Annotated in this window: 110 protein-coding genes, 1 tRNA gene and 1 pseudogene (2 of these 112 only partly in view); 39 read left to right on the top strand and 73 right to left on the bottom strand. The window is 71.5% G+C overall.

From position 1 onward, the window contains the following. A protein-coding gene (locus ITJ54_RS15045; RefSeq protein ID WP_194629623.1) for a MalY/PatB family protein crosses the window boundary here: on the bottom strand, nt 1–295 show its 5' end (the start). It extends 893 nt beyond the left edge of the window; the window shows 295 of its 1,188 coding nt (coding positions 1–295); its start codon is at nt 293–295; its stop codon lies beyond the left edge, outside the window. 111 nt (nt 296–406) lie between these two features. Here ITJ54_RS15045 and ITJ54_RS15040 point away from each other — a divergent pair, with 111 nt between their 5' ends. Together ITJ54_RS15040 and ITJ54_RS15035 are read left to right on the top strand one after the other, a co-directional pair. After that, entirely contained in the window at nt 407–1,183 is a 777-nt protein-coding gene (locus ITJ54_RS15040) for an isocitrate lyase/PEP mutase family protein (protein ID WP_194629622.1), read from the top strand. Between the two features lie 340 nt (nt 1,184–1,523). Further along, entirely contained in the window at nt 1,524–1,811 is a 288-nt protein-coding gene (locus ITJ54_RS15035) for a hypothetical protein (protein ID WP_071272205.1), read from the top strand. Nucleotides 1,812–1,920: 109 nt separating this feature from the next. Here the strand turns inward: ITJ54_RS15035 and ITJ54_RS15030 are convergent, their stop codons facing one another. Next, the gene (locus tag ITJ54_RS15030; protein ID WP_194629621.1) at nt 1,921–2,262 is read right to left on the bottom strand and encodes a hypothetical protein; all 342 of its coding nucleotides are present in this window, start codon (nt 2,260–2,262) and stop codon (nt 1,921–1,923) included. 109 nt (nt 2,263–2,371) lie between these two features. On the opposite strand from ITJ54_RS15030, the gene ITJ54_RS15025 reads away from it, so the two are divergent. Next, nucleotides 2,372–2,836, top strand: coding sequence for a helix-turn-helix domain-containing protein (locus ITJ54_RS15025; RefSeq protein ID WP_194629620.1), 465 nt, complete (start codon nt 2,372–2,374; stop codon nt 2,834–2,836). Further along, nucleotides 2,833–3,213 (top strand): HepT-like ribonuclease domain-containing protein, encoded by a 381-nt coding sequence (locus ITJ54_RS18380; protein WP_194629619.1) that lies wholly within the window; start codon nt 2,833–2,835, stop codon nt 3,211–3,213. The genes ITJ54_RS15025 and ITJ54_RS18380 overlap by 4 nt, the downstream gene beginning before the upstream one ends. Here the strand turns inward: ITJ54_RS18380 and ITJ54_RS15015 are convergent. Then, on the bottom strand, nt 3,167–3,475 hold the full coding sequence (locus ITJ54_RS15015) for a helix-turn-helix transcriptional regulator (protein WP_228509487.1): 309 nt from the start codon (nt 3,473–3,475) through the stop codon (nt 3,167–3,169). The genes ITJ54_RS18380 and ITJ54_RS15015 overlap by 47 nt on opposite strands. Before the next feature lie 33 nt (nt 3,476–3,508). Here ITJ54_RS15015 and map point away from each other — a divergent pair, with 33 nt between their 5' ends. Further along, nucleotides 3,509–4,276 carry a type I methionyl aminopeptidase gene (gene map / locus ITJ54_RS15010; RefSeq protein ID WP_194629617.1) on the top strand — a complete coding sequence of 256 codons (768 nt, stop codon included), beginning with the start codon at nt 3,509–3,511 and terminating at the stop codon, nt 4,274–4,276. Between the two features lie 31 nt (nt 4,277–4,307). Here map and ITJ54_RS15005 read toward each other — a convergent pair whose 3' ends face one another. Further along, on the bottom strand, nt 4,308–4,769 hold the full coding sequence (locus ITJ54_RS15005; RefSeq protein WP_194629616.1) for a phage tail protein: 462 nt from the start codon (nt 4,767–4,769) through the stop codon (nt 4,308–4,310). 60 nt (nt 4,770–4,829) lie between these two features. Between ITJ54_RS15005 and ITJ54_RS15000 the strand changes: the two genes are divergently transcribed. After that, nucleotides 4,830–5,039 carry a hypothetical protein gene (locus tag ITJ54_RS15000; protein ID WP_194629615.1) on the top strand — a complete coding sequence of 70 codons (210 nt, stop codon included), beginning with the start codon at nt 4,830–4,832 and terminating at the stop codon, nt 5,037–5,039. A 5-nt stretch (nt 5,040–5,044) separates the two neighbouring features. Here ITJ54_RS15000 and ITJ54_RS14995 read toward each other — a convergent pair whose 3' ends face one another. From ITJ54_RS14995 to ITJ54_RS14985, 3 genes are read right to left on the bottom strand one after another with little or no spacing between them, the layout of a single operon-like run. After that, complete coding sequence (locus ITJ54_RS14995; protein WP_194629614.1) at nt 5,045–6,271, bottom strand: DUF6892 domain-containing protein; 1,227 nt, start codon at nt 6,269–6,271, stop codon at nt 5,045–5,047. Then, on the bottom strand, nt 6,189–7,262 hold the full coding sequence (gene ychF, locus ITJ54_RS14990; RefSeq protein WP_194629613.1) for a redox-regulated ATPase YchF: 1,074 nt from the start codon (nt 7,260–7,262) through the stop codon (nt 6,189–6,191). Before ychF ends, ITJ54_RS14995 begins: the two co-directional genes overlap by 83 nt. Before the next feature lie 59 nt (nt 7,263–7,321). Next, a complete protein-coding gene (locus ITJ54_RS14985; RefSeq protein WP_194629612.1) occupies nt 7,322–7,531 on the bottom strand; it encodes a hypothetical protein in 210 nt (69 codons plus the stop codon). Nucleotides 7,532–7,667: 136 nt separating this feature from the next. Between ITJ54_RS14985 and ITJ54_RS14980 the strand changes: the two genes are divergently transcribed. The 3 genes from ITJ54_RS14980 (at nt 7,668) to ITJ54_RS14970 (ending at nt 9,701) form a co-directional block, all read left to right on the top strand. Beyond that, on the top strand, nt 7,668–8,129 hold the full coding sequence (locus ITJ54_RS14980) for a hypothetical protein (protein ID WP_194629611.1): 462 nt from the start codon (nt 7,668–7,670) through the stop codon (nt 8,127–8,129). A 54-nt stretch (nt 8,130–8,183) separates the two neighbouring features. After that, nucleotides 8,184–8,819 (top strand): exonuclease domain-containing protein, encoded by a 636-nt coding sequence (locus ITJ54_RS14975; RefSeq protein WP_194629610.1) that lies wholly within the window; start codon nt 8,184–8,186, stop codon nt 8,817–8,819. Nucleotides 8,820–8,942: 123 nt separating this feature from the next. Next, nucleotides 8,943–9,701 carry a GntR family transcriptional regulator gene (locus ITJ54_RS14970; protein ID WP_194629609.1) on the top strand — a complete coding sequence of 253 codons (759 nt, stop codon included), beginning with the start codon at nt 8,943–8,945 and terminating at the stop codon, nt 9,699–9,701. 24 nt (nt 9,702–9,725) lie between these two features. On the opposite strand, the gene ITJ54_RS14965 is transcribed toward ITJ54_RS14970, so the two are convergent. The 11 genes and pseudogenes from ITJ54_RS14965 to iolC form a co-directional block, all read right to left on the bottom strand. Then, nucleotides 9,726–10,133, bottom strand: coding sequence for a tautomerase family protein (locus ITJ54_RS14965; protein WP_194629607.1), 408 nt, complete (start codon nt 10,131–10,133; stop codon nt 9,726–9,728). A 121-nt stretch (nt 10,134–10,254) separates the two neighbouring features. After that, nucleotides 10,255–11,448 (bottom strand): Gfo/Idh/MocA family protein, encoded by a 1,194-nt coding sequence (locus tag ITJ54_RS14960; RefSeq protein ID WP_194629605.1) that lies wholly within the window; start codon nt 11,446–11,448, stop codon nt 10,255–10,257. Nucleotides 11,449–11,453: 5 nt separating this feature from the next. Further along, a complete protein-coding gene (locus ITJ54_RS14955) occupies nt 11,454–12,593 on the bottom strand; it encodes a transaldolase family protein (protein ID WP_228509486.1) in 1,140 nt (379 codons plus the stop codon). After that, complete coding sequence (locus tag ITJ54_RS14950; protein ID WP_194629603.1) at nt 12,590–13,459, bottom strand: sugar phosphate isomerase/epimerase family protein; 870 nt, start codon at nt 13,457–13,459, stop codon at nt 12,590–12,592. The genes ITJ54_RS14955 and ITJ54_RS14950 overlap by 4 nt, the downstream gene beginning before the upstream one ends. 3 nt (nt 13,460–13,462) lie before the next feature. Continuing rightward, the gene (locus ITJ54_RS14945; protein ID WP_194629601.1) at nt 13,463–14,509 is read right to left on the bottom strand and encodes a Gfo/Idh/MocA family protein; all 1,047 of its coding nucleotides are present in this window, start codon (nt 14,507–14,509) and stop codon (nt 13,463–13,465) included. A gap of 85 nt (nt 14,510–14,594) precedes the next feature. Further along, the gene (locus ITJ54_RS14940; RefSeq protein ID WP_194629599.1) at nt 14,595–15,530 is read right to left on the bottom strand and encodes a sugar phosphate isomerase/epimerase family protein; all 936 of its coding nucleotides are present in this window, start codon (nt 15,528–15,530) and stop codon (nt 14,595–14,597) included. Between the two features lie 33 nt (nt 15,531–15,563). Next, nucleotides 15,564–17,447: a 3D-(3,5/4)-trihydroxycyclohexane-1,2-dione acylhydrolase (decyclizing) gene (gene iolD, locus ITJ54_RS14935; RefSeq protein WP_194629883.1), complete on the bottom strand. Its 1,884-nt coding sequence runs from the start codon at nt 17,445–17,447 to the stop codon at nt 15,564–15,566. A gap of 17 nt (nt 17,448–17,464) precedes the next feature. Then, on the bottom strand, nt 17,465–18,361 hold the full coding sequence (gene iolB, locus ITJ54_RS14930; RefSeq protein ID WP_194629596.1) for a 5-deoxy-glucuronate isomerase: 897 nt from the start codon (nt 18,359–18,361) through the stop codon (nt 17,465–17,467). Between the two features lie 11 nt (nt 18,362–18,372). Continuing rightward, entirely contained in the window at nt 18,373–19,884 is a 1,512-nt protein-coding gene (locus tag ITJ54_RS14925) for a CoA-acylating methylmalonate-semialdehyde dehydrogenase (protein WP_194629595.1), read from the bottom strand. Between the two features lie 167 nt (nt 19,885–20,051). Further along, nucleotides 20,052–20,933 (bottom strand): annotated as a pseudogene (locus ITJ54_RS14920) (class I fructose-bisphosphate aldolase); the annotation flags it as partial. Then, a complete protein-coding gene (gene iolC / locus ITJ54_RS14915; protein WP_194629593.1) occupies nt 20,926–21,918 on the bottom strand; it encodes a 5-dehydro-2-deoxygluconokinase in 993 nt (330 codons plus the stop codon). The gene iolC and the pseudogene ITJ54_RS14920, both read right to left, overlap by 8 nt. A gap of 187 nt (nt 21,919–22,105) precedes the next feature. On the opposite strand from iolC, the gene rmuC reads away from it, so the two are divergent. After that, a complete protein-coding gene (gene rmuC, locus ITJ54_RS14910) occupies nt 22,106–23,368 on the top strand; it encodes a DNA recombination protein RmuC (protein WP_194629592.1) in 1,263 nt (420 codons plus the stop codon). Between the two features lie 165 nt (nt 23,369–23,533). Here the strand turns inward: rmuC and glpX are convergent, their stop codons facing one another. Continuing rightward, nucleotides 23,534–24,523: a class II fructose-bisphosphatase gene (glpX, locus tag ITJ54_RS14905; RefSeq protein ID WP_071272137.1), complete on the bottom strand. Its 990-nt coding sequence runs from the start codon at nt 24,521–24,523 to the stop codon at nt 23,534–23,536. Nucleotides 24,524–24,686: 163 nt separating this feature from the next. Here glpX and fbaA point away from each other — a divergent pair, with 163 nt between their 5' ends. Then, nucleotides 24,687–25,715 carry a class II fructose-bisphosphate aldolase gene (gene fbaA / locus ITJ54_RS14900; protein ID WP_194629590.1) on the top strand — a complete coding sequence of 343 codons (1,029 nt, stop codon included), beginning with the start codon at nt 24,687–24,689 and terminating at the stop codon, nt 25,713–25,715. A gap of 93 nt (nt 25,716–25,808) precedes the next feature. Beyond that, nucleotides 25,809–27,071, top strand: a complete 1,263-nt coding sequence (locus ITJ54_RS14895) for a M18 family aminopeptidase (protein WP_194629588.1) — start codon at nt 25,809–25,811, stop codon at nt 27,069–27,071. 13 nt (nt 27,072–27,084) lie between these two features. On the opposite strand, the gene ITJ54_RS14890 is transcribed toward ITJ54_RS14895, so the two are convergent. After that, on the bottom strand, nt 27,085–28,224 hold the full coding sequence (locus ITJ54_RS14890; RefSeq protein ID WP_194629586.1) for a zinc-binding alcohol dehydrogenase family protein: 1,140 nt from the start codon (nt 28,222–28,224) through the stop codon (nt 27,085–27,087). Nucleotides 28,225–28,322: 98 nt separating this feature from the next. Between ITJ54_RS14890 and ITJ54_RS14885 the strand changes: the two genes are divergently transcribed. Continuing rightward, complete coding sequence (locus tag ITJ54_RS14885) at nt 28,323–28,964, top strand: TetR family transcriptional regulator (protein ID WP_194629585.1); 642 nt, start codon at nt 28,323–28,325, stop codon at nt 28,962–28,964. Here ITJ54_RS14885 and ITJ54_RS14880 read toward each other — a convergent pair. Beyond that, nucleotides 28,903–29,610, bottom strand: a complete 708-nt coding sequence (locus ITJ54_RS14880; protein ID WP_194629584.1) for a DUF6264 family protein — start codon at nt 29,608–29,610, stop codon at nt 28,903–28,905. The genes ITJ54_RS14885 and ITJ54_RS14880 overlap by 62 nt on opposite strands. Further along, complete coding sequence (locus tag ITJ54_RS14875; RefSeq protein WP_416354913.1) at nt 29,607–30,671, bottom strand: 4-hydroxy-3-methylbut-2-enyl diphosphate reductase; 1,065 nt, start codon at nt 30,669–30,671, stop codon at nt 29,607–29,609. Before ITJ54_RS14875 ends, ITJ54_RS14880 begins: the two co-directional genes overlap by 4 nt. A gap of 114 nt (nt 30,672–30,785) precedes the next feature. On the opposite strand from ITJ54_RS14875, the gene xseA reads away from it, so the two are divergent. The 5 genes from xseA (at nt 30,786) to ITJ54_RS14850 (ending at nt 35,258) form a co-directional block, all read left to right on the top strand. Then, nucleotides 30,786–32,024, top strand: coding sequence for an exodeoxyribonuclease VII large subunit (gene xseA / locus ITJ54_RS14870; RefSeq protein ID WP_194629583.1), 1,239 nt, complete (start codon nt 30,786–30,788; stop codon nt 32,022–32,024). An 83-nt stretch (nt 32,025–32,107) separates the two neighbouring features. Further along, nucleotides 32,108–32,359 carry an exodeoxyribonuclease VII small subunit gene (locus ITJ54_RS14865; RefSeq protein WP_194629582.1) on the top strand — a complete coding sequence of 84 codons (252 nt, stop codon included), beginning with the start codon at nt 32,108–32,110 and terminating at the stop codon, nt 32,357–32,359. Continuing rightward, nucleotides 32,356–32,994: a DUF4245 domain-containing protein gene (locus tag ITJ54_RS14860; protein WP_194629581.1), complete on the top strand. Its 639-nt coding sequence runs from the start codon at nt 32,356–32,358 to the stop codon at nt 32,992–32,994. The genes ITJ54_RS14865 and ITJ54_RS14860 overlap by 4 nt, the downstream gene beginning before the upstream one ends. A 64-nt stretch (nt 32,995–33,058) precedes the next feature. Continuing rightward, nucleotides 33,059–33,673 (top strand): carbonic anhydrase, encoded by a 615-nt coding sequence (locus ITJ54_RS14855; RefSeq protein ID WP_194629580.1) that lies wholly within the window; start codon nt 33,059–33,061, stop codon nt 33,671–33,673. Nucleotides 33,674–33,821: 148 nt separating this feature from the next. Next, on the top strand, nt 33,822–35,258 hold the full coding sequence (locus tag ITJ54_RS14850; protein ID WP_194629878.1) for a class II fumarate hydratase: 1,437 nt from the start codon (nt 33,822–33,824) through the stop codon (nt 35,256–35,258). 108 nt (nt 35,259–35,366) lie between these two features. Here the strand turns inward: ITJ54_RS14850 and ITJ54_RS14845 are convergent, their stop codons facing one another. The 3 genes from ITJ54_RS14845 to ITJ54_RS14835 all read right to left on the bottom strand — a co-directional run bounded on the left by ITJ54_RS14845 (nt 35,367) and on the right by ITJ54_RS14835 (nt 38,995). Beyond that, entirely contained in the window at nt 35,367–36,740 is a 1,374-nt protein-coding gene (locus tag ITJ54_RS14845; protein WP_323741747.1) for a PhoH family protein, read from the bottom strand. Between the two features lie 202 nt (nt 36,741–36,942). After that, nucleotides 36,943–38,064 (bottom strand): aminotransferase class V-fold PLP-dependent enzyme, encoded by a 1,122-nt coding sequence (locus tag ITJ54_RS14840; protein ID WP_194629579.1) that lies wholly within the window; start codon nt 38,062–38,064, stop codon nt 36,943–36,945. 145 nt (nt 38,065–38,209) lie between these two features. After that, nucleotides 38,210–38,995 (bottom strand): isoprenyl transferase, encoded by a 786-nt coding sequence (locus tag ITJ54_RS14835; RefSeq protein ID WP_323741746.1) that lies wholly within the window; start codon nt 38,993–38,995, stop codon nt 38,210–38,212. Between the two features lie 76 nt (nt 38,996–39,071). On the opposite strand from ITJ54_RS14835, the gene trhA reads away from it, so the two are divergent. Continuing rightward, entirely contained in the window at nt 39,072–39,776 is a 705-nt protein-coding gene (gene trhA / locus ITJ54_RS14830) for a PAQR family membrane homeostasis protein TrhA (protein ID WP_194629576.1), read from the top strand. 64 nt (nt 39,777–39,840) lie between these two features. Here the strand turns inward: trhA and ITJ54_RS14825 are convergent, their stop codons facing one another. After that, the gene (locus ITJ54_RS14825; RefSeq protein ID WP_194629574.1) at nt 39,841–40,140 is read right to left on the bottom strand and encodes a hypothetical protein; all 300 of its coding nucleotides are present in this window, start codon (nt 40,138–40,140) and stop codon (nt 39,841–39,843) included. Then, nucleotides 40,137–41,027, bottom strand: a complete 891-nt coding sequence (mca, locus tag ITJ54_RS14820) for a mycothiol conjugate amidase Mca (RefSeq protein ID WP_323741745.1) — start codon at nt 41,025–41,027, stop codon at nt 40,137–40,139. Before mca ends, ITJ54_RS14825 begins: the two co-directional genes overlap by 4 nt. A 34-nt stretch (nt 41,028–41,061) precedes the next feature. On the opposite strand from mca, the gene ITJ54_RS14815 reads away from it, so the two are divergent. Next, nucleotides 41,062–41,541, top strand: a complete 480-nt coding sequence (locus ITJ54_RS14815) for a DUF4307 domain-containing protein (protein WP_194629572.1) — start codon at nt 41,062–41,064, stop codon at nt 41,539–41,541. A gap of 73 nt (nt 41,542–41,614) precedes the next feature. Next, complete coding sequence (gene greA, locus ITJ54_RS14810) at nt 41,615–42,103, top strand: transcription elongation factor GreA (protein WP_194629570.1); 489 nt, start codon at nt 41,615–41,617, stop codon at nt 42,101–42,103. Nucleotides 42,104–42,210: 107 nt separating this feature from the next. On the opposite strand, the gene ilvA is transcribed toward greA, so the two are convergent. Continuing rightward, the gene (ilvA, locus tag ITJ54_RS14805; protein WP_194629568.1) at nt 42,211–43,461 is read right to left on the bottom strand and encodes a threonine ammonia-lyase; all 1,251 of its coding nucleotides are present in this window, start codon (nt 43,459–43,461) and stop codon (nt 42,211–42,213) included. A gap of 45 nt (nt 43,462–43,506) precedes the next feature. After that, entirely contained in the window at nt 43,507–44,808 is a 1,302-nt protein-coding gene (locus ITJ54_RS14800; protein WP_228509484.1) for an AI-2E family transporter, read from the bottom strand. 95 nt (nt 44,809–44,903) lie between these two features. Here ITJ54_RS14800 and ITJ54_RS14795 point away from each other — a divergent pair, with 95 nt between their 5' ends. Further along, nucleotides 44,904–46,190 (top strand): winged helix-turn-helix domain-containing protein, encoded by a 1,287-nt coding sequence (locus ITJ54_RS14795; RefSeq protein WP_194629566.1) that lies wholly within the window; start codon nt 44,904–44,906, stop codon nt 46,188–46,190. Here ITJ54_RS14795 and ITJ54_RS14790 read toward each other — a convergent pair. Both ITJ54_RS14790 and ITJ54_RS14785 read right to left on the bottom strand, forming a co-directional pair. Then, nucleotides 46,187–47,089 carry a M48 family metalloprotease gene (locus ITJ54_RS14790; RefSeq protein ID WP_194629564.1) on the bottom strand — a complete coding sequence of 301 codons (903 nt, stop codon included), beginning with the start codon at nt 47,087–47,089 and terminating at the stop codon, nt 46,187–46,189. The genes ITJ54_RS14795 and ITJ54_RS14790 overlap by 4 nt on opposite strands. Nucleotides 47,090–47,111: 22 nt before the next feature. After that, on the bottom strand, nt 47,112–47,693 hold the full coding sequence (locus ITJ54_RS14785) for a LemA family protein (protein ID WP_194629562.1): 582 nt from the start codon (nt 47,691–47,693) through the stop codon (nt 47,112–47,114). A gap of 255 nt (nt 47,694–47,948) precedes the next feature. Here ITJ54_RS14785 and ITJ54_RS14780 point away from each other — a divergent pair, with 255 nt between their 5' ends. After that, nucleotides 47,949–50,426, top strand: a complete 2,478-nt coding sequence (locus ITJ54_RS14780) for a hypothetical protein (RefSeq protein WP_194629560.1) — start codon at nt 47,949–47,951, stop codon at nt 50,424–50,426. A gap of 177 nt (nt 50,427–50,603) precedes the next feature. Continuing rightward, complete coding sequence (locus tag ITJ54_RS14775) at nt 50,604–52,265, top strand: class I adenylate-forming enzyme family protein (protein ID WP_194629558.1); 1,662 nt, start codon at nt 50,604–50,606, stop codon at nt 52,263–52,265. Nucleotides 52,266–52,361: 96 nt separating this feature from the next. Here the strand turns inward: ITJ54_RS14775 and ITJ54_RS14770 are convergent, their stop codons facing one another. Next, nucleotides 52,362–53,684, bottom strand: a complete 1,323-nt coding sequence (locus tag ITJ54_RS14770; protein ID WP_194629556.1) for a threonine/serine exporter family protein — start codon at nt 53,682–53,684, stop codon at nt 52,362–52,364. Nucleotides 53,685–53,889: 205 nt separating this feature from the next. Between ITJ54_RS14770 and ITJ54_RS14765 the strand changes: the two genes are divergently transcribed. Continuing rightward, nucleotides 53,890–54,990 carry a fatty acid desaturase family protein gene (locus ITJ54_RS14765; RefSeq protein WP_194629554.1) on the top strand — a complete coding sequence of 367 codons (1,101 nt, stop codon included), beginning with the start codon at nt 53,890–53,892 and terminating at the stop codon, nt 54,988–54,990. 101 nt (nt 54,991–55,091) lie between these two features. Here the strand turns inward: ITJ54_RS14765 and ITJ54_RS14760 are convergent. From ITJ54_RS14760 to ITJ54_RS14730, 7 genes are all read right to left on the bottom strand, one after another. Beyond that, nucleotides 55,092–55,168, bottom strand: a tRNA-Leu gene (locus ITJ54_RS14760). A gap of 75 nt (nt 55,169–55,243) precedes the next feature. Continuing rightward, nucleotides 55,244–56,728, bottom strand: coding sequence for an NAD(P)/FAD-dependent oxidoreductase (locus tag ITJ54_RS14755; RefSeq protein WP_194629552.1), 1,485 nt, complete (start codon nt 56,726–56,728; stop codon nt 55,244–55,246). A 42-nt stretch (nt 56,729–56,770) separates the two neighbouring features. Next, a complete protein-coding gene (locus tag ITJ54_RS14750; protein ID WP_194629550.1) occupies nt 56,771–57,319 on the bottom strand; it encodes a DUF501 domain-containing protein in 549 nt (182 codons plus the stop codon). A gap of 52 nt (nt 57,320–57,371) precedes the next feature. Then, nucleotides 57,372–57,917: an FtsB family cell division protein gene (locus ITJ54_RS14745; protein WP_194629548.1), complete on the bottom strand. Its 546-nt coding sequence runs from the start codon at nt 57,915–57,917 to the stop codon at nt 57,372–57,374. Between the two features lie 574 nt (nt 57,918–58,491). After that, complete coding sequence (gene eno / locus ITJ54_RS14740) at nt 58,492–59,781, bottom strand: phosphopyruvate hydratase (protein WP_194629546.1); 1,290 nt, start codon at nt 59,779–59,781, stop codon at nt 58,492–58,494. 98 nt (nt 59,782–59,879) lie between these two features. Further along, entirely contained in the window at nt 59,880–61,133 is a 1,254-nt protein-coding gene (gene hisS, locus ITJ54_RS14735) for a histidine--tRNA ligase (RefSeq protein WP_194629544.1), read from the bottom strand. Nucleotides 61,134–61,423: 290 nt separating this feature from the next. Then, complete coding sequence (locus ITJ54_RS14730) at nt 61,424–62,104, bottom strand: MazG family protein (RefSeq protein WP_194629542.1); 681 nt, start codon at nt 62,102–62,104, stop codon at nt 61,424–61,426. Between the two features lie 134 nt (nt 62,105–62,238). Between ITJ54_RS14730 and nhaA the strand changes: the two genes are divergently transcribed. Beyond that, entirely contained in the window at nt 62,239–63,417 is a 1,179-nt protein-coding gene (nhaA, locus tag ITJ54_RS14725; protein ID WP_194629540.1) for a Na+/H+ antiporter NhaA, read from the top strand. A 101-nt stretch (nt 63,418–63,518) separates the two neighbouring features. Here nhaA and mfd read toward each other — a convergent pair whose 3' ends face one another. From mfd to ITJ54_RS14665, 12 genes are all read right to left on the bottom strand, one after another. Next, nucleotides 63,519–67,118 (bottom strand): transcription-repair coupling factor, encoded by a 3,600-nt coding sequence (gene mfd, locus ITJ54_RS14720; RefSeq protein WP_194629538.1) that lies wholly within the window; start codon nt 67,116–67,118, stop codon nt 63,519–63,521. Between the two features lie 101 nt (nt 67,119–67,219). Next, nucleotides 67,220–67,804 carry an aminoacyl-tRNA hydrolase gene (gene pth / locus ITJ54_RS14715; RefSeq protein ID WP_194629536.1) on the bottom strand — a complete coding sequence of 195 codons (585 nt, stop codon included), beginning with the start codon at nt 67,802–67,804 and terminating at the stop codon, nt 67,220–67,222. A 33-nt stretch (nt 67,805–67,837) separates the two neighbouring features. Further along, nucleotides 67,838–68,470 carry a 50S ribosomal protein L25/general stress protein Ctc gene (locus tag ITJ54_RS14710; protein WP_194629534.1) on the bottom strand — a complete coding sequence of 211 codons (633 nt, stop codon included), beginning with the start codon at nt 68,468–68,470 and terminating at the stop codon, nt 67,838–67,840. A gap of 231 nt (nt 68,471–68,701) precedes the next feature. Beyond that, nucleotides 68,702–69,622, bottom strand: a complete 921-nt coding sequence (locus ITJ54_RS14705) for a hypothetical protein (protein WP_194629532.1) — start codon at nt 69,620–69,622, stop codon at nt 68,702–68,704. Nucleotides 69,623–69,647: 25 nt separating this feature from the next. After that, nucleotides 69,648–71,033, bottom strand: a complete 1,386-nt coding sequence (manD, locus tag ITJ54_RS14700) for a D-mannonate dehydratase ManD (protein WP_228509483.1) — start codon at nt 71,031–71,033, stop codon at nt 69,648–69,650. Beyond that, nucleotides 71,030–72,307, bottom strand: coding sequence for a mannitol dehydrogenase family protein (locus tag ITJ54_RS14695; protein WP_194629530.1), 1,278 nt, complete (start codon nt 72,305–72,307; stop codon nt 71,030–71,032). Before ITJ54_RS14695 ends, manD begins: the two co-directional genes overlap by 4 nt. After that, a complete protein-coding gene (locus ITJ54_RS14690) occupies nt 72,304–73,191 on the bottom strand; it encodes a sugar phosphate isomerase/epimerase family protein (RefSeq protein ID WP_194629528.1) in 888 nt (295 codons plus the stop codon). The genes ITJ54_RS14695 and ITJ54_RS14690 overlap by 4 nt, the downstream gene beginning before the upstream one ends. Further along, nucleotides 73,188–74,408: a Gfo/Idh/MocA family protein gene (locus ITJ54_RS14685; RefSeq protein ID WP_194629526.1), complete on the bottom strand. Its 1,221-nt coding sequence runs from the start codon at nt 74,406–74,408 to the stop codon at nt 73,188–73,190. The genes ITJ54_RS14690 and ITJ54_RS14685 overlap by 4 nt, the downstream gene beginning before the upstream one ends. Continuing rightward, nucleotides 74,405–75,241, bottom strand: a complete 837-nt coding sequence (locus tag ITJ54_RS14680) for a sugar phosphate isomerase/epimerase family protein (RefSeq protein WP_194629524.1) — start codon at nt 75,239–75,241, stop codon at nt 74,405–74,407. The genes ITJ54_RS14685 and ITJ54_RS14680 overlap by 4 nt, the downstream gene beginning before the upstream one ends. Nucleotides 75,242–75,330: 89 nt before the next feature. After that, nucleotides 75,331–76,281, bottom strand: a complete 951-nt coding sequence (locus ITJ54_RS14675; protein WP_194629522.1) for a carbohydrate ABC transporter permease — start codon at nt 76,279–76,281, stop codon at nt 75,331–75,333. Next, nucleotides 76,278–77,300 (bottom strand): carbohydrate ABC transporter permease, encoded by a 1,023-nt coding sequence (locus ITJ54_RS14670; RefSeq protein WP_194629520.1) that lies wholly within the window; start codon nt 77,298–77,300, stop codon nt 76,278–76,280. The genes ITJ54_RS14675 and ITJ54_RS14670 overlap by 4 nt, the downstream gene beginning before the upstream one ends. Continuing rightward, nucleotides 77,300–78,640 (bottom strand): ABC transporter substrate-binding protein, encoded by a 1,341-nt coding sequence (locus ITJ54_RS14665; RefSeq protein ID WP_194629518.1) that lies wholly within the window; start codon nt 78,638–78,640, stop codon nt 77,300–77,302. Before ITJ54_RS14665 ends, ITJ54_RS14670 begins: the two co-directional genes overlap by 1 nt. A gap of 218 nt (nt 78,641–78,858) precedes the next feature. Here ITJ54_RS14665 and ITJ54_RS14660 point away from each other — a divergent pair, with 218 nt between their 5' ends. Both ITJ54_RS14660 and uxaC read left to right on the top strand, forming a co-directional pair. Beyond that, on the top strand, nt 78,859–79,917 hold the full coding sequence (locus ITJ54_RS14660; protein WP_194629516.1) for a LacI family DNA-binding transcriptional regulator: 1,059 nt from the start codon (nt 78,859–78,861) through the stop codon (nt 79,915–79,917). Beyond that, complete coding sequence (uxaC, locus tag ITJ54_RS14655) at nt 79,917–81,353, top strand: glucuronate isomerase (RefSeq protein ID WP_194629514.1); 1,437 nt, start codon at nt 79,917–79,919, stop codon at nt 81,351–81,353. The genes ITJ54_RS14660 and uxaC overlap by 1 nt, the downstream gene beginning before the upstream one ends. Nucleotides 81,354–81,478: 125 nt before the next feature. Here uxaC and ITJ54_RS14650 read toward each other — a convergent pair whose 3' ends face one another. Then, a complete protein-coding gene (locus tag ITJ54_RS14650; RefSeq protein WP_228509482.1) occupies nt 81,479–82,006 on the bottom strand; it encodes a gluconokinase in 528 nt (175 codons plus the stop codon). A gap of 92 nt (nt 82,007–82,098) precedes the next feature. Here ITJ54_RS14650 and gndA point away from each other — a divergent pair, with 92 nt between their 5' ends. Continuing rightward, nucleotides 82,099–83,574 carry an NADP-dependent phosphogluconate dehydrogenase gene (gene gndA / locus ITJ54_RS14645; RefSeq protein ID WP_194629512.1) on the top strand — a complete coding sequence of 492 codons (1,476 nt, stop codon included), beginning with the start codon at nt 82,099–82,101 and terminating at the stop codon, nt 83,572–83,574. Between the two features lie 93 nt (nt 83,575–83,667). Here the strand turns inward: gndA and ITJ54_RS14640 are convergent, their stop codons facing one another. Then, nucleotides 83,668–84,351, bottom strand: a complete 684-nt coding sequence (locus ITJ54_RS14640; protein WP_194629510.1) for a hypothetical protein — start codon at nt 84,349–84,351, stop codon at nt 83,668–83,670. Between the two features lie 123 nt (nt 84,352–84,474). Between ITJ54_RS14640 and ITJ54_RS14635 the strand changes: the two genes are divergently transcribed. Further along, the gene (locus tag ITJ54_RS14635) at nt 84,475–86,040 is read left to right on the top strand and encodes a molybdopterin-dependent oxidoreductase (protein WP_323741743.1); all 1,566 of its coding nucleotides are present in this window, start codon (nt 84,475–84,477) and stop codon (nt 86,038–86,040) included. Here ITJ54_RS14635 and ITJ54_RS14630 read toward each other — a convergent pair. From ITJ54_RS14630 to ITJ54_RS14585, 10 genes are all read right to left on the bottom strand, one after another. After that, entirely contained in the window at nt 86,021–86,878 is an 858-nt protein-coding gene (locus tag ITJ54_RS14630) for a putative protein N(5)-glutamine methyltransferase (RefSeq protein WP_194629864.1), read from the bottom strand. The two genes, ITJ54_RS14635 and ITJ54_RS14630, sit on opposite strands and share 20 nt — an antisense overlap. After that, nucleotides 86,878–87,855, bottom strand: a complete 978-nt coding sequence (locus tag ITJ54_RS14625; RefSeq protein ID WP_071279358.1) for a ribose-phosphate diphosphokinase — start codon at nt 87,853–87,855, stop codon at nt 86,878–86,880. Before ITJ54_RS14625 ends, ITJ54_RS14630 begins: the two co-directional genes overlap by 1 nt. An 88-nt stretch (nt 87,856–87,943) precedes the next feature. Next, nucleotides 87,944–89,371, bottom strand: coding sequence for a bifunctional UDP-N-acetylglucosamine diphosphorylase/glucosamine-1-phosphate N-acetyltransferase GlmU (glmU, locus tag ITJ54_RS14620; protein ID WP_194629508.1), 1,428 nt, complete (start codon nt 89,369–89,371; stop codon nt 87,944–87,946). A gap of 326 nt (nt 89,372–89,697) precedes the next feature. Continuing rightward, nucleotides 89,698–91,077 carry an MFS transporter gene (locus tag ITJ54_RS14615; RefSeq protein ID WP_194629506.1) on the bottom strand — a complete coding sequence of 460 codons (1,380 nt, stop codon included), beginning with the start codon at nt 91,075–91,077 and terminating at the stop codon, nt 89,698–89,700. 119 nt (nt 91,078–91,196) lie between these two features. Continuing rightward, nucleotides 91,197–92,237: an NAD(P)-dependent alcohol dehydrogenase gene (locus tag ITJ54_RS14610; RefSeq protein WP_194629505.1), complete on the bottom strand. Its 1,041-nt coding sequence runs from the start codon at nt 92,235–92,237 to the stop codon at nt 91,197–91,199. Continuing rightward, nucleotides 92,234–93,652, bottom strand: coding sequence for an ROK family transcriptional regulator (locus ITJ54_RS14605; RefSeq protein ID WP_323741742.1), 1,419 nt, complete (start codon nt 93,650–93,652; stop codon nt 92,234–92,236). The genes ITJ54_RS14610 and ITJ54_RS14605 overlap by 4 nt, the downstream gene beginning before the upstream one ends. 8 nt (nt 93,653–93,660) lie before the next feature. Beyond that, entirely contained in the window at nt 93,661–94,695 is a 1,035-nt protein-coding gene (locus ITJ54_RS14600) for a sugar phosphate isomerase/epimerase family protein (protein WP_323741741.1), read from the bottom strand. Next, nucleotides 94,692–95,789: a Gfo/Idh/MocA family oxidoreductase gene (locus ITJ54_RS14595; RefSeq protein ID WP_323741740.1), complete on the bottom strand. Its 1,098-nt coding sequence runs from the start codon at nt 95,787–95,789 to the stop codon at nt 94,692–94,694. The genes ITJ54_RS14600 and ITJ54_RS14595 overlap by 4 nt, the downstream gene beginning before the upstream one ends. Further along, nucleotides 95,774–96,466 carry a ThuA domain-containing protein gene (locus ITJ54_RS14590; RefSeq protein ID WP_194629502.1) on the bottom strand — a complete coding sequence of 231 codons (693 nt, stop codon included), beginning with the start codon at nt 96,464–96,466 and terminating at the stop codon, nt 95,774–95,776. Before ITJ54_RS14590 ends, ITJ54_RS14595 begins: the two co-directional genes overlap by 16 nt. A 71-nt stretch (nt 96,467–96,537) precedes the next feature. Beyond that, nucleotides 96,538–97,719, bottom strand: coding sequence for a Gfo/Idh/MocA family protein (locus ITJ54_RS14585; RefSeq protein ID WP_228509481.1), 1,182 nt, complete (start codon nt 97,717–97,719; stop codon nt 96,538–96,540). A 97-nt stretch (nt 97,720–97,816) separates the two neighbouring features. Between ITJ54_RS14585 and xylA the strand changes: the two genes are divergently transcribed. From xylA to ITJ54_RS14565, 4 genes are all read left to right on the top strand, one after another. Next, nucleotides 97,817–99,010 (top strand): xylose isomerase, encoded by a 1,194-nt coding sequence (xylA, locus tag ITJ54_RS14580; RefSeq protein WP_194629500.1) that lies wholly within the window; start codon nt 97,817–97,819, stop codon nt 99,008–99,010. Continuing rightward, nucleotides 99,003–100,505, top strand: coding sequence for a xylulokinase (xylB, locus tag ITJ54_RS14575; RefSeq protein WP_194629497.1), 1,503 nt, complete (start codon nt 99,003–99,005; stop codon nt 100,503–100,505). The genes xylA and xylB overlap by 8 nt, the downstream gene beginning before the upstream one ends. 80 nt (nt 100,506–100,585) lie before the next feature. After that, nucleotides 100,586–101,590, top strand: a complete 1,005-nt coding sequence (locus ITJ54_RS14570; protein WP_194629495.1) for an acetylxylan esterase — start codon at nt 100,586–100,588, stop codon at nt 101,588–101,590. Between the two features lie 86 nt (nt 101,591–101,676). Continuing rightward, entirely contained in the window at nt 101,677–102,399 is a 723-nt protein-coding gene (locus ITJ54_RS14565; protein ID WP_194629493.1) for a VIT1/CCC1 transporter family protein, read from the top strand. Between the two features lie 45 nt (nt 102,400–102,444). Here the strand turns inward: ITJ54_RS14565 and ITJ54_RS14560 are convergent, their stop codons facing one another. The 5 genes from ITJ54_RS14560 to ITJ54_RS14540 all read right to left on the bottom strand — a co-directional run bounded on the left by ITJ54_RS14560 (nt 102,445) and on the right by ITJ54_RS14540 (nt 105,636). After that, the gene (locus tag ITJ54_RS14560; RefSeq protein ID WP_194629491.1) at nt 102,445–103,020 is read right to left on the bottom strand and encodes a hypothetical protein; all 576 of its coding nucleotides are present in this window, start codon (nt 103,018–103,020) and stop codon (nt 102,445–102,447) included. Then, a complete protein-coding gene (locus tag ITJ54_RS14555; protein WP_194629489.1) occupies nt 103,020–103,634 on the bottom strand; it encodes a hypothetical protein in 615 nt (204 codons plus the stop codon). Before ITJ54_RS14555 ends, ITJ54_RS14560 begins: the two co-directional genes overlap by 1 nt. Nucleotides 103,635–103,789: 155 nt before the next feature. After that, nucleotides 103,790–104,281 (bottom strand): hypothetical protein, encoded by a 492-nt coding sequence (locus ITJ54_RS14550; protein ID WP_194629487.1) that lies wholly within the window; start codon nt 104,279–104,281, stop codon nt 103,790–103,792. Between the two features lie 160 nt (nt 104,282–104,441). After that, complete coding sequence (locus ITJ54_RS14545) at nt 104,442–105,008, bottom strand: GrpB family protein (protein ID WP_194629485.1); 567 nt, start codon at nt 105,006–105,008, stop codon at nt 104,442–104,444. Between the two features lie 28 nt (nt 105,009–105,036). Further along, on the bottom strand, nt 105,037–105,636 hold the full coding sequence (locus ITJ54_RS14540) for a TetR/AcrR family transcriptional regulator (protein WP_194629483.1): 600 nt from the start codon (nt 105,634–105,636) through the stop codon (nt 105,037–105,039). 105 nt (nt 105,637–105,741) lie between these two features. Here ITJ54_RS14540 and ITJ54_RS14535 point away from each other — a divergent pair, with 105 nt between their 5' ends. Further along, on the top strand, nt 105,742–106,407 hold the full coding sequence (locus tag ITJ54_RS14535) for an NAD(P)-dependent oxidoreductase (protein WP_194629481.1): 666 nt from the start codon (nt 105,742–105,744) through the stop codon (nt 106,405–106,407). 12 nt (nt 106,408–106,419) lie between these two features. On the opposite strand, the gene ITJ54_RS14530 is transcribed toward ITJ54_RS14535, so the two are convergent. Then, the gene (locus ITJ54_RS14530) at nt 106,420–107,349 is read right to left on the bottom strand and encodes an SDR family oxidoreductase (RefSeq protein ID WP_194629479.1); all 930 of its coding nucleotides are present in this window, start codon (nt 107,347–107,349) and stop codon (nt 106,420–106,422) included. Nucleotides 107,350–107,468: 119 nt separating this feature from the next. Continuing rightward, entirely contained in the window at nt 107,469–108,344 is an 876-nt protein-coding gene (locus ITJ54_RS14525) for a cyclase family protein (RefSeq protein WP_194629477.1), read from the bottom strand. A gap of 136 nt (nt 108,345–108,480) precedes the next feature. Here ITJ54_RS14525 and ITJ54_RS14520 point away from each other — a divergent pair, with 136 nt between their 5' ends. After that, complete coding sequence (locus tag ITJ54_RS14520; RefSeq protein WP_194629475.1) at nt 108,481–108,957, top strand: MarR family winged helix-turn-helix transcriptional regulator; 477 nt, start codon at nt 108,481–108,483, stop codon at nt 108,955–108,957. A 2-nt stretch (nt 108,958–108,959) separates the two neighbouring features. Here ITJ54_RS14520 and ITJ54_RS14515 read toward each other — a convergent pair whose 3' ends face one another. Next, a complete protein-coding gene (locus ITJ54_RS14515) occupies nt 108,960–109,457 on the bottom strand; it encodes a CGNR zinc finger domain-containing protein (protein WP_323741739.1) in 498 nt (165 codons plus the stop codon). An 85-nt stretch (nt 109,458–109,542) separates the two neighbouring features. On the opposite strand from ITJ54_RS14515, the gene ITJ54_RS14510 reads away from it, so the two are divergent. Further along, a complete protein-coding gene (locus tag ITJ54_RS14510) occupies nt 109,543–110,430 on the top strand; it encodes an alpha/beta fold hydrolase (protein WP_194629472.1) in 888 nt (295 codons plus the stop codon). Between the two features lie 6 nt (nt 110,431–110,436). Here the strand turns inward: ITJ54_RS14510 and ITJ54_RS14505 are convergent, their stop codons facing one another. Next, nucleotides 110,437–111,213 carry an alpha/beta fold hydrolase gene (locus tag ITJ54_RS14505; RefSeq protein WP_194629471.1) on the bottom strand — a complete coding sequence of 259 codons (777 nt, stop codon included), beginning with the start codon at nt 111,211–111,213 and terminating at the stop codon, nt 110,437–110,439. Nucleotides 111,214–111,266: 53 nt separating this feature from the next. Between ITJ54_RS14505 and ITJ54_RS14500 the strand changes: the two genes are divergently transcribed. Then, complete coding sequence (locus tag ITJ54_RS14500; RefSeq protein WP_194629470.1) at nt 111,267–111,680, top strand: MarR family winged helix-turn-helix transcriptional regulator; 414 nt, start codon at nt 111,267–111,269, stop codon at nt 111,678–111,680. Nucleotides 111,681–111,921: 241 nt separating this feature from the next. Next, the gene (locus ITJ54_RS14495; protein ID WP_194629469.1) at nt 111,922–112,728 is read left to right on the top strand and encodes a glycoside hydrolase family 16 protein; all 807 of its coding nucleotides are present in this window, start codon (nt 111,922–111,924) and stop codon (nt 112,726–112,728) included. Nucleotides 112,729–112,831: 103 nt separating this feature from the next. Here ITJ54_RS14495 and ITJ54_RS14490 read toward each other — a convergent pair whose 3' ends face one another. Further along, nucleotides 112,832–113,030 carry the 3' portion of a MarR family winged helix-turn-helix transcriptional regulator gene (locus tag ITJ54_RS14490; RefSeq protein ID WP_194629468.1) on the bottom strand. 287 nt of this gene lie beyond the right edge of the window, so only the last 199 of its 486 coding nucleotides appear in the window; the start codon falls outside the window, past its right edge; it ends in the stop codon at nt 112,832–112,834.

The raw sequence follows: 113,030 nt of genomic DNA, 5'->3' as shown, positions 1-113,030 counted from the left end.
CGACGATCCCCACGCTGACGTCGGTCGCCAGGTACACCCGGGCGGGGTCGACGTCCCAGTCCCAGCGCTCCCGGGCGAACTGCGCGAAGGCCGGTGCGAGCGGCCCGGGCCCGTCGAGGTACCCGAGGTCGGACTGCTGCACGCGCTCGACCAGCGCCTGCCGGATCTCGGGCGCCACCTCGTGGTCCATCTCGGCGACGAACAGGGGCAGCACGTCGGGCGCGTAGCGCGTCCACTTGATGCTCGTGCGGACCCCGCGGAGCGTGCCGACCGGGTCCTCCTCGTCGCTCGCCATGTCCCCAGGATGCACCGCCCTGGAGGCTCGGCGCGAGTCCGCGCGTCATCCCGCGTCGTCTTCCGGTCACGCTCCGGCCGGGGGCCGACCCGTCGGCCTACGCTCGATCGCATGAGCAGCAGCACCGCCGACAAGGCGCAGACACTGAAGTCCCTGCACGAAGCCCCCGAGATCCTCCGCGTCGTGAACGTGTGGGACGCGATCAGCGCGAAGACCGTGGCGGCCCTCCCCGAGACGACGGCCATCGCGACCGCCGGGCACTCGATCGCCGCCTCGTACGGGTACGACGACGGCGGCATGCCACTGGACCTCGCACTGCAGGGCGCCCGCATCGTGGCCGAGGCCGTCGACCTGCCGGTGACCGCGGACCTCGACGACGGCTACGAGGACCCGGCCGAGACCATCCGCCGTGCGATCGGCTTTGGGATCGTCGGCGCGAACGTCGAGGACCGCCTGCGTCCGTTCGACGAGGCCGTCGCCCGTGTCGCGGCGATCGTGCAGGCCGCCGAGCAGGAGGGTGTCGCCTTCCAGCTGAACGCCCGCACCGACGCCATCGCCAAGGGCGGGGACCGACCGATCGAGGAGAGCATCGCGGACGCCATCGCCCGCGGCAAGGCGTTCCTCGACGCCGGCGCACCGCTCGTCTTCGTCCCCGGCGCGATCCAGCGTGACGTCGTCGAGCAGCTCGTCGAGGGACTCGGCCGCGGCAAGCTCAGCGTCATCGGCCTGCCCGGGGCGCTCCCCGCAGCGGACTACGAAGCCCTCGGAGTCGCCCGCATCTCGTACGGTCCGCTCACGCAGCGCGTCGCGCTCCGCGCGCTCCGCGACCTGGCCACGGACCTCTACGGCGGTGGCGTCGTGCCGGAGGACACCCCGACGCTCAACTGACCCGATCGGAGGACTGGAGGCTCGTGGCAGCGCCGCCACGAGCTTCCAGTCCGTTCCTCCTCCTGTCGGAGGGTGGACATCTCGTCGAGCGTGCCGTACTGTGTGCTGTTGGTGCATTGCAGCGAACCCATCTGACTCGCTCACACCACCTCGTCTCGCACCGGCTCACCCGAGTCGCATTCCCACGAGACAACCGCTCGCCCGCACGTCCGATCACACGGACCAGGCCGAGCAGCACGTCGAATTCCGACGTGCGCGGACCCGCACCACGCGACCGATGCGACACCAGTCGTCCGTCGGACCGCACCGCGGGACGCCAGCAGCCCAGGAAGACAGCACCATGACCAGCAACGAACGCATCACCATCCTCGGGACCGCCATCGCGGCGCCCGCCATCTCCCCCGACCGCATCGCCGAGTTCCCCGTGCGCGACGCCGACACCCAGCGCGAGTACCTCGTGCGCGTGCCAGTCGACACGCTGGACCTCTTCGTCACCCCCGGCACCCGTGTCGAGGTCGACGGCGAAGCCGGCTGGACCGTCCCCGGTCGGTCCTGGCGCGGCGAAGCCAGCCGCACCATCCTCCAGGCGGTCACCATCCGCCGGTCGGAGCTCGCGCTCGCAGCCTGACCCGAGCCTCCCGTCCGGTCACTGACCAGACTCGTCCGGTCCTGCCGGACACGCGAAACGCCGCCGATTCCTCGGCGGCGTTTCGTCGTGACGGCCCGTGGCCGCGGTCCTAGACGGGCTGCGGGTCTTCGTTGACACCGGCGAAGGGCGTCCGGCCGTCCGCGTAGAGCGGCTGTTCCGGCCCGGCCTTCGCGGCGGCGTCGCGGAGTCGCCGGATGAAGCCGGGGTCCTCGAGGTCGAGTTCGTCGTCCGGGGCCTGGGTCAGCACGAGCTCGCTCGCCGGTCCGACCAGGACCGTCGACGTCTCGATCGCTCCGTCGGCACCGATGGTCGGGACGTGGACCGCGTCCGTACGCCCGTTCGCTCCGAGTACCGCCGCATAGTCAGCGAGCGCTTCGGCGATGCGATCGCCCGTCATGATGACGCTTCCGTCGTAGTTGATGTACTTCACGTTCCACCTCCGCTCTCGAAGGTAGGCACCGGGGGTGCACGTCCGCCCGGCAGGTGCGTTGGATGGATGAGGATGAGGCCGATATAGTCAGCCGCTATAGGAGGGCCGGATGCGCACAGAGCAAGCTGCGGAACTCATCCGTCGTGCCCGCCTGGACATCGGGATGTCGCAGGCCGACCTCGCCCGAGCCGCCGGCATGCAGCAGCCGACCATCTCCGCCTACGAGAGCGGACGCAAACAACCCCGGGCGGAGTCGCTCGAGCGCGTCCTCCGGGCCGCACGACTCCGGCCGAGCATCCCTCTCGCGCTCTACGCAGACTCGATCCGCGAAGCAGCCGCGCGGTTCCACCTGTCGAACGTGCGGGTGTTCGGGTCCGCCCTCCGCGGCGAGGACACCGAAGACAGTGACATCGATCTCCTCGTCTCCGTGACGGACTCGGCCTCGTTGTTCGATCTGGGCGGCTTCGCGCTGGCGGTCGAGGACATCACCAGCTTCGCCGTCGACCTGCTCACCGACGACCAGACGGACGACGAGCACTTCTCGCACGTCCGCGACCAGGCCGTTCCGTTGTGAGCGAGTCGTTCAGCCCGCGGCCGAGAGCTGGATCGAAGCCTGATGTTCCCACCGTTGACCGCTGGCCGGCGATCGAGGAGGGATTCCTGGATCTCCTCGCCGAGTGCGCTCAGATCGTCGACCTCGGTCGTGCGGCGTTCGTCGAGCAGCGCAGTCTGACGTACCGCGCCGCTGAAGCGGTCGTGATCCACTTCGACGACCTCCTCAGCCGCCTCCCTGACGACCGGGTCGCACGACTACCAGCGGGGTTGTCGCTTCCCGCTGTGCGTCGAACACGGAACATCTTGTCGCACGACTACCGGGCAGCGCGGAAGGACATCGTCTGGGACGTCATCGAGCAGCGGATCCCGCAGGTGATCGAAGCGGTGCTCGACTGACGTCATCGATCGCGGACGGAACGTCTCTGATCTCGGACCAGACCTCGTCGAGGGAGAGCCCGAGCACGCCGGCGATGGCGGCGATCGTCGGGAACGCGGGCGTCGCGACCCGCCCCGTCTCGATCTTGCGGAGCGTCTCCGGTGAAACGCCCGCGTCGAGCGCCGTCTCGAGCATCGACCGGTCCCCCCGCGCCCGACGGAGCAGTGCACCGAGTCGCTGGCCGCGTTCGATGTCGGCAGCAGTGAGGGGGAGACGGACCATGACACCGATACTAATACCGGTACAGTTGTCGGCATGATCGAGATCTTCACCCCGTCCGAACTCCCCCGCGCCCGAGCCGTCGGAGCCCTCGTCGGGTCGATGCTGCGCCGGCTGCAGGAGCGGACGACGGTGGGCACGAACCTGCTCGACATCGACCGGTGGACCGAGACGATGATCCGCGAAGCCGGCGCCGAGTCCTGCTACGTCGACTACGCGCCATCGTTCGGCCGCGGTCCCTTCGGGCACTTCATCTGCACCTCGGTCAACGACGCCGTCCTGCACGGGCTCCCCCACGACTACCGACTGCGGGACGGCGACCTGCTGACGCTCGACCTGGCCGTGACGCTCGACGGTGTCGTCGCGGACTCCGCGGTGAGCTTCGTCGTCGGGACCGCTGCCGCGCCCGAGGACCTGGCGATGATCGAGGTCACCGAGCGCGCCCTCGCCGCCGGCATCGCCGCCGCGGCGCCCGGCGCGAAGATCGGCGACCTGTCGCACGCGATCGGTTCGGTGCTGACCGAGGCCGGGTACCCGATCAACCTGCAGTTCGGCGGGCACGGGGTCGGGTCGACCATGCACGGCGACCCGCACATCGCGAACGACGGTCGCGCTGGCCGTGGCTACACCCTCCGACCCGGGCTGCTGCTCGCGCTGGAGCCCTGGGTGATGGCGGACACCGACGAGCTCGTGACCGACGACGACGGCTGGACACTCCGGAGCGCCACCGGAGCGCGCACGGCGCACAGCGAGCACACGATCGCGATCACCGAGGACGGCGCCGAGGTGTTGACGCTGCGCTGACGACCGGGCTGTGGCTCAGTCCGCCTGGACCTCAGTACTCGCCCTTGACGACGAAGTAGGACCCGCGGATCTCACCCGCCAGCTTCGACCGCTGGCGAGCGAACTTGAACGCCGACAGTTCCTCCGGCACGTCCATGCCGAGCGAGAGCTTGAAGCCGACGGCACGCTTGCCGCCCGGTTCGACGGCGTACATGACGTTGACCGCCAGGCCCGACTCGTAGAAGACGTAGGCCATGCGCAGGCCCTCGACTTCGAAGCCGCTGACCTCGAGGGGCGGTGACGCGATGTCGATGCCGCGCTCGTCGTGCAGGACCCGGGTCACGAGGTCGAGGACCTCGGGCGCTTCCTGCGGTGTGCTCGTGACGAAGACGTGCTCGTACTTGTTCTTGAAGTAGCGGGCCTCGTTTGCGCGGAGCCCGGCGAGCGCTGGGGCGACCGGGGACGTCTCGAGGCCGGTGGTCGAAACGTCAACGAAGTCGACCGTGTACGTCATGGCGTCACCGTAGCCCTGTCCGACCGGCTGCGGGAGGTGGAGGTCCAGTACCCTGAGGGCGTGCAGACGAACCGAGCGAACACGGCCACCGGGTGGACCGTCGTCTTGAACACCGTGCTCGCCGTCTGCGGGATCGCGCTGGTCGTCGGCAACGTCAACAGCCCCGACCACTTCATGCTGGTCTGCGGGATCGTGATGGCACTGTCCGGCGCGGTCAGCTTCGTGCTGAACCTCCGGACGTGGCGACGATCCCGGCAGTCGATGCGGTGAACTGACTACGACACGGTGATCCCGTGATCGGTGAGCACGGTGCGCGCACGCGGACCGAGGAACCCGCCGATGTCGTCCACCGCACGGAGCCGGGTGAACGGCGCGAGGTCCTCAGCGATGAGGCTCTCGATGTCGAAGGAGTTGTCTTCACCATCCCACTGCGGGATGAGCTGGAGGTACACGTCGTTGCCGCCGTCCAGCACCAGCGTCTCGACGTGCTCCGCGAGGCGTGCCGGGATCGGGAGATCGCGGAACCAGTCGCGGACCGCGGGGATGACCTCGTACCCGATCTCGTCCGGATCGAATGACCGAGCACCTTGATCGCGTGCGAAGTCGTGGACATCGAACCGGGGCGTGAGCAGGTCCTGCCCGAACATCAGCTCCTCGATGATCGCGAGCCGGAACGGGAACGACGCGATCTCCACCACGGGCTCCGTCGCAGCCGGCACCTCCCACGTGCCAGAGGACTTCTCGACCAGTTCCGGTGCGCGGTAGCCGATGATGACCTCGCGGAACGGGTTTGTCGCCGCACGCACCACCCGCGCGAGCTCATCGGTGCTGCTCTTGGCGAAACGCTCGGCGAACGGCATCGTCCGGATCTCGCCGCACTCCGTCTGGTTGAGGAAGAGGAGGCTCTCCCAGTGCCCCACTTCGGCACGGACGAAGACGGACCCCATCCGCAGGTCGGATTCTGGAACCGTGTCGAGCGGGTCCTCGCCGCCGATCGTGAACGCGCCGACGAAGACGTTGCCGGAGTGCAAGCCGAGCAGTTCGGGCGGCTTGGAACTCCGCCAGTCAGGGTCGTCGGCCAGACGGATCGACAAGTCGGTGGCCTCGTCATCGCCCTTGGTGTAGACCCGCACACCTGATCGATCCCAGATCACCATCGTGCTGCGGACGACCCCGCGCTCGTCTGGGTCCAGGTCGTCGGGAGACACCACACGGGGCTCCCCGAGGAGCGCGCTGAGTGCGGACACGCTCAGCGTCTCATGCAGCGTGTCGTCGATGGTGACGCCCGCCTCCGTGACGTCGATCACGTGGGACTCAGCGGGCGGAGGTGGCGCGTCGGCGGTGCGCTGCTCGCGGTCTCGCCTTCGGAACCAGGCCATCATTCTCCCCATGAGCCGTGAGCCGCAGCGCGGGTCGTCCTCAGTTGTTGAAGCGGAACTCCACCACGTCGCCGTCCTGCATGACGTAGTCCTTGCCCTCGATGCGGGCCTTGCCGTGCGCACGGGCCTCGGCGATGGAGCCCGTCTCGACGAGGTCCGCGAACGAGATGACCTCCGCCTTGATGAAGCCCTTCTCGAAGTCGGTGTGGATGACGCCGGCTGCCTGGGGAGCCTTCCACCCCTTGCCGATCGTCCACGCGCGGGACTCCTTCGGGCCGGCCGTCAGGTAGGTCTGCAGCCCGAGGGTGTCGAACCCGATGCGTGCGAGCTGGTTCAGCCCGGACTCGGTCTGCCCGGTGGACTCGAGCAGCTCGGCGGCGTCAGCGGGGTCGAGGTCGATGAGCTCCGACTCGACCTGGGCGTCGAGGAACACGGCCTGGGCGGGGGCGACGAGCGCCGCGAGCTCGGCCTTGCGGTCGTCGTCGGTCAGGATCGCCTCGTCGACGTTGAACACGAAGATGAACGGCTTGGCACTGAGCAGCCCGAGCTCGGCGATCGGCGACAGGTCGATGTTCGTGGCGGACAGCAGCGTGCCCTGCTCGAGCGTGGCGCGGACCTCGCGAGCGGTCTCGAGGACGGCGGGCTCCATCTGCTTGAGCTTCACCGCCTTCTCGTAGCGCGGCATCGCCTTGTCGACGGTCTCCATGTCGGCCAGGATCAGCTCGGTGTTGATGACCTCGAGGTCGTCCTTCGGGGAGACCTTGTTCGCCACGTGCACGACGTCGTCGTCGGTGAACCCGCGGACGACCTGCGCGATGGCGTCGGCTTCGCGGATGTTGGCGAGGAACTTGTTGCCGAGCCCCTCGCCCTCGCTGGCGCCCTTGACGATGCCGGCGATGTCGACGAACGACACCGGCGCGGGCACGGTCTTCTCCGACTTGAACAGCTCAGCGAGCGTGTCGAGCCGCGGGTCCGGCAGGTTCACCACCCCGACGTTCGGCTCGATGGTCGCGAACGGGTAGTTCGCCGCCAGGACCGAGTTCTTCGTGAGGGCGTTGAACAGGGTCGACTTGCCGACGTTCGGGAGACCGACGATTCCGATGGTGAGAGCCACGGGAGGACAGCCTACCGGCGGCTGCCTGCCGGAGCCGACCCGGGCCTCCAGTCCGCTCGTCAGGCGGTGTTCGGGAACGACCCCAGCGTGGTGAGCCACAGGACGACGGTGAGGACGCCGCCGAATCCGCCGGCGACCACGACCGCGATCGCGACACCGGTGCTGGCCAGCGCGATAGCGAGGGCGATCGCGCGTCGCGCGGTGTGCGGAGGCGCGTCCACGGGCTCGGCCTGCGCCAGCAGGTCGTCGAGGTCGCGCGGCTCGCCCATGTCGTGAGGGTACCGGAGAGGGGTCCTCTGATCGGAGGATCGACTCCCCTGATCGGAGGACGTCACCACCCACAGGCGACACGGACACCGCTGCCACCTGGCAGCCTGGGTGGGACGCAACAGACGGAGGACAGTCATGTGGTTCGAACGCGACCGGCTCGGCGTGCACTCGATGGGCTTCGACGCCCGCGACCAGCGGCGGTGGTTCACACCGGAGACGATCGCCGCGCTCGAGGCCATGCCGCCCCGCGAACTCGACGCCCTGCACGACGCCCTCGCCGAGCTCGAAGCGGACGTCCTGGTCGAGTACGACCCCGAGGACGCCGCCATCGACCACCAGGAGGAGGACCGCTGGCGGATGGTCGCGCCGCCCGCGGACGCAGCCTTCCCCACGATCACCGAGGACTTCGCCGGAGCGATCGAGGCGCACGTCCGGAGCCTGCCGCCGCGCTGGCGTCTCGACGGGGCGGCACTCGCGTTCGAACTCGTCGGCACGGTCCTCCGGCCGTGGTGGACGGCGGAACACGCGCGACGCACGAGGACTTGGCGGATCACCGCACGTCGACGCCGCGGCACCCGCAGGACCCGCCGCCGCTGACGCAACGCCGACTGGCCTTCGGGCGATGTCGGAACCCCGTGCGACGATCGGGACGTGTCATTGGACTTCACCGCGATCGACTTCGAGACCGCCAACAGCTCGCCCGCCAGTGCGTGTTCCGTCGGCCTCGTGAAGGTCCGCGCGGGCCGGGTCGTCGAACGGGCGTCCTGGTTCATCCGCCCGCCGTTCGGCCACGACGCCTTCCTCGAGTGGAACACCCGCATCCACGGCATCGTCGCCGAGGACGTGGTCCGCGCCAAGACGTGGGAGCAGCAGTACCCGGACATCGTGGCCTTCGCGGCCGGGGACGTCCTCGTCGCCCACAACGCGCGGTTCGACATGGGCGTGATCGCGGGCGGCTGCTCGGCGACGGGCATCGAGTTGTCCGAGCACCACTCGATGTGCTCGCTCGCGGTGGCACGCAAGACCTACACGCTCGACTCCTACCGCCTGCCGGTGGCCGCGATGGCCGCGGGGTTCGAGGACTTCCAGCACCACGACGCAGCCGCTGACGCCGAGGCCTGCGCTGCGATCGTCGTGCACGCCGCCCAGCGTCACGAGGCCCCCACGGTCGAGGCGCTCGGTGCCGCGACCCGGGTGACGATCAACCCCGTGCGGATCCCTGCCGAGAAGCCGCGGGCCACGAACCAGCCGCGGCTGTCGAACCGCCCGATGATCTTCGCGGACTGACCGGAGCCGTTCGGGACGGACTGACTGCGGTTCGGCGCCCCGGGCTGCGGGAACCGCGATGGTAATGTCACGACAATCCCGGGCGGCACCGTTGCCGCACCCCGCATCTCCCGAAGGACAGCGATGACCAACGAAGGCCAGGTGCCGTCCGACCTGTTCATGGACCTGGACCGCTCGGGTCCGATGCCCCTCTACTTCCAGGTCGCCTCGCGCATCGAGGAGTCGATCCGCTCCGGCGCGATGCCGCCGGGCTCCCGGCTGGAGAACGAGATCGCCCTCGGCGAGCGCCTGGGGCTGTCCCGCCCGACGATCCGTCGCGCGATCCAGGACCTCGTCGACAAGGGCCTGCTCGTCCGGCGGCGCGGGATCGGCACGCAGGTCGTGCACGGCCCCGTCACCCGCAAGGTCGAGCTGACGAGTCTGTTCGACGACCTGACGCAGGGGTCACAGAAGCCGACGACGAAGCTCCTGGAGCGCAGTGACGTGCCGGCGAGCGCCGCCGTCGCCGAGGCGCTCAGCGTGCAGCCCGGCACGACGGTCGTCCACATCCGCCGGGTGCGGTTCGCCGAGGACGTGCCGATGGCGATCCTCGAGAACTACCTGCCGCCGGAGTTCCTCGAGATCACCGACACGGACCTGCAGTCGCACGGGCTGTACCAGCTGCTCCGTGCGCGCGGGGTCACGATGCGGGTCGCGAAGCAGCGGATCGGCGCCCGCGCGGTCTCCGACGAAGAGGCGGGCCTGCTCGAGATCGAGGACGGCGACCCCGTCCTGACCATGAGCCGCACCGCGTACGACGCCTCGGGCCGCGCGGTCGAGTACGGCGTGCACTGCTACCGCCCCGACCGCTACTCGTTCGAGGTCACGCTCGTCGACAAGTAGGCGCCGGCTGACCTTTGCGCCTGCCTACCCTGCCGACGGCACCCCGAGTTCGCCCGTGACGTACTGGGCGCGACCGAAGCCGAACGACCAGTCCTCGGGCCCGTTCTCGACGTAGCCGATGAAGACGTCCTCCGTCGCGACGCCGACCGCCACCAGCCGGTCGTGGATCGCCGTGTAGAGCGTCGTCTTGGCGTCCTCGGTCCGGCCGCGCTGCGTGAAGACCTGGATCATGACGACGCCCTCGGTGCGCTCGAACCCCAGCCCGGCGTCCTCGGCGATGATCTGCTGCGCCGGGTGCTCGGTGACGATCTGGAACCGGTCACGCGGCGGGATGCCGTAGACGTCGACGATCGCGGTGTGGATCGCGTCGGCGATGGCGCGGACGGCTTCCGGGCTGCGCCCGGCGGCCAGGTCGATACGGACGAGCGGCATGGTGCCTCCTGCTGGTCGAGACTTTGTCCTGACAAAGTACCACGGCTCTGGACGGAACCAGAGACGGACAGGAGGCTCGGCGCCCGCTAGCAGCGAGCCTCCTGTCCGTCTCGGTGACCGGCTAGAGCACGGGGGTCGCCGCGTCGGCGGTGAGCGGTCCGTCGACGCGGGCGACGTCGTGCCAGGCCCCGTCGGCGAGGGAGGCCTCAGCGGCTTCGACGACGGAGGCGGCAGACAGGCCGTCGGCGACGGACGGCGCGAGCTGCTCTCCGCGACGGACACTGGCGACGAACTGGGCGGCCTCGATGGTCTTCAGGTCGTCGTAGCCCATGGCCGTTCCCGCACCCGGCTGGAAGCGGCCGAACTCGCCGTCCCCCGGGCCGACGTGGTGGGTCGTGTAGCCGGAGGCCTCGTGCCCGTCGAGCGCGACCTGGAGCTCGTTCATCCGCTGGAAGTCCCAGCGCACGGAGCCCCGGGTGCCGTAGACCTCGATCGTGTACTCGGCGTGGGGTCCGTGCATGACCCGGCTCGAGTCCATCGTGCCGACCGCGCCGCCGTCGAAACGGAGGAGCAGGGCGGCGTAGTCCTCGTTCTCGACGGCTCCCAGCGCACCGGTGGCCGCGGCGCTCCGGTCCACGATCCCGGAGCCGGGGACGGGACGCTCGGTGACCACGGTGTCGGCGAGCGCGGTGACGCTGGCGATCCGCCCGACCAGGTACTGCGCCAGGTCGAGGCCGTGGGAGAGCAGGTCGCCGAGGACACCGGACCCCGCTCGGTCCCGCTCGAACCGCCAGGTCAGCGGTGCAGCCGGGTCGGCGGAGTAGTCGGCGAGGAACGACCCGCGCACGGTCGTGACCCGGCCGAGCCGACCGCTCCGGACCAGCTCGCGGGCGCGTTCGATCGCGGGGGCGTGCCGGTAGTTGAAGCCGACGCTCGTGATCACGCCCGAGCGCTGGACGGCCTCGTGGATCCCGCGCGAGTCCTCTGCGGAGCGGCCCATCGGCTTCTCGATCCAGAACGGCTTGCCCGCCTGTGCGGCGGCGACGGCCATCTCACGGTGCAGGAAGTTCGGCGAGCAGATCGAGACGACGTCGACCGCGGGGTCCGCGAGGACCTCGTGCCAGTCGGCGACCGCGCGCTCGTACCCGAGACGGTCGACGGCCTGCGCACGGGCCTCGGGGATCGGGTCCGCCGCGACCACGAGCCGAGGCTGCGCGCCGAGCTCCGGGAAGTGGTCGGGCAGCGCGCGGTAGGCCCGCGAGTGCAGCCGTCCCATCCACCCGACGGAGACCAGTCCGACGCCGATGGTGTCCATGGCGCTCAGACGGCCGGGACGATGATGTCGCGGACCAGGGCGTCGAGCTTGGCGTCGGCGTCGAGGAACTGGCGAAGGGTCGTGACGGTGGCACCGAAGCGGTCGAACTCGTCGATCGTCATGCCGTCCTCGTCGTACCCGCGGGCGAACTCCGGCGTGGCCGCACGGAGCGCGTCGAGCACGTGGGCTGGGACCTCGTCGTCGATGGCGTCGGGGCGGAAGGGGAACGCGTTGTCGTTGATGTCCTTCGACCACTGGAACGGTGGGGACACGACCAGGTCACCGCCCTGGAACTCCGACCACTGCAGGGCGTTCCGGAAGGCCGCGACGAGCACCCGCGAGCGGAACCCGCGCTGTCGGAAGACCCGGTAGGCGTTCTTCACCGCGGCGACGCCGGCCCACTCGAGGTACCCGGGGTCGATCATCACGTGGTCGCGCTGGACCGAGGTCTTCAGCCAGTCGTCGAAGCGCCCGGCCATCAGGGTGACCACGTGGCCGAACTCCTGGTCCGGCAGGCCGTCCGCGGCACGGCGGTGGAGCGCGCGCTCGATGGCCTCGCCGACGGCGACGACCTGCGGCACGGTGAAGGACACGGTCGCGTTGATGGAGACGCCACGGTAGGCGGCTTCCTCGATCGCGGCGATCCCGACCTTCGTCGCGGGGATCTTCACGATGACGTTCGGCGCGAGCCCCGAGAACCGGACGGCCTGCTCGACGAGGGCGTCCTGGTCGCGGTGGAAGCGCGGGTCGGTCTGCATGCTGAGCCGGCCGTTGCGTCCGCCGGAGGCCTCGAACGCGGGCAGGAGCTGGGCGGCCGCGGCGATCGAGAGCTCCTCGACGGCCTTCCAGCCGATCCAGGACTCCCCCGCCGTCGGGTGCTCGGCGGCGATCTGGCGGATGCGCGGGACCCACGTCTCCGGGTCCTGCTGGATGCAGGTGTACGCGATGACCGGGTTGCACGTCGCCCCGACGGCGCCGTACAGGTGGATGGCGGTCGCGAGCTCCCGCGGGTCTGCGGAGTCGTTCCACAGGGCGGTCGGGGTCTGCTCGGCGGCCTGGAGGGTGACCGGGCGGGTGTCGGCCCCCGTTGACGGGTCGGCGCGCTCGCTCGTGGTCGATGCGGTGTCGGTCGGTGCAGTCGTCATCGGTGCAGTCCCTTCGTGATCGTGTCGAGCTGGAAGCGCGAGACCTCGTCCGCGTTCTCGTCCTCGGCGAAGACGCTCGACACCGCGACGGTGTCCTCGCGCGCCGAGAAGCCGACGCGGTCGAGCGCTGCCCAGAACCGGTCGAAGTCGACGTCGCCCTGCCCCACCGGCAGGTGCTGGTGGACGCGGACGGCGTTGCCCGGCGGGTTGGTGATGTAGCGGAGGCCGTGCGAGCGCTGGTGGTCGTAGGCGTCGGCGACGTGTACGAGCTGCAGGGAGTCCCCCGCGGCGTCGATGACCGCGTCCATGTCCCCGCCGTAGTGGAACGTGTGGCACGCCACGTAGACGAAGCCGACGTGCTTGGAGTTGAGCCCGCGGATCACCCGCAGGGCTTCGAGGCCGTCCTCGACGAAGTCGTCGGGGTGCGGGTCGATGAGGACGCGCAGGTCGGCGGCCTCGATCACCGGCAGCAGTTCCTCCATCGCCCAGTAGAACTGCGCCTCGGACTCCTCCGCGCGCTCGGGGCGCCCCGAGAACTCCGTGTTGATGGTGTCCACCCCGAGGCGCTGGGTGATCTCGATCACGCGCTTCCACTGCTTGACGGCGGTCTCGCGGGTCTCGCGGTCGGGGCCCGACCAGCGGAGCACCGGCAGGACGCTCGCCACCTGCACCCCGGCATCCGTGCAGGCCGCGGCGAAGGCGTCGACGAGGTCGTCGTCGGCCTTCGGGTGCCGGAAGAACGGGATGAAGTCGCGGTGCGGGGTGAGCTGGAGGTACTCGTACCCGAGGTCGGCGACCTTCTGCGGGAACTCGAGCAGCTCGAGGTCGTGGTGGAACGGTGTGGGGTCGAGGGCGATCTTCGGCACGGGCTACGCCTCCGCGGGCACCGGTGCATCGGCGTAGAACGCCGGCTTCGCGACCGCGTACTCGACCTGCTCGTGCGCGCCGGTCTGCTGGGCACGGACGGCGACCTCGGCGACGACGGACGCCGTGTAGCCGTCCCAGGCGCTCGGGCCGTCGATGCCGCCGAGCCGTGCGGCGTCGACCCAGCGCTGGACCTCTTCGTCGTAGGCGGCGGCGAAGCGCTCCTTGAACGACGGGGTCACGCCCTGTCCGGACACGCCGCCGGAGACGACGAGCTGCGAGGTCTCGCGCCCGATGTACGCGACGCCCGACTCGAACACGGCGTCGGTGGTGACCTGGTAGCCGAACTGGGCGTTGACGTTGATCTCGACGATCGCCATGGTGCCGGACTCCGTCGTGAACAGCACGAACTGCGGCTCGGGCAGGTCGGCGGGCGCGAGGGAGTTCTGACGGGGCTTCTTGACCTCGACGCTCGTGATCGCCTCGCCGGTGATGAACGGGATGATGTCGATCTCGTGGATCACCGAGTCGTGGATGAGCATCGACTCGCTGAAGTTCGGCGGCGTCGTCGGGTTGCGGTGCGCGTGGTGCAGCGCGAGCAGCGCGCCGTTCGCCCCGGACTCGCGCAGGGCCTTGAGCTCCTGGTAGCCGGTGTCGAAGCGACGCATGAACCCGACCTGGATCTTCGGTCGGTCGGCCTTCGTCTGCTCGAGCTCGACGATCCGCAGCGAGTCCTCGGCGCTCGTCGTGAGGGGCTTCTCGCACAGCACGGTGAGGCCGCGCTCCAGGGCCGTCACCAGGATCGGCTCGTGCAGGAACCCGGGCGTCGCGATGACGACGGCGTCGATGGGGGTCAGGTCGAGCGCCTCGTCGAAGGACGCCGCGGTGACGGCACCCGGCGCGACCGCGGCAGCCGCGGCAGCGCGGGCCTGGTCGGGCTCGACGACGGCGACGACGTCGGCGTTCGAGATCTTCGCGGTGATGCGGCGGACGTGGTCAGCGCCCATCATGCCGGCGCCGACGACGGCGACGCGGAGGTTTCCGGTGGTCATGTGGTTCTCCTGTGGTGGACGACTGTGTCGCGGACCGCCGTCGTGGGCGACGGCGTGGTGATGGTGATGGTGATGCGGACGGCGCTCAGGACGCCCGGGCGGCCGACGTGGACCCGAGGATGTGCTGGAACGTGCGCTCGGCGATCGGGCCGGGGGCGTCGACGGAGCAGCCGTACATGTCCTGCTCGACGATGCCGAAGATCTCCGGGTTGATCCGGGCCACGGCCTCGATGATCGGTGCAAGCTCCGGCGTGCCGCGCGGCGGCTCGGTCATGATCCCCTGGGCGACCGCGGTGGCGAAGGGGACGTCGTTCTTCAGCACGTCGAACAGCAGGTCGGTGTCGACCTGCTTGAGGTGCAGGTAGCCGATGCGCTCGGGGTGCTCGGCGATGAGCTTGAGGGAGTCGCCGCCGTAGTACGCGAAGTGGCCGGTGTCGAGGCAGAGGTTCGTGTAGGCGGGGTCCGTGACCTCGAGGAAGCGCACGGTCTCCTTGTACGTGCCGACGTGGCTGTCGGCGTGCGTGTGGAACTGCTGGTGGACACCGAACTCCTCGAGCAGCGCCTTGCCGAGCTGGTCGTGCCCCCTGCCCAGACGCTGCCACTGCTCGTCGTCCAGCGTGCGGGCCTCGAGCACCTCGGCGGTGGCGTCCGACCGCCACAGGTCCGGGATCGTCACGAGGTGCTCGGCGCCGAGCGCAGCCGCGAGCCCCGCGACCGCGACGGCCTGGTCCCACGCCCGCTGGAACTGGTCGTCGCCCTTGTGGAACCCGGTGAAGACCGTGCCGGCGGACAGCTTGAGCCCGCGGGACTCCAGCTCGTCGGACAGCTGCGCCGGGTCGGTGGGCAGGTAGCCGTAGGGGCCGAGTTCGATCCACTCGTACCCGGCCGCGCTCGCCTCGTCGAGGAAGCGCTGCCACGGCACCTGGGCCGGGTCGTCCGGGAACCACACGCCCCACGAGTCGGGGGCGGTGCCGATCCGGATCGAGGACGGGGTGCCGGTGGTGGTGGCGGTGTCGGTCATGACGTCGCTGTCGCTCTCTGTGTCGTGGTGGTGTCAGCCGAGCAGGGGTCGCTGCGCGGCGAGGTGCTGCTCGTAGTCGGCGCGGGCGGCCCGGGTGCTCTCGAGCGTCGAGGTCTGCGCGACCGGGACGTCCCACCACCCGTCGCCGTCGGGTGCGTAGACCAGCGGGTCGGAGTTCACGTGGATGAGCGTCGTGTGCTCGTTCGCCTTGGCCTGACGCACGGCTGCCCGCAGGTCGTCGATGGCGCCCGGCCCCGGCTCGACCTCGATCACGTCGACGCCGTAGGACCGGGCGTTCGCCGCCAGGTCGACGGGCAAGGGCTCGCCGTCGTCGAACGACTGGGTGGCGTCGTCGAGGTAGCGGTACCGGGTGCCGTAGCGCTCCGACCCGACGGTCTCGGAGAGGTGCCCGATCGACGCGTACCCGTGGTTCTGGATGAGCACCACGATGATCTTCAGGCCCTCGGCCACCGCGGTGACGAGTTCGGTGTGCAGCATCAGGTAGGAGCCGTCGCCGACCATGACGATGGCGTCGCGGTCGGGTGCCGCACGTCGGACACCGAGCCCGCCGGCGATCTCGTAGCCCATGCACGAGAACGCGTACTCGACGTGGTACCCGAGCTCGTCGCGGACCCGCCAGAGCTTGTGCAGGTCGCCGGGCAGCGAACCGGCCGCCTGGATCACGACGTCACGGGGGTCGGAGGCGGACTGGACGGCTCCGATGATCTCCGACTGCCCGGGCAGCGCGGCACCCGTCGGCGCGAACGCGTCGTCGACCAGGGCGTCCCAGGACCGCTTGCGGTCCTCGATCTCGCCCGCGTAGCCGTCGGAGACCGCGTACGACGCGAGCGACGTCGTCAGCGCGACCAGGGCCTCCCGGGCGTCAGCGACGAGCGGCAGCTGACTGCCGTGCTTGTAGGCGTCGAACGCGGCGACGTTCACGTTGACGAAGGTGACGTCCGGGTGCTGGAAGGCCGTGCGGGACGCCGTCGTGAAATCGCTGTACCGGGTACCGATGCCGATCACGACGTCGGCCTGCGCGGCGATCGCGTTCGCGGCAGCCGTGCCCGTCGCGCCGATGCCGCCGAGGTACTGCGGGTGGTCCCAGGGCAGGGCGCCGCCACCAGCCTGCGAGGTGCCGACGGGGATGCCCGTGGCCTCGACGAAGGCCCGCAGCTCGGCGGCCGCGTCGGAGTACAGGACCCCACCACCGGCGACGATCACCGGGCGTTCGGCGGCCTGGATGGCGGCGACGGCCCGGGCGAGCGGTCCGTGCTCGGGCAGGGGCCGGCGGACGTGCCACTCCCGCGGCGCCAGGAACGCGGTGGGCACGTCGAGCTGCTCGGCCTGCACGTCCTCGGGCAGGGCGATCGTGACCGCACCGGTCTCGGCCGGGTCGGTGAGCACCCGCATCGCGGCGAGTGCGATCGAGAAGAGCTGCTCCGGACGCTCGACGCGGTCGAAGAAGCGCGACAGCGGACGGAACGCGTCGGTGACCTGCACCGAGGTGTCGTGCGGCATCTCGATCTGCTGCAGGACCGGGTCGGTGGTGCGCGTGGCGAAGGTGTCCGACGGCAGCAGCAGCGCGGGCAGTCGGTTGGTCGTGGCGAGCGCGGCACCCGTCAGCATGTTGGCCGCGCCCGGGCCCACCGAGGCGGTCGCGGCGAAGGTCGCGCGTCGCCGGTGCATCCGTGCGTACCCGACGGCCTGGTGCACCATCGCCTGCTCGTTGCGGGCCTGGTGGTACGGCAGCAGTCCGGGCTGCTCGACGTGCAGCTGCTTGATCGCCTGGCCGAGACCGGCGACGTTGCCGTGCCCGAAGATCCCGAAGATGCCCGGGATCGTGCGCTCGCGGACGTCGCCGTCGACGGTCCACTGGTTGGCCAGGAACTCGACGAGTGCCTGGCCGACGGTCATGCGGCGTGTGGGGGTGGTCACGCGGGCTCCTTCTCGTGCGTGTAGGGCAGTCGGGGGTCGATCGTCTCCGACTCCCACACCTGGCGGACCCACCCGTGGGCGGGGTCGTCGGTGATGTTCCAGACGCGCTCCGGGTCGGGCCCGGCCATCACGTTGAGGTAGTACATGTCGTAGCCGGGCGCCGCGACGGCCGGACCGTGCCACCCGTACGGCACCAGGGCGACGTCGCCGGTGCGGACCTGGCGGAACTCGTCGATCGGGCGGTCGTCCGAGGCGTACGTGCGGTGCAGCGCGAACGGGTCGGCCGACTCGGGGGCGTCGACACCGCGGGCCACGGCGGACTCGTAGTAGTAGATCTCCTCGAGGTCGGACTCCTGCCCCGGACGGTGCGTGTCGTGCTTGTGCGGCGGGTACGACGACCAGTTGCCCGCGGGCGTGATGACCTCGCACACGATGAACTTCACGGCGTCGAGCGCTGCCGGGGTGCCGAAGTTGTGCACCTGTCGGCTCGACTGGCCGGCACCGCGGAGCTCCACGGGGACGTCCTGCCGGGGCACGTAGGTCGACGGCTTGTGCTCGTCCGTCGGGGCCTCGGCGACCGCGAACCGGCCGCGTCCGGTGATCGTCGCGGCGATCCCCGACCCGAGGTACAGGACGTCGGTCGGCCCGTCGAAGACGCTCGAGCGGCCCTCGAGACGCTGCGTCGTGTCGCCGTACGTCACGGTGAAGCTGCCGGCGAGGGGCACCACGATGCGCTCGACGGCGTCGGACGGCAGGTGCAGCTCGTCGCCGTCGGACAGCGCACCGGTCCGCAGGCCCGTGTGCGCCCAGCCGTCGATGCGGCCGTCGACGACGTCCGTCCAGCCGTCTTCAGGTCGCGAGCCGGCCGGGATGAACCAGGTGTCGTTCGTCATGTGCGGGGCCGTCAGCTGTTCGACGGGAAGCCGAGGTTGATGCCGCCGTGCGACGGGTCCAGCCACCGGCTCGTGATGGCCTTCTGGCGCGTGAAGAAGCTCACGCCGTCGGCGCCGTACGCCTTGTGGTCACCGAACAGCGAGTTCTTCCAGCCGCCGAACGAGTAGTACGCCACCGGCACGGGGATCGGCACGTTGATGCCGATCATGCCGACCTGCACGTCGCGCTGGAACCGCCGGGCAGCGCCGCCGTCGTTCGTGAAGATCGCGGTGCCGTTGCCGAACGCGCCGGAGTTGATGAGCTCGAGACCCTCTTCGTAGGTGGCGACCCGGACGACCGAGAGCACCGGCCCGAAGATCTCCTCGGTGTAGACGCGGCTGGTGGTGGGGACGCGGTCGATCAGCGTCGGGCCGAGCCAGAAGCCGTTCTCGTCACCGTCGGGACGGACGGTGCGGCCGTCCACCACGACCACCGCACCGTCCTGCTCAGCGACCTCGATGTACGAGGCGACCTTGTCCCGGTGCTGCTGGGTGACGAGCGGGCCCATGTCGCACCCGCGACGCCCGTCACCGACGCGCAGGGTGGCCGCGCGCTCGGAGATCTTCGCGATGAGCTCGTCGGCGACGGGCTCGACCGCGACCACCACGGAGATCGCCATGCAGCGCTCCCCGGCCGACCCGAAGCCCGCGTTGATGGCGTTGTCCGCGACGAGGTCGAGGTCGGCGTCGGGCAGCACGAGCATGTGGTTCTTCGCGCCGCCGAGGGCCTGCACACGCTTGCCGTGCTTCGTGCCGGTCTCGTAGACGTACTGCGCGATCGGCGTGGAGCCGACGAAGGAGATCGACTGCACGTCGGGGCTGGTCAGCAGGCCGTCCACGCTCACTTTGTCGCCGTTCAGCACGTTGAAGACGCCGTCGGGCAGCCCGGCCTCGGTGAACTTCTCGGCGAGCCAGAGCGCGGCGCTCGGGTCCTTCTCGCTCGGCTTCAGCACGACGGTGTTGCCAGCGGCGATCGCGATCGGCAGGAACCAGAGCGGCACCATGGCGGGGAAGTTGAAGGGGCTGATGATGCCGACGACACCGAGCGGCTGTCGGATCGAGTAGACGTCGATCCCGGTGGAGACCTGGTCGCTGAACTCGCCCTTGAGCAGCTGCGGGATGCTCGTCGCGAGCTCGACGACCTCTTGCCCGCGGGCGATCTCGCCGAGGGCGTCGTCGAGGACCTTGCCGTGCTCGCTCGTGATGATCTCGGCGAGCTCGGCCTTGTCGCGGTTCAGGATCTCGCGGAAGGCGAAGAGGACCTGCTGGCGCTTGGCGAGCGACAGGTCGCCCCACGCGGGGAACGCGGCCTTGGCGCTGGCGATCGCGGCCTGGACCTCGGCGTCGTCGGCGAGCGCGACCTGCTTCGTCGCGACCCCGAGTGCCGGGTCGTAGACGGGCGCGGTACGACCGGACGTCGAGGCCACGCGGGCCCCGTCGATCCAGTGGCCGATCGTCGTGAGAGCAGTGTCGGTGAGCGTCATGCGGTGCTTCCTTCCGGGATGGACGAGTCCATGGTGCTGGTGCCGGCGAGCCGCGCGGCTGGGTCGTGCGGATCTGTGGAGGACGTGCCCCGAGCCTCCTGGCTGTGGACGGATCCACCGGACTGGCTGTGGACGGATCCGCCGGACGCGTGTCCGTCCGGCCGGGTGTGGACAAGTCCAGCGGCCACGTCGACCGCGGCGGCGACGTCGCCGTCCGGCGGGTAGAGCAGGGTGCGACCGACGACCAGGCCGCGCACGCCCGGCAGGGCGAGGGCGTCGGCCCACGCGGCGTAGGTCTCCAGCGGACGCGACGACGGGTCGCCACCGAGCAGGAGCGTCGGCAGCGTGGTCGCCGCCATCACGCGCTCCATGTCGTCCACCACGGGGATCTTGAGCCAGCTGTAGGCGCTCGACTCCCCGAGCCCCGCGGCGATGGCCATCGAGGTGATCACGGCATCGGCCGTCAGGTCGTTCACGACCCGGCCGTCCTGCCACGAGGACATGAACGGCTCGAGCATGATCGGGAGCTGCTCGGCAGCGGCCTCGGTGACGGCCTTCGCCGTGGCCTCGAGCGTCGGGGCAGTGCCCGCGTCCTGCAGGGCGACGCGGACGAGCAGCTTGGCGAAGTCGAACTCGGACCGCTTGATGGCCGACGCCGAGTACGCCGTGTACCGGTCGTCCATCTCGAAGGTCGCGCCGCGCAGGCCTCCGCGGTTCATCGACCCGACGACGACCTTGCCGTCGAGGGCGCCGAGCAGCGCCAGGTCCTCGAGGATGTCCGGCGTGCCGAGGACCCCGTCGACGCCGGGGCGGCCGAGCGCGACCACGAGCCGCTCGAGCAGGTCGTACCGGTCGGCCATCGCGGACTCGTCGTCGCGGACGGCCAACGCGCCGCGGGCGGGGTGGTCGGCGGCGACGATGAAGAGCTTGCCGTCGTCGCCGAGCAGCGGCCGGCGGGTGCGGGCCGCCAGGGTGCTCGCGACGACCTCTGGTGCACCGGCGCGGACGTCGCGCAGGCGGTCGAAGGCAGCGGGGCTGATCTCAGGCACGGACGGCCTCCTCTGTCGGGTTGTCCTGCAGGAACGTCTCGATCTCGTCGCTCGTCGGCATGGCCGTCGAGCACTCGAACCGCGTCGCGACGATCGCGCCGGCCGCGTTGGCGAAGGCGAGCACGCGCTCGAGTCCCCAGCCCTGCAGCAGCCCGTGGGTCAGCGCTCCCCCGAAGCCGTCGCCCGAGCCGAGCCCGTTCACGACGTCGATGTGGTGCGGGCGGAGCTCGACGACCTCGTCGCGCGTCTTCGCGAGGACGCCCTTGGGCCCCTGCTTCACGATCGCGACCTCGACCCCGCGTTCCAGCAGCGCGTCAGCGGCGCGGACCGGGTCCGTCTCGCCCACGGCGACCTCGCACTCCTCGCGGTTGCCGACGGCGACGGTGGCGTGCTCGAGGGCGACCGCGACCTCGCGTGTGGCGGCGGCCGGCGAGGACCAGAACACCGCCCGGTAGTCGAGGTCCAGCACGGTGTGCACCGTCGTGGGGTGGTCCGAGGCGCTCCGTGCCGCGTACGCCACGTGGTGCGCCTGGCGGCTGGGCTCCTCGCTCAGGCCGGTCACCGTGGTCCAGAAGACCCGCGCGCGTTCGATCTCGTGGAGCGGCAGGGACTTCGCCGTGATCATGAGGTCGGGCGCCTTGGGTGCCCGGTAGAAGTACAGCGGGAAGTCGTCCGGCGGGAACAGCTCGCAGAAGGCGACCGGGGTGTTCAGGCCGTCGACCGTCTCGACGAAGGCGTTCGCGACGCCGAACTCCGGCAGCGTCCGGGCGATGTACCGACCGAAGGGGTCGTCGCCGGTGCGGGTGATGACGGCGGCGTCCGCGCCGTGGCGGGCCGCGGCGATGGCCACGTTCGTGGCGCTGCCGCCGACGGACTTCGAGAAGGTCTCGACGTCCTCGAGCGGACCGGTCTGCTGCGGGTAGATGTCCACGCTGACGCGACCCATGGTGATCACGTCGTAGGCGTGTGGAGCTTCGTTCGTCATGCGACGCGAGGGGACCTTCCGTGCGGCTTCATCGGCGGACGATCACGACTGTACATGATGCTTGGCTTAATGTCATGACATGGCTGGCCGGATCCGAACCGGCCGTCGCGGGGCCGCCTCCAGGCCGGTCTGGAGGCTCGCCCACGGCCGCCCCGCTGCTGTCGGTGGGACCTGGGAAGGTCTGGGCATGGACATCTCCGCCCTGCTCGTCGGCCTGCTGATCGGCGCCCTCGCCGGCGCCGCCGTCGCTTGGTCGCTCGCCCGCGCCCGCGCCGGCGCGTCCGCCGCCACGGCCGTCGCGACCGCCGACGCCCTCCGCGCGCGTCTCTCCGAGGTCCGGCAGGACGCCGAGGAACGCCTCGACGCGCAGGACACCCAGTACCGCCGACAGGTCGACTCGCTCGAACGGCGGTCAGCCGAGCTGGAGCACCTCGTCGAGCGCATGCACGGTGCCGAGACCGCCCGGTCGCAGGACGAGTCCAAGGTGCTCACGGCGCTCAGCCCCGTCGCCGAGACCCTCGACGTCATGCGCGCCAAGATCGCCGAGCTCGAGCGTGCCCGCAGCGAGCAGTACGGCGCCATCTCCACACAGCTGCGGTCCGCCGCCGAGTCCGAGGAACGGCTCCGCGCCACCGCCGAGACCCTCGCGAGCGCGCTCACGTCGAACAGCACGCGGGGCGTCTGGGGCGAGACCCAGCTGCGCAACGTGGTCGAGGCCGCCGGGCTCCTCGAGCGGGTCGACTTCGACGTGCAGTCCTCGGTGACGACGTCCGTCGGCGCCGCACGCCCCGACATGGTCGTGCACCTGCCCGGCGGCAAGAGCATCGCCGTCGACGCCAAGGTGCCCTTCACCGCCTACCTGCAGGCGATGGAGATCCCCGCCAGTGCCACCGGAGCCGAGGGCGCCCGGCGCGCGACGCTCATGACGCAGCACGTCAAGGCGCTCCGGGCGCACGTCGACGCCCTCGCCGCGCGGGAGTACTGGTCGGGCTACGACGCCTCCCCTGAGCTCACGGTGGCGTTCATCCCGTCCGAGTCCCTGATCGCCAGTGCCCTGGCCGCCGACCCCGGGCTGCTCGACCACGCGTTCCGCAAGCGGGTCGCCCTCGCGTCCCCGGTGACGCTGTGGTCGGTGCTCAAGACCGTGGCGTTCTCGTGGCAGCAGGACGTCGTCACGACCGAGGCCCGCGAGCTCTTCCGCGTCGCCCGTGAACTCCACGGGCGGCTCACGACGATGGCCACGCACGTCGACAAGCTCGGGCGCTCGATCCGCGGCTCGGTCGTCGACTACAACCGCTTCGTGGGGTCGCTCGAACGCCAGGTGCTGCCGAGTGCCCGACGGCTGTCGATGCTCGACGAGTCGAAGGTCATCTCCGAGCCCACGGTGGTCGAGGACGAGCCGCGGCTGCTCACCGCGCCCGAGCTCGTCGGCGCCCTCGACGAGGAGTAGCGCGGGGCGCGGGGCGCTCCGCGCGGTGCGGGTGCGGGCGCTCCGCGCGGTGCGCGGTGCGGGCTGGTTTCGCACAACAGAAACCCGCTCGCACCACGGACGTCCGTGGTTCGAGCGGGCTTCGGTTGTGCGGCGTCGGTCAGCGCCGCGGTCAGACCCTGCGGATCAGAACCACTTCTCGGCGCGGTGGTCCGCCTGGATGCGGCGGATCGTGTTCGAGCGCGACCGGAGCACGAGCGAGTCGGTGTGGATGACGCCACGCGAGCGGCGGACACCGTCGACGAGCACGCCGTCCGTGACGCCCGTCGCGACGAAGAACGTGTTGTCCCCCGTGACCAGGTCGTCCTGGTCGAGGACCTTGTCGAGGTCGTGGCCGGCGGCGATGGCGCGCTCGCGCTCCTCGTCGTCCTTCGGCTGGAGCTTCCCGAGCAGGACCCCGCCGAGCGCCTTGATCGCGCACGCGGTGATGATGCCCTCGGGCGTGCCACCGACACCGACGCACATGTCGATGTTCGAGCCGGGCAGTGCCGCCGCGATGCCACCGGCGACGTCACCGTCGAGCAGCAGGCGGGTGCCGGCGCCCGTGGCACGGATGGCCCGGATGAGCTCGTCGTGGCGCGGGCGGTCGAGCACGGCGACGACCATGTCCTCGAGGTCCTTGCCCTTGGCCTTCGCCAGCGCGCGGATGTTGTCGCCGATCGGCTTCTCGAGGTCGAGGACCCCACGCCCCTCGGGTCCGGCGGCGATCTTGTCCATGTAGAACACGGCCGACGGGTCGTACATCGAGCCGCGGTCGGACACGGCCATCACGGAGATGGCGTTCTGGCGGCCGGCGGCGGTCAGCGAGGTACCGTCGATCGGGTCGACCGCGATGTCGCAGGCCGGGCCGTGGCCGTTGCCGACGTGCTCGCCGTTGTAGAGCATCGGGGCGTTGTCCTTCTCGCCCTCGCCGATGACGACCACGCCGTCGAAGTTGACGGTGCCGAGGAACTTGCGCATCGCGTCGACGGCGGCACCGTCCGCGAGGTTCTTCTCCCCCCGACCGACCCACGGTTGCGCGCGGATCGCGGCGGCCTCGGTCGCGCGGACGAGTTCGAGGGCCAGGTTGCGGTCGGGCTGCAGGAAGAGGGATCCGGTCTCAGTCGTGGGAGTCACGTACTGCAGCCTACCGAGCGCCGCCCAGGCGAGCCGCCGGGCGGACGGATGTGCAGCGCGCGGGACCACAGACGGTCATCCACCGATCCGCCGGAACCGCACCGCGCCTCCAGACCGGCTGACTACGATCGGTCCGGACATCACCGAAGTCGAAGGAGATCACGTGCCCATCGCAACGCCGGAACAGTACGCCGAGATGATCGACCGCGCGAAGGCCGGCAAGTTCGCCTACCCCGCGGTCAACGTGTCCTCGTCGCAGACCATCAACGCGGTCCTCCAGGGCCTGACCGAGGCCGGGTCGGACGGCATCATCCAGGTCACGACCGGCGGTGCCGACTACTTCGCCGGCCAGACCGTGAAGAACCGTGCCGCCGGGGCCCTCGCCATGGCGGCGTTCGCGCACGAGGTCGCCAAGAACTACCCCATCACCGTCGCGCTCCACACGGACCACTGCCCGAAGGACGCCCTCGACGGCTTCGTCCTCCCGCTCATCGCGGCGAGCGAGGAAGAGGTCCGCCACGGCCGCAACCCGATCTTCCAGTCGCACATGTGGGACGGCTCGGCCGTGCCGCTCGACGAGAACATCGAGATCGCGCGCACGATGATCGAGAAGACCCGCAACATCAACGCCATCCTCGAGGTCGAGATCGGCGTCGTCGGCGGCGAAGAGGACGGCGTCGAGCACGAGGGCACCAACGACGCCCTGTACACGACCTCGGGTGACGTCGAGCGAGTCGTCGACGCGCTCGGCCTCGGGGACAAGGGTCGCTGGATCGCTGCCCTCACCTTCGGCAACGTGCACGGCGTCTACAAGCCGGGCAACGTGAAGCTGCGTCCGGAGCTCCTCGGCGAGATCCAGGCAGCGGTCGCCGCGAAGCACGGCACCGGCGAGAACCCGCTCGACCTCGTCTTCCACGGCGGCTCCGGCTCGACCGACGACGAGATCCACGAGGCCGTCCGCAACGGCGTCATCAAGATGAACATCGACACGGACACGCAGTACGCGTTCACGCGCTCGATCGCCGGGTCGATGTTCAGCAACTACGAGGGCGTCCTGAAGCTCGACGGCGAGGTCGGCAACAAGAAGCAGTACGACCCCCGCGCCTGGGGCAAGGTCGCCGAGACCGCCATGGCCGCCCGCGTGGGCGAGGCCGCGAAGGTCCTCGGGTCGGCCGGGCACAGCCAGAGCTGACCACAGGGCACATTGCCAGGAGGCACGGGGCGCGTCCGATGGACGCGTCCCGTGCTGCGTCTCGTCACCTCAAGGCCGTGCCACGATGGTCGGGTGACCGTCGACGCCATCGCCTCCGAGTTCGCCCACTTCGTCACCGAGTCGCCGACGGCCTTCCATGCCGCGGCGGTGACCCGTGACCGGCTCGTCAGCGCCGGGTTCACCGAGCTCGACGAGCACGATGCCTGGCCGACCGACCCCGGCGCCTACGTCGTCGTGCGTGACGGAGCCGTCATCGCCTGGCGACTCCCGGCCGGGGCCACCGCGACGACGCCGTTCCGGATCCTCGGCGCCCACACCGACTCCCCCGGGTTCCGCCTCAAGCCGAACCCCGTCGTCCGGGTCGGCGGCTGGGAACAGCTCAACGTCGAGGTCTACGGCGGGCCGATCCTGTCGACGTGGTTCGACCGCGACCTCCGCATCGCCGGACGGGTCGTGCACACGGACGGCACCGTCACGCTCCTCGACACCGACGCGGTGGCGCGCATCCCGAACCTGGCGATCCACCTCGACCGCGGGGTGAACGCCGGGGCCGAGATCGACCGGCAGCGGCACACGCTCCCCGTGGTCGGGACCGACGGCACGTCCGCCGGCGGGGTCGACGTCCTCGCGTGGCTCCGCGGCCGGGTCGGCGAGACGGCTGTCTCGTGGGACCTCTTCCTCGCTGACACGCAGGCGCCCGCCCGGGTCGGCATCGACGCCTCGTTCCTGGCGTCGGGCCGGATGGACAACCTGACGAGCGTGCACGCCGGGCTCCGTGGCATCGTCGACGCTCCCGCAGACGGCGACCGCATCCCCGTCTTCGCCGCGTTCGACCACGAGGAAGTCGGTTCGGCGACGCCGTCCGGTGCGGGCGGCCCGTTCCTCGAGGACGTCCTCGGCCGCGTGCAGGAGGGCCTCGGCGCCACCCGCTCCGAGTCCGCTCGGGCGTTCCGCGCCTCGTGGTTGCTGTCGAGCGACGCCGGGCACCTGGTCCACCCGAACTACTCCGAGAAGCACGACCCGACCAACCGCCCGCGCCCGGGTGGTGGTCCGCTGCTCAAGATCAGCGCGAACCAGCGCTACATGACCGAGGCGAAGGGTGAGGCCGTCTTCGCCGCTGCCTGCGACGCCGCCGGCGTGACGTACCAGCCGTTCGTGAACGTCAACACGATCCCGGGTGGGTCGACCATCGGGCCGATCGCTGCGACGCGGCTCGGCATCCCGACGGTGGACATCGGCGTCGGACTGCTGTCGATGCACTCCGTGCGCGAACTGGTCCACGTCGAGGACCTCGCCGCGTTGCACGGCGCCGTGGCCGCGTTCCTCGCCGGCTGACGAGGTCGGTCGGTCAGAGCGTCACGACGATCTTCTGCGCGGAGACTCCGGCGCGCTGCCGGTCGAGCGCACCCTGGACGGCGGCGAGGCCGGTGCCCACGACGAGCGGCTCAGGTACCGCGCGCAGGGTGCCGTCCGCGAGACCGCGCGGCAGGACCTCGCCCCACAGCATCGGGCCGACCGCGTCGTCGCGCAGGCTGCTGCCCCAGATGAAGGCGGTCCGGATGCCGGCGCGGCGGGCGCTGAGCATCAGTCCGGCCATCGTGAGGCCGATCCGGCTGAACACGGGGAGCATCGCCGGGAACAGCCGTCGACGTCCTGCAAGTCGGTCGAGGGACACCGGGGTGCTCGCCAGCGCCAGCACGGTGCCGCCCGTCCGACGGAGCACCTGGATGCAGGCGGCGGCCGAGGTCGTCCCGAGCGCCACCGCGCCGAGGACTCGGCGGCCGGCGATGGCCGCGACGAGGGCGTCGACCGCGTGCGGGTCGTGGTGATCCACCACCACCTCGGCTCCGAGCGACCGGACGAGCTCGGCGTTCCGAGGCGACGCCGTGGTGACGACGTCATAGCCGGCGGCTGAGGCCAGCTGGACGGCGTTCATGCCGACGCTCGTCGATCCGCCCCAGACCACGACGACGCCGCGGTCGCCGTCAGCGGTGCCGCCCGCGCCGTCGACCGTCGCGTGTCCAGGCATGCGGAGCCCGAGGTGGCGCTCCTGGAAGAGCGCGCACGCGGCCGTCGAGGCCCCGAGCGGCAGCACGACCGCCTGCTCGTCAGTGAGGTCGTCCGGCGTCGGTGCGGTCAGTCGCTCGAGCAGCGCGGTGTGGTCCTGGAACGCGCCCTCGTGCTGCGGGTCCCGACCGCGGTCCGTCCCGGTGGCGAGTCCGAACACGCGCTGGCCCACCCGGAACCGGGTGACGGCCGACCCGATGGCGACGACCTCGCCGGCGACGTCGGAGCCGAGCACCGCCGGTGTCTGCAGCCAGCGGTAGGTCACGGACCCGGTGCCCTGGATGACCCAGTCGACCGGGTTGACGGCCACCGCCCGCACTCGCACAACGACCTCGTCACTCGCAGGCGTCGGGACGTGGGCGGGTTCGACGACGAACGGGGTGCGCAGCGCTCGGAGCACAGCGGCGGAGTTCTGGGGCATGGTTGCCTTCCGGCAGATGAGCGGTGTGACCTCGATGGCACCTGGTGTCATCACAATAGCCCGTCATGACACCTGGTGTCATCACCTATGCTGGCGGCATGGCCAGATGGGCGCCGGGCACCCGGGAACGACTGCGAGCGGCCGCGATGGAGCTGTTCGAGGAGCGCGGCTTCACGGCGACCACGGTGCCGGACATCGTCGAGCGCGCAGGGCTGACCAAACGGACCTTCTTCCGGTACTTCAGCGACAAGCGCGAGGTCTTCTTCGGCGATGACGAGATCCCGGCCATCGCCACGCGGATGCTCGCCGAGGCCCCGCTGGACGTCCCACCGCTCGACGTCGTGCTCGTCGGCCTCCGCACCCTCGCGCAGCAGCGGTTCGAGCCGCGCCGCTCCGCGATCCGCGCCGCTCGAAGGGTCATCGACGCCGAGCCGGCGCTCCGCGAGCGGGACCTCCGCAAGCAGGCCGACCTCCGGGAAGCCGTCCGGGCCGGGTTCGTACTGCGCGGCGAGGACCCGCTCACCGCGGTCGTCCTCGCTGGCGTGACCGTCGAGCTGTTCGAGGCGGCACTCGGTCAATGGCTCGCCGACGACTCTGACACCCCGCTGGCCGAGCACCTGGACGCGGCGACGCAGCGCATCCGGAGCGTGGTCGGCGACGGCGGCACCGAGACCGGTGTCAGCCGCCCGCGTTCTGCATGGCCCACGCGACGAAGCGGTCGTCGTGCAGCATCACCGTGAGGAACGCCGACAGCGTGACCACCGACGCGACGAGTCCACCGAGCAGCGGGACCCAGACCGTGCGCTTCCGGTTGCGCAGGCGCACGAGCGACCACCACGCGACGAGCACGAACAGCACCAGGCCGCCGATCGCACTGACGAGCGCCGCGCCCACGAGCGCGCCGGGGTCCGACAGCGCGGTGTACCGGACCTCGAGCTGCCGGGCCAGGTTCGCGGCGACCGACCGGAACGCCAACGACTGCAGCACCGAGACCAGCCCGAAGGCCAGCAGCATCACGGTGAGCAGGAAGTCCGCGGGCGACGCACCGAAGCGCGCAGCGACGGGCGTGCCAGCCGGGGTCGGAGCACGTCCGGAGTCCGACTCGGGCTGTCTGGTGGCCGTGGTCTTCGGCGTGGGCCGTTGCTGCTGCGACGCGGGACGGTCGCCTTGCGAGCGCTGCTGTTCGAGACGTTCCTGCTCGACCAGGACGGGGTTCACCCAGCCCTCCGGGGCGTACTCGCCGTACTGCGGAGCAGGACGGCCCTCGGGACGGGAGCCGGCGACGCGCGCAGCACCAGCGTCGGTGTGGGCGCTGGCGCCGGTGTCCTGTGGCGGCACGCCAGGGTCACGGTCGGGCGCCGCCGACCAGTCTCCGCGCGCGCTCATCGGCGCCGCCCGCCGAGCCCGCGCGTGGCGTTGCCCGCCGCGTCGGTCCGGAGTTCCTTGGGGAGCGAGAACATCAGGTCCTCGTGCGCCGTCACGACCTCTTCCATGCTGCCGTACCCGGCGTCGGCCAGCTGCTCGAGGACCTCGTGCACGAGTTCCTCGGGCACCGAGGCGCCGCTGGTGACGCCGACCGTCGCCACGCCGTCGAGCCACTCCTGCTGGATCTCCTCGGCGTAGTCCACGCGGTGGGCGGCCGTTGCCCCGTACTCGAGCGCCACGTCGACGAGACGGACGCTGTTCGAGGAGTTCGCGGACCCGACCACGATGACGAGGTCGGCCTGCGGCGCGACCTTCTTGATCGCGACCTGGCGGTTCTGGGTGGCGTAGCAGATGTCGTCCGAAGGCGGGTTCTCGATGGTCGGGAACTTCTCGCGCAGGAGCCGGACGGTCTCCATCGTCTCGTCGACGCTGAGCGTGGTCTGGGACAGCCAGACGAGGTTGTCGGGGTCGTCCACGGTCAGCGCGGCGACGTCGGCCGGGCCGTTGACCAGGATCGTCTGCTCGGGCGCGTGGCCCATGGTGCCCTCGACCTCTTCGTGGCCCGTGTGCCCGATCAGGATGATGGTGCGCTCGGCCTTGGCGAAGCGGGTCGCCTCGCGGTGGACCTTCGTGACCAGGGGGCAGGTGGCGTCGATGGCGTGCAGGTCCCGGGCGGCAGCACCGGCGACGACCGCCGGTGAGACACCGTGCGCGCTGAAGACGACGTGCGACCCGCGCGGGACCTCGTCCACGTCGTCGACGAAGACCGCGCCGCGCTGTTCGAGCGTCGACACGACGTGCACGTTGTGGACGATCTGCTTGCGGACGTACACGGGTTCGCCGTACTGCTCGAGGGCCTTCTCGACGGCGATCACCGCGCGGTCGACGCCGGCGCAGTAGCCGCGGGGGGCCGCGAGCAGGACCTTCTTGGCGCCGGCGACCGGGTCGTCCCGCAGGCGTCCACGCGGCGCGGGGCTCCGCGGCGGAGCGAGCGGGACCGAGTGGCCGTTGGTGATCGTCACGTCCCCGATGATAGGTGAGCGGGACCGACACCGGCTGGGCGCGCGACCGGTCGTCGACGGCCCGGTCGTCGGCGGTCTCCGGCACCATGGGACCGCACCAGCAGGAGGAGCACGATGGCGATCGAACAGGGCCCACCGACGGCCGACAACCCGTGGCCGGTCGCGCTGCTCGGCGCGAAGCTCCGGGACTGGATCGACCGGCTCGGCACCGCCTGGATCGAAGGCGAGATCACTCAGTGGAACGTCGCCGGCGGCAACGTCTACGGCAAGCTCAAGGACCTCGAGGTCGACGCCACCGTGTCGTTCTCGATCTGGTCGAGCGTCCGCTCCCGCGTGCCCGCCGACCTGAAGCAGGGAGCCAGGGTGGTCGCGGCGGTCAAGCCGAACTACTGGGTCAAGGGCGGCTCCCTGACGATGCAGGTCGTCGAGATGAAGCACGTCGGGCTCGGTGACCTGCTCGAACGACTCGAACGACTCCGCAGGACCCTGGCCGAGGAAGGCCTGTTCGACGTCGCACGCAAGCGACGTCTGCCGTTCCTCCCACACCGCATCGGCCTGATCACGGGGAAGGACTCCGACGCCGAGAAGGACGTCAAGCGGAACGCCCAGCTCCGGTGGCCGCACGTCGAGTTCCGGACCGTCCACACCGCGGTGCAGGGCGACCGCACCGTGGGCGAGGTCACCGCGGCGATCCAGGAGCTCGACGCCGACCCCGAGGTCGACGTCATCATCATCGCCCGCGGTGGTGGCGACTTCCAGAACCTGCTCGGCTTCAGCGACGAGGGGCTCGTCCGGGCAGCCGCCGCGGCCACCACGCCGATCGTGTCGGCCATCGGACACGAGGCCGACCGGCCCATCCTCGACGAGGTCGCCGACCTCCGCGCCTCCACCCCGACGGACGCCGCCAAGCGCGTGGTCCCCGACGTCGCGGAGGAACTCGCCAACGTCCGGCAGGCCCGTGCCCGGATCGGGCTCCGGCTCTCGCACACCCTGTCGGTGGAGGCCGACCGGATCGCCGCCCTGCGCTCGCGTCCGGCACTCGCGTCCACCGCCTGGCTCGTCGACACCCGAGCGGAAGAGGTGGCGCGCGACCTCTCCCGGGCACGCGAGCTGCTCGACCGACGCCTCGAGCGCTCCCACGCCGACGTCGGCCACCTCACCGGACGCCTGCGGGCGCTCTCCCCCCGCGACACCCTGCGCCGCGGCTACGCCATCGTCCAGACCGGTGACGGCGCGGTCGTGCGGGCGGCATCGGACCTCGACGGCACCGCGGACGTCCGCGTCACGCTCGGCGCCGGCACCGCGACCGGCGCGCTGACCGCCGAGGGACCCGGTCCGGACGGCGAGGGCTGAGCAGCGTGACGACGCCCGACGACGTTCTCCACAGGCGCAGCCCGGTCACGGTGGCGTCGGTGGACCCTCGGTAGGATCGAGACGTGTCAACCGAGGAGCAGTCCGCAGCAGCCGAGCAGTCCGACGTCCGGTCCCTGACGTACGAAGCCGCCCGCGACGAACTCGTGCGCGTGGTCGGTGAACTCGAGCAGGGGTCCGCCACGCTCGAGCGCTCGCTCACGCTGTGGGAACGCGGCGAAGCCCTCGCCGCCCGGTGCGAGGAATGGCTCGTCGGTGCCCGCGCCCGGCTCGACGCAGCCCGTGCCGCCTCCGAGTCCGGGGACGCCGACCGATGAGCGACCCGGACACCGGCCGCCCGATCGTCGCCGAGCTCGGCCGCCCCGAGACGCCCGAGGAGACCTGGCTCCGCAAGGACACCGCGCGTCGCTCCCGCAAGGAGCACCAGACCGCCTTCAACCTCGTGCTCGCGCTCATCGCCTCGCTCGGCATCGTGCTGTTCCTCGTCGCCGTGGTCGCACGACCCGACAGCACCGTGGACCGCGACGTCGACTACCGTCAGGTCGCCGCCCAGGCGGACGTCCCCGGCGTGACCCTCGCCGCGCCGGCGCTGCCGGAGAGCTGGTCGTCGAACCGTGCCGACTACACGGACAAGACCGCTGACGGGGTCGACATCTGGACCGTGGGCTTCCTGACGCCCGACAAGCAGTACATCGGCCTGCAGCAGGGCATCCGCGCCAACCCGACCTGGGTCGCGAACCAGCTCGGCCAGCACCGCGCCACCGGCACCCGCTCGATCGGCGGCACGAAGTGGACCGTGTACGACCGCCGCGACGAAGGCCAGGACGCCGGCAACCAGGCGTACTCGCTCGTCGGTACCTTCGGCTCGGACACCATCGTGCTCGTGGGGACCGCGAACGACGCGTCGTTCCGGACCGTCGCGAGCGCCGTGGCGAAACAGCTCGCTCCGTAGCCAGCACCACCCCGACCGCAGAACCAGCCCGACCCCCCGCAGCAGCACCGAGGAGCCGAACCCCATGACCGACCGCGCCGCGTCCACCCCCGTCGAAGCCCTCCGTCTGCTCGTGGAGGGCAACGCCCGGTTCGCCTCCGACAAGCGCCGCACCGGCCGCATCGACCCGCAGCGCCGCACCGAGCTCGAGGGCTCCCAGGCGCCGTTCGCGACGGTCCTCGGCTGCTCCGACTCCCGCGTGCCGTTCGAGCACGTCTTCGACGCGGGCATCGGTGACGTCTTCGCCATCCGCAACGCCGGGCAGATCGTCGACGACGTCGTCCTCGGCTCGATCGAGTTCGCCGTCGTCGCACTCGGCACGCCGCTCGTCGTCGTGCTCCGCCACACCAGGTGCGGTGCCGTCGCCGCGGCCCGGTCCGGTGAACCCGTGCCGGCCCCGCACCTGCAGGCCCTCGTCGACGCCATCGCCCCGAGCGTCGAGCGTGTCCGTGCCACCGACGCCGACATCCCGCAGGAAGCCATCGGCGCCGCACACCTCGAGGCCACGCTGCGCGCCGTGCTCGAGCGCTCCGGGGCCGTGTCGGACGCCATCGCCGAGGGTAGGTTGGCCGTGGTCGGCGCGACCTACGACCTCGCCACGGGCGAGGTCACGATCGACACCGTCGTGGGCGACGCCTGACGTCCAGCCCCGCAGCACCGGCGTGCAGCGCCACGACCTCCCGGACGGCGCACCCGACCGGCAGCACGTGCCGGACGGCGACCCCGACCGGCAGCACCTCCCGGACGTGACCGCGTCCGGCAGCACCACCAGGAAGGACCACGACGACGTGACCGACACCACCGCGACGAACACGACCGCGACGACGCCCGACACCACCGGCGACTACCGGATCGAACACGACACCATGGGCGAGGTCCGCGTGCCGGCCTCAGCCCTCTACCGGGCGCAGACGCAGCGCGCCGTCGAGAACTTCCCGATCTCCGGCACCGGCCTCGAGCCCGCGCAGATCGTGGCCCTCGCCCGGATCAAGCGCGCGGCAGCCATCGTGAACGGGCAGCTCGGCATCATCGACGGCAGCGTGGCCGTCGCGATCCAGCAGGCCGCCGACACGATCATCGCCGGCCAGCACCACGACCAGTTCCCCGTCGACGTCTACCAGACCGGCAGCGGCACGTCGTCGAACATGAACATGAACGAGGTCCTCGCGACCCTCGCCTCCGACATCGCCGGCGACGCCGTCCACCCGAACGACCACGTCAACGCCTCGCAGTCCTCGAACGACGTCTTCCCGACCTCGGTCCACGTCGCCGTCACCGACGCGCTGATCCGGTCCCTGGTGCCGGCACTCGAGCACCTCGCCGAGTCGCTCGAGCGCAAGGCCGCCGAGTGGGCCGACGCAGTGAAGTCCGGGCGCACGCACCTGATGGACGCCACCCCGGTCACCCTCGGGCAGGAGTTCGGCGGGTACGCACGCCAGATCCGGCTCGGCATCGAGCGCGTGAACGCCACGCTCCCCCGGGTCGCCGAGGTCCCCCTGGGCGGCACCGCCGTCGGCACGGGCATCAACACCCCGAAGGGCTTCCCGCAGCAGGTCATCGCGCAGCTCGCCGAGGACACCGGCCTGCCGATCACCGAGGCACTCGACCACTTCGAGGCCCAGGGTGCGCGTGACGCCCTCGTCGAGGCCTCCGGCGCGCTCAAGGTGCTGGCGGTCAGCCTGACGAAGATCAACAACGACCTGCGCTGGATGGGCTCCGGCCCGAACACCGGGCTCGGCGAGCTGCACATCCCCGACCTGCAGCCCGGGTCCTCGATCATGCCCGGCAAGGTCAACCCGGTGATCCCCGAGGCCACCCTGATGGTCGCGGCACGGGTGATCGGCAACGACGCCACGATCTCCTGGGCGGGGGCCTCCGGCGCGTTCGAGCTCAACGTCGCCATCCCCGTGATGGGCACGGCACTGCTCGAGTCGATCCGGCTGCTGGCGAACAGCTCGCGGGTCCTGGCGGACAAGACCATCGACGGCCTGCAGGCCGACCTGGCGCGGGCCCGGGCCTTCGCGGAGTCGTCGCCGTCCATCGTGACGCCCCTGAACCGGGCCATCGGCTACGAGGCCGCCGCGAAGGTCGCGAAGTACGCCGTCGCCGAGGGCGTCACCGTCCGAGAAGCGGTCGTGGCCCTCGGCCACGTCGAACGTGGCGAGGTGACCGAGGCCCAGCTGGACGAGGCCCTCGACGTCCTCCGCATGACCCACCCGAACTGAGCGCACCCGCGCGACCACACGACGGACGGGAGGCCCGGTGCCAGCTGGCACCGAGCCTCCCGTCCGTCAGGTGGTCCGACCGGACCGGGCCCGCGGAACCCGACGCGACTAGACCAGGTCCGGTGAGTCCAGCATCTCCGTCACGAGCGCCGCGATCGCCGAGCGCTCGGACCGCGTCAGCGTGACGTGCGCGAACAGCGGGTGCCCCTTGAGCCGCTCGATCACCGAGGCGACTCCGTCATGCCGGCCGACCCGCAGGTTGTCGCGCTGGGCGACGTCGTGGGTCAGGACCACCCGCGAGTTCTGCCCGATGCGGGACAGCATGGTCAGGAGCACGTTGCGCTCGAGCGACTGTGCCTCGTCGACGATCACGAAGGCGTCGTGTAGCGAGCGGCCACGGATGTGCGTCAGCGGGAGCACCTCGAGCATGCCGCGCTCGACGACCTCGTCCAGCACGTTGTCGGAGACCAGCGCACCGAGGGTGTCGTAGACGGCCTGCGCCCACGGGTTCATCTTCTCGTTGGCGTCGCCGGGCAGGAAGCCGAGCTCCTGCCCACCGACGGCGTAGAGCGGGCGGAACACCATGATCTTCTTGTGCTGCTGCCGTTCGAGCACGGCTTCGAGCCCGGCGCACAGGGCCAGGGCCGACTTGCCCGTGCCCGCGCTGCCGCCGAGCGAGACGATGCCGATCTCCGGGTCGAGCAGGGCGTCGATGGCCAGGCGCTGCTCGGCAGATCGTCCGCGGAGGCCGAAGACCTCGCGGTCGCCACGGACCAGGGCGACGGCACCCGGGGTGTGCACGCGGCCCAGGGCCGATCCGCGCTCGGAGTGGATCACGACGCCGGTGTTGACGGGGACGCCCTCGAGCGCGGCGGAGGTGATCTCCTCCTGCTCGTAGAGGTGGGTCATCTCGCTCCCCGAGACCTGCAGGTCGGTGATGCCCGTGTACCCGGAGTCGACGGCGAGTTCGGCGCGGTACTCCTGGGCGGCCAGCCCGACCGAGGCGGCCTTGACGCGGAGCGGGAGGTCCTTCGACACGACGACCACGTCGAGGCCGTCGTTCGCCAGGTTCATCGCGACCGCCAGGATGCGGGAGTCGTTGTCGCCGAGCTGCAGTCCGGACGGCAGCACCGACTGGTTCGAGTGGTTCAGCTCGACGCGGAGCGAGCCGCCGTCGCCGACCGCGACCGGGAAGTCGAGCCGCTCGTGCTCGACCCGGAGCTCGTCGAGGATCCGGAGGGCCTGGCGGGCGAAGTAGCCGATCTCCGGGTCGTTGCGCTTCGACTCGAGCTCGCTGACGACCACGACGGGCAGCACCACCGCGTGCTCGTCGAAGCGGAACAGGGCTCGCGGATCACTCAGCAGCACCGAGGTGTCCAGCACGTAGGTGCGCTGGGCGGTGCCGGTCGACCGGTCGGCCGAAGCCGAGGTCGACGCTGCTGACGAGGTTCCGCGGGAGACGTTCTGAGAGGTCACGACCACTCCATCCCCGGGCCGCGAACGACCCGGTCCTTGTCCTCACGCGGCCACGGAGCGGGTCTCGAAGCACCGACTGTGGCCGCTTCGATCGGGCTCGGTGCCCGATGGCGCTGACGTTACGTCGAGCCCCTGTCCACGTCGATATCGACACGCGGATCCCTCGGTTACGGTCGCGTGAACAGCCCCTGGGTGCGCGCTCCGGCTGTCAGAACGCCGTGGCGTAGGAGATGCAGGCGTCCCCGAACATGTCGAGCGTCTCGTCGGTGGTCGACGCGAACACCGAGACCCGCACGGTGCCGAGTCGTGCGCTCACGGTGACGCCGTGGTTGTGCAGCGCCGCCGACAGCGCGGTGACGCGGCCCTCGGCCGGGCGCAGCACCACGATGCCCGCGCGCTCGGCCGGGTCACGGCTGGACTCGACCTCGAGCCCGAACTCGTCGGCGATGTCGAAGACGCGCTCCACCCGGTCGGCGATGCGCTCCTGCACGGCGGCGACACCGACGGCGGTGAGCCGCTCCAGCGAGACGGCCATGCGGGCCTGCGCCACCGGGTCGATCCGGCTCATGGTGAAGCCAGCGGCCCCCGGACGGACGGACGGCACCTCGAGGGGCCACCCCGTCGTGCCGTGCGGGCCGGAGAGCGCGGGCTGGAGTCGCTCGAGCGCCCGGTCGCTGAAGGCCGTGAAGCCCGTGCCCCACCCGGCGTGCAGCCACTTCTGGCCGCCGGTGGCGACGACGTCCGCGAGCTCGTAGGGGGCGTCCACGACGCCGAAACCCTGGATCGCGTCGACGATGAGCAGCCGGTCGCCGATGACCTCGCGGAGGCCAGCGAGGTCGGTGCGGTAGCCGGTGCGCCAGTCCACCAGGGACACGGCCACGGCGGTGACCTCGTCCTGCGCGTCGGCGAGCCGGTCCGCGACGAGTGCCGGCGTGACCCAGCCGGCACCGGACTCGATGACGACCGGGCGGACGCGCCCGCCGGTGGCTGACGCGGCGCTGGCCAGGGCGAGGGGCATCGACGGGTACTCGTCCGCGGCGACGAGGACCCCGCCGGCGATGCCGAAGGCGGTGTGCAGCAGGCCGGGGGTCGTGGCGGACTGGGACACGACCTGGTCCTCGCGGCGGCCGACCAGCCGTGCGGCGACGGCACGGACGCGGGCGTCCTGCTCGTCGAGGGTCTCCATCGCGCCGAAGCGCATGTGCGCCTGGATGGTGCCGAGGACCCGCTGCTCCTCGAGCACGGCGGTCTGCACCGGGCCGAAGGCGGCGTGGTCGAGGTAGCCGGGCTCCTCGGCGAAGCCGGCGGCGTACTCGTCGATCGTGGTCACGGGGTGCACCTTTCACAGCAACAGAACCCTGAGAGACTACTGGGACGACTCGGCGGTCGCGAATGCGCAGCCCTGGCTCAGCCGTTCGACGCAGTGGTTCAACGGTTGAACCGTCGACGCCGAGCCCGCGCAGCAGCCGTCGGACTCAGCCGCCGAACCGCCGTGACCGGAGTCCGAAGTCGCGGACGGCGCGCAGGAAGTCGACCTCGCGGAGGTCCGGGTAGAAGGCCTCGACGAAGTAGAACTCGCTGTGTGCGCTCTGCCAGAGCATGAAGTCCGACAGCCGCTGCTCGCCCGAGGTCCGGATCATCAGGTCGGGGTCCGGCTGCCCCTGCGTGTACAGGTGGTCGCCGATGAGCTCGGGCGTCAGGACCTCGGCCAGGGTGTCGAGCGTGCCACCGCCCTCGCCGTGCGCCCGGACGATGCTCCGCATGGCGTCGGCGATCTCCCGCCGCCCGCCGTACCCGACCGCCAGGTTGATGTGCAGCCCGGTGTGCCCGGCGCTCCGGGCCGCCGCGTTCGCGAGCGTCGTGACGAGCCCGTCCGGCAGCCCGTCGTTCGAGCCGACGTGCTGCACACGCCACTGCTTGTGGTCGGCCAGCCGGTCGGCCAGGTCGGCGATGATGCCGATGAGCTGCTCGAGCTCGTCGCCGCCGCGGCCCTTGAGGTTGTCCGCGGACAGCAGGTAGAGCGTGACGACCTGCACGTCGAGGTCGTCACACCACGACAGGAACTCGGGGATCTTCGCGGCGCCGGCGCGGTGGCCGTGCGCGGCGGTCTCCAGGCCGAGCTGCTTCGCCCAGCGTCGGTTCCCGTCGACGATCATGGCGACGTGCTTCGGCGTCGGCGCTCCGTCGATCTGCTTCCGGATGCGCTTCTGGTAGGCGCGGTAGAGGATCCCGCGTCCCGCCCAACCCAGCCTGCCCGTCACGCGACGAGCGTAGTGCACCCGTGCTCGGCACCGACTCCCAGCCGGTGGTGTGGTGACGCGGCGATATCGTCGGAGCATGCACCAGGACCGGGACACCGACACCATCCCCCACGTCCCCTTCACCGAGGAAGCCGCCACCGCAGCCGACGAGCGACCGGCCTGGCGCGGCTGGATCCACCTCGGCACGTTCCCGTTCGCCCTGGCGATGGGGATCGTCCTCGTGACCCTCGCGGCGACCCCCGCGGCGAAGGCCGGCACCACGGTGTTCGCGGCCACGTCGCTCATCATGTTCGGCGTCTCCGCGACCTACCACCGCTTCCCCTGGAGCCCGGTCGTCAAACGGGTCCTCAAGCGGATCGACCACACGAACATCTTCCTGCTCATCGCAGGGACGTACACGCCCGTCGCGGTGTGCGCCCTGCCCCACACGCTGATGGTCGTGGTGCTCTGGGTGATGTGGGGCGGTGCCCTGCTCGGCATCGCGTTCCGCGTCTTCTGGATCGGAGCGCCGCGGTGGCTGTACGTACCGCTCTACCTGGCGCTCGGGTGCGCGGCGCTCGGGATCCTGCCGCAGCTCTTCGCCGCGAGCGCCCCGATGACCGTGCTCGTGCTGGCCGGCGGGCTCGCCTACGTCCTCGGCGCCGTCGTCTACGGGTTCAAGCGGCCGAACCCCTCGCCCGCGTTCTTCGGGTTCCACGAGGTCTTCCACGCCCTGACCGTCGTGGCCTTCGCGGCGCAGTGGGCGGGCATCCTCCTGGTGGCGCTGCACCCGGTCCGCTGACGGCGGGACGGACTGGAGGCTCGTGGCGGGGTCGCCACGAGCCTCCCGTCCATCAGGTGGTGCGTCAGCCGCGCTCGGTGTCGTCCCCGACGTCGGTGCGGCCGTCCTCGTCGGCGCGCCGCGCCGGCTCGTCCGTGAGCGGGCCGCCGTTCCGGGCCTCGGCCTCGAAGCGCTCCCGGATCTCGGCGCGGTAGCGGGTGCGACGGATGCGCCGCGTCATGTCGACGAGCAGCAGGATCGTCACGACGGCGACGACCGCGATCGCGATGAACCCGGCGACGCCCGGGGTGACGTCCACGTCGGGGACCGCCGAGGTGGGGCTGGGGCTCGGGGTGGCAGCGAGCACTGCTGCGATGCTGGTCACGCGGTGACGTCCTGTTCGGCTGGGATCCCCGCGAAGAGGTCGGACTCGGGCAGCTCGGTGGGCACGCGGGCCTCGATGAGCTGGTAGTCCTCGGTCGGCCACACCGTCGCGAGGAGGTCGTTCGGCCAGTAGAAGAAGGGGCTGTTCGGCGGCACCTGGCTCGCGTGGGCCCGCAGGGCGGCGTCGCGGGCGTCGAAGTACTCGTGCACGTCGACGTGGCTCGTCGCCAGGTCGGGCCGGTCCGCGAACCGCTGCACCCACTCCCCGAGCTGCTCGACGAGAGGGCTGTCGGGTTCGCGTTCCTTGATGGCTTCGTAGAACGCGGTGAAGCGACGCGGGTTCATGGTGCGCTCGTAGTAGAGCTTCGAGACCGCCCACGGCGCACCGGCGTCGGGGTACTTCGCCGGGTCGGCGGCGTCGCGCCAGGCGGCCATCGAGACCTCGTGCGTGCGGATGTGGTCCGGGTGCGGGTAGCCGCCGTTCTCGTCGTAGGTGACGAGCACGTGCGGGCGGAAGCGACGGACGACGCGGACCAGGGCCTCGGTCGAGTACTCCAGCGGCACCGTGGCGAACGTGCCGGGGCGCACGGTCTCGCCCTTCTCGGCGTCGGGCAGCCCGGAGTCGTGGTAGCCGAGCCAGACGTGCTCGATGCCGAGCGCTGCCTGCGCCGCGGCCATCTCCCCCCGGCGGAACCCCGCCATGTCCCGGTGCGCGCGGCTCAGCGCGGGCTCGGGCAGGTCCTCGTTGAGGATGTCCCCGGCCTCGCCACCGGTGCAGGAGACGACGAGCACCTCGTTGCCCTCGGCGACGTACCTCGCCGAGGTGCCGGCTCCCTTGCTGGACTCGTCATCGGGATGGGCGTGGACGGCCATCAGACGATGTGGCACGGGTGGGTCCTCACGGGTGGGGTCGGGATCGGAGGTGGCGCACGGCAGGCGTGAACTACCCTGGGATCAGGATAATCACCCCGGGAGCCCCGAACTGTCCGAACAGCTGAACCCGAGCACCACGGCCACCCTCGACGACCGCTACGGTCGCACCGCCGGCCGGTCGCGTCGCACCAGGACGATCGCCATCGCCGCTGCGGCCGCGATCGTCGTCGTGTTCGGCGCCTGGGTGATCTGGGCCGGCCCCGGACAGACCTCGCACGGGCTCGACTCCGACGACGTCGGCTACCAGATCCTCTCCTCGCACGAGGCCGTCGTCCACTCGCAGGTGTCGGTCGACCCCGGGACCCGTGCGGAGTGCACGGTGCAGGTGCTCGACAAGTCGTACACGATCGTCGGCTGGAAGACCGTGACGCTGCCCCCGACGACCGAGCGTTCACGGACGATCACGACCGACGTCAACACCACGACACGCGGCGTGACCGGCTTGATCCACACCTGCTGGGTTCCCTAGACTGCCCAGATTCGCCTGACGAGACCGACCGCTCCGGTCGGTCTCGTTCTTCATGGTCGAAGGGACTGACGACATGAGCAACGACACGCAGGCCACCTGGCTCACACAAGAGGCACACGACCGCCTCAAGAACGAGCTCGAGGAGCTGAGCGGCGAGGGCCGTGCCGAGATCGCGCGCCGCATCGAGGCCGCTCGCGAAGAGGGCGACCTCAAGGAGAACGGCGGCTACCACGCCGCCAAGGACGAGCAGGGCAAGATCGAGGCCCGCATCCGCACCCTCACGAACCTGCTGAAGACCGCCACCGTGACCGAGGCCGTCTTCGACGGCACCGTGGAGCCGGGCACCGTCGTCACCGCCACGATCGCCGGCGACCCCTCGACCTTCCTGGTCGGCAGCCGCGAGATCGTCGCCGAGGGCTCGGACCTCACCGTCTACAGCCCCGTCAGCCCGGTCGGCGCGGCCATCGTCGGCCTGCGCGCCGGCGACTCCGCCACGTACACGGCGCCGAACGGCAAGGAGATCGCCGTCGAGGTGACGAAGGTCGAGCGCTACGAGCCGTAGCGCGCAGCCGGGCTGTCAGCCCGGACACGTCGATGACGGGAGGCCCGTGGCGGGATCGCCACGGGCCTCCCGTCATGTCCGGGGCCGGCCCCGGCACACGGCGACGGTCAGGGGGTCTGCAGGAGCTGTTCCGGGCGGAAGCCCGCCTCGTGGAGGCGCTGGATGACCTCTTCGGCGTGGTCGGGGCCACGGGCCTCGATCGACAGGTCGAGCGCGACCTCGCTGATGACGAGTCCCTGGCCGTGGCGGGTGTGCAGGACCTCCACCACGTTCGCGCCGGCGTCGGAGATCACCTGGGCCACGCGGGCGAGCTGCCCCGGACGGTCCGGCAGCATGATCCGGATGCCGATGTAGCGCGACGCGGCGACCAGGCCGCGCGTGATGATCCGCTCCATCATGAGCGGGTCGATGTTGCCGCCGCTGAGCAGCACCACCGTCCGGCCGGTGTCCCGCACCGAGCCGGCCATGATCGCCGCGACGCCGACCGCACCGGCGGCCTCGACCACGAGCTTGGCGCGCTCGAGCAGCACCAGGAGCGCGCGGGCGACGTCGTCGTCGGACACGGTGACGATCTCGTCGACCAGGTCGCGGATGATCGGGAAGTTCAGGTCGCCGGGGCGGGCGACCGCGATGCCGTCGGCGATCGTCGGGGTCGTGGTGATCGTGACGGGCTCGCCGGCGTCGAGGGAGTCCGGGTAGGCGGCGGCGTTCTCGGCCTGCACGCCGATCACGCGGATCGTCCGGCCGAGGCGCTCTGCCAGGCCCTTCACGGCGATGGCGATGCCGGAGATGACCCCGCCGCCGCCGATCGGCACCACGACGGTGTCGACGTCGGGGACCTGGTCGACGATCTCGAGCCCCAGGGTCCCCTGCCCGGCGATCACGGCGGGGTGGTCGAACGGCGGGATGAAGACGGCCCCGGTGTGGGCGGCGAAGTCCTTGGCGGCGGACAGCGCCTCTTCGACGGAGTGGCCGCGGAGCACGACCTCGGCGCCGTAGTGGCGCGTGGCCTGCAGCTTCGGCAGGGCCACCCCGACCGGCGTGAAGATCGTCGCCGGGATGCCGAGCTCCCGGGCTGCCAGTGCGACGCCCTGGGCGTGGTTGCCGGCACTCGCGGCGACGACGCCCGCGGCGCGCTGTTCCTCGGTCAGCATCGAGAGCCGGTTGTACGCACCGCGGAGCTTGTACGCCCCGGTGCGCTGCAGGTTCTCGCACTTCAGGTGCACCGGGGAGCCGAGGACCTCGGCGAGGAACTGCGACGTCTCCATCGGCGTGACCCGGGCGACCCCCGCGATCGTCTCGCGCGCCTTCTCGATGTCGTCCAGGGTGGGGATCGTCGGCGCAGTGGTGTCGGTCACGGTCCCATCATCGCCGGTCCGGGGGCCTCGCCGAAACCCGTGGCGCTAGTTGGTGCTGGCCGTGCCCTCAGCGGCAGTCGGGGCCTTGTCGCTGCCCGGGGCCGGCACGTCGTCGCCGACCTTGTGGCGACGTCGGCGCATCAGCTGGAGCTGTCCGTGCTGGCCGCGCTTCGGGGTGGCCTCGAGCACGTGGTCGGAGTCGAGTCGACGCCAGCGACCGCTCGCGATGGTGGTGACCATGGCGTTCAGCGTGGCGATGAGCGGGACGGCGAAGAACGCACCGGCGATGCCCGCGAGGCCCGAGGCCGCGGTGACGCCGAGGACGACCGCGAGCGGGTGCACCTTGACGGCGTTGCCCATCACGAGCGGCTGCAGGATGTGGCCCTCGATCTGCTGCACGAGGAGCACGACGGCGAGGACGAGCACCGCGGCGACCGGCCCGTTGAAGATGAGGGCGACGAAGATCGCCAGGAACCCGGTGACGATCGCGCCGACGACGGGGATGAACGCCCCGAGGAACACGAACGCGGCGATCGGGATGACGAGCGGCAGGCCGCCGAAGAACAGCCCGACGATGAAGGCGCCACCACCGATGCCGACCGCGTCGACGAAGGCGACGAAGATCTGCACGCGGATGAAGCTCGTGAGGGTGATCCACCCGGCGACACCGGCGCCGTCGACCGCGGCACGGGCCTTGCGCGGGAACAGCCGGACGGTCCAGCGCCAGACGTTCTTGCCGTCGATGAGCAGGAAGATCGTCGTGAACAGGATGATGAACAGCGCCTCGAACGCGTGCGTGGCGCTCGACCCGGCGCTCGCGACCCCGGACAGGATCGACGCCGAGTTCTCCTGCAGCCACTTCGTGCCGTCGTTGAGCCAGCCGTTGACGTCGCCCTGCGTAATGCCCAGGCCGGAGTTCAGGACGAGGTCCTTGATGTTCGCGTACTGGTCCACCGTGCGGTCACGCAGGGACGGGTACGACGCGATGACCTGGTCGACGACGAGCCAGATGAGCGCGCCGACAGCGGCGATGCCACCCAGCAGGCTCATCACGATCGCGAGCCACTTCGGCACGTGGTGCCGCTGCAGCCAGTTCGAGATGGGGACGAGGAGCGCCGAGATGACGATGCCGACCAGGAAGGGGATGAGGATCTCGCTGAAGATCGTCATCAGCCAGATGAAGAGCGCGATCACCCCGACGACGACGAGCACGCGCCACGACCAGGCACCCGCGATGCGGACACTCGTCGGCACCGCGTCCTCGACCACGGGGTCGGGGTGCGTCCTCGGGGTCACGACCACGGGTGCGGGTGCGGGTGCGTCACGGTTCTTCTTGCCCCAAGCCATGCCGACGATCCTATCCGCGGCCCGCCCGTCGGGTTCCAGATGCGACATGTGGGTTCCGGCAGGCGTCGTCGGCGGTGCTCAGTAGGGTCGATCGCATGGCCCGTTCCACGCTCTCCGCCGCCGAGGCACGTCGCGTCAGCCTGGCGGCGCAGGGCTTCGGACGGCCCAGGACCGATCCCGCGACCACCCGTTCCCTGACCGCCACGATCGGTCGGCTCGGCCTGCTGCAGATCGACTCCGTGAACGTCTTCGAGCGCAGCCACTACCTGCCGTTGTTCGCTCGACTCGGTGCCTACGACCGCAGCGCACTCGACCGCCTGACCTTCACGAAGCGGGGGCCGTACGTCGAGTACTGGGCGCACGAGGCCGCCTTCGTCCCGCGCGACGACCTGCGGTTGTTCCGGTGGAAGATGGACGCGATGCGGGAGCGCGACGCCGGTCCCACCCGTGCCGCCTGGGTCGCGTCCACCGCCACCGTCCGGCAGGAACTCCGCACGCTGCTCGCCGCCGAGGGCCCGATGCCCGCCAGCGCCGTCGAGCACGAGGCCAACGTCCGCCGGGGCCCGTGGTGGGGCTGGAGCGACGTCAAGACCGGGCTCGAGCAGATGTTCCGGTGGGGCGACGTCGTCAGCGCCGGTCGCACCGGCTTCGAGCGCGTGTACGCCCTGCCCGACCAGGTGCTCCCCGCCGGGTTCCTCGACGACGCCCCCGCGCGCCCGGACGCGATCCGCGAGCTCGTCGCACGGGCCACCCGGGCGATCGGGGTCGGCACCCGGGCGGACATCGCCGACCACTACCGGCTGCGCTCGGACGACACCGCGGCCGCGATCGCCGACCTGCAGGACGCCGGTGTGCTCCTGCCCGTCCGGGTCGAGGGCTGGCGGGAGCGTGCCTGGCTGCACGCTGACGCCCGGGTCCCCCGCACGATGTCGGCCGACGCCGTGCTGAGCCCGTTCGACCCGGTCGTGTGGTTCCGGCGCCGGGCCGAGCGGATGTACGACTTCCACTACCGGATCGAGATCTACACACCTGCGCCGAAGCGGGTCTTCGGGTACTACGTGCTGCCGGTGCTGCAGGACGACGCCCTCGTGGGACGGGTCGACCTCAAGAGCGACCGGCAGCGTGGCGTGCTGCGGGTGCGCACCGCCTGGGACCAGGACACGGCGCAGATCGACGCCGAACGCCTCGCCGTGACCCTGCGTGCTGCGGCAGCGTGGCAGGGGCTCGACGGCGTCGAGGTCACCGACCGGGGCACGGCGGCGGCCCGGGTCGCGGGAGCGCTCGGTGTGCCGCTCGTCCCGCACGAGGCAGCCGACGACGCCGACGCGACCGACCCCGAGGCCGAGGCCGACGCTGTGGCAGCCCGGGACACCGTCGACTAGAAGCGGTCCTGGATCCCGCGCAGCCGGGCGACGCGGTCGGGCAGCGGCGGGTGCGTCGAGAACAGCCGGTCCATCACGCCCGGTCGCATCGGGTCGGCGATCCACAGGTGCGCCATCGAGGAGTTCTGCGTCTGCGTCGGGCGGCCGTACGCGCCGAGCTTCTCGAGCGCTCTGGCCAGGCCCTCCGGGTGCCGAGTGGTGAGCGCGCCAGTGGCGTCGGCCAGGTACTCGCGCTGCCGGGACACCGCGGCCTGCACGCCCATCGCCGCGATCGGCGCCACGACCACGGCCGCGAGTCCGGCGACGAGCAGGACCGGGTTCGTGCCGCCACCGGTGTCGCTGTTCCGGTTCCGGCCGCCGGACAGGCCGCTGAAGAGCGAGATGCGCAGGAGCACGTCGGCGATCAGCCCGACGGCGACGACGAGCCCGAAGACCATCGTCGACACCCGGATGTCGTGGTTCCGGACGTGTCCGAGCTCGTGCGCCATGACGCCCTGGAGCTCTTGGTCGTCCATGAGCTCGAGCAGCCCGGTGGTCGCTGCCACCACGGCGTGCTCGGGGTCGCGGCCCGTGGCGAAGGCGTTCGGGGCCGGGTCACGGATGACGTACACGCGCGGCATCGGCATGCCCGTCGCGATGGCGAGGTTCTCCACGGTGCGCCAGAGCCGGGGTTCCGTCGTGCGGTCGATCTCGATGCCGCCGGCGATCGCCGTGGCCTGCCGGGCGGCGGTGAAGTACTGCAGGACCGCGTATCCGAGGGCCACGACCAGCACGATGAAGCCGATCGAGACGTTGCCGGCGAGGTACCCGCCGAGGAAGCCGAGCGCCCCGATGATCGCCAGGAAGACCAGGACGATCAGGACCGTGTTGCGCTTGTTGCGCGCGATGGCGCTGTACATGCGTGGGGGCCGTGCCGCCGGGTCAGAACTGGACGCGCGGCGGTTCCGCGATCGCCGCGGGCTCGGTCGTCTCGAAGAAGGAGGCCTCGGTGAAGCCACGGCTCTTGGCGAACGAGGAGTTCGGGAACACCTTGATCTTGGTGTTCAGCTCGCGGACGCCGCCGTTGTAGAAGCGTCGGGCCGACTGGATCTTGTCCTCGGTGTCGACGAGCTCGGTCTGCAGCTGCAGGAAGTTCTGGCTCGACTGCAGCTGCGGGTACCCCTCGGCGACGGCGAACACGCTCTTGAGGGCCTTCTGCATGTGCCCCTCGGCCGCGGAGGCCTGGTCGGCGTCGCCCGCGCTCAGGGTCTCGGCCCTGGCCTTCGTGACGTCGTCGAACACGGCCTTCTCGTGCGTCGCGTACCCCTTGACGGTGCTGACGATCGTCGGGATCAGGTCGGCGCGGCGCTTGAGCTGCACGGAGATGTCGCTCCAGGCCTCGTCGACACGGACCTTCATCGTGACCAGGGAGTTGTACGTGACCCAGAGGTAGATCCCGACGACCACGAGGAGCACGACCACGACGCCGACGACGATCAGGGTCGTGATGAGTCCGGTGTCCATGCGGGAGTGCTCCTTGTCGCGTCGGGTTGTCCACGGCCGGACCGGCAGCAGCTGCGCGGCCGGACGGACCAGCGTCGATTCTAACGACGGCACGCGCGTGCTCCGTGCTCGTTCCGCGGTTCACGGAGGATTCCCGCGTGCCGCACACCCGACGTTCGGCGGAGGCCGTGGAACGGGGCGCGTCACGGCCGGGAATCACAGATCCCCCGCGAGGTGGATTGACCGATCGGCCTGCGTCGCGTGGGATGGGGGGACATGAACACGCGCGGGGACCACGTGGACACCAGGGCCGTCAGGGGTGACGGCCCGTCCCGACGCGCCCGGACGGCGGCGACCGGGATCGCCGCAGCGGTGCTCGCAGCCGCGCTCCTGGTGCTCGGCGGCGCACCGGCCGTCGCCGCGGCGGGCACCACCGGCTCGGACACGCAGGCCACCGGCACCAGCGCCAGCACCAGCACCGGCGCCGGCGCCGACAGCACGGACACGGACGCGGACACCGCTCCGGCCCCGACCCCGGTGCCGGACCCGGACACGAACGCCCTGTCCGCCCTGCGCCCCACCGCGTCCCCGTCCCCCGAACCCGCACGGCCCGGCGCACCGACGTCGCCCCCGCCGACCGGGCTCCCCCCGACCGACCCGACGATCGCCGACCCCGGCGACATCACCAGCGCCACCGGGGCGTTCCACGGCACGGCCACGCCGGGTGACACCGTGCGGGTGATCGACCCCCGCGTCACGAGTTCCTCCGTCTGCACCGCCACGACCGACCCCCGCGGCGCCTGGTCCTGCTCGGGCACCGTCCGCAGCGGCGCGCAGCAGGTGTTCACCGTGCAGGACACGTCGGACTCCACCCGGCGCACGGCCGACGCGCCCGCCGCGGACGTCGTCGTCCCGCCGGTCGTCACGAGCCGCGGGACGACCACCGGCTCGGTCTCCGGCAGTGGCGACGCGGGCATGACGGTCACGGTGACCGTGTCCGGCTCGCGCGCCGAACGCACCGCGACGGTCGGGTCCGACGGCCGCTGGGTGGTCTCGTGGGCGATCGGGGCCACGCCCCGCCCGAGCGGCACCGTGTCGATGACGGCGACCCAGACGGCGAGCACCGCGGCTGGCTACCTGTCCGACCTGCGGAGTGCCGCGTCGCAGCCGGTGTCGGTGACGTTCGACCGCACGCCGCCGGCCGCACCCCGCGTCACGTCCCCGGTCGCCGGTGCCCGCGTCGTCGTGCAGCCGATGACGGTGCGCGGGACCGGCGAGGCCGGCGCCGAGCTCACGGTGTACGTCGACCGCGTCCCGGTGTGCGGGACGACCGTCGCCGCCGACCGGTCGTGGTCGTGTTCCACGAGCGGGTCCCGCTTCTCGCCAGGTCGCCACCTCGTCTCGGCGCTGCAGCACGACGCCGCGGGCAACCACTCGGCCCCGTCAGCGTCCGTGCGGGTGGTGCTGTCGGCCGCGAGCGCCGGTGTCCCCGGGTCCACGCCCACGGGGACGACCGGCTCCGCGGACGGCGCGACGCCCGGCGGCTCGGGCCAGCAGGGCCACGGGCCCTCGAACGGCGGCTCCACCGGCAGCCCGGGCACCGGCAACAGCAACGGCACCGGCAGTGGCGACGGCAACGGCAACGACGGCAGCAGCACCGGCGGCGGCGCCACGGGGAACGACGGCACCGGCAGCAGCAGCGGCCCCAGCGACGCCGCGGGTCCCGGCGGCGGCACGGGACCCGGTAGCGGCCGAGGCACCGACTGGTCCGGCCCCGCCGGCGACTGGACAACCGCCACCTCGTTCGACCGTGCCGTCCCCACGATCCAGTCCTCGGCCTCGTGGCGCACCCTCGCGGTCGCCGCTGCCGTCGCCGCGGGGTTCCTCCTCCTCGTCGCCGGCCCCGCACGGCTCGTCGCCAGGACGCTCCGTGGCCGCGTGTCGCTCCGTCTCGCCTCGTTCACGGGCCGCAACCGACCCCGGACCGAGCGCACCCGCGGCGACGACGCCCTGCCCGCCTGGGCCTCGATCGGCATCGCCGTGGTGCTGGCCGGCTTCCTGACCCTGCTCGCCGTCGAGGTCTCGCTCGAGGCCCGCTACGTCCGCCTCGCCATCGCCGTCCTGCTCGGCACCGCGGCGCTCACGGCGGCCGTGGTCCTCACCACCCGGTGGGCGGCCGGCGCCGACCGACACACGATCGGCTGGCGCGTCTCGCCATGGCTGGTCCTCGCCGCGCTCGTCGCCTGCGGTGTCACACGCGCCGCCGACCTCTCCCCCGCCCTCGTCATCGGCGTGCTCCTGGTGCCGGTGGGTCGTCCGGACGCCGACACGGGAGCGCTACGCCTCGGCGCCGGCATCGCCGCCTGCGCCCGCAGCGCGACCTGGCGGTCGGTCGGCCTGCTCGTCCTCGCGGCGGTCGGCTGGGTGCTCCACAGCCTGACACCCGGCGCGGGGTTCTGGACGGCGCTCGTGTCCGAGTTCGCCATCACGCTCTGCGTCGGCGGCCTCGGTGCCCTCGTCGCCACCCTCCTGCCGGTCGCGGGCTCGGCGGGCAGCGCCCTCTGGGCACACTCCCGGACCCGGTACGCGGCCGTCGCCGGCGTCGGCGTCGCACTCGGCGCAGCCGTCTACTCCGGCTCTGCCGGCACCCACGTCCCGCCCGTCGCCCTGGCCGTCGTGGCCTGCGCGAGCGTGGCCGTGGCGCTGGCCACGTGGCTCTGGGTGCGTGTGCTCGAACCGGACCTGCGCGGCTGAGCCGAGCCGAGCCTCCAGAGCGGGTCAGGGACGGACAGGAGGCTCGGCACCGGTCTGCGCGACCGGTGCGGTCGCCGGGGTGCGCAGCCTGCAGTGCGCCACACGAGCCGACGTCACATCTCCCGATTACGCTGGCATGCGGTGCGCCCAGCGCGCCGCACGAACCAGGGAGCGACGATGACCGAGACCCGATCCGACTACGACTCGACCCGCTTCCGCGAGGTGTTCGAGGGCAGCTACACCTACGTCAACGGCTTCCAGCGGAACACGCACCGCTTCGCCGCACGGCCGGCCCTGCGCGACCCCGACACCGACCGGTCGTGGACGTACGCGGAACTCGGTGACGCCGTCGACCGGATCGGCGGCTGGCTCGTCCGGCACGGCGCGGTCCGCGGATCGGTCGTCATGGTCGAGCTGTTCAACTCCCCCGAGTTCGCGATGCTCTACCTGGCGTGCCACCGCATCGGGGCCGTGTTCTCACCGACCAACTTCCGGCTGGCCCCGGACGAGGTCGCCTTCATCGTCGACGACTCCGCCCCCGTCGTGCTCGTCCACGACGCCGTGCGGAACGACGACCTCGTCGCCGCGCTGGAATCCGCCTCGCACCGCCCCGACCACGTCGTCACCGTGGGCGGAGAGCACGACGGCTTCGCCGAGCTGCTCGCGGCCGAGCCGGTCACCGCGTCGGAGCTCGCGGACACCGAGCCGCGCAGCACCTACGACGAGACCACCCGGCTCTACACGTCGGGGACCACCGGACGGCCGAAGCCCGTGCCGCTGCCGAGCCTGGTCGAGGTGCTCAGCGCGCACGACGTGATCATGCACTTCCCGCTCAGCCCGTTCGACAAGACGCTCAACATGTCGCCGCTCTTCCACCGCGGGGGGCTGTACTCGGGCGGCCCGAACCCGGTGTTCTACGTCGGCGCCGAACTCACCACGCTCCGGCACTTCGACGCCGACCGGGTGCTCGACCTCGTCGAGTCGGAACAGCTGACGTTCCTCATCGGTGCGCCGCCGAACCTCGTGCAGCTCGCGAACGCCCAGGAACGCCGTCCCCGCGACCTGTCGTCGTTGCACGGGATCGTCACGATGGGGGCCCCGCTCGACCGGGCCGCTGCGCTCCGCTACCAGGAGCTGCTGTCCCCGCGGATCTTCAACGGCTACGGCACGACCGAGACGTTCTGGAACACGTTCCTGCGCCCCGAGGACTTCCCCGACGGCGCGGGCTCGACCGGTCGGGCGTCGACGGACGACGACGTCGCCGTGGTGCGCGTGTACGCCGACAAGCTCGCAGACCCGACGGACACCGTGCCGCAGGACGGCAGTGAGATCGGCGAGTTCGCCGTGCGCACGGTGAAGTCCGGCTACTCGTACCGGAACCCGGGGCTCGAGGCCGAGAAGTTCGCGAACGGCTGGTTCTACCCGGGCGACCTGGCGACGTGGGACGAGCACGAGCGCGTGACCATCGTCGGGCGGAAGGACGACATGGTCATCTCCGGCGGGGAGAACGTGCACCCGGTGCAGGTCGAGGCCGTGCTGCAGGAGCACCCCGGTGTCGACGACTCGATCGTGGTCGGGGTGCCCGACGAGCGCTGGGGCGAGGTCGTCGTGGCGTACGTCGTCCGCGCCGAGCGGGGCCTGCCGGACGACGACACCGCCGCGGCCTCGGCGCTGGAGGACTGGACCGGATCGCACCCGGGCCTCGCGCGGTACAAGCGGCCCAGGCGCTACCGGTTCGTCGCGGCGCTGCCGTACAACGCCACGGGCAAGAAGGTGCACTACCTGGCGAAGGCGTCCGCGCTCGAGGACCAGGCGGCGGGACGCTTCATCGCGCCGTAGGGGTCCCGCGCGCGGGTGCGTGCGTGCGCGTGCGTGCGTGCGGGCCGTGCGCGCCGGCCCGTGCGTGCGCGTGCGCGCGGGCCCGTGCGCACGCAGTCAGTGCGTCGGGGCCGTCCGCGCGAACAGGCCCGGCAGCAGCCCGCCGATCTTCGTGCCGACACACAGGCTGACGAACGTCGCCAGGGGCGTCGCCAGGGACTGCGGGTCGGCGGTGGCCACGGCGACCAATCCGACGGTGCCCGGCACGAGCAGCAGGAACGCCGGCAGGAACGACACGGTCGCCGGGATCACCGGCACCAGGCGCTCCAGCCCGCGGGTGGCGACGAACAGCACGGCCGCCGCGGTCCCCGTCGCGACGACACTCCCCACGAGCGGCGCGAGTCCGGACACGAGCGCGTACGCCCCAATCATGACCACGATCGACGCCGCCGTGAGCTTCCACCCGGCGCCGAACACCAGCCCGATGCCGACCGCGAGCACCGCGACGGCCACCCACGACAACCAGTACGCGGGCACCGACTCCCACCCCGCGCGGTCGGTCCCGACGCCGGCGACCTCCCCGACGAGCGCAGCGGACCGCGGGTCGACCCGCAGGCCGGTGACGGCGCTGCCCGCGGCGATCCCCGCGGCCATGAAGCCGAGCATGATGAGCCCCTGCATCAGCCGTGCGGACCCGGTCACGATGTCGGCGGCGGTGAGCTCGAGGAGCGCGTTCGTGATGAGCGCGCCCGGCACGAACACGGCGACGGGGGCACACACGGCGAAGAGCGGCACGTGGTCGAACCCGGTGCCGGCAGCGACGAGGCCGACGACCGCGGTGGACACGAACGCGGCGAGGAACGGCACGACGGCGACGGCTTCGCGGAACCGGCGGAGCAGCAGCCCGATCACCCCGACGACCGCGCCCACCCCGAGCACGACCAGGACGGCCCACCAGGGGCAGCGGAAGACGACGGCGAGCCCGGCTGCGGTCAGGGCGTTCCCGGCGATCCACGGCAGCGGGGCCGGCGGACGGGTGTTCGCGCGGATGGCCCGGACCCGCGCGGGGATCTCGGCGAGCGCGATCGACCCGCTCTCGAGCCCGAGGACCAGCCGGTTCGCCCGGGCCGCCTGCCGGAACGAGAGCTCGATGCCCTCGGCGTTGACGATCGTCGCCGAGCCGGTCGCGGTCTCGCTGACGATCACGAGTGCCGGCAGCACCCCGACGGCGAGCCCACTGCCGATGCCCGCGGCCTGGCGTGCCTTCTCGAGAGCCGATCGGACGTCGGTGACGGAGCTTCCGGCGTCGAGCAGCAGGGCCCCGAGCGTGCCGAGGAGCATGCCGACCGGGACGGACTCGCCGTCGACGGTCTCGACGTGTGCCTCGGGTTGCCGGAGGACGCCACGGAGGTTCGCGAGTGCGCTGCCCAGTCCGACCACACCTGCATGGTAGCGAGGACCAGGGGGCGGACCCGCCGTCGTCCGGACAGTGTCTGCGGGTCGTCCGAGCCCGGATGACCACATCACGCGAACGGTACGCGGACTTGACGGTCACCGCCCAGGTTGGACCCCTAGGTTCTCTAGCAACCGCACACGCGGGAACTCGAGAGTACGGCCGAAGGGCTGTTCCTGATGGAAGCAGCCCATGTCTTCATCGACCCTGTACCGACCCACCACTCCCCGCACGCCGGGCGCTGCCTCCGGCACGTCGACGTACAAGGACCTCCTCGAAGAGGTCCGCGCCGCCGGGCTCCTGGAACGCCGTGTCGGCTTCTACTGGACCGTCTTCGCCGTGCTGGTCGCCCTCGTCGCAGCGTGCTTCGTCGCCGTCGCGATGCTCGGTGGCTCGTGGTTCCAGCTCATCCCGGCCGCCGTGCTCGGAGCGCTCTTCACGCAGTTCGCGTTCCTCTCGCACGAAGCCGCCCACCGCCAGGTCTTCGCCTCGCGCAAGTGGAACGACAATGCCGGCCGCATCCTCGGCACCTTCATCGTCGGCCTGTCGTACACGTGGTGGATGAACAAGCACAACCGCCACCACGGCAACCCGAACACCATCGGCAAGGACCCGGACATCGCGCAGGACACGGTCTCCTTCATCGAGGAGGACGCCGCCCAGCGTCGCGGTCTGCTCCGCGCACTCACCCGCGTGCAGGGCTGGGCGTTCTTCCCGCTCCTCACGATGGAGGGCGCGAACCTGCACTTCCTCGGCGTCCGCGCACTCGTCACCGGTCAGCACATCAAGGGCTCCGGCCGTGACCGCATCATCGAGGGCATCCTGCTCGTCGCCCGCTTCGGCCTGTACTTCTGGGCGATCTTCACCCTCATGCCGTTCCCCGTCGCCGCCGCCTTCCTCGGCGTGCAGCTGGCCGTGTTCGGCGTGATGATGGGCGGCTCGTTCGCGCCGAACCACAAGGGCATGCCCGTCATCGCCGAGGGCGCCCGCATCGACTTCCTGTCCCGCCAGGTGCGCACCTCGCGCAACATCACCGGCGGCATCTGGGCCGACCACCTCTTCGGTGGCCTGAACCACCAGGCGGAGCACCACCTGTTCCCGAACATGGCGCGCCCGAACCTGCGCAAGGCCAAGCCGATGGTCAAGGCCCACTGCGCCAAGCACGACATCCCGTACACCGAGGCCAGCCTCGGCAAGTCGTACGCGATCGTCGTCGCCTACCTCAACCGGGTCGGCCTCGCGGCCCGCGATCCGTTCACCTGCCCCATGGTGACCGGCTACCGCCTGTACTGAGCAACGAGCCGCGATGCGGCTCGACCACGAGACGGACTGGAGGCCCGGCGCACGAACTGCGCCGGGCCTCCAGTCCGTCTCGGCCCACGTCGCGACGGTCGTGGTACCCCCGGAGGGACTCGAACCCTCAACTCAGCGATTTTAAGTCGCGTGCCTCTGCCAGTTGGGCCACGGGGGCGGGCCGGACCAGCCTACCGACGCACCGAGGGCGGCCACCCGGACCGGGTGGCCGCCCTCGGCGGTGACGCTGGGACTACTCGCTCTTGGCGGCGACCTTCTCGCCGTCGACCGGGGCTGCCTCTTTCGAGACGTCCTCGGCCGGGGTGGCGTACGCCGGGCCGGCGGCACCGGCAGGGGTGCCCTCGGCCGGAGCAGACGCGGCGACGGCGGCAGGCTCGTCGGCGTTCGCGGGCTTCGGGCGGGACGCCCAGGCCTCGAACGCGGCACGCGGGGTCTCGCGGTCGTCGAGCGACGCGATGTCGCGGCCGAGGAAGAAGCCGCCGACCCAGTCGCTCACGACGCGGATCTTGCGCTCCCACGACGGCATGGCCAGACCGTGGTAGCCGCGGTGCGCGCCCCACGCGAGGAAGCCCTTCATCGCGAACTTGCCGGACTGGAACACGCCGATGCCGACGCCGAGGCCGGCGACCGCGCCGAGGTTCTCGTGCTTGTACTCGACCGTGGCCTCGTTGCGGAGCACCGCGACGAGGTTCTTGGCGAGCTGCTTGGCCTGACGGACCGCGTGCTGGGCGTTCGGGACGCACATGCCGCCGACGCCACCACCCGTGAGGTCGGGGACCGCTGCGACGTCGCCACAAGCCCACGCGTCGGGGATGACGGTGCCGTCGTCGACGATGCGGAGGTCGGGCTGCACGGTGATGCGGCCGCGGGGCTCGAGCGGGAAGTCGGTGCCCTTCACCATCGGGTTCGCCATGACGCCGGCAGTCCAGATGATCAGGTCGGACTCGATGGTCTCGATCGACTCGTCCTTGGCCTTGAGCTGGCAGACGCCACCGACGGCCGACGCGAGCTGGGTCTCGAGGTGCACGGTCGCGCCGCGCTGGGCGAGGTTCTCGAGCACCCAGTGCGAGGTCTCGAGGGACACCTCGGGCATGATGCGCCCCATGGCCTCCACCAGGTGGAAGTGCGTGTCCTCGAAGGCGATCTGCGGGTAGCTCTTCAGCAGGTCGGTGACGAACGACCGCAGCTCGGCGAAGACCTCGATGCCCGCGAACCCGCCGCCGACGACGACGACCGTCAGCAGGCGCTGACGCTCAGGACCGGCCGGCAGGTTCGCGGCCTTGGCGAAGTTGGTGAGGACCTTGTCGCGGATCGCGGCGGCCTCTTCGATGGTCTTGAGACCGATCGCCTCGTCCGCGACGCCCGCGATCGGGAACGTGCGCGAGACGGCGCCGGCGGTCATGACGACCTGGTCGTAGGTCTCTTCCCACGGCTCGCCGAGCTCCGGCGTGATCGTGGCGGTGCGGGTCGCGTGGTCGACCTTCGTGACCTTCGCCGTGACGACCCGGGTCTTCTTGAGGTGACGACGGTGCGAGACGATCGCGTGGCGCGGCTCGATGGAACCGGCGGCGACCTCGGGCAGGAACGGCTGGTACGTCATGTACGGCAGCGGGTCCACCATGACGACTTCGGCTTCGCCCTGGCGAAGGTGCTTCTCGAGCTTCCAGGCGGTGTAGAAACCGGCGTAACCGCCGCCGACGACGAGGATCTTGGGCACGGGGGATGATCTCCTAGTGATGAGGGTTGGCCGGGAGTCTGGTCAGACTTCGCCGCCACCCGCCCCGACTCCGGCGTCTGCACCCTCATCATACGCCCGGCATTCGCACCGGTCGGGTGACCACGACGCGCGCTCGAGCGCCAGGTCACCGATGGGGTTCACGCCGGGTCCGGCTGCGAGTGTGTGGCCGACGAGGGCGTGCAGGCACTTCACGCGGACGGGCATGCCGCCCGCGCTGATGCCGTCGATCTCGTCGACGTGCTCGATGGACTCGCGGTCGGCGAGGTAGGCCTCGTGGGCGGCGCGGTACTGACCTGCCGTCTCGGGGTCGTCGAGCAGCGAGGCGAGTTCGGGCATGACGCCGGTCGCCTCGAGTGTGCTGACGGCGGCGGCGGCAGCCGGGTGGCACAGGTAGTACAGCGTCGGGAACGGGGTGCCGTTCGACAGCCGGGGCTTCGTGGCGACGACCGTCGGGTTGCCGCAGACGCACCGAGCGGCGATGCCGACGACGTCCCGCGCGGGGCGGCCGAGCTGCGCCGAGACCACCTGCACGTCGTGCTCGGTCGGCGGGTCGAAGGGAGGGGTCGTCACGGGGACAAGAGGCTACCGGAGTTCCGGGGTGCCGCGCACCGGTGTGACGCGCTCAGCCCTTGGTCGCGGGGTCGCCCGTGCCGGAGACGTCCGGGGCGACGAGGTCCTGCTTCGTGTCCGTCGTCAGGCCCGACTCGAGCACGGACGACAGCATGGCCTGCACCCAGTCGACCTTCGGCGTCTGCACGGTGGAGCTCACCGGGGTGCCGGAGTCCGTCGTGGGGGCAGCGTCACTGCGGGTGCCCGAGCCCTCACCCATCACGAGGAAGCTCTGCTCCCCCGGGTACACGTAGAGCAGACGGTCACGGGCCTGGGCCTCGATGTAGGCGGGGTCGTCCCAACGTGCGACGTCCTTCTTCTTCTGCGCGACGTCGGACTTCTGCGCCGCGACCTCGTGCTGCTGCTGCGCGATCTGCTCCTGCTGCTGGATGAGCGTCCGGAGCGACGGCGCGAGGACGACCACGAACAGCACGATGATCGCGAGCATGAGCAGGCTGAAGCCGGAGAACCGGATGGAGCGGTACCAGGGCTGCTCGGCCGCTGAGCCCTCGGGCATCGCGACGGGGACGCGACGGACGCGGGGCTTCTGGCTGGACACGGTCCGACGATAACCCGGGGGCCGAGGCTCGGCACATCGGCGCGCGCGTGTCCCGCAGCCTCTCAGCGTCGGGCGCGTGCGCGTGCGCGTGCGGCGGGCCCCTTTGCGTCGAGACACCCCCGTCCGCGCGAGACACCCCTGTCTGTGCAAGACGGGCCCGTGTCGCCGAAACACTCCTCCCCGCACTCCTCCACACACCCCGTCCGTGCGAGACGCCCCCGTGTCACGGCCGCAGTCCTCCCGACTGTTAGCCGGACACCGCCGTCAGGACACGAGACATCCCCGTTCTGCCGAGACGCCCCCGTCTCGATGCGGTGCGGGCGCGTGGTCATGCGCGAGACACCCCTGTTTCGTGCGAGACGCCCTCGAGTCAGTGAAACACCGCCAGAAACGGCGGCGTCTCGGGATGCCCGGGGCGTCTCATCGAGACACCGGCGTCTCGCCTCGCCCTGCCCCGGTGCCAGCTCCGACCTGCCCCGCGCCAACCCCTCCCCACCGCCGGCACGAGCAGTCGTCCGCCCGCAACGACGAGACGCCGCCCTCCCGGTCGGGAGGACGGCGTCTCGGGTGGGTCCTAGGACCAGAGCGATGCAGAGCGCGGGAAGGCCGTGCGGCCGGCGTAGACCGCGGCGTCGCCGAGCTCTTCCTCGATGCGGAGGAGCTGGTTGTACTTCGCGACGCGGTCCGAACGGGCCGGGGCACCGGTCTTGATCTGGCCGCCGTCGACCGCCACCGCGATGTCCGCGATGGTGGTGTCCTCGGTCTCACCCGAGCGGTGGGACAGGATCGCCGTCATGCCGTGGCGCTGCGCGAGGGACACGGCGTCGAGGGTCTCGGTCAGCGTGCCGATCTGGTTCACCTTGACCAGGATCGAGTTGCCGGCCTTCTCGTCGATGCCCCGCTGCAGACGCTTCGGGTTCGTGACGTAGAGGTCGTCGCCGACGATCTGGAGCTTGTCGCCGAGCTCGGCCGTCAGGTGGGTCCAGCCCTCCCAGTCGTCCTCGGCGAGGGGGTCCTCGATCGTGGCGAGCGGGTAGTCACGGGCCAGGTCGACGAAGTACTGGGTGAACTCCTGGCTCGAGAGCTGCTTGCCCTCGAACGCGTACTTGCCGTCGTTGAAGAACTCGGTCGACGCGACGTCGAGGCCGAGTGCGATGTCCTTGCCCGGCGTGAAGCCGGCCTTCTCGATGGCGGCGAGCAGGAAGTCCAGCGCGGCGCGGTTCGACGCGAGCTCCGGCGCGAAGCCGCCCTCGTCGCCGAGGCCGGTCGCGAGGCCCTGCTTCTTCAGCTCGCCCTTGAGGGCGTGGTAGGTCTCGACGCCCCAGCGGAGGGCCTCGGAGAAGCTCTCGGCGCCGTAGGGCACCAGGAAGAACTCCTGGATGTCGACGTTGGTGTCGGCGTGCGCGCCACCGTTGACGACGTTCATCAGCGGCACGGGCAGGGTGTGCGCGTTCGGGCCACCGAGGTAGCGGAACAGCGGCAGGTCGGCCGAGTCGGCGGCGGCGCGGGCGACGGCGAGCGAGGCGCCGAGGATCGCGTTCGCACCGATGCGCGACTTGTTCTCGGTGCCGTCGAGCTCGATGAGCGCGGCGTCGACGAGGCGCTGGTCGGTGGCGTCGAAGCCCTCGAGCGCGGGGCCGATCTCGTCGAGGACGGCCTCCACCGCCTTGAGGACGCCCTTGCCGCCGTAGCGGGACGCGTCGCCGTCACGCAGTTCGTATGCTTCGAAGGCGCCGGTGGAGGCACCGGACGGCACGAGCGCGCGCGACACGACGCCGTCGTCGAGGAGGACCTCGACCTCCACGGTTGGGTTCCCTCGGGAATCGAGGACTTCGCGTGCTCCTACGGCATCGATCACGGCCACGGGGTACTCCCTAAACGTTGCGGTTGTGGTGCTTGCGGATCGATCCTAGCGACGACCGGTGAACGGTTCCGCCGCTCCAGGTGACCACTGTGGAGAAGTCAGGCGAGCGGACGGAACTCCACACCCTGCAGCGTGGTGGTCTCCGCCCCCACGGTGGCGAAGGCGCCGAAGCCCTGGGCCGCCAGGCCGGCGAGCTGGTTCTTCGTGTTCTTGGTGCGTCGTTCGAGCCGGACGCGCTGGTGGGACCCGAGCGCCTCGCCCTTGAGCGCAGCCAGACGGACGGGGTCGGTGTCCTTGTCGTACAGCAGCACGACGGCGTCGCTCGTCGCCGACTCGGGCAGGTCGACCAGGTCGACGAGGCGTTCGAACCCGAGCGAGAACCCGACCGCGGGGACGTCCTGGCCGAGGAAGCGCCCGATCATGCCGTCGTACCGACCGCCACCACCGAGGCTGTAGCCGAAGTCGGGGTGCGCGACCTCGAAGATCGTGCCGGTGTAGTACCCCATCCCGCGCACGAGCGTCGGGTCGAAGCGCAGGTCGACTCCCGGGAGCGCCGCACGGAGGCGGAGCAGGTCGTCGAAGGCCTCGGCGTCGAGCCAGTCCGCGCCGACGGCGGTGTCCCAGTCGGCGCGCCCGAGTTCCTCGATCGTCAGCGCGAGCTCGGCCGTGTCGAAGAGGTCCTGCCCGAGCGTCTCGCTGAGCTCCACGGCGACGCCGTTCGGGCCGATCTTGTCCAGCTTGTCGATGGTGATGAGCGCTCGCTCGGCCGCGGCGGGCTCGGTCACGCCCCAGGAGGCGAGCATCGCGGTGAGCACACGGCGGTCGTTGATGCGGATGGACGTCCCGGTGACCCCGAGTTCGTCGAGCGCGGCCGTCGTCGCGCGGATCAGCTCGATCTCGGCGAGCTGGCCGGGTTCACCGAGGACGTCGATGTCGCACTGCACGAACTGCCGGTAGCGCCCCTTCTGCGGACGCTCCGCACGCCAGACCGGCGCGATCTGCACCGCGCGGAACACCGTCGGCAGCTCGGCCCGGTGCGAGGCGTAGAAGCGCGCGAGCGGCACCGTCAGGTCGAAGCGCAGTCCCAGGTCGACGAGGTCGAGCGGGCCCTCGGCAGCGTGCAGGTCCTCGGCGGTGAGCCCACGGCGGAGGACCCCGAACGCGAGCTTCTCGTTGTCGCCGCCGAGTCCCGAGTGCAGGCGGGCAGAGTCCTCGACCACGGGGGTCTCGATCTCGTCGAAGCCGTGGCGCGCGTACACGCCGCGGATCACGCCGAGGACGTGCTCCCGACGCGCCTTGTCCGCGGGGAGGAAGTCACGCATGCCACGGGGTGCCGTCACGGTCGTCGCCATGGCTCAATCCTGTCAGATCAGAACTCGGACTTGCAGTCTCACCGATCTACTCATATGCTGGATCCAGAACCTCGGTTCGGCGGGTGCCTGATCCACCCGCCGGATCGGTCGCGAGGGCACTGTGCTGCAATGTGCCCCGCGGTTCGGGCGGGTATCCCTGCCGGCGTCGCTCCCTGGCGACGCCGAGCGCCCGCTCGCGGGCGTCCTCCTTTTTCGGGTTAGGAGGACGCCCGCACTTCTCGTTCCTGCTGTCGCCGTCGCGGTTCTCGTGACGCGCACGGATCAGAACGTCAGACGACGTCCGCTGCCCGCCCCTCGGCCTCGAGCATCGCCGCAGCAGCACGCAGACTCGCGATCGGATCGATGCCGGAACGCCGAGCCTCGGCCACCGAGGCGAGCATCCCGACTCCCCACGCCACGTCCGCGCGCGGACCGCCGCCGTCAGCGTCACCGTCACCGGCGCCAGCCCCGGCCGACCCCACGACCGCGGCGACGACCGTGTCGGCGTCCCCACGTTCCTCCAGGCGTTCCAGCAGCTTCACCGCACGCTCCAACGGCGGCATCGCCCGCGGCACACCGTCGAACGCACTCGTCCGCGCGGCCTTCTCGGCAGCCTTCGCCGCCCGCCACACGCGGACGACGTCCTCCACGGTGTCGGCGCGCTCGTCCCCGAACACGTGCGGGTGCCGTCGGGTCATCTTGTCGCGGGCGGTCGCGGCGACGTCGTCGAGTCCGAACAGCCCCTCGTGCTCGGCGATCCCGGCGTGGAGCACGACCTGGTAGAGCACGTCCCCGAGTTCTTCGCGCAGGTCCGCCGGGTCCCCGTCCTCGATGGCGTCGACGAGTTCGTAGGCCTCCTCCACCGCGTACCGGGCGAGGGAGGCATGCGTCTGCGCACGGTTCCACACGCAGCCGCCGTCCGGCGCGAGCAGGCGGTCGACGACGGCGACGAGGTCCTCCATGGCGGTCATCCAGCCATGCTCGCACGGCCGCACAGCTGCGCGGCCGTGGCCCGGAGCCGGCGTCGGGGGCCTCCGGTACACTGGTCGTGGCGTGTCGGGAAGTCTGGTCGACGGACCGTTTCCCGAACCCTCACGGAGTCCCATTGCTCGCGCTCGTCCGCTCCCCTCGTTTCAGTGCCGTCGCCCTCCTGACGGCCGCCGTCCTCGGCCTCGTGCTCGCGAACACCCCCGCTGGCCCCGGGCTCGAACGCCTCCTCGACCTGCATGCGCCGTGGGGCGTCGTGGGCCTCGACCTCTCCGTCGCGCACTGGATCAGCGACGGGCTGCTCGCCGTGTTCTTCCTGCTCGTCGCGATCGAGCTGAAGCACGAGCTGGTCGCCGGTGAGCTCGCGAACCCGAAGACCGCGGTCGTGCCGGCGATCGCCGCGGTCGGCGGCGTGCTCGTCCCTGCCGGCGTCTACCTCGCGGTGACCGCGGGGACCCAGTACACGCACGGGTGGCCGATCCCGACGGCGACGGACATCGCGTTCGCACTCGGGGTGCTCGCGATGTTCGGCCGTGGGCTGCCGTCCACCATCCGGGTGTTCCTGCTCGCGCTGGCGGTGCTCGACGACCTCATCGCGATCGTCATCATCGCGGTGGTGTTCGCGCACGACACGGACTTCCTGGCGCTCGGCGGCGCGGTCGTCGTGCTCGTGCTGTTCTGGGTGCTGGGACGGATGCTGCGGCCGGGGCGCTCCGGTCAGGGCTGGCTGATCGTCGGCATGGTGGTCCTCGGCCTGGTCACGTGGTGGCTCGTGTACCACTCGGGCGTGCACGCGACGATCGCCGGGGTCGCGCTCGGGCTCGTCCTGCCACGGCGCCCCGGGCACACCCTGCACGAGCGGGTCGAGCCGTGGTCGAACGCGATCGTGCTGCCGGTGTTCGCGTTCGCCTCGGCCGCGGTGATGATCCCCGCGGTCGGCATCGGCGAGCTCTCCCCCACGTTCTGGGCCGTCGTGCTCGCGCTGCCCGTCGGCAAGGTCATCGGCATCACGCTGTTCGGCGCCGTCGCGACGCGGCTGTTCCGCGGGCCCGGTCGGCCGTCGCTGTCGTTCTCGTCGATCGTCACCGTCGGCGTGCTCGGGGGCATCGGCTTCACGGTGTCGCTGCTCATGAACGAGCTGGCCTTCGCGAGCAACGACGAGATCGTCGACGAAGGGGTGCTCGCCGTCCTGGTCGGGTCCGGGATCGCGATGGTGGCATCGGCCGTGGTCGTCAGCCTCAAGGCACGGCACCACCGCGCGCGCCGGGAGCTCTCCGAGGCCGAGGCCACGGAGTAGCACGGGCAGTCCGGGCGGCGGGCGCACCACCCACCGGACGGGAGGCTCGGTGCGGGCTGGCACCGGGCCTCCCGTCCGACGGGGGTGCAGACTGCAGGCGGCTACGCCGCCGGGGCCTCCGCGGGGGCGGCTGCGCCGTAGACGGCGGTGAGGATGCTCTCCACCCACCGGATCAGGGCGTCGTCGGGCAGGGCCAGGTCGTGCGGGCGCGGCACCGGGATGCTCGACGCGTTCTGCTGCGGGAACCACTTCGCGCCGGGGAACATGCGCTTGAGCCGGACCTGCGACGAGTCGGCGAGCTCCTTGCCCGCGACCCGCAGGTTCGACCCCATGACGACGACGTCGGACAGGCCGACCTGCTGCGCCATGCGGCGGAGCCGAGAGACCTCGACCAGCGTCTGCACGGGCTGAGGGGGCGTGCCGTAGCGGTCGGTGAGCTCGTCGAGCACCATGTCGATCGCGTCGTGCTGCGCCGTCGGGGCCGAGGCTGCCGAGAGCTTCTGGTAGGCCTCGAGGCGGAGGCGCTCGGACTCGACGTAGTCCTCGGGGATGTGCGCGTCGACGGGGATCTCGAGGCGGAGCTCGGTCTGCCCCTCGGCGACGTCCCCGCGGAACTGCGAGACGGCCTCGCCGATCATGCGGAGGTAGAGGTCGAAGCCGACACCCGCGATGTGCCCGGACTGCTCGCCGCCGAGCAGGTTGCCGGCCCCGCGGATCTCGAGGTCCTTCATCGCGACCTGCATGCCGGCGCCGAGCTCGTTGTTCGCCGCGATGGTCTCGAGGCGGTCCTGCGCGGTCTCGGAGAGCGGCTTGTCGGCGTCGTAGAGGAAGTACGCGTAGCCGCGCTCGCGACCACGACCCACGCGTCCGCGCAGCTGGTGGAGCTGCGACAGGCCGTACTTGTCGGCGCGGTCGATGATGAGCGTGTTCGCGTTCGCGATGTCGAGGCCGGTCTCGATGATCGTGGTGGAGACCAGGACGTCGAAGCGGCGCTCCCAGAAGTCGACCATGACCTGCTCCAGGGCCTGCTCGGACATCTGCCCGTGGGCGACGGCGATGCGGGCGTCCGGGACGATCTCGGCCAGGTGCGAGGCGACCGACTGGATGTCCTTCACGCGGTTGTGCACGTAGAAGACCTGACCCTCGCGGAGCATCTCACGCCGGATCGCCGCGGCCACCTGCAGGTCGGACTGCGGGCCGACGAAGGTCAGGATGGGGTGGCGGTCCTCGGGTGGGGTGGCGAGGGTCGACATCTCGCGGATGCCCGTCACGGCCATCTCGAGCGAGCGCGGGATCGGCGTCGCGGACATCGCCAGGACGTCCACGTTGGTCTTGAACTTCTTGAGCTGGTCCTTGTGCTCGACGCCGAAGCGCTGCTCCTCGTCGATGATGACCAGGCCGACGTCCTTGAACTGGATGCCCTGCGACAGGATGCGGTGGGTGCCGATGACGATGTCGACGGTGCCGTCGGCCAGGCCGGCGATGGTCTCCTTCGACTCCTTCTCGGTCTGGAACCGGCTGAGCGCGCGGAGGTGCACGGGGAACCCGGCGAAGCGCTCCGCGAAGGTCTCCATGTGCTGGCGGACCAGCAGGGTCGTCGGGACGAGCATCGCGACCTGCTTGCCGTCCTGCACGGCCTTGAACGCCGCACGGATCGCCACCTCGGTCTTGCCGTAGCCGACGTCGCCGGAGAGCAGGCGGTCCATCGGGATCGGGCGCTCCATGTCGCGCTTGATCTCGTCGATGGTGGTGAGCTGGTCGGCGGTCTCGGCGAACGGGAAGGCCTCTTCGAGCTCGCGCTGCCACGGGGTGTCCGGGCCGAACGCGTGGCCCTTCGACGCCATGCGTGCCGAGTAGAGCTTCACGAGGTCGACGGCGATGTCGCGGACGGCCTTGCGCGCCTTGCTCTTGGCCGCGGACCAGTCGCTGCCGCCCATCTTCGACAGGCTCGGGGACTCGCCGCCGACGTACCGGGACAGCTGGTCGAGCTGGTCGGTGGGGACGAAGAGCTTGTCGCCCGGGTACCCGCGCTTCGACGGTGCGTACTCGAGCACGAGGTACTCGCGCTGCGTCTTCACCGCGTTGCGGCCGCCGCTCGAGACTTCTCGCGAGACGAGCTCGACGAACTTGCCGATGCCGTGGGTCGCGTGTACGACGACGTCGCCCGGCTTGAGCTGCAGCGGGTCGACGACGTTCTTGCGGCGGCTCGCGAGCTTCTTGACGGTGCGGGCACCCTGCTGGGCGCTCCGGCCGTAGAACTCGGCCTCGGACAGCACCGTGATGCGGGGGTCGGGGATCGAGAACCCCTGCTCGACGACGGCGGTGGTGACGACCGCGACGCCGGGCTCCGGCGGCCCGGTGACGAGACCGATCCGTGCAGCGACGCCGGCGTCGGCCAGGACCTGTACGGCACGCTCGACGAGGCCCTGCCCCTGCGCGGTGACAACGACCGCCCAGCCGTCGTCGGTGAGGGCCTTGACGTGGGCGACGGCACCGTCGGCGCTGCCCGCGAAGCTCGGGACGGCGTCGGCGCGGACCCGGACGTACTCGCCCGCCTCGGCGACGGCGTCGGTGTCGGAGAGCGGTTCGTCCTGCCCGCTGTCGAACGGCGAGATCGTCCACCAGGTGCGCTGTCCCCGCGTGCGCTTCAGCTGCGGCACGGTGAGGAAGTTGCCGGCGTCGAGGTCGATCGGGGCCTGGGCACCGGCGACCGCGGCGCTCCAGGCTGCCTGCAGGAACTCCTGGTTGGTCTCGGCGAGGCTGTGCGCACGACCGCTGACGCGCTCCGGGGAGAACACGGCGATCGTGGCGCTCTCGGGCAGGTAGGTGGTCATCGGGACGAGCTGGCGCACGAGTGCCGGGGCGAGGGACTCCATGCCCTCGACCGGGATGCCCTCGGCGACCTTGGCCAGCATCTGCGACATGCTCGGGAACTCGTGCAGCATCTCGCGTGCCCGCTGCCGGACGTCGTCGCTCAGCAGGAGCTCGCGCGAGGCGGTCAGTTCGACACTGTCGAGGTCGTCCTCGGTCGAGCGCTGGTCGGCGACGGAGAAGGCCTTGATGCCGTCGATCTCGTCGCCGAAGAAGTCGACGCGCACGGGGTGGTCGGCGGTGGGCGGGAAGACGTCGAGGATGCCACCGCGCACGGCGAACTCGCCGCGGCGCGTGACGAGGTCGACGCGGGCGTAGGCGAGGTCGACGAGCTGCCCGGCGATGGCGGCGAGGTCGTTGCCGCGCGAGGCCGTGCGGAGCACCACGGGGCTCAGCTCGGTGAGGTTGTCCGCGATGGGCTGCAGGGCGGCGCGGACGCTGGCCACGACCACGGTGGTCGGGCGGTCGGTCCCCGCGGCGGCGGCGTCCTGCCAGCGCTGCAGGGCGCGGAGGGTCGCGATGCGCGTGCCGACGGTCTGCGCGCTCGGGCTGAGGCGCTCGTGCGGCAGGGTCTCCCACGCGGGGAACTCGAGGACCTCGGCGTCGGGGAGGTAGCTCGACAGGGCGCCGCGCACCGCCTCGGCTTCACGACCCGTGGCCGTGATCACGAGGACGCACTGGGGGCCCTTGCGCTCGGCCATGAGCGCGCCGAGCAGCGGCACACGCAGGCCGTCGACGACCGAGAAGTCGGCGTCACGAGGAGCGGCGCGGAGGACGCGATCGAACGCGGAGGCGCGCGAGAGCGCAGGGATGATGCCCGAGATCGTCACTCAGGACATGGTACCGGCCAGGTCCGACAGCGGTCGCGGCGTGCGCGACCAGCGAACGCGGCGGGTCAGAACCGGGCGTCGACGGGCCGAGCCCCCGCTCGTCAGGACGGGGCGTGCACCCGTTGCTGCGCGGCCACGAGCCCGAGGTCGACGACGGCCTCGACCGCGTCGGCAGCGTCCGCCAGCAGGTTCGGCAGCGTCTTCTTCTCGGTCGGGGAGAAGTCCCGCAGGACGTAGTCGGCGGGGTCCTGGCGCCCGGGGGGACGGCCGATGCCGACCCGCACGCGGGCGAACTCGTTGGTGTTCGTCGCCTTGATGATGTCGCGCAGGCCGTTGTGCCCGCCGTGACCGCCGGAGCCCTTGAGGCGGACGGTGTCGAACGGCAGGTCGAGCTCGTCGTGGATCACGATGAGGTCGGTCGGCGTCGCGCTGTAGAAACCGAGGACCGAGGAGACCGGTCCACCGGAGGTGTTCATGAACGACCCCGGCTTCGCGAGCACGAGGCGAGGCCCACCCGGGACCAGCCGCCCCTCGGCGACCTGGTTCGGGGTCTTGTGCTTCCGGAACGTCGCACCCATCCGGGCAGCGAGTTCGTCGAGGACCATCTGGCCGACGTTGTGGCGGTTGCCCGCGTAGTCGGGCCCGGGGTTCCCGAGCCCGACCACGACGAACGTTCGATCTGCCATCAGCGTCGACCAGATGTCTCTACGGTGTGCTGCCTACTCGGAGTCGACCGGGGCGGAGCCGCCCTCGGCACCGGCTTCGGCGCCCGCCTCAGCGGCGGCCTCGTCGGCGGCCTCGTCGTCAGCGGTGCCACGCGGGGTGACGATCGCGACGACCAGCGCCTCGGCGTCGGTCTCGAGCTCGGCGCCCTCGGGGAGCTCGAGTTCGGAGGCGTGGATCTGCTTGCCGTCCTCGAGGCCCTCGACGTCGACCGACACGTGCTCGGGGATGTCCGTCGCGAGGACGAGCAGCGAGACCGTGTTGAGGTCCTGCACGTGGATCGTGCCGGCGAAGGACTCGCCCGTGATGACGACGGGGACGTCGACGGTGACCTTCTCGCCGCGGCGGAGGACGACGAGGTCGATGTGCTCGATGATCTGGCGCACCGGGTCACGCTGGACGTCCTTGACGAGGGCGAGCTGCGCAGCGCCGTCGATGTCGAGGTCCACGACCGCGTTGGCGGTACGGACGAGAAGCATGGTCTCGTGGCCCGGGAGGCTCACGTGCTGCGGCTCGGTGCCGTGGCCGTAGATGACCGCGGGGATCTTGTCGGCAGCGCGGAGCTTGCGGGCAGCGCCCTTGCCGAACTTGGTGCGGACTTCCGCTGCGAGCTTGGTGTAGTCGGCCATGGTGCCTCCTGGTCTCGGGGACGACACCGGGGTGCCGGCATCGTGGGGTCTGTGGTGTTGCAACTCGAACGCGTGCACGCGTGAGGAACGGTCCCAGAGTCTGGCCGGATCTCCCACTGCGTCGATCACGGCCGCGCGTACGCGGCCCTCGCCGAAGTCGACCACCAGCGTACCAGTACCAGCCCGGGCGTGTCGGACCACGGTGGTCGAGTCGGACGTCCGGCGAGTGCGTCAGCGGCCGAGGGAGCGACGGTGCTCCTGCGCGGCGGCGAGGAGGTCGCGCGCGCGGTCGCTGGCCGACTCGGCGTCATCGCGGGAGCGTCCGAGCCGCTCGACCTCGGCGGTGGCACGGTCGAGGTCGCGCGCGAGTTCGGCGCGGCGCGCTTCGGCGGTCTCGAGATCGCGCTCGGCGGCGTCGAGGGCCGCGTCGGCCTCGCGGGACTCCGTCCGCGCGGTGGTCTCGGCCTGGCGGGCGGCCCGGCGCTCGGCAGCGGGGTCGGCCCGTGGCTCCTCCGGTCCGGGCTGGTCCGGTTCGTCCGGGTGGTCCGGTTCGGTCGGCCTGGAGGCTCGGCTCGACTTCCGCGCGCGCCTCCCCTCCTCGATGTCGATGGGTGGGGCACCGCTGCCCGACCAGGCGTCGGGGACCGCGTCCGGCACGGCGAGGGCGCCGTCGAGGTCGACGTCCTCGAAGCCGACGCTCTCGAGGGGCTGCACGAGGAGGCCCGAGCGGACGGCGGCCCCGGCGTGCGGGTCGGCCATCGCAGCCTCGATCGTGGCGCGGACCTGGTCGAGGACGGCCGACGTGGCGGGGTGGCCGGCGTCCGATGCCAGGTCCGCCCCGGCCTGCGCCAGGGCGCGCACCACGCTCGTGCGCTGGCGACGGAGCGCGCTGATCTCCTGCGGGTCCGCGTTCGCCTGGGCCTCCCGCAACGACGGACCCAGGTCGACCGCCTCGTCGAGGGCCTGCTCGTGCGCCAGCAGGTCGACCACCCAGGCGGCCGGAGCCGGCTTCCGGAGCTTCCCGATCGCCGCGGCGGTCTCGCGGTCGTCCTTCCGCATCGCCCGCTGTCGGGCGGTCCGTTCGGTGACGAAGTCCGCCGGCGCGACGAGCAGGAGCTCACGGGCGACCCCTGCGAGCGTGTCGATGTCCACGCTCGCAGAGGCTACCCGGGGCGCCTCACCAGTCGTGGACGGTGCCGTCGGCCAGGCGGTTGAACGGCAGGTAGGCCTGTTCGTAGGGGTACTTGCCGGCCTCGTCGACGTCGAGCGACACGCCGAGTCCGGGCTCGTCACCGGGGTGCAGGTAGCCGTCGGTGAACGTGAACGTCTGGCGGAACACCTGGTTCGTGCGGTCGCCGTGCTGCATGTACTCCTGGATGCCGAAGTTGTGGATCGCGAGCCCGAGGTGCATCTGGGCCGCGAGCCCCACCGGCGAGATGTCGGTCGGCCCGTGGAACCCGGACTTCACCTGGTACAGCGCGGCGTAGTCCATCGTCTTCTTCAGCGGCGTGATCCCGCCCATGTGCGTCACGGCACCGCGGACGTAGTCGATGAGCTGGTCGCGGATGATGTCCTTGAAGTCCCAGATCGTGTTGAAGACCTCGCCGATCGCGAGCGGCGTCGTGGTGTGCTGCCGGACGAGCTTGAGGGCCTCCTGGTTCTCCGCCGGGGTGCAGTCCTCGAGCCAGAAGAGGTCGTACGGCTCGAGGGACTTGCCGAGCTTGGCGGCCTGCAGCGGGGTCATCCGGTGGTGGCCGTCGTGCAGGAGCGGCAGCTCGGGGCCGAACTCGTTGCGGACCGCCTCGAACACGGTCGGGAGGTGGCGCAGGTAGGCCCGGGTGTCCCAGTCCTCCATCGCAGGGAAGGCCCCACGCTGCGCCGGCTCGAAGTCGTACCGGACGCCGGCGTTGCCCTCGGTCGTCCGGTTCGACGCGATGCCGTAGATCGACTCGAGCCCGGGGACGCCGGTCTGCACCCGGATGGAGCGGTAGCCCTCTTCCTGGTGCGCCCGGATCGAGTCGAAGAGCTCGGGGAGTTCCTTGCCCGAGGCGTGGCCGTACGCCATCAGCCCGGTGCGCGAGGCGCCGCCGAGCAGCTGGTAGAGCGGCATGCCGGCGACCTTGGCCTTGATGTCCCAGAGCGCCATGTCGACGGCGGCGATCGCGGCCATCGTCACCGGACCGCGGCGCCAGTACGACGAGCGGTACAGGAACTGCCAGGCGTCCTCGATGCGGCTGGCGTCACGCCCGACCAGCAGCGGGACGACGTGCTCGGACAGGTACGCCGCGGCGGCGAGCTCCCGCCCGTTCAGCGTGGCGTCCCCGAGTCCGGTCACGCCGTCGGCGGTCGTGATCTTCAGCGTGACGAAGTTGCGGTCCGGGCTGGTGACGATGACCTCGGCCCGGTCGATCAACTGCCGACGGTCGGCGCTCGCCCACGTGTCGGGGCGCCCCGCGGTCGGGTCACCGCTGCGGTCGTCCGTCGCGCCGGGAACGGGAGCGGCGGGGTTCGTCGTGCCGGTCGTGCCAGCCGGGGCGGTCGGGGCGGGGGTGGCGTCGGTCATGCGTGGACTCCTTCGTCGGAGGGCCGGCGGGCTGCTGCCGCGGCGGTGCGGATGCGGTCGGCCGCGGCGGTGACGGCTGCGACCACGGGGGTGGTGTCGAGGTCGGGCGCGACGACGCCCAGGACGTCGTGCACGTCCGAGCCTGCTCCGGGTGCGCCCGGGTCGTTCACGAGGTCCGGCTGCGTGGTCACGTGCAGCCACCACGCGGCGAGCAGGGTCGCCGCCCCGGGACCGATGCCCGCCGACGCGTCACGGTCGAAGCGGTGCCGGACGACGTCGACCACCCGCACGGGGAGCTTCTGGGAGCCACCGGACGCGATCTGCGCCAGGGTGTGCCGGATGCGCGGGTTGGCGAAGCGCTCGACGAGGGCGGCGCGGGCGTCGGCGACCTGGTCCGCGGGCAGCGGGAGCTCCTGGGCGGCCTCGTCCCACAGGCTCTCGACGGCCGAGCGGCACACCGGGTCGGCCATCGCCTGTTCGACGGTCTCGTGGCCGAGGAGCAGCCCGAGGTAGGCGAGCAGGGAGTGCGACCCGTTGAGCAGCCACAGCTTGCGCTGCTCGTAGGGGGTGACGTCGTCCACGATGCGGGCGCCCGCGGTCTCCCACGCGGGTCGCTCCCCCGCGAAGGCGTCCTCCACCACCCACTCCGTGAAGGGCTCCGTGACGACGGGCACCCGGTCGCCGTCGAGGGCACCGGGCAGCGCGGCGAGCTCCGCGACGTCGTCCTCGGTCGTCGCCGGGGTGATCCGGTCGACCATCGAGCTCGGGAACGTCACGGTGGCGTCGATCCAGGCCTGGAGGGACGGGTCGGTCACGGCGTCGCGCACGGCCTGGCGCAGGACCTCGCCGTTGTGGGTGAGGTTGTCGAGGCTCATGAGCGTCAGCGGGCCGGCGTCGGCATGCCGACGGGCGTCGAGGCCCCTGACGAGGCGTGCCGGGACGTCGGAGCCCGCGCGGTACCCCTGCTCGGTGACGGTCAGCGTGACGACGGTCGTGGCCGGCGACGCGAGCGCCGTCGTCCACGCGGTGTCGTCGCTGCCCGGGTGTGCGGCGACCACGACGTCGATGACCTCGGCGGTGTCGCCGTCCGCCGCCCGGGTGACGAGCGTGGAGCGGCCGTCCTGCGCCGTGAGTGCCTCGGCCATGCCCGGGGACCGCCCGGTGAACGCCGTGATCCCCCACGGCTGCCCCGACGCGTGCTGCGTGTACCAGGCGAGGTGGGCGCGGGCGAAGGCCCCGATCCCGAGGTGGACGATGCCGGGTCGACGGCTCACGCGGTCACCGGGGCCAGCGACCGCAGGTACGCCAGGTTGTCGGCCGTCCGTTCGGCGAGCGGCAGGTCGGTGGAGAAGTCCTCGATCGTGACCCAGCCGTCGTACCCGAACGCGCGGAGGTCGTCGAGGTACTCGGACACCGACGCCTTCCCGGTGCGCAGCGGGGCCCACTCGTGCTGCCAGATGCTGCTGCCGTCGGCGCGGGTGTCACCGGTGTCGACCCAGCGGGCGTTCTTCACGTGCACGTGCGCCAGGTACGGGCCGAGGAGCTCGAACGCGGCGAGGTGGTCCTCGTGCCCCTCGATGACGAGGTTGCCGAGGTCGTGGATCACCCCGACGTGCTCCGGGTCGAGTCCGTCGACGAGCCGCAGGGCTGCCGAGGCCGACGGCGTGATGGTCATGTGGTGGAGCTCGACGAGGGCCTTGACGCCGAGGTCCGCCGCGCGGGACGCCGCCCACTCGAGGTCGGCGCGGGTGCGGTCGAACACCTGTGGGTAGGTCTCGCCGGTGCGGGTCTTCTCCTGCCGGTAGACGGGCATGCTGACCCGCACCTGCCGGGCACCGAGCTCGCTCGTCACGCGGAGCATCGTCTCGACGCCGTCGTGGTCGGCGGCCTGCTGGTAGCCGCCGATGCCGGAGTACTCGAGCCCGGCGCCGTCGGTGATCCGGGCGATCTCCCCGACCTGGTCGGTGATGCCCGTGTACTGCCAGGTCGCGTTGTTGCCGGCCCAGAAGGCCCGCTCGGCGGGCACCGTGGTGCCGTCGGCGGGACGGTCGTCGACGATCCGCCACTCGACGCCGTCCCAGCCCTGGGCCGCGAGCGTCTCGGCGGCCTGCGACGGGGTCCAGTCGGGGGTGGACGCGGTGAACACGGAGAACTTCATCGGGCTGCTCCTTCTGCTGCTGCTGCGACGGGCGAGGCATGCACGACCGGCACGACGTCGTCGTGCTTGCCGTCGATGACGTCGTCGATCCGCACGGGCTGCCCGAGCGTGGCACTGACGTAGAGCCCGCGGACGGTGGCGAGGGACACGAGGGCGTCGTCGACGGTGACGCCCGGGTCGCGCCCGGTGCGGATCGCGTCGACGATGTCGTCGTACTGCCGGCCGTGCCCGGCGAGGAAGTGCTCGGGCTCCTGCGGGCCGCCGACCACGTGCTCCGGCCCGACGACGTCGGACTTCTGGTCGACGGCGTCGGCGACCGCGGTGGCGTTCGCCGTGGTGGCGGCGGACTCGAGCGTGGCGGCGTCCGGCGCGACGTGGAAGTAGGCGAGCTTGTCGTCGTCGACCACGGCCGACCCCTGCGTGCCGTAGACGGCGTAGCGGGCAGACAGGCCCGGGTACGCGGCCGTCGTGCAGTGGATGACCCCGAGCGCGCCCGTGTCGAAGCGGACGGTGGCGACGGCGGTGTCCTCGACCTCGATCCGGTCGTGGGCGAGCAGCCCGATCTGCGCGGAGATCTCCACCGGACGTCCGAGGGTCCAGACGAGCAGGTCGACGGTGTGCACGCCCTGGTTCATCACCGCGCCACCACCGTCGAGCTCCCAGGTGCCACGCCAGTCACCGGAGTCGTAGTACCCCTGCGAGCGGAACCACGCCACGCTCGCGACGCCGGAGGTCACCCGGCCGAACCCGCCCCCGTGGGCGGCGTGCGCGACCGCGACGGACGCCGGGTCGAAGCGGTGCTGGCTGATGACGCTGACGACCAGCCCGCGCTCGCGGGCGGACGCGGCGAGCGCGGCGATCTGCCGGGCGCGGGGCATGGTGGTGTCGAGGGGCTTCTCGATCACGACGTGCTTGCCGGCGGCGAGTGCTGCCTCGGCCAGCTGGACGTGCATGCCGGACGGGGAGCAGATCGCGACGACGTCGATGTCGGTCTGCGCGATGGCGTCCTCGATCGTGGCGGTGGTGAGCGGGCGCGGTGCCCCCGAGGCCTCGATCTCGTCGGCGGCGCCGGTGGCCGCGGCCGGGACGGCGTCGACGAGCGCGACGACGTCGAGTGCCGGGTTCGCGAGGGCGACGCGGGCGTGGTGGCGGCCGATGACCCCGGCACCGACGACGGCGAGCTTGAGGGGTGCGGTGCTGGTGGTGTCTGCGGTCATCGCAGGGTCACTCCGATCTGGTCGGTGAGGGTGCGGAAGGCCCGGCCGGCGCGGCCGAACGCCGCGGGGCCGGAGAACCCGCCGAGGGCGTTGACGTCGGTCAGGTGGGGTTCGAGCGAGGCGTACCCGGAGTACCCGGCGTCCCGCAGCGCCGTCAGCGTGAGCAGGAGCTCGCCGTCGCCCTGGCCCGCGGGGACCACGGACGAGTCGGCGGCGAGGGCGTCCTTCACCTGCAGGTAGTCGACGTACGGTGCGAGCTGCTCCCAGCCGTCGGTGAACGGCCGGACCCCGCACTGCACGTAGTTGGCGTTGTCCCACGCGAGCCGGAGCGACGAGGACCCGACGCTCTCGACGACGTCGAGCACCCGGGAGGGCACGTCGCCGTAGATGTCCTTCTCGTTCTCGTGCAGGAGCGTGACGCCTTCACGCGCGGCGAGGTCGGCGAGGGCCCGCATCCGCACGAGCACGTCGTCGCGGATGCTCTCGGGGGTGCGGCCTGCGAAGTAGAAGGAGAAGATGCGGATGTTCGTCGTGCCGAGCGCGTGCGCGGCGGCGATCGCGCGACCGAGCCGGGTGACCTCGTGCTCGACGGGTTCGTCGACCGAGACCTTGCCGATGGGCGAGGCGATGGCGGACACGGTCTGCCCGCGCTCCTCGAACACCCGGTGGAGTCCGGCGAGCTGGTCGTCGTCGAGGTCGACGACGTTGACGCCCCAGGCGCTGCGGACCTCGATCGCACTGGCTCCGAGCGCCTGCAGGACCGCGACCTGGACCACGGGGTCGGCGTCGATCTCGTCGCCGAACCCGGAGAGTTCCCAACTGAGCTGGGTCATGGCATTCCCTTCTTGGTGACCTGATGACCAGCCTGGACCGGCGGGGCGGACCCGCACCGGGCCTCCAGGCTGTCTGTGGAGAACTCGGGCTACTTGACGGAACCGGCGGTGAGTCCGCCGACGAGGTAGCGCTGGAAGATGAGGTAGAGCGCGACGACCGGCAGCGCGCACACGATCGAGGCGGCCATCATCTGGCCGTAGATCGGGACCGCGCCGCCCTCCTGCGTCGTGCCGAGCACCTGCAGGACCACGGCGACGGTCCGCGTGTTCGGGGTCGTCATGATCGTGGAGAACAGGACGTCGTTCCAGCCGAGCAGGAAGGCGAAGATGGCGGACACGACGATGCCGGGCCAGGAGAGCGGCAGGACGATCCTCGTGAGGATCTTCGTCGAGGACGCGCCGTCGATGCGGGCCGCTTCCTCGAGCTCCTTCGGCAGCCCGCGGAGGTACGTCACCATCACCCACGTGGAGAACGGCAGGGCGAACGTCAGGTACGTGACGAACAGGCCCCAGCGGGTGCCGATGACCTGCACGCCGGTCGCGCTCGCGATGTTGGCGAAGACGACGAACACCGGCAGCAGCAGGAGCGTGCCGGGGATCGACTGCAGCGCGAGCAGGCCCCGGAGGAACGTCAGGCGGCCGAGGAACCGGAAGCGGACGAGCACGTAGGCCGTCGACACGGCGAGCGCAGCGCTGCAGACGGCCACCGCGCCGGCGGTCAGGATGCTGTTGACGAGCCCCTGCCCGAGCGCGACCGTCGACCAGATCTCGGCGTAGTTGGCGAGGGTGAACTCGGACGGGAAGTACTCGCCACGGGCGACCGCGACGTCGGAGTTGACCGAGCCGAAGACGATGTAGAGCACCGGGACGGCGATGAACGCGATGATGACGGCGATCACGGTGACGAGCAGCCAGCGCGGCAGCAGTCGGGTGACGTCGGTGTCGTACGGACGCTTCTGCCGGCGGACGCCGCGTGGGGCCGTGATGCTCTCGGTGAGCGTGGCGGTCGGACGGGTCCTGGTGCTGCTGTAGCCGCTCATGCGCGTGCTCCCTCGACGTCGGCGGCTGCCGGGGCGGCCAGCACGGCGCGGTCGGCGCGGCGCTGCTTCCGGTTCGGGCCCGCGTCGTCACCGGTGTCGAGCTGGACGGCCCGCAGGTAGACGAAGAGCGGGATGGCGACGATCACGAGCGAGCAGATCGCCATCGCCGCGGAGAGCCCGAAGCGGAACGACTGGAAGCTGGCGATGTACGTCAGGACGGGCATGACCTCGACGCTCGAGGGCAGCGGGATGCCGAACAGGACGAACGGCAGCGTGAAGTTGTTGATGTTGTGCAGGATCGAGATGATCACCGCCAGGCTCAGCGGACCGCGCAGGTACGGGAACACGACGTCGCGGAGCTTGATCCACCAGGTCGCACCGTCGAGCGAGGCGGCCTCGTGCACCTCGAGGTCGACCGCCTGCAGCCCGGCGAGGGACAGCAGGTAGACGAACGGCCAGCTCGTCCACACCATCACGCCGGCGAGTGCCCAGTAGGACGCCGATCCGTTCAGCCAGAGCACGTCGGTGTGCAGGATCGAGTTCACGACCCCCTGCGGCTGGAGCATCGTGCGGAAGAACGTGCCGACGACGAACGCCGGGAGCACGTAGGGGATCAGGTAGACCGAGCGGACGAGTCCACGTCCGCGGAACCGGTTCTGCGTCGAGATGGCGGCGGCGACCCCGATCGGGACGGTGACGGCCGTGACGAGCACCGCGAGCGACACCGAGATCCAGATGGAGTGCAGCAGTGGCGAGTTCGTGAAGGCCTCGGTGAAGTTCGCGAACCCGACGAACGGGGCGCTGAACCACTGCCGGAGCGTGTACTGGTCGAGGTCGAGCATCGCGATGAAGAACCCGACGAGGAGCGGGACCACGATGATCGCGAGCATGAGGACCCCGCCGGGGAGCAGCATCCACAGGGGACGCTCGCGTTTGTACAGCGGGGTCGTGCCGTGGGGGCGGACCGGGCGGTGGCCCTCCGTCCGCCGCGTGGCGGGCTTGGTCTGCGTGTCGGTCATCACAGACCTCCGTTCTTCTGCCGGTCGAGCGTGGCCTGGGCGTCCCGCTGCGCGTCCTGCAGGCGCTTGCGGAGTTGGTCGTCGGTGACCTCGCCGCGCTTGAGCGACGGGATCGACTGCACGACGACGTCGACGAGTGCGAGCTGGATGTCCGACCACGCGCCGGTGAAGGCGGTGGGTTTCGAGAGCCGGCCGGCGTCGATGATGGGCTTGAGCTGGGGGTTCTCGGCCGCGAGCTGCGCGGCGGCGTCGACGTTCGTGGGCAGGTTGCCGAACAGGTCGTAGTACTCGAGCTGCGCCTTCTTGGTGCTCAGCTGCTTGATGAACTGGAACGACAGGTCCTGTTTGGTGCCGTAGTCGGCGACGACGAAGTTGTCGCCGGAGAGGATGCTGGCGGCCTCGATGCCGTCAGCCGGGCGTTCCGTGGCGCCCGGTGGCACGGTCGGCAGCAGGGCGAACTCGTACTTGCCGTCGACTGCCGTGCCCTTGAACGAGTTGATGGCCGTGGTGGTCGTCATCGGGAAGAACGCGGCCTTGCCGTCGGTGAACTGCGCGAGGGCCTGCGCGTTGTTCCACCCGATCGCGGCCTTGTCCACGACACCGTCCTTCGTGACCCAGTCGAAGTAGGTCCGGTAGGCCTGCTGCACGGCGTCCGCGTCGAGCTCGGCCTTCGAGCCGTCGACGATCGTGTTGCCGGCGTTCTGCGACATCCCCCAGATGAACTTCCACGGGTCGAAGCCGTCGGCGTAGGCGATCGCCATGCCGTGGCGGTCACCGGTCGTGGTGGCCTTCGCGTCGGCGGTGAGCTGGTCCCACGTGGTCGGCATCTCGGTGATGCCGGCCTGGGCGAGCAGGTCGGTGTTCACGGCCATCACGAACGGGCGGCTGGCGAACGGGATGCCGATCTGCTTCGAGGCGCTCGGACCCGAGATGCCGAACGACGCCGGGTCGAACTGGTCCTTGCCGCCGATGGCGTCCCACTGCTGCTCGCCCATCCGGACGAAGGCGCCGGTGGCGTAGGCGGTCGGGGTGAAGGTGGTGCCGATCGCGTAGACGTCCGGGCCCTGGCCGGAGATGACGCTCGTCTGGATGGCGGTCAGTTCCTCTTGGGCAGAGGAGTACGTCTCCCACTGGACGTCGGCTCCGGTGGTGCGCTTGAACTCGGCAGCGGTCTCCTGCTGCCACTGCTTGCGTTCCTTGGGGTAGGTCGTGTCCGCGCCCATCATGACGCGGAGCGTGTTGGGGTCGTCGCCGCTGCCGTTGACGATCGCGCATCCCTGCAGGGACAGCGTCGCGAGGGCGACCACGACCACGGAACCGATCAGGGTCCGTGTCTTCATGGGGATTCCTCCTCGAGCCTCCCCCGAGCGGCGCTGCTCGGGGTGTCGCCGGGGCGAACCGGCTGACGACCACTGTCGCGCGGGTGGCAACATGCGGCAACCGGTTGCCACTTGTTGCCAGAGCGGCCTAGCGTTCGGGACACGCAGCAGCACACCCGTTCGAGACACGCAGCAACACACCCGTTCGGGACACGCAGCAGCACACCAGGGAGGCGCACATGACCGAGACCGACGCATCGCGCCGCGTCACGATCCGCGACGTCGCCACCGCGACAGGGGTCGCACCGTCGACGGTGTCCCGCGCCCTGTCGCTCCCCGACCGCGTGAACCCCGCGACGCAGCAGCGCATCCAGCAGGCCGCGCGCGACCTCGGCTACGTCGCGAACTCGCAGGCCCGCGCACTGACGTCGGGCCGGACGCGGGCGGTCGCGGTCCTGGTGTCCGACATCACGAACCCGTTCTACTTCGACGTCATCCGGGGCACGCAGCACCAGCTCGCCGCCGCCGGGTGGACGCAGCTGCTCGTCGACACCGAGGAGTCCGCGGACGCCGAGATGGCCGCCCTCAGCGCGGTGTCCACGAAGGCCGACGGCGTCGTGCTCACCGCATCGCGCCTGTCCGACGCGCAGATCGCGAAGTTCGCCGAGCGCACCCCGCTCGTGGTCGTGAACCGCCGCCCGGCCGGAGTGCCGTCCGTGCTCATCGACACACCGGGCGGTGTCGAGCAGGCCGTGCAGCACCTGGTGTCGCTCGGGCACCGCGACGTCCTGTACGTCGCAGGGCCGGACAGCTCGTGGTCGAACGAACGCCGCTGGCGCGCCCTGGTCCGCGTCGCGAAGCGCCTGGACGTCCGCGTCGCCCGGATCGGCCCGCACGCCCCGTTCGTCGACTCGGGGGCCGCCGCCGCGGACGCCGCCGTCAACGCGGGAGCGACGGCGTGCATCGCCTTCAACGACCTCATCGCGATCGGCATGCTCGGCCGGCTCCGGGAGCGCGGCGTCCGCGTGCCCGAGGACATCAGCATCGTCGGCTGCGACGACATCTTCGGCGCCGACTTCTGCAACCCGCCGCTCACCACCATGACGTCGCCGATCGAACGGGCCGGCCGCGTCGCGATCCGGATGCTCCTCGGCCGGCTCGGTGCCGTCCCGGCCGACGAGCTCCCCGGCGAGCACATGAGCGGCGCCGTCGCCCTGCCGACCCACCTGACGGTGCGCGAGTCGACCGGACCCGCACCCACCACGCCGTCCACGCCGTCCTCGCGAAGGAACCGATGATGCCCACCACCCCCCCGCGCACCCTGGCCCCGCACCCGGACCGGCTGTTCCCCGCCGACCCCGCCACCAGGACCATCGCCCGCACCGTGTACCAGGCCGTCGCCGACGCGCCGGTCATCTCCCCGCACGGGCACGTCGACGCGGCCCTGATCGCGGACGACCAGCCGTTCGCCGACCCCGCCGCGCTGCTGATCACGCCGGACCACTACGTCCTGCGGCTCCTGCACGCGAACGGTGTCGGACTGGAGGCGCTGGGTCGCGTCGACCTGTCGGGGACCGGCACCGAGCCTCCAGGCCGTGCCGTCTGGCGGAACCTGGCGGAGCACTGGGACGACTTCCTCGGCACCCCCGTCCGGTACTGGTTCGAGACGGAGCTGCACGACGTCTTCGGGCTGACGGAGCAGCCGTCGGCCGCGAACGCGGACGCGCAGTACGACCACATCGCCGGTCTGCTCCAGCAGCCGCAGATGCGGCCGCGCGCCCTGTTCGACGCCTTCGGCATCGAGGTCCTGGCCACCACCGACGCCCCGGACGCCGACCTCGCCGCGCACGCGCGGCTCGCCGCCGACCCGACCTTCCGCGGCCGGGTGCTCCCCACCTTCCGCGCGGACGCCGTCTTCGACCCGTCCCGACCGGACTGGGGGCTCGTGGTCGCGTCCGTCGGCCAGGCCGCCGGCATCGACACGGGCACCCACGACGGACTGCTCGCGGCACTCCGCGCACGCCGGCAGTACTTCATCGAGCACGGTGCGACCGCGACGGACACGGGCGTGCTGGATGCCGGATCGACGCCGCTGTCGCCGGCGGAGCGCGCGCGGATCCACACGGCTGCGCTGCAGGGCCCGTCCGGGGTGACCGCGGCAGAGGCCGTGGCCTACCGGCACGACATGCTCTTCCGGTGGGCCGAGATGAGCGTGGACGACGGCCTGGTCATGCAGCTGCACCCGGGGATCATCCGGAACCACCACACGCCCACCGCCGAACGCTTCGGACCGGACACCGGGCACGACCTGCCAGCCGTCGGCGCGTTCACCGAGCCGCTGCGGCCGCTGCTGGAGTCGTTCGGCACCGCGCCGGGGTTCCACCTGGTGCTGTTCACCGTCGACGAGACGGTGTTCTCGCGCGAGATCGGGCCGCTCGCCGGGTTCTACCCCGCCGTCTACGCCGGGGCGCCGTGGTGGTTCATCGACACCCCCGCGGCGATCGGGCGCTACCGGTCGGCGGTCACCGACTCGACGTCGTTCACGAAGACGTCCGGGTTCATCGACGACACCCGGGCGTACTGCTCCATCCCCGCTCGGCACGACATGGCACGGCGGGCCGACGCGGCGTACCTGGCGTCACTCGTCGTGACGCACCAGGTGTCCGAGGAGGACGCCGTGCGGACGGCGCAGCGGATCGTGTCCGACATCCCGCGGGCGACGTTCAAGTTGTAGGTGGCGCTCTGTCGGGGGCTCTGCCGCGCGTGGTGCGAGGTTGACCACTCGGTGCGGCGTCGTCGTGGCGCACGGAGTGGTCAAGCTCGCACGGGGCGGGCGAGACCGCACCGTGCGGCCGAGCCTCAGGGCAGGAGGGCGAGGATGCGCGCGACGGTCTCGTCGACGGTGCCCTGGATCGGGACGGCAGCGCCGGCCTCGTCCTCCGCGGGACGCTCGAGCGTGCCGAACTGCGAGTCGAGCAGCGAGTTCGGCATGTACTCGTGGTGCCGGTGCGACTGCCGGTCCGCGATGAGCTCCCGCGACCCGTCGAGGTACGCGATGAACAGCCCCGGCGCGCTCGCCCGCAGCCGGTCGCGGTAGACGCGCTTGAGGGCGGAGTTCGCCATCACGCAGCGCTTGCCGGCGGCCTCGACCTCGGCGATGCGGGCAGCGCAGGCGTCGAGCCACGGCCAGCGGTCCTCGTCGGTCAGGGGCGTGCCCTGCCGCATCTTCTCCTTGTTCGACGCCGGGTGCAGGTCGTCGGCGTCGACGAACTCGGCAGCCTCGCCGCGGCCGTCCAGCGCCGTGGCGAGGGCCTTGCCGATCGTGGACTTGCCGGAGCCGGAGACCCCCATGACGAGGACGGGCGGGCGGGTCGGTCGGTCGCTCATGCCTCCACCGTATGGGCAGGGGTGCCTGTTCTCCCCAGGTTGCCGCAACTGACCGGGCGGTCCCAGGCCGGCGAACGTAGTTTGGGCGCAACATGACGAAGGAGACCCTCGTGGCAGACAGCAACGGTCAGGCGAACATCGGCGTGGTGGGGCTGGCGGTGATGGGATCGAACCTCGCGCGCAACCTCGCGTCGCGTGAGGGCAACACGGTCGCGGTCTACAACCGCACCTACGCCCGCACCGAAGAACTCATCAAGGAGCACGGCGACGCGGGCTTCATCGCGTCCGAGGACATCGACGGCTTCGTGGCGTCGCTCGCCAAGCCCCGCACCGCGATCATCATGGTGCAGGCCGGCAAGGGCACCGACGCGGTCATCGGGCAGCTCGCCGAGCGGTTCGAGGAAGGCGACATCATCGTCGACGGCGGCAACGCGAACTTCCAGGACACCATCCGCCGCGAGCACGAGCTCCGCGAGCAGGGCCTGAACTTCGTCGGCACCGGCATCTCCGGTGGCGAGGAGGGCGCCCTGCACGGCCCGTCGATCATGCCGGGCGGCTCGGACGAGGCCTGGGAGACCCTGGGGCCGATCCTGAAGTCGATCGCCGCGGTCGCCGAGGGCGAGCCGTGCGTGACCCACGTCGGCACCGACGGCGCGGGCCACTTCGTGAAGATGGTGCACAACGGCATCGAGTACGCCGACATGCAGCTCATCGCGGAGTCCTACGACCTGCTCCGCCGCGTCGGCGGCCTGTCCGTCGAGGACCTCGTCAAGGTGTTCGACGAGTGGAACAAGGGCGACCTCGAGTCCTACCTGATCGAGATCACCGGGGAGGTCCTCAAGCAGCAGGACGCCGACACCGGCAAGCCGCTCGTGGACGTCATCCGCGACGCCGCCGGCTCGAAGGGCACCGGCGTCTGGACCGTGCAGAACGCGGTCGGGCTCGGCATCCCGGTGTCCGGCATCGGCGAGGCGGTCTTCGCCCGGGCCGTGTCGTCGAAGGCGTCGCAGCGTGCCGCCGTCCAGAAGTCCGTGAAGAACCGGCCGTCGATCGCCGAGGTCCCCGACACGTTCGCCGACGACGTCCGCGCGGCGCTGTACGCGTCGAAGGTGGTCGCGTACGCCCAGGGCTTCGACCTCATCATCGCCGGGGCCAAGGAGTATGACTGGGACATCAACCTCGGTGACATGGCGAAGATCTGGCGTGGTGGCTGCATCATCCGCGCACAGTTCCTGAACCGCATCGTCGAGGCCTACGACAAGGACCCGGAGCTCGAGTCCCTGCTCGTCGACCCGTACTTCGCCGACGCCGTGGCCGAGGGCGAGGCCGCCTGGCGCCGCATCGTCGGCATCGCGGCCGCGTCGGGCATCCCGGCGCCGGGCTTCTCGTCCGCGCTGTCGTACTTCGACTCGCTCGCTTCCGACCGGCTGCCCGCGTCCCTGATCCAGGGCCAGCGCGACTTCTTCGGTGCGCACACCTACCAGCGCATCGACAAGGACGGCACCTTCCACACGCTGTGGTCCGAGGACGACCGCCGCGAGGTCGAGCAGGAGCCGTCGACGCACTGACGGTCTCGCCGTCACGGCGACGGAGCGGGTGGGCATCGACATCCGCCCGCTCCGTCGCGTACGGGCCTCGGTCCGGCGAGCGTCAGGCGAGCGTCAGGCGACGATGCGCTCCCGCACCAGCTCCGCCACCAGGCGGTCGAGCTTCGGCCCGCGACCGAGCACCCGCCGCGAACCGGGTGCCGTGCGGACGAAGAACGTCGCGACAGCGGTCGTCTCGTCCGGTCGGACGTAGTGCATCGCGACCGCGCAGCCCTGCCGTCCGCCAGGACCACTCGCGTCCTCGAGTCCGACGTGCATGACCCGGCTCCACCGGATGACGAGCAGCCGGGTGGCCCGACGCTCGTCGAGTTCCCAGAGCGAGGCCTCCGTCGCACCGAATGCCCACGTCACGCGGGCGCCGAGCGGGACCTCGGGACGGGCCTCCTCGACCGTCAGGCGGAGTTCGGCGGTCGGAGCGGCCGGCACCAGCCACACGGTCGGGTCGATCCGTCGGATGGCCATGGCGAGGGACTCGTCCTCGCGGCGCCGGCGGAGACCCTGCATCCGGAGGATCCCGCCCAGCACGACCGCGATGCCGAGGACGACGACGCCCACCTCGAGGACGCCGAACACGGTGAGGTCGGCGTCGGGGCTGCGCGAGACGACGACGATCCTGGCGACCAGCAGGGCCGCCCAGACGCCGACGATCACCCATCGGATCAGGGCGAGGCGGCGGAGCGGCGACATCCGCTGTCGGGCGCGACCGTCCCGCGGGACACGGTCCGGTCGCCTCAGCACGTCCCGATCCTCGCACGGTCCGCCGGGGAACCCCACCGACCACCCGTGAACACCCGGCGACCCACTCAGGTGGGACGAGCCTCCACAGGCGGCGCACTCAGCGTGCAGCCGTAGCATCGGCCGGTGCCCACCAGTCGAACGACCCTGCGTCCGCGCCTGGCCGCGGCCGCGGCCGGCGTCGTCGCCGCACTCGCCTTCCTCGCCGTCGCCGAGCTGTGCGCCCTCGTCCTCGGCGGTGCGGGCAGCCCGCTCGTCGCGGTCGGCTCCGCCGTGATCGACCTCGCCCCCGGCGGCGCGAAGGACCTCATGGTCGCCCTGTTCGGCACGGGCGACAAGGTGGCGCTCTTCGTGCTGATGGCGGTGCTCATGCTCGCGGTCTCGGCCGGCGCCGGGATCCTGGAACTCCGCCGACCGCCCTTCGGTGCGCTCGTCTTCGCCGTCGGCGGTGCGCTCTCGCTGCTCGCCGTGACCACCCGGTCCGGCTCGGGCACCTGGGACGGCGGCCCGTCGGTCCTCGGGGTCGGGGCGGCCGTGATCGTCCTCCGCGTACTCGTCGAGCGGCTGCGGACGTGGCGGTTCGCCGCCGCGACCCCGACCAGGACCGACGCCCCGCTGCCGGAGCGACGCTCGTTCCTGGTGTGGACGGCAGCCCTCGGAGCGGTGTCGATCGTCGCCGGCACGGGCGCACGGCTGGGAACGGCCGGCATGCAGCGCGCCGCGGCGGTCCGACGCGCCATCCGTCTGCCGGCACCGGTCAACGCCGCGCCCACGGTGCCGGCCGGGGCGTCCCTCGACGTGGAGGGCATCACGCCGTACGTCACCCCGAACGCCGACTTCTACCGGATCGACACCGCGCTCCGGGTGCCGTCGATCGACCCCGCGGACTGGTCGCTCCGGATCCACGGCGCGGTCGAGCACGAGATCACCCTGAGCTGGGACGACCTCCTCGCGCTCCCGCTCGAGGAGCACATGGCGACGCTGAGCTGCGTGTCGAACGAGGTCGGTGGCGACCTCATCGGCAACGCGCTCTGGCTCGGCCACCCGATCCGCACGCTCCTCGCCCGGGCCCGACCCACCGAGGACGCCGACATGGTCCTCTCGACGAGCGAGGACGGCTTCACCGCTGGCACCCCGCTCGACGTGCTCCAGGACGAGGGCACGAACGCGCTGCTGGCCGTCGGGATGAACGGCGACCCGCTGCCCGCGGAGCACGGCTTCCCCGTCCGGATGGTCGTCCCCGGGCTCTTCGGCTACGTCTCCGCCACCAAGTGGGTCGTCGACCTCGAGGTCACCCGGTTCGCCGACGCCCAGGGCTACTGGACCCCGCGCGGCTGGTCCGCTCGTGGCCCGGTGAAGCTCGAGTCACGCATCGACACCCCCGCGAACGGCACCACGGTGGCCGTCGGCGACCGGGTCGCGATCGCCGGGGTCGCCTGGCACCCGCACACGGGCGTCAAGGCCGTGCAGGTGAAGGTCGGGTCGGCGGACTGGCAGGACGCCGAGCTCGCCGACTCCGTGTCCTCGGACACCTGGCGGCAGTGGGTCCTGCGGTGGACGGCGACGGCCGGCACGCACGACGTGCAGATCCGTGCCGTCGGTGCCGACGGTCAGGTGCAGACGAGCGTGCAGCGTCCGCCGGCGCCGAACGGCGCCACCGGGTGGGACGCGATCACGCTGACGGCGCGCTGACCCCGGTCGGACCACCAGCAGCAGCACCAGCACCAGCACCAGCAGCAGTAGCCCCGTCTGCGGCAGCAGCGGCGACCGCCACCACGCACGTGCCGTCGACCTCGTCGTCGTGCTCGACGTGCGCCGCGAACCCCGCTGACGCGAACACCGCGACGGAGTCCGACGCCTGCGCCGACGACACCTCGATGACCACGGCGCCGCCCGGCCGGAGCCACTCCCCCGCGCCCGCGGCGATCCGACGGTGCAGGTCGAGGCCGTCCCCGCCGCCGTCGAGGGCCACGCGGTGCTCGTGGTCACGGGCCTCGGCGGGCATGGTGGCGATCGCGTCGGTCGGCACGTACGGCGCGTTCACCGCGATGACGTCCACCACCCCGCGGAACCGGGTCGGCAGCGGCGCGAAGAGGTCACCGGCGACGACGATGCCGCGGTCGCCGATGTTCTCGGCGGCGACGTCGACCGCGTCGGGGTCGACGTCCGACGCGACGAGGTCGAGCGCACCGACGCGTCCGAGCAGGGCGACGGCGATCGCTCCGGCACCGCAGCACAGGTCGACCACGCGGTCGTAGCGGTGCAGCAGCCGCGCGGCCTGCTCGACCACGACCGTGGTGCGGGTGCGCGGGACGAAGACGCCCGGTGCGACGCGGATGCGGTGGCCGTCGAACGCGGCCCATCCGAGCACGTACTCGAGCGGTTCCCCGGCCAGGCGGCGCTGCACGACCGACCGGAGTCGGGCCGGGTCACCGTCGCCGGCCGCCAACAGCAGGTCGGCCTCGTCCTCGGCGAAGACGCTCCCCGCCGCCCGGAGTCGGGCGGCGAGGGCGTCACGCGCAGGGTGGATCAGGCCGCTCCATCGAACATCGACGTCACCGAGCCGTCGTCGAAGACCTCGTGGATCGCGCGCGCCAGCAGCGGGGCGATCGGCAGGATCTCGAGACGGTCCCAGCGCTTCTCGACCGGCACCGGCAGGGTGTCGGTCACGACGACGCGGTCGATGAACTCGCTCTGCAGCAGCTCGGTGGCCGGGTCGGAGAACACGGCGTGCGTCGCGGCGACCACGACGCCGATCGCGCCGGCGGCCTTCAGGGCCTCTGCGGCCTTGGCGATGGTGCGGCCGGTGTCGATGAGGTCGTCGACGAGCAGGCACCAGCGGCCGGAGACGTCGCCGACGATCTCGTGCACGGTGACCTGGTTCGGCACGAGCGGGTCGCGACGCTTGTGGATGATGGCGAGCGGTGCGCCGAGCTTCTCGGACCAGATGTCGGCCACGCGGACGCGGCCCATGTCCGGGGAGACGACGGTCAGCATCGACGGGTCGAGGATCGCCTTGAAGTGCTCGAGCAGGACCGGCATCGCGAAGAGGTGGTCCACGGGGCCGTCGAAGAAGCCCTGGATCTGCGCGGCGTGCAGGTCGACGCTCATGATGCGGTGCGCACCGGCGGCCTTGAACAGGTCGGCGACGAGTCGGGCCGAGATCGGCTCGCGGCCACGGCCCTTCTTGTCCTGCCGCGCGTACGGGTAGAACGGCGCGACGACCGTGATGCGCTTGGCAGAGGCCCGCTTCAGCGCGTCCACGATGATGAGCTGCTCCATGAGCCACTCGTTGATGGGCGCCGTGTGCGACTGGATGACGAAGGCGTCGCACCCGCGGACCGACTCGTCGAACCGGACGTAGAGCTCACCGTTCGCGAAGGTGCGGGCGTCGGTGGGGACGAGCTCGACGTCGAGCTCGTCCGCGATCTGTGCAGAGAGCTCAGGGTGGGCTCGACCCGAGACGAGGACGAGTCGTTTCTGGCCGGTCGTTTTGATTCCGGACAAGTGCCGTACTCACTCCCTGGCCCCGCGGGGCCGTGTGTCCGGACCCGTTGCCGGGCCCTCGTGTGACGGCTGGTGGCCGTCGAAGGTGTCATTCGCCTCGCGCGCGCCGAGCCGCCTCGGCCGCCGGCGTCCCGGGTCGGTGTTCCTGGACCCAGTCGTCGGTGTTGCGCTGTGGGGCGTAGCTGATCGCGAGCGATCCGGCAGGGACGTCCTTGCGGACTGTCGTCCCTGCACCCGTGTACGCCCCATCGCCAATCCTAACCGGGGCGACGAACACGTTGTGCGAGCCTGTGCGGACGTTCGACCCGACCTCGGTGCGGTGCTTGTGCACACCGTCGTAGTTCGCAGTGATCGTGTTGGCCCCGATGTTCGAGTCCTCGCCCACCTCGGCGTCGCCGATGTAGGACAGGTGCGGGACCTTGCTGCCCCGGCCGATCCGCGCGTTCTTGGTCTCGACGAAGGTGCCGATCTTGCCCTGGTCGCCGAGGATCGTGCCCGGACGCAGGTAGGCGAACGGCCCGACCGAGGCACCGTCCCCGATCACGGCGAGCGTGGCGTCGACGCGGTTGACCGTCGCCCCGGCACCGACCTCGGTGTCGCGGAGGGTCGTGCCCGGGCCCACGACGGCCCCGGCCGCGATGGCCGTCGCGCCGATGAGCTGCGTGTCCGGGAGGACCACGGCGTCGGCCTCGATCGTGACGTCGAGGTCGATCCACGTCGAGGTCGGGTCCTGGATCGCGACGCCGGCGAGCTGGTGCCGTCGGACGATCCGGTCGTTGAGCACCCGGGCCGCGTCGGCGAGCTGCGCGCGGTCGTTGATGCCGGCGACGAGCCACGGGTCCGGCAGCGTGACGACGTCGATGCGCCCACCGCGCGCCTGGATCAGGGCCGGCGCGTCGGTGATGTACATCTCGCCCTGGGCGTTCTCGGTCGTGAGCGAGGGCAGCACGGCACGCAGGTGCGTCACGTCGAACGCGTAGATGCCGGCGTTCGTCTCGGTGATCGCGCGCTGGTCGTCGGTCGCGTCCTTGTGCTCGACGACCCCCGCGAAGGCGCCGTCGGCGTCGCGGAGGATGCGGCCCAGCCCGGTCGGGTCCGGTGCGATGGCGCTGACGAAGGTCACGGCGTTCGCCGCCGTGCCGTGCACGTCCACGATGCGTCGGAGCGAGGTGCCGTCCAGCAGCGGGACGTCGCCCGACAGCACGACGACGGCCCCGTCGAACCCGGCGGGCAGTGCGGCGACCGCCACCTCGACCGCGCGTCCGGTGCCCGGGACGTCGTCCTGGTCCACCACGATCGCGTCCGGCATGCGTTCGGTCACCTCGGCGGCGACGCGCTCGCGCTCGTGCCGCACGACGACGACGACGTGCTCCGGCGCGAGCGACTCGGCCGTGCGCAGGACGTGCGCGAGGAGCGGCAGCCCGGCGAGCCGGTGCAGCACCTTGGGCGTGGAGGACTTCATGCGTGTGCCCTGCCCGGCGGCGAGGACGACGACGGCGATCCGCTGGTCGGTCATGTCCCCATCCTGGCCCACCCGGCCAGCGCGCACCAACGCCACCACCCACCGGACGGGAGGCTCGCCCCGCGTCCGGCACCGAGCCTCCCGTCCGGTGGGTGCTGGCGCGCCCACCCGTGGTTGCGTCCGCATGTTCCGACACGGCACGAGTCGAACGACGCCCGCGTTGCCGGAACATGCGGACGGATCGTGTGCGTCCGCATGTTCCGACACCGCAGAAGTCGAACGACCGCCGTCGTGTCGGCAGATGCGTCTGCATGTGCAACAACGTCGAGGTCGTACGACGGCGAGCTTGTCGTTCCGAGTCGGGGAGGGGTGGAGCGGGGTCAGGCCGCGGCGGGGACCCGGGGCTCGGGCTTGACGAAGGCCATCAGCACCAGGCCGGCGACCAGGACCACGACGACACCGATGATCCCGAAGCGCGTGGAGCCGCCGATGGTCACGGCGAGGCCGAACATCGCGGGCGCGATGAACGACGCCGCACGGCCGGTGGTGGCGTAGAGGCCGAAGAGCTCCCCCTCGCGGCCGGGCGTCGCGAGCCGCGTCAGGTACGAGCGCGAGGACGACTGCACCGGCCCGACGAACACGCACAGCGCGAGTCCGAGCACCCAGAACCCGGCGGGCGCGCTGCCGACGAAGATCACGGCCGTCCCGCACACCGCCAGCCCGACGAGCGACACCATGATGAGCGCGCGCGAGCCGAACCGGTCGTCGAGCCTGCCGGACGCGAAGGTGGCGATGCCGGCGACCACGTTCGCGACGATGGCGAAGAGGATCACCTGCGAGGCGCTGAACCCGAAGACCTGCGCGGCGATGATCCCGCCGAAGGTGAACACCGCGCCGACGCCGTCGCGGAACACCGCGCTCGCCACGAGGAACGCCAGGACGTTGCGGCGCTCACGCCAGAGCCGGGCGACGTCCCGCCCGAGGTCCCGGTACGCGGACAGCAGGGTGCCGGCGCGGGCGGGGTCGCGCTCGGCCTCCGGCACGACGAGGAACAGCGGGATCGAGCTCACAGCCAGCCAGACGGCGGCGATGCCGATCGCCACGCGGACGTCCCACTGCCCCGAGGCGACGGTCGCGGGCAGGTCGAGCAGGCCCGCCGTGTCGCCGGCGCCGAAGTCCTGGATGCAGAGGACCAGGAGCACGACGAGCAGCACGATGCCGCCGAAGTACCCGGCAGCCCAGCCGATCGCCGACACGCGGCCGGTCGAGCGCCCGGGGGCGACCTGGCTGAGCATCGCGTTGTAGCCGACGCAGGCGATCTCGTAGGCAACGGTCCCGATGCCGATGAGCGCGGCACCGAGCACCAGGAGCGGCTGGCTCGGGGCGACGAAGACCATCGCGCCGATGGACAAGGCGACGCCGATCGTCGCGACCAGCACGGAGCGGCGACGGTGCCCGGAGGAGTCCGCCAGCCGACCGACCGCCGGGGCGACCAGGGCGACGACGATGCCGGCGATCGTCAGCGCGGTGGAGACGACGGTGGCGTTGTGGGCGAGTTGGTCCTGGACGGCCTGCTTGGCGGCGGGCGAGGAGTCCTCGGCCGCGACGAGCGCCGGGTCGACGAACGCACGGCTCGCCAGGTAGGTGCTGAACACGAAGGTCGTGACGACGGCGTTGAACGCCGCCGAGCCCCAGTCCCAGAGCGCCCAGGAGACGAGGGCGCGACGATCGGTGCGCTGCGGCGGTGGAGCGACGGTCATGCGCGAACCGTAGCGCGTCCCGGTGGCGCGGGGGTGGCCCCGGTCCGGGGCGCGTGCCGGACGGGAGGCTCGGTGCCAGGTGGCACCGAGCCTCCCGTCCGGTGGGTGGCTGCTACGCGTCAGGCGGTCGGGACGCCGCCGGGGTAGACGACGGACTTCAGGGACTCGGGGTCGGTGTCGCTCTCGAGGGCCTCGCGCACGTCGTCGAGGCCGAAGCGCCCCGTGACGAGTGAGTCGAGATCGATCTGGCCGGAGGCGACCAGCTCGATCGCGACCGGCCACGTGCCGGTGTAGCGGAAGATGCCGGTGACCGTGACCTCGAGGTTCTGGATGTGCTCGACGGGCAGGGTCATCTCCGAGTTGCCGAGGCCGACCAGGACGGCGGCACCGGCGGGTCCCACGGCCTTGATGCCGTCGGAGACCGCGCGGGGTGCGCCACTGGCGTCGATGAAGGCGTCGACGGGCACGATGTCGGACGCAACGGAGACGACGGTGGGGTCGACGACCTCGGTGGCGCCGTAGGACAGCGCCCGCTCACGCCGCTCGGCGACGAGGTCGCTGACCACGATGCGGCTGGCGCCGAAGGCCTTGGCGGTCTGCGCGCAGATGATGCCGATCGGACCGGCGCCGGCGATGAGGACCGACGACCCGGGGACGATGCGCGCCTTGCGGACCGCGGCGATGGCGACGGAGAGCGGTTCGAGGAGGGCGCCGGCCTCGAACGACACGGAGTCGGGCAGCGGGTGCGCGAACTCGGCCTCGATCGTGACGTACTCGGCGAACGCACCGTCGACCGGCGGCGTCGCGTAGAAGCGCATGTGCGGGCACAGGTTGTAGCGGCCGGCCAGGCACTGGGCGCAGCGGTGGCAGGGGCGCTGCGGCTCGACGGCGACGCGCTCCCCGATGCGGGCGGAGTCGACGCCCTCGCCGACGGCGGTGATCGTGCCGGAGAGCTCGTGGCCGAGGACGAGGGGCTCCTCGACGACGAAGTCGCCGATGCGGCCGTGGCGGAAGTAGTGCACGTCGGAGCCGCAGACGCCGACCGCGGCGACCTGGACGAGCACGTCGCCGGGGTCGACGGCGGGGACGGGGCGGTCCTCGATCGTGAGGGCGTCCTGGCCCTGCAGGACGCTGACGCGCTGGGTGTCGGTGGTGCTCATGCGGTGCTCGCTCTCTGGTGCGTGGTGGCGCGACCGGCGGGGGTGCCGTCGGCCGCGGCGGGGTCGGGGACCCGGTCGGTGTCGGCGACCCGGGTCGGGTCGGTGTCGGCGACCCGGGTCGGGTCGGTGTCGGCGACCCGGGTCGGGTCGGTGTCGGCGACCCGGGTGGGGTCGTCGAGGAGGTCGCGGAAGCCGATCTCGGCGGCTCCGCGGAGCAGGACGTCCCGACCGAGGGCGGCGGGGACGATGCGGACGCGGTCGGCCATGGCGGCCATCGACTGCTCCCGCACGGCGGTGACGATGCGGTCGCCCACGTGTCCGAGCAGCACGCCGAGGAACCCACCGAGGACGACGACCGCGGGGTTCACGGTGTGGATGGCGTTGCGCAGCCCGGTGGCCAGCGCCGCCACCTGCCGGTCGACGACGCGCGCGACCGCGGACGGCCCGTCGGGGAGCGTGCCGTCGGCGTGGGCCCCGGCGTCGCCCCGCGCGGCGGCGGCGTCTCGCGCCGCGTCGTCTCGCGCCGCGGCGCCGGCCAGCGCCGCCGCGAGCGCCTGCAGGTCGTCGGCCGGGACCCCGGTGACGGCGACGAGCGCTGCACGGGAGGCCTCGGTCTCCAGGCACCCGATCGCACCGCAGTGGCAGCGGATGCCGTTCGCCGCGACGAAGGTGTGGCCCATCTCGCCCGCGTACCCGTCGGCGCCGCTGAGTGGTCGACCGGCGCTGATCACGCCCCCACCGATGCCGCTCGCGCCGCCGTTGAGGTAGATGAGGTCGCGGACGCCCCGGCCGCTGCCGTACAGGTGCTCTGCCCGCGCGCCGAGGTTGGCGTCGTTCGCGACCCGGACGGGGTGACCGGTGGCGGCGGCGAGGGGTTCGGCGAAGGGCTCGTCGCGCCAGCCGAGGTGCGGGGCGTAGCGGACCAGGCCGTCCTCGACACGGACCGTGCCGGGGATCGCGACGCCGATGCCGACCAGGCGCAGGCCGACGAGGTCGTCGTGCAGGCCGTCGAGCAGGGCCGCCACGAGTCGGACGGCCTCCCGAGCGGTGGGCCGGTCGGCGGTGTGCTCGGTGACGCGCACGCGGATGGAGCCGTCGAGGCCGACCAGCGCCACCGTGACGGCGTCGATCTCCACGGTGACCGCTGCCGCGACGACGTCGGCCGAGGCGCGGACGGTCGGGCTCGGGCGACCACGGCCGGTGCCGGACGCAGGCATGTCGCCCGCACCCCCGCCCGTCCCGCCGTCCAGGTCCTCCCCCACCAGCCCGAGGTCGACGAGCTCCCCGACCAGCGCCAGGGTGGTCGAGCGGTTCAGGCCGGTCAGGCGGGTGAGGTCGGCCCGAGTGAGCGGACCGTCCTCGTGGACGATGCGGAGCACGCGGGCGGTGTTCCGCCGGGGGACGTCGATCGGCACGCGGGGCCTCAGCGCGACCTGGAGAAGGCAGCGTCGAACGAGGCGTCGGGCGGCGCGATGGTGCCGAGCCGCCGCACGAACGCCAGCGCCTCGGGCCCGCCGACGAGCCGGTCCATGCCGGCGTCCTCCCACTCGACACTGGTCGGCCCGGTGTACCCGATGTGGTTCAGCACGCGGAACACCCGCTCCCAGGGCACGTCCCCGTGCCCGGCGGTGACGAAGTCCCAGCCCCGGCGCGGGTCGCCCCACGGCAGGTGGCTGCCGAGGCGTCCGTTGCGGCCGTCGAGCTGCTTCACCGACTCCTTGCAGTGCACGTGGTACACCCGGTCGGCGAAGTCGAGCAGGAAGGCGGCGGGGTCGAGGTCCTGCCAGACGAAGTGCGACGGGTCGAAGTTGAAGCCGAACGCGGGGCGGTCGGCGAAGACCTCGAGGGTCCGCGCAGCCGTCCAGTAGTCGTAGGCGATCTCGGAGGGGTGGACCTCGAGCGCGAACCGGACGCCCACCTCCTCGAACACGTCGAGGATCGGCGACCAGCGGTCGTGGAAGTCCTGGTACCCGGCGTCGATCATCGCCGGTGGCACGGGCGGGAACCCGGCGACGGTCTTCCAGATCGAGGACCCGGAGAACCCGGTGACGGTGTCGACGCCGAGTGCGGCGGCCGCACGGGCCGTCCACTGCAGCTCCTCGGCGGCGCGCTGGCGGACGCCCTCCGGGTCGCCGTCACCCCACACCCGCGGCGGGACGATGTCCTCGTGCCTGGCGTCGATCGGGTCGTCGCACACGGCCTGGCCGACCAGGTGGTTCGCGATCGTCCAGACGCCCAGGCCGTTCTCGCGCAGGATCCGCTGCCGGTCGGCGACGTACTCCGGGTCCGTCGCGGCACGCCGGACGTCGAGGTGGTCGCCCCAGCAGGCGATCTCCAGGCCGTCGTAGCCCCACTCCCCGGCCAGTCGTGCGACCTCCTCGAACGGCAGGTCGGCCCACTGTCCGGTGAACAGCGTGACCGGACGGGAGGCTCGCCCCGCGTCCGCCACGGCGCTCACCAGGACTCCGGTCGGGAGCCGGCGGCCACCGGGGCCGGTCGGTCGACACGCGAACCGACGGTGACGACGGTGTGGTCGCGGCCGGCGGTGGTGATCGCCTCCATCACGTCGAGGACGTGGAACGCGAGGTCGCCGGAGGCCCGGTTCTCGCGGTCCGTCTCGACGGCGCGGGCCAGGTCGGACAGTCCGAAGCCGCGGCCCGCGTCCTGGTACCCGGCGCCCACCGGCAGCTCGCGCCAGTCGCGGTCGTCAGCGGTGGCGATGCGCACCGGGTCGGAGAACCGGTTCGGGTCGGCCACCTCGAGGGTGCCGGCCGTGCCGTACACCTCGAAGAGCGGGCTCTGCGTCGCCCAGACCTCGAACGACAGCGTCACGGTGGAGACCACGCCGCCCTCGTGCTCGAGGATCGCGACGACGTGGGTGTCGACGTCGACGGGCAGCACGGTGCCGGCGGCGGGGCCGGTGGCGACGGTGCGCTCACGGGTGGAGCGTGTCGTGCTGCCGCTGACGCGGACGACCGGGCCGAAGAACGTGACGAGGCTGGTCAGGTAGTACGGGCCCATGTCGAGGAGCGGACCGCCGCCCGGCTGGTAGTAGAAGCCGGGTGCCGGGTGCCAGAGCTCGTGGCCCGGGGCGCTCCACGACACCGCGGCGCCGAGCGGGGTGCCGATCAGGCCGTCGTCGAGCGCGGCCCTGGCGGTCTGGATCCCCGTGCCGAGGACGGTGTCGGGCGCGCTGCCGACCCGGAGCCCGGCGGCACGTGCCTGCTCGAGCACGGGGGCGGCCTCGGCCGTCGAGAGCGCGAGGGGCTTCTCGCCGTAGACGTGCTTGCCCGCGGCGAGCGCCCGGGCCGCGACGTCGGCGTGCGCGGCCGGGATCGTCAGGTTGAGGACCACGTCGACGTCGTCGTGGGCCAGGAGCTCGTCGACGCCGAGCGCCAGGACGCCCTGCTCGGCAGCGACGGCCGCGGCACGCTCGGTGTCGAGGTCGGCGACCGCGGTCAGGCGGAGGTTCGACAGCCCCGGGAAGTGCTCGAGGTACTGCTTGCTGATGTTCCCGACGCCGACCATGCCGACGTTCATCGTGCTGCCCACAGGAGTCCCCTCTCGATGATGGTGCGGACCGGCTGCGACTCGACGATCTCCACCCGGTGTCCGGGGGCGGAGACGAACACGCGGCCCTTCCCCCACTGGCGGGTCCAGATCGCCGGCGCGGTGACCGGGCGGTTCCAGGCGTCCCACGGACGGGCGTCCTGTGTCGTGGTCGCGAGGACGTCGTTGTACTCGTCGCTGAGCACCCAGTACTGCTCGGTGACCAGGTCGAAGTCCTCGATGCCCTGGGTGATCGGGTGCTCGTGGCCGAGGTCGGTCATGTGCACGGTGTACGGCACGTAGTTGTCGGACTGCTCGCCGATGCGCTCGTCGGGGTGCTTGCCCGCGTGGTGGGCGAACTGGCCGCCGATCATGTGCAGGTAGTCCGCGTTGTTGCGGTAGGCGTCCGCGATGCCGCCGTGCCATCCGGCGAGCCCGGTGCCGGCGAGGACCGCGCGCTGCAGGCCGGCGAACTCGTCGTCGGCGATGGTCGTCATCGTGTTGACCTGCACGACCAGGTCGACCTCCGCCATCACGGCGTCGTCGGCGTACACGGCGGTGGAGTCCTCGACGCGGACGCCGAAGCCGTTGTCGCGGAGGAACGGGATGAAGACGTCCGTGGTCTCGACGGGCTGGTGTCCGTCCCATCCTCCGCGGACGACGAGTGCGTGGCGTGCCATGGTGCCCTCCTGGTGGGCTGAGGTCGTGGGGTCGTTCCCGGTCGTGTCGGCGGTCTCGGTCGTGTCGTCGGTCACGGGATGGCCGTCCAGCTGCTGCCGTCGGCGGCGCTGCGTTCGACGGCGTCGAGCACGCGCTGCACGTGCAGGCCGTCCTCGAACGACGGCGAGGGGTCGGTGCCGCTCGTGATGGCGTCGACCAGGTCCTTCACCTGGTGGCTGAAGGTGTGCTCGTACCCGATCAGGTGTCCCGTCGGCCACCAGGCCGCCATGTAGGGGTGTTCGGGCTCGGTGACGAGGATGCGGCGGAAGCCCTGCTCGCCCGCGGGTGCGGACGACTCGTACAGACGGAGCTCGTTCATCGACTCCAGGTCGAACTGGATCGCTCCGGTGGACCCCGAGACCTCGAGCGTCAGCCCGTTCTTCCGGCCGGTCGCGTAGCGGGTGGCCTCGAAGGTGCCGATCGCACCGTCCGCGCGGCCACCGGTCAGGCGTCCGAGGAAGAACGCCGCGTCGTCGACGGTGACCTGCCCGCGTTCGGTCGACGCCGTGCCGGAGAGTCCCACGCCCTCGCCGAGCAGCGGGCGTTCGTGCACGAAGGTCTCGAGCGTGCCGGAGACGGTGGACAGCTGTGCGCCGGTCACGTGTTCGGCGAGGTCGATCGCGTGCGCACCGATGTCGCCGAGCGAGCCGGACCCGGCGAGCGCCTTGTCGAGGCGCCACGTCATCGGGCCCTCCTCGTCGGTCAACCAGTCCTGCAGGTACAGCGCGCGGACCTGGCGGACCGTCCCGATCCTCCCGTCCTGCACCAGCTGCCGCGCGAACGCGATCGCCGGCACGCGGCGGTAGCTGAACCCGACCATCGCGCGGACGCCGTGCTCGCGCGCCGCGCGGGCTGCGTCGACCATCGCCTCGGCCTCGGCGACGGTGTTGGCGAGGGGCTTCTCGCAGAGCACGTGCTTGCCGGCCTGCAGCGCGGCGATCGCGATCTCGACGTGCGACGAGCCGGGCGACACGATGTCGACCACGTCGACGTCGGGGTCGGCCACGACGGCACGCCAGTCGGTCGAGGCGCGCTGCCAGCCGTACTGCACCCGGGCTGCCTCGGTCCGGTCGGGGTCACGTCCGACGACCACGGTCATCTCGGGTTCGGCGTCGAGGTCGAAGAACCTGGGCACGGTCCGCCACGCCTGTGAATGCGCGGCTCCCATGAAGCCGTGCCCGATCATCGCCACCCGGAGGGGTCTGCGTGCCATCCGTTCGCTCCTTTGCGATCACGTCCTTGCCACGATCCACCCTACCGCTTATGTTGGGCGCGGCAACATTTTGTTCGACGACGAACGGTGACACACCATGGCGACGACGCCCACCCGCGAAGACAAGTTCTCCTTCGGTCTCTGGACCATCGGATACAACGGCTCGGACCCCTTCGGCGGTCCGACACGACCCCCGCTCGACGTGGTCGAGGGGGTCGAGAAGCTCGACGAGCTCGGGGCCTACGGCCTCACCTTCCACGACGACGACCTGTTCGCGTTCGGTTCGACCGACGCCGAACGACAGAAGCAGATCGACCGCCTCAAGGGCGCGCTCGAGTCCACCGGCATCATCGTGCCGATGGTCACGACCAACCTCTTCTCCGCCCCGGTCTTCAAGGACGGCGGCTTCACCTCGAACGACCGGCAGGTCCGTCGGTTCGCGCTCCGCAAGGTCTTCCGCAACGTCGACCTCGCCGCCGAGCTCGGCGCGAAGACGTTCGTCATGTGGGGTGGCCGCGAGGGCGCCGAGTACGACGCCGCCAAGGACGTGCAGGCCGCGCTCTCCCGCTACAAGGAGTCGGTCGACCTGCTCGCGCAGTACGTCACCGACAAGGGCTACGACATCCGGTTCGCGATCGAGCCGAAGCCGAACGAGCCCCGCGGCGACATCCTGCTGCCGACGCTCGGCCACGCGATCGCCTTCATCGACACGCTCGAGCGCCCCGAGCTCTTCGGCGTGAACCCCGAGGTCGGCCACGAGCAGATGGCGGGCCTGAACTTCACGGCCGGCATCGCCCAGGCGCTCTACTCGGGCAAGCTCTTCCACATCGACCTCAACGGTCAGCGCGGCATCAAGTACGACCAGGACCTCGTCTTCGGTCACGGCGACCTGCAGAACGCGTTCTCGCTGGTCGACCTGCTCGAGCACGGCTCCCCCCAGGGCGGCGTCGCGTACGACGGCCCGCGCCACTTCGACTACAAGCCGAGCCGCACCGAGGACTTCTCCGGTGTCTGGGACTCCGCGGCCGCGAACATGCGCATGTACCTGCTCCTCAAGGAGCGCGCGCAGGCCTTCCGCGCCGACCCCGAGGTCCAGGCAGCGCTCGAGGCCTCCAAGGTCCCCGAGCTGAGCACGCCGACGCTCAACGAGGGCGAGACGTACGACGCGTTCCTCGCCGACCGTTCCGCGTACGAGGACTTCGACGCCGACGCCTACTTCGGCGGCAAGGGCTTCGGCTTCGTCCGGCTGCAGCAGCTCGCGCTCGAGCACCTCATGGGCGCTCGTGGCTGACGTCCCGTCCGGCGCGGTCGACCCCGGCGACGGCACGCTCGTCGCAGGGGTCGACTCGTCGACCCAGTCCTGCAAGGTCACGATCCGCGACGCCGTCACCGGCGCCGTGGTCCGTGAGGGTCGTGCGTCCCACCCGGACGGCACGTCGGTCGACCCCCGCCACTGGTGGGACGCCCTCGGCACCGCGATCGCGGACGCCGGCGGGTTCGACGACGTCGCCGCCGTCGCGGTCGCCGGCCAGCAGCACGGCATGGTCGCGCTCGACGCCGAGGGTCGCGTCGTCCGCGACGCCCTCCTCTGGAACGACGTCCGCAGCGCCGACGCAGCAGCGCAGATGGTCGAGGAACTCGGCCGGGAGGCCTGGGTCACCCGCACGGGACTGGTCCCGGTGGCCTCGTTCACCGGTACGAAGCTGCGCTGGCTCCGCGACGCGGAGCCGGAGAACGCCGCCCGCGTGGCAGCGGTCGCACTCCCCCACGACTGGTTGTCGTGGCGGCTGCGCGGCTTCGGCCCCGCGGACGAGAGCCCGCTCGGCCCGGACCTCGACGCGCTCGCGACCGACGGCTCCGACGCCAGCGGCACCGCGTACTGGGACCCGGCCCGCGAGGAGTACGACCCAGAGCTGTTCGAGCTCGCGCTCGGTCGGCCGATGCGCGTCGCCGGTGACGGGTCCGCGGACGCCGTCGTCGTGCCCCGCGTCGTCGCTCCCGACGCCGCGATGGGCACGCTCGACGCCGACGTCACCCTGCCCGCCGGCGCCGTCGCACGGGCGGGCCTCGTGGTCGGTGCCGGCACCGGTGACAACGCCGGCGCAGCACTCGGCCTCGGGCTCGGCCCGGGCGACGTCGCGGTGTCCCTCGGGACCAGCGGGACCGTCTTCGGCGTCACCGACACCGAGCTGGCGGACCCGAGCGGGACCGTGGCGGGCTTCGCGGACGCGACGGGGGCGCGCCTCCCGATCGTCACGACGCTCAACGCGGCCCGCGTGCTCGAGGTGATCGGCGGCCTGCTCGGCGTCGACCACGGCGAGCTGGGTCGACTGGCGCTGGCGGCGCCGGCCGGGGCCGACGGCCTCGTCCTGGTGCCGTACTTCGTCGGCGAGCGCACACCGAACCGTCCGGACGCCACCGCGTCCCTGCTCGGGATGACCCCGGCGACCACCGACCGGGAGCACCTGGCCCGGGCGGCGTTCGAGGGCATGCTCTGCGCGCTCGCGGACGGCCTGGCCGCCGTCGAGGCGACCGGCGTCACCGTCGAGCGGCTCCTGCTCATCGGCGGGGCCGCGCGCAACGAGGCCGTCCGGACCATCGCCGCACAGGTGTTCGGCCGTGACGTCGAGCTGCCGGAACCCGGCGAGTACGTCGCCGCCGGTGCCGCTCGCCAGGCGGCCTGGGCGCTGACCGGTGCACTGCCGTCGTGGGACATCGCCACGACGACGGTGCCGGCGGACCCGCACCCCGAGGTGCTCGAGCACTACCGCGACGCGGTGCGCTGAGCCCTGCACCACCCGATCCCCGTGCCCCCGGTGCCGTCTCGACGGTGCCGGGGGCATGATCGTCCCCGGAGGACACCACCATGCCGCTGACCGACCTGCCCCTCGACGAACTCCGCGAACACCGCCCCACCATCCGCCGACCGGAGGACTTCGACCGGTTCTGGGCCGACACCATCGCCGAGGCCCGCGCCGCGGGAGCGGACACGGCCCCGACCCTGGAGCCCGCCGACACCCCCGTCACCGGGCTCGTGGTCGAGGACCTGACCTTCCCGGGCTTCGCGGGCGATCCCGTGCGCGCCTGGGTCACCCGACCGGTGGACGCCGCGGCCGACCTGCCCGTCGTCGTCGAGTACCTCGGCTACAACGGCGGACGCGGTCGGCCCGGGGAACGGGTCGCCTGGGCCCTCGCCGGGTACGTCCACGTCGTGATGGACACCCGCGGACAGGGCAGCGGCTGGGGCGGCGGGGACACCCCGGACCCGCACGGCGCCGGTCCGCACATCGGCGGCTGGATGACGAGCGGCATCGAGCGGCCCGAGGACCACTACTACCGGAGGGTCTTCACGGATGCCGTCCGACTGGTGGATGCGGTCCGCACGCTCCCGGGTGTCGACCCGGACCGCATCGCCCTGACCGGCGGCAGCCAGGGCGGCGGCATCACGATCGCCGCAGCAGCACTCGTCGAGGCCCACGTCGGACCACTCGTCGCGGTGATGCCCGACGTCGCGTTCCTGTGCGACTGGGAGCACGGAGCCCTCGTCGCGGTGAGCGACCCGTACCAGGAGCTCGTCCGCTACCTCGCCGTGCACCGCGACGCGGCCGAGACCGTGTGGACGACGACGTCCTACCTCGACGGGGTGAACTTCGCGGCCGGGGTCACCGCTCCCGCGCTGTTCTCCGTCGCGCTCATGGACGAGGTCGTGCCGCCGCGCACCACCTTCGCCGCGTACAACGCGCTCGGCTCCACTGACCGCGAGATCGAGGTCTACGCCTACAACGGGCACGAGGGCGGCGGCTTCCGGCATTGGGAGCGGCAGGTGGCGTTCCTGCGGGCGCGCGACGGAGGGTCGGCGAACCGAGGGTAGGCAAGGCTGTCCTGACCTGGAAACCCCAGGTCAGGGCAGCCTTGCCTGGCTGGACAGCGGCACCGTCCGGGTGTTTGCTCGTCCACATGGCAACCACGACCGTCCCCGCACTGCCCGCCCTGTCACCGGCGGAGTCGACGAGTGCCGCGCGGCTGAACTGGCTCCGCGCCGGCCTGCTCGGCGCGAACGACGGCATCGTGTCCGTGGCCGCCGTCGTCGTCGGCGTCGCCGGTGCCGGGGTCGCGATCGGACCAGTGCTCGCGGCTGGCGGAGCAGCGCTGGTCGGCGGCGCCGTGTCGATGGCCCTCGGCGAGTACGTCTCGGTCAGCGGTGCCCGTGACGCGCAGCGGACCGGCCAGACCGAGGCGGCCGCCCGACGTGCCGCGGTGGCGCAGCAGCACGACGACGTCGCGGCCGCGTACCGGGCGCTCGGGGTGTCCGAGTCGGTCGCGGCCTCGGTCGCCGAGGAGCTGGCCCGACCCGAGGTCCGCGCCGCGTGGACGACCGCCGAGGAGCGCGCCGCCGCCGACGAGGTCGTCAGCCCGTGGCGTGCGGCGTGGGTGTCCGCGGCGACGTTCGTCGTCGGTGGCCTGCTGCCCTTCCTGGCGACCGTGCTGGCACCGGCGTCGAGCCGGATCGCCGTGGTGGTCGTCGCCGTGCTGCTCGCCCTGGCCGCCACCGGCATCACCGGAGCGGTGCTCGGCGGTGCTCGGCGTGGCCGTGCCGCCACCCGGGTGGTCGTCGGCGGGGCGCTCGCCCTGGCGGCGACGTGGGTCGCGGGGATGGTGCTCGGGGCGCACGCGCTCTAGGCGATCAACAGGTCTCGGCTCCCTTCCTGGGGCGTGGCCACCGGTTCAGCGGACTTCTGCGCTGTCCCAGAGGTGTCGCAGGCACGCGGCGAGCCGCTGGACCCACGGATACCCGAGGATGACGGACGCTGCGAGCAGCGTCGCCACCTGGAGGGCGAGGAAGACTTCGAGCCGGAGCGGGACGTAGGCGCCGATGCCCCACGCGACCGCGAGGACGGCGACGACCGCCGACCAGGTCCGGAGCGGCTTCGCGATCGAGGTCTGCCAGGTGGTGATCGCACAGGTCACGAACCCCAGCGGTACGAGCGACTGGAGCGCCAACGAGAGCGGAAACCAGAGAGCCGTGGCGATGGCCGGTGACAGGGTCAGCACAAAGGCGAGGACCGAGGCCGCCCCCACGCCGCGAGCGAGATCGCGTGCCCGCGCACTGAGCACCACGCTTGCCGTCGCTGCAAGCACCGCCAGCGCCACGACGAACAGCGCGACCCCTGCGCTGAACAGATGTACGCCGGCGAATCCAAGCGCGTTGTCCGCGGCGAGGACAGTGCCGCTCAGCGACGCGATCGTCGCTGAGCTCACGACTGCTGTGCGCGATGAGCCGTGAGTGGATGCGGTCGTCATCAGCCTCCCTCGATCGAACGCACGGTCGTGCGCACCTTCTCGTACGCCGACACGCACTTCGCCTTGAGGCGGGGACCGATCTGGGAGAGGGCCGCGGTCCACCGCTCGGTGTCCGCGATCTGGCGGATCCTGGTTCGGCCGAGGTCCTCGATCGCTGCATGCAGATCGGCGAGGACACCAGGGAAGATGGTCTCGTACTGCTTTGCTGAACCATCGCGCTCGCCCGGCCGTTGCACGTACCGTTCCCCTTCACTCGCGACGAAGCGCACGCAGGTGGTGAGGTAGTCCTGCTCCGCGGTCAGCTTCGTCGGGGTCGCTTCGTCTCCAGGAATCGTGTCCCAGGGGACGTCCACGGCGTCGATGACGGTGCGCGGTCCGATGACGTACCAATTCTCACCGCGCACGACGTCGCGGTCTGCGCCGAGGGTGTCCTGCCAGTCCTCGAGTGTCTGAGGAACCGACGCCGCATGAGCGTAGACACGGATGAAGGTCGAGTCGGCGCCGGCCAAGCAGTCGTAGCCGCGCATCGCATCCCAGAACGCGAGGTCATCGTGCAACGCATCGGCGTCCCGGCACGGTACTGACCGGCGAAGCCGGTCAGCCTTCGACTGCATCGCCGCCGCGCTGAGTGCCGGCCCGTCGCCCCTCGGGCTCGGGTCAGCAGCGACGGGTACTCGCTGTCCTCGGGAGTCGCAGCCAGACAGGAGGACCGCGGCGACGCAGCCCGAGGCCATGACCCCGAGGCCGCGTCGCATCAGGCTTCGACGTGTCACTGCCACTGCACGCCGGCCCACCCGACACCGGTGAGGCCCTTCATCTTCTTGGTGCCCGCGACGTTGCCCCACGGAACGCTCTTCGATCGGCCAGAGCCGCAATCGAGTGCCGTCCACGTCGGTGCGTGCTTGGAGTTGAACGACTTGCCCCAGATGCAGGGGCTCGCGTTGCCCTGGTGCTTGTACCAGCTGTACTGCACCGTTGCGGAGGGCTTCGTACCGATCACGCTGCAGCCGTTCACCGATTCGCCCATGACCGCGACGACAGTGAAGGCGCGGTCCTTGCAGTCACCAGACAGCACCGAGGGGCCGCCACCGACGACCACGACCTCGCCGTTCGGATCGAAGCTCTCATCCACGATCACGTTCGGAGGGATCGAAGCACCGGCACTCGCATCGGCGGCGGCCGCAGGCAGTGCCGGGATCAACAGAGAACCAGCGACGGCGGTGGACAGCAGCAGGCCCGAGAACCCAATCATCTTCTTCATCGAACACCCTTGTTTGCCGGTGACGCTCTACCGGATGTACCGATCTTTCAGTACATCAGTGAGATGTGCAAGAAGATGCCGCGTCCAGCCTCAGCGCACCCGCTCTCAGCGCTGATCATCCCGGTACCGATCCTTCCGGGCCGGGGGCACAGGGTCTCAGTCAGCGGGCCGCGCGCGCTCGGGTGCGGATCGCCTCGATCACCTCGGTCTTGGCGTCCGCGTAGTCGTTCATGTCGTCCCACTGCCGGCGGAACAGCTCCCGCTTGGTGTCCTCGTACAGGGCCCGGTCGGCAGCGTCGGCCCGGAGCCGGTCGCGGAAGAGCAGGTAGTCCTCGACGGCGCGGGCACCGTGCTCGTAGACGTGCACGTGCACGGTGCGTTCCGGTGTCCGGACCAGGCGGTGGCCGGGCTCCCGGACGCGCAGCACGTAGCCGGCCGCGAGGAGCCGGTCGACGTGGTCCTCCTCGGCGGTGATGTCGTCCACCGTCACCAGCACGTCGATGATCGGCTTCGCCGCGAGCCCGGGTACGGCCGTGGAGCCGATGTGCTCGATCCGGACGGACTCAGCGCCGGCGCCGAGTGCGACACGGATGCGGTCTCGGTGCTCGGCGAAGGCGTCCGTCCACCGCGCGTCGTACGGCTCGAGGTCGACGTGGACAGCCTCGGCCCCGCCGATGATGTCGGCCGTCGTCACGTCTGGGCGTCGTCGGCCGTCGCTGTGTCCCATGCCGTCATCCTCGCAGGCACGGTGGACGTCAGCGCCGCGTGACGACCCGGCGGCCGAGCTCGGAGTCGAGCAGCATCGTCATCGCCGCGGTCACCAGGGCGTCGCCCTGCACGCGGGCGATCCGACCGGACGCGACGAGCGCGGCGATCCCCTGCATCGTCGCCCCGAACAGCAGCTTGAACGTGTCACGCGCGGTCGCGTCCGCGTCCGGTCCTGACGGGCCCATCACGTCGTCGAGCGCCCCGAACAACCGGCCGGCGGCGTCCTGCACGGCCCCGGGTCGGGCGCTCGTCTTCGCCGCGAACATCAGCTCCATCAGCGCGGCGTCCTCGATCGCGAAGTCGACGTAGGCCCGGGCGACGTGGTCGAACGCCACGCGGGCCGAGTCAGCGCCGTCGACGGCGGACTGCACCGCCTGCGTCAGCCGGTCGAAGCCCAGCTCGGCGAGCGCGTCGAGCAGCGCCTGGCGGTCGATGAAGTGACTGCGCGGTGCACCGTGGCTGACGCCGGCCTGGCGCGCGAGCTCGCGGAGCGACAGTCCGTCCGTCCCGGTGGCGCGGAGCATGGTCTGGGCCTGTTCGAGCAGGACGGCTCGCAGGTTCCCGTGGTGGAACGGCCGCGTGGTCATGTACACAGCCTACGAGGATCTAGGCATTGACTCCTTTCTAGACAGTGACTAGTTTGAGGCCGGGCGCAATCGCCCGCCACGGCACGATCGACGACAGGACTCCCCATGGACCAGCAGAAGACCTTCCTGGTGTTCGGCGGCACCGGACAGACCGGACAGCACTTCCTCCGGCTCGCGCTGGAGCAGGGGCACCGCGTCCGCGCCCTCGCCAGGACCCCCGTCAAGCTCACCCGCACGCACCCCGACCTCGAGGTCGTCGCCGGGTCCGTCACCGGTGAACTCGACCTCGATGCGCTCCTCGACGGGACCGACGCCGTCGTGGCGATGCTCGGTGACGTCGTCGCGCAGCGCGACCGGCAGGTCAACACGGAGTTCGTCCGCCGTCTCGTCCCCGCGATGCGCCGCCAGGGCGTCTCCCGCTTCCTGTACCAGGCAGGCGGACTGAGCGCCCCTCCCGGCGAGCGCCTGCCCCCGGCGCTCCGGGCGGTCCGCGCCACGATCGCGCGCGGGTACATCGGGCAGCACGAGGACAACGAGGCGGTCATGCGGTACCTGAGCACCGACGCCGACGACCTGGAGTGGATGGTGCACCGCGCGGGCATCGGGTCGGACGGACCCTCGAAGGGCACGCTCCACCGGTCCGACAAGCGGATGAGCATCGGCACGTTCTCCGACTGCGCCGACTACACGCTGCGCACGGTGCTCGACGACTCGGCCGTCCACACCTGCGACCCGAGCAGCTACCGCGCGGCGAGCGCCGTCTCGAGCTGACCGCGGACGAGTTCAGCGTCCGGCACGGACCCCCGTCAGCGCCTCGGAAACGTCCCACAGCCGCCGGGCAGTGTCCATGTCCGTCAGCGGCGCCCACATCGGCAGGAGCGTCGGCGGACCGCCCGCCGTGCGACGTGGACCCCAGAACTGGTCGCCACGGGCGTCCGGGGACGTCGCCGCGACGATCGCCGGCTGCGCCGCGCTCTCGACCGTCCCCACGACCCGGAGGCGCGACAACAGTCCGATCAGACGACGCGCGACCGGCGTGCGGTCACGACCGAGACCGGGCTGCGCCGCCAGCAGGTTCGTCGGCGAGATCCCGGGGTGCGCCAGGTTGCTCGTGATCCCCCAGCCCGCGGCCGCGCTGCGGGCGTCGAGTTCCCGAGCGAACAGCCCGACCGCGATCTTCGACGCCTGGTAGGCACGCATCACGGCGTAGGAGTCACGGGAGTCGACATCGTCCAGGTCGATGGACCCGTTCCGGGCCGCGACGCTCGTCTGGTGAGTGACACGGGCACGACCGGCTCGCAGCAGGTCGAGCACGCCGAGGGTGAGCGCGAAGTGCCCGAGGTGGTTCGTCCCCATCTGCAGCTCGAAGCCGTCCCGGGTCTCCTGCCGCTGCGGCGGCTGCATCACGCCGGCGTTGTTCACGAGGAGCCCGATCGGCCGCCCCTCGGCGAGCAGCGAGTCCGACAGCGCGGCGACCGACTCGAGTGACGACAGGTCCAGCGGGAGCGTCCGGACGCGGGCGCCCGGGACGGAACTGCGGATCCGGTCGGCCGCGCGCGATCCCTTGTCCGCTGACCGGACCGGCATCACCACCTCGGCACCGGCGCGGGCCAGGTGCGTGGCGATGACGTGTCCGATGCCGTCGCTGGCGCCGGTGACGACGGCGAGGGTGCCCGCGAGGTCGGGGACGGGGTGGACCGGTGTTGACGGCATGGGGTTCCTTCGACGTCGGGCGACCACCGGACCGGTGGTGGCCCCATGCTGCGCGCACCCCCGCCGCACATCCAGGGCCCGTCGATCCACGGCTCCGGGATCAGCCGCCGGACGACCGCTCAGAACACCGCGAGCGGGTTCACGGGCACGCCGGTCAGGCCACCGATGCGGGGCGGGGCCACCACGAGCATGAACACGGAACGACCGACCTCGGCGCTGACCTCGGCCAGCTCGTCGACCACGACGCCGTCGATGAGCGCCATCCCGAGCCGGGCGAGTCCGACCATGTGCAGCGGCATCGGCACCTCCGGGTCGAGCGGCGGGAAGCTGTCGCCGACGTCCCCGGCCCAGATCGCCACGTCGCGGTCGCGCAGCCACTGGACGGCGTCGACCGTGACGCCGGGGCCCTGCTCGTCCGCGTCCCAGCGGAACGTCCACCCGGTCCGGACGACGAGCGCGTCCCCCGGCTCCACCCGGACGCCACCTCGGGCCTCCGCAGCACCGAGGTCGTCGGCGGTGATCGGGTGCGCCGACGGCAGCCGTCCTCCCGGAGCCAGGTCGAGCAGGACACCGCGGGTGACGATGCCCGCGGCGAAGGCCGAGGTGGAGCCGTGCGCCACGACCCCGCCCGTCACGGCCTCGCCGAGCGGGACCGTCGGGAACACGACGCCGTCGACCGGCATGTGCACGAGGGCGTCGATGTGGGTCAGCGCCGGGTGGTGCGGCGTCACGGTGAGCACCTCGGCCATGCCCATCGGGGGCGTCCCGGTGTGCAGGAGCGCCTGCTGCACCGGCGGCGACGGGGGCGAGGGCGGAGCGAACGGACCGCCGAGCATCGAGGCGGGATCGGTCGACAGGGCGAGGGAGACCCACCGTCCGACATGGACCGCGGCGGCTGCACGGGCACGAGCGGCGTCGTCCACCAGGTTGAGGGCGCCGAGCTCGTCGGCATCGCCCCATCGGCCGCGGTTGTCGGGGAGCTGCGTGGATGTCATGTGGGTCGTCCTGTCGATTCGTGGTCCTGGCCGAGTTCGGGCATGCTCCAGAGGAGGACTCGGGAAGCAGGTTCCTGCAGGCTACTCCAAGAAGCAGCTTCCTGTTTGTGAAGGATCGACTGGACGAGAGGCATCGATGGACGCGGAAACCCGTGACGGGCTCGACCTGGTGCTGGGATGGAACGCCGTGAAGGTCGGACGGGTCATCGGCGCCCGGATCACCGCCGGCCTCGCCGACCACGGCATCGGCCTCGTGCAGTTCGGCGTGCTCTCCTGCCTGGCCGACGGTGCCGCGCTGACCTCCGCCGAGATCGCACGGGCGGTCTTCGTCCGGCCCCAGAGCATGGCGCAGGTGCTGGACGGCATGGAGGAACAGGGGCTGATCCACCGCGAGGGCGTCCGGTCGAAGGGCCGCAGGAACCCGGTGCAGCTCACCGTCGACGGCGAGCAGGCCCTCGAGACGGCCCTCGCGATCGCGCTCGCCAGCAACGACCTGACCAGCCTGGGGCTCGACCGCGCCGAGAGCGACCGCCTCAACGACCTGCTGCTCACCGTCATCCGTGCCGCCGAGGACGCCCCCGACCAGCACACGGCCGGAGCCGATCGAGACTGAGTTCAGCCCGCGGAACGGCGCGCGTACGCGCGCGCCTTCATGCGGTTGCCGCACGTCGCCATCGAGCACCACTTCGCCGTGCCGGGTCGGCTGTGGTCGACGAGGAACAGGTTGCACTCGTCGTTGGCGCACGCGCGCAGCCGCCCGGGGAACCGTGACAGGACGTCGGACCAGGCGAGGACGGCATCGACGGCCAGGCGGTCGTCGTCGGACACCCGGAGATCCCAGACCACGCCGTCCGGCGTCGGACGGGGGATGCGCACGGCGCCGTCGACGACGTGCGTCAGCTCGTCGAGGCCCGGCGTCGTCGCGCCGCGCACGACGGCCTGCAGTGCGGCCCGGACCCGGCGCAGTCCGGCCAGTTCGTCGTCGGAACCGGTCCCGCCCCAGTCCCGGGCACGTCGCTGTCCCGCAGCGCCGTCGAGCAGGTCCGTCGGACGGCCGTCGACCACGGGCGCGCTGTTGAGGAGCCCCAGGAGCAGTGTCTCGTTCTCGTCCACCGGTGCGTGTCCTGTCCGGCGCACGGTGCGCCTCCCGTCCATGCTAGCGTCCGATAACCAGCAAAACCAATCAAAGGGGTTAGTCATGGTCGCTGTCCACCACCGCACCGTCTCCGTCGACGGGCTCGACGTGTTCTGGCGTGAGGCCGGACCGGCCGACGCGCCGGTCCTGCTGCTCCTGCACGGGTACCCGTCGAGCTCGCACATGTTCCGGCACCTCATCCCCGCGCTGGGCGACCACTACCGCGTCATCGCGCCGGACCACATCGGCTTCGGTCGCTCGTCCGCTCCGTCCGCCGACGACTTCGACTACTCGTTCGCCGCCCTGGCCGACGTGACCGGCCGGTTCCTCAGCACGATCGGCGTGACGCGGTACACGATCTACGTCCAGGACTACGGCGCACCGGTCGGTTGGCGCCTGGCCCTCGCCGACCCGAGCGCCGTCGAAGGCGTGGTCTCGCAGAACGGCAACGCCTACGAGGAGGGCTTCGTCCCCGACTTCTGGGACCCGATCTGGGCAGACGGCGCGGAGCGGACCGACGCCACGCGCGACGCACTCCGCCCGGCGCTCGGTCGCGAGGCCGTCGAGTGGCAGTACACGCACGGGGTGCCGGACCCGACGACCGTCGACCCGGACGCCTGGGAGCACGACCTCACGCTCCTCGCCCGCCCCGGGCAGGACGACGTGCAACTCGACCTGTTCCGCGACTACGCGACGAACCGCGAGCTCTACCCGAACGTGCACGCCTGGCTGCGGGAGTCCGGGGTCCCGGTGCTCGCGATCTGGGGGCGGAACGACGAGATCTTCGCGGCGGCAGGCGCGGAGGCCTTCCGCCGTGACGCACCGGGAGCGCAGGTCGAGCTCGTCGACGGCGGACACTTCCTGCTCGAGTCACACCTGGACCTGGTCGCCACGACCCTCGACAGCTGGCACCGGGACCAGGTCGCCCCATCCCGTCGAGCCGTCAGCTGACCCGCGTCACACCCGCTGCAGGAACGGGTCGACCACCGCCCACGTCGCCGACGGTGCCTCGAGGTGCGGCAGGTGCCCGGCAGCCGGGACCTCGGCGAACTCGGCTCCCGGGACGGCGGCGGCCACCGCACGCGCGTACGCGGGGGTGACGACGCGGTCACTCGCCCCGGAGACCACGAGGGTCGGCACCCGGACGCCGCCGAGCCGACCGAGCAGCGTCGGGTCGCTCATCCCCCGGCCCGCGACCGCTGCCATCGTGGCGCCGTTCGACCGCTGCACGGCACGCTGCTCGTCCGTCAGGCTCGCGGGGTCCATGTACCCGCGCGAGGCGTCGTGCCAGGCGACCTCGGCGAGTCCGCGGGCGTCGAGCGCGAAGAAGTCGGCGATCGGCGCACCGTCGACGACCGCGCCGACGCCGTCGATGTCGACCACCGCGCCGACCAGGCCCGCGTACCGGTCGTCAGCCGCGGCCTGTACGGCCATCTCGAGCGCGACCCAGCCGCCGATCGAGGACCCGACCAGCACCGCGCGCCGCACACCGTCGGCGAGGAGCCGGTCGAGGTAGGCCGTGGCCAGGGCGGCGACGGAGTCGATGTCCGCGGGTCGGGAGGTGCCGTCCCAGCCCGGGTGGGTCGGCGCGAGCACGTGGAACGCCGACGCGAGGTGGCCGACGATCGGCGCGACGGTCCGCGGGCCGCCGCCACCGTGCAGCACGAGTGCGACGCGGGCGGTGGGCTCGCCGGCCTGGAGGACCCGCAGGTCGTCGGGGAGGGAGATGGTCATGGTGGTCGTCCTGTCTCAACATGTTTATGTACGGGTATTGATACGGTAGCACCGTGACGACGGACCTCGAGACACTCGGCCAGCTGGTGAAGCGCGCGCAGTACCGCAACCACCGGACGATGGACGCCGCCCTGCGCGACGTGGGGGTGTCGCTCGTGCAGTGGGACGCCCTGCGCGCCGTCGACCGGATGCCCTCCGCCTCCGGTCACGACCTCGCGGTGGCGACCTTCCAGAGCGACCAGGCCTTCGGCACGCTCGCGAACCGCCTGGTCGACCGCGGGCTGGTCGTCCGGACGGCCGGTCGTGGTCGACGGATCGAGCACACCCTGACGGACGAGGGGCGGGCGGCACTCGCGGGGGGACACGCGGTGGCGGTGGACGTGCTCGACGAGCTCTTCGAACCGCTGACCGAGGACGACCGCGCGACCCTCCTCCGCGTCCTCCGCACCCTGACCGAGCGCGACTGACCAGCCAGGCCATCCGGTGTTCAGACGCCGGTTCACGTCATCACCCCCCGAACGGGGCACAGATGATGCATGATGTCCGGGGACGCGTCACCGAACTCGTGTGCAGCACCCGGCACCCGAGCGCGTCCTGCCGACCCGAACCCGCGCCGAGCCCAGTCAAGGAGCCCGACATCTCCACGCCAAGCACGTGCACGCCCAAGCGCGGCACATCCCCCATGACCCTCACCGAACGGAAGACCCGATGAACCGTCGCAAGCGTGGACTCCTCGCCACCGTGACCGCCCTCACCGCTGGCGCACTCGTCCTGGGGGTGCCGACCACGGCCTCCGCCGCCACCTGGAACGGCTGGTGGTGGGGTGGACACGGCCGCTGGCAGCCGCCGGTGACCGCACCGACGCCTGACCCCACCCCGGTCGCGGAGACCGGTTCTTCGGCCCCGGCCGCGTCCTTCATCGAGGACTTCAACGGCTACGCCGCGACCGGCCTGGTCGCCTCGCTCTACAACCAGGCCTGGCAGCCCTACCCGGACGGCACCTCGGGCATCTACGCCCCGAGCAAGACCGTCTCGGTGCACGACGGCGTCATGGACGTCCAGCTCGGCGGCGCCGGCACGGCCGGCACGTTCGGCACCTTCGCCAAGGCCTGGGGCCACGTCGGTGGCTCGTTCTCCGTCCGCGCCAAGGCGACGGGCGGCGACGGCAACGGCGCGGCCTTCATGCTGTGGCCGACCTCCGGCGTCTGGTCGGACGGTGAGATCGACTTCCCCGAGGGCAACTTCGACGAGAGCCCGTCCGCCTACCACCACTCCATGGTCCGCGGGCAGGAGGCGAACCGCGTCCAGCTCGGCACGGGCGTCTCGTGGCGTGACTGGCACACCTACAAGATCGACTGGGTCCCCGGACAGTCCGTGACGTACAGCGTCGACGGCCGCGTCCTGGACACCATCACGCACGACGTCCCCACCACGCCGCACCGCTTCATGTTCCAGACCGGCAACTGGGGCGACTCGGGCAACCTGCTCATCGACTGGGTCTCCACCACCGAGTGACCGGTGCCGGACCGGGGTGACCCCTGGTCCGGACCACGCTCCAGCCCACCACGGGGCAGACGGGAGGCACGGTGCCAGCTGGCACCGTGCCTCCCGTTCGTCGTCAGTCGCGTCCCGTCCCCGTGTGCGCGTCCCGTTGACCAGGATCGGTCCGGAGTGCGCGGACCATGCTGCGCAGCAGCCGGAGCGCCTCGGCGCGGTCGTCTGCCGTCAGACCGTCGAGCATCCGGACCTCGACGGAGCGCACCGCGGCGGTCGCGGCTGCCAGACGCGTCCGGCCGACGTCCGTGAGCCGCGTGGGC

The sequence above is a fragment of the Curtobacterium sp. VKM Ac-2865 genome, from assembly GCF_015350905.1.
Classification (GTDB): Bacteria; Actinomycetota; Actinomycetes; order Actinomycetales; family Microbacteriaceae; genus Curtobacterium.
Note: the sequence above shows the minus strand (reverse complement) of the source record. Positions and strands in the feature narration are given on the sequence as shown.

Bases quoted from the DNA above. Each gene is read 5' to 3' on its own strand.
- ITJ54_RS14680 (WP_194629524.1), bottom strand. From the start codon at position 75,241: ATGACCCAGCTCAGTTGGGAACTCTCCGGGTTCGGCGACGAGATCGAC.
- ITJ54_RS14535 (WP_194629481.1), top strand. From the start codon at position 105,742: ATGGACCAGCAGAAGACCTTCCTGGTGTTCGGCGGCACCGGACAGACC.
- ITJ54_RS15025 (WP_194629620.1), top strand. From the start codon at position 2,372: ATGCGCACAGAGCAAGCTGCGGAACTCATCCGTCGTGCCCGCCTGGAC.
- uxaC (WP_194629514.1), top strand. From the start codon at position 79,917: ATGCCCACCACCCCCCCGCGCACCCTGGCCCCGCACCCGGACCGGCTG.
- ITJ54_RS14860 (WP_194629581.1), top strand. From the start codon at position 32,356: ATGAGCGACCCGGACACCGGCCGCCCGATCGTCGCCGAGCTCGGCCGC.
- ITJ54_RS14855 (WP_194629580.1), top strand. From the start codon at position 33,059: ATGACCGACCGCGCCGCGTCCACCCCCGTCGAAGCCCTCCGTCTGCTC.
- ITJ54_RS14960 (WP_194629605.1), bottom strand. From the start codon at position 11,448: ATGGACACCATCGGCGTCGGACTGGTCTCCGTCGGGTGGATGGGACGG.
- ITJ54_RS14790 (WP_194629564.1), bottom strand. From the start codon at position 47,089: ATGTACAGCGCCATCGCGCGCAACAAGCGCAACACGGTCCTGATCGTC.
- ITJ54_RS14765 (WP_194629554.1), top strand. From the start codon at position 53,890: ATGTCTTCATCGACCCTGTACCGACCCACCACTCCCCGCACGCCGGGC.
- iolB (WP_194629596.1), bottom strand. From the start codon at position 18,361: ATGACGAACGACACCTGGTTCATCCCGGCCGGCTCGCGACCTGAAGAC.
- trhA (WP_194629576.1), top strand. From the start codon at position 39,072: ATGCACCAGGACCGGGACACCGACACCATCCCCCACGTCCCCTTCACC.
- ITJ54_RS14675 (WP_194629522.1), bottom strand. From the start codon at position 76,281: ATGAGCGGCTACAGCAGCACCAGGACCCGTCCGACCGCCACGCTCACC.
- ITJ54_RS14610 (WP_194629505.1), bottom strand. From the start codon at position 92,237: ATGAGCACCACCGACACCCAGCGCGTCAGCGTCCTGCAGGGCCAGGAC.
- ITJ54_RS14685 (WP_194629526.1), bottom strand. From the start codon at position 74,408: ATGACCGCAGACACCACCAGCACCGCACCCCTCAAGCTCGCCGTCGTC.
- ITJ54_RS14520 (WP_194629475.1), top strand. From the start codon at position 108,481: ATGGACGCGGAAACCCGTGACGGGCTCGACCTGGTGCTGGGATGGAAC.
- ITJ54_RS14495 (WP_194629469.1), top strand. From the start codon at position 111,922: ATGAACCGTCGCAAGCGTGGACTCCTCGCCACCGTGACCGCCCTCACC.
- iolC (WP_194629593.1), bottom strand. From the start codon at position 21,918: ATGACGAACGAAGCTCCACACGCCTACGACGTGATCACCATGGGTCGC.
- ITJ54_RS14925 (WP_194629595.1), bottom strand. From the start codon at position 19,884: ATGACGCTCACCGACACTGCTCTCACGACGATCGGCCACTGGATCGAC.
- ITJ54_RS14730 (WP_194629542.1), bottom strand. From the start codon at position 62,104: ATGACCGCCATGGAGGACCTCGTCGCCGTCGTCGACCGCCTGCTCGCG.
- ITJ54_RS14880 (WP_194629584.1), bottom strand. From the start codon at position 29,610: ATGAGCGCGCGCGGAGACTGGTCGGCGGCGCCCGACCGTGACCCTGGC.
- ITJ54_RS14590 (WP_194629502.1), bottom strand. From the start codon at position 96,466: ATGGCACGCCACGCACTCGTCGTCCGCGGAGGATGGGACGGACACCAG.
- ITJ54_RS14970 (WP_194629609.1), top strand. From the start codon at position 8,943: ATGACCAACGAAGGCCAGGTGCCGTCCGACCTGTTCATGGACCTGGAC.
- ITJ54_RS14510 (WP_194629472.1), top strand. From the start codon at position 109,543: ATGGTCGCTGTCCACCACCGCACCGTCTCCGTCGACGGGCTCGACGTG.
- greA (WP_194629570.1), top strand. From the start codon at position 41,615: ATGAGCAACGACACGCAGGCCACCTGGCTCACACAAGAGGCACACGAC.
- ITJ54_RS14550 (WP_194629487.1), bottom strand. From the start codon at position 104,281: ATGAAGAAGATGATTGGGTTCTCGGGCCTGCTGCTGTCCACCGCCGTC.
- ITJ54_RS14885 (WP_194629585.1), top strand. From the start codon at position 28,323: ATGGCCAGATGGGCGCCGGGCACCCGGGAACGACTGCGAGCGGCCGCG.
- ITJ54_RS15035 (WP_071272205.1), top strand. From the start codon at position 1,524: ATGACCAGCAACGAACGCATCACCATCCTCGGGACCGCCATCGCGGCG.
- ITJ54_RS14565 (WP_194629493.1), top strand. From the start codon at position 101,677: ATGGCAACCACGACCGTCCCCGCACTGCCCGCCCTGTCACCGGCGGAG.
- iolD (WP_194629883.1), bottom strand. From the start codon at position 17,447: ATGACCGTCGGCCAGGCACTCGTCGAGTTCCTGGCCAACCAGTGGACC.
- ITJ54_RS14965 (WP_194629607.1), bottom strand. From the start codon at position 10,133: ATGCCGCTCGTCCGTATCGACCTGGCCGCCGGGCGCAGCCCGGAAGCC.
- ITJ54_RS14615 (WP_194629506.1), bottom strand. From the start codon at position 91,077: ATGACCGTCGCTCCACCGCCGCAGCGCACCGATCGTCGCGCCCTCGTC.
- ITJ54_RS14945 (WP_194629601.1), bottom strand. From the start codon at position 14,509: ATGACCACCGGAAACCTCCGCGTCGCCGTCGTCGGCGCCGGCATGATG.
- rmuC (WP_194629592.1), top strand. From the start codon at position 22,106: ATGGACATCTCCGCCCTGCTCGTCGGCCTGCTGATCGGCGCCCTCGCC.
- ITJ54_RS14505 (WP_194629471.1), bottom strand. From the start codon at position 111,213: ATGACCATCTCCCTCCCCGACGACCTGCGGGTCCTCCAGGCCGGCGAG.
- ITJ54_RS14800 (WP_228509484.1), bottom strand. From the start codon at position 44,808: ATGGCTTGGGGCAAGAAGAACCGTGACGCACCCGCACCCGCACCCGTG.
- ITJ54_RS14555 (WP_194629489.1), bottom strand. From the start codon at position 103,634: ATGCAGTCGAAGGCTGACCGGCTTCGCCGGTCAGTACCGTGCCGGGAC.
- glmU (WP_194629508.1), bottom strand. From the start codon at position 89,371: ATGACCGACCAGCGGATCGCCGTCGTCGTCCTCGCCGCCGGGCAGGGC.
- gndA (WP_194629512.1), top strand. From the start codon at position 82,099: ATGACGAAGGAGACCCTCGTGGCAGACAGCAACGGTCAGGCGAACATC.
- ITJ54_RS14570 (WP_194629495.1), top strand. From the start codon at position 100,586: ATGCCGCTGACCGACCTGCCCCTCGACGAACTCCGCGAACACCGCCCC.
- ITJ54_RS14525 (WP_194629477.1), bottom strand. From the start codon at position 108,344: ATGACATCCACGCAGCTCCCCGACAACCGCGGCCGATGGGGCGATGCC.
- ITJ54_RS14650 (WP_228509482.1), bottom strand. From the start codon at position 82,006: ATGAGCGACCGACCGACCCGCCCGCCCGTCCTCGTCATGGGGGTCTCC.
- ITJ54_RS14940 (WP_194629599.1), bottom strand. From the start codon at position 15,530: ATGACCGACACCGCCACCACCACCGGCACCCCGTCCTCGATCCGGATC.
- pth (WP_194629536.1), bottom strand. From the start codon at position 67,804: ATGGCAGATCGAACGTTCGTCGTGGTCGGGCTCGGGAACCCCGGGCCC.
- ITJ54_RS14785 (WP_194629562.1), bottom strand. From the start codon at position 47,693: ATGGACACCGGACTCATCACGACCCTGATCGTCGTCGGCGTCGTGGTC.
- ITJ54_RS14890 (WP_194629586.1), bottom strand. From the start codon at position 28,224: ATGCCCCAGAACTCCGCCGCTGTGCTCCGAGCGCTGCGCACCCCGTTC.
- ITJ54_RS15040 (WP_194629622.1), top strand. From the start codon at position 407: ATGAGCAGCAGCACCGCCGACAAGGCGCAGACACTGAAGTCCCTGCAC.
- ITJ54_RS14985 (WP_194629612.1), bottom strand. From the start codon at position 7,531: ATGGGCGAGCCGCGCGACCTCGACGACCTGCTGGCGCAGGCCGAGCCC.
- ITJ54_RS14560 (WP_194629491.1), bottom strand. From the start codon at position 103,020: ATGACGACCGCATCCACTCACGGCTCATCGCGCACAGCAGTCGTGAGC.
- map (WP_194629617.1), top strand. From the start codon at position 3,509: ATGATCGAGATCTTCACCCCGTCCGAACTCCCCCGCGCCCGAGCCGTC.
- ITJ54_RS14980 (WP_194629611.1), top strand. From the start codon at position 7,668: ATGTGGTTCGAACGCGACCGGCTCGGCGTGCACTCGATGGGCTTCGAC.
- ITJ54_RS14540 (WP_194629483.1), bottom strand. From the start codon at position 105,636: ATGACCACGCGGCCGTTCCACCACGGGAACCTGCGAGCCGTCCTGCTC.
- manD (WP_228509483.1), bottom strand. From the start codon at position 71,033: ATGACCGACGCCACCCCCGCCCCGACCGCCCCGGCTGGCACGACCGGC.
- ITJ54_RS15005 (WP_194629616.1), bottom strand. From the start codon at position 4,769: ATGACGTACACGGTCGACTTCGTTGACGTTTCGACCACCGGCCTCGAG.
- ITJ54_RS14665 (WP_194629518.1), bottom strand. From the start codon at position 78,640: ATGAAGACACGGACCCTGATCGGTTCCGTGGTCGTGGTCGCCCTCGCG.
- ITJ54_RS14690 (WP_194629528.1), bottom strand. From the start codon at position 73,191: ATGAAGTTCTCCGTGTTCACCGCGTCCACCCCCGACTGGACCCCGTCG.
- ITJ54_RS15015 (WP_228509487.1), bottom strand. From the start codon at position 3,475: ATGGTCCGTCTCCCCCTCACTGCTGCCGACATCGAACGCGGCCAGCGA.
- ITJ54_RS14585 (WP_228509481.1), bottom strand. From the start codon at position 97,719: ATGGCACGCAGACCCCTCCGGGTGGCGATGATCGGGCACGGCTTCATG.
- xylA (WP_194629500.1), top strand. From the start codon at position 97,817: ATGGCGACGACGCCCACCCGCGAAGACAAGTTCTCCTTCGGTCTCTGG.
- ITJ54_RS14780 (WP_194629560.1), top strand. From the start codon at position 47,949: ATGAACACGCGCGGGGACCACGTGGACACCAGGGCCGTCAGGGGTGAC.
- ITJ54_RS14545 (WP_194629485.1), bottom strand. From the start codon at position 105,008: ATGGGACACAGCGACGGCCGACGACGCCCAGACGTGACGACGGCCGAC.
- ITJ54_RS14795 (WP_194629566.1), top strand. From the start codon at position 44,904: ATGGCCCGTTCCACGCTCTCCGCCGCCGAGGCACGTCGCGTCAGCCTG.
- ITJ54_RS14955 (WP_228509486.1), bottom strand. From the start codon at position 12,593: ATGACGACTGCACCGACCGACACCGCATCGACCACGAGCGAGCGCGCC.
- ITJ54_RS14710 (WP_194629534.1), bottom strand. From the start codon at position 68,470: ATGGCCGACTACACCAAGCTCGCAGCGGAAGTCCGCACCAAGTTCGGC.
- xseA (WP_194629583.1), top strand. From the start codon at position 30,786: ATGGCGATCGAACAGGGCCCACCGACGGCCGACAACCCGTGGCCGGTC.
- ITJ54_RS14530 (WP_194629479.1), bottom strand. From the start codon at position 107,349: ATGCCGTCAACACCGGTCCACCCCGTCCCCGACCTCGCGGGCACCCTC.
- hisS (WP_194629544.1), bottom strand. From the start codon at position 61,133: ATGGCGACGACCGTGACGGCACCCCGTGGCATGCGTGACTTCCTCCCC.
- ITJ54_RS14660 (WP_194629516.1), top strand. From the start codon at position 78,859: ATGACCGAGACCGACGCATCGCGCCGCGTCACGATCCGCGACGTCGCC.
- ITJ54_RS14775 (WP_194629558.1), top strand. From the start codon at position 50,604: ATGACCGAGACCCGATCCGACTACGACTCGACCCGCTTCCGCGAGGTG.
- ITJ54_RS14670 (WP_194629520.1), bottom strand. From the start codon at position 77,300: ATGACCGACACGCAGACCAAGCCCGCCACGCGGCGGACGGAGGGCCAC.